General features: G+C 57.7%; 91 protein-coding genes, 1 tRNA gene and 4 pseudogenes. 66 read left to right on the forward strand and 30 right to left on the reverse strand.

The features are described from left to right. A partial coding sequence (locus AC07V8_RS22365; RefSeq protein WP_494680261.1) for a hypothetical protein occupies positions 1 to 205 on the forward strand: 205 nt, incomplete at its 5' end. 43 nt (positions 206 to 248) lie between these two features. On the opposite strand, the gene AC07V8_RS22370 is transcribed toward AC07V8_RS22365, so the two are convergent. After that, entirely contained in the window at positions 249 to 1,364 is a 1,116-nt protein-coding gene (locus AC07V8_RS22370; RefSeq protein ID WP_494680262.1) for an alkene reductase, read from the reverse strand. A gap of 162 nt (positions 1,365 to 1,526) precedes the next feature. Continuing rightward, positions 1,527 to 2,126, reverse strand: coding sequence for a TetR/AcrR family transcriptional regulator (locus tag AC07V8_RS22375; protein WP_494680263.1), 600 nt, complete (start codon positions 2,124 to 2,126; stop codon positions 1,527 to 1,529). A 320-nt stretch (positions 2,127 to 2,446) separates the two neighbouring features. Between AC07V8_RS22375 and AC07V8_RS22380 the strand changes: the two genes are divergently transcribed. Then, on the forward strand, positions 2,447 to 3,691 hold the full coding sequence (locus AC07V8_RS22380; RefSeq protein WP_494680264.1) for an MFS transporter: 1,245 nt from the start codon (positions 2,447 to 2,449) through the stop codon (positions 3,689 to 3,691). A gap of 28 nt (positions 3,692 to 3,719) precedes the next feature. Here the strand turns inward: AC07V8_RS22380 and AC07V8_RS22385 are convergent, their stop codons facing one another. The 4 genes from AC07V8_RS22385 to AC07V8_RS22400 form a co-directional block, all read right to left on the reverse strand. Continuing rightward, positions 3,720 to 4,184, reverse strand: coding sequence for a hypothetical protein (locus tag AC07V8_RS22385; protein WP_494680265.1), 465 nt, complete (start codon positions 4,182 to 4,184; stop codon positions 3,720 to 3,722). A gap of 133 nt (positions 4,185 to 4,317) precedes the next feature. Next, on the reverse strand, positions 4,318 to 5,766 hold the full coding sequence (locus tag AC07V8_RS22390; protein WP_494680266.1) for an efflux transporter outer membrane subunit: 1,449 nt from the start codon (positions 5,764 to 5,766) through the stop codon (positions 4,318 to 4,320). 2 nt (positions 5,767 to 5,768) lie between these two features. Beyond that, the gene (locus AC07V8_RS22395) at positions 5,769 to 9,005 is read right to left on the reverse strand and encodes an efflux RND transporter permease subunit (RefSeq protein WP_494680267.1); all 3,237 of its coding nucleotides are present in this window, start codon (positions 9,003 to 9,005) and stop codon (positions 5,769 to 5,771) included. 81 nt (positions 9,006 to 9,086) lie between these two features. Next, positions 9,087 to 10,298: an efflux RND transporter periplasmic adaptor subunit gene (locus tag AC07V8_RS22400; protein WP_494680268.1), complete on the reverse strand. Its 1,212-nt coding sequence runs from the start codon at positions 10,296 to 10,298 to the stop codon at positions 9,087 to 9,089. A 443-nt stretch (positions 10,299 to 10,741) separates the two neighbouring features. Between AC07V8_RS22400 and AC07V8_RS22405 the strand changes: the two genes are divergently transcribed. The 7 genes and pseudogenes from AC07V8_RS22405 to AC07V8_RS22435 all read left to right on the forward strand — a co-directional run bounded on the left by AC07V8_RS22405 (position 10,742) and on the right by AC07V8_RS22435 (position 16,943). Further along, complete coding sequence (locus tag AC07V8_RS22405) at positions 10,742 to 11,365, forward strand: TetR/AcrR family transcriptional regulator (protein WP_211441737.1); 624 nt, start codon at positions 10,742 to 10,744, stop codon at positions 11,363 to 11,365. A 396-nt stretch (positions 11,366 to 11,761) separates the two neighbouring features. Next, complete coding sequence (locus AC07V8_RS22410; protein ID WP_494680269.1) at positions 11,762 to 12,235, forward strand: transposase; 474 nt, start codon at positions 11,762 to 11,764, stop codon at positions 12,233 to 12,235. Between the two features lie 173 nt (positions 12,236 to 12,408). Continuing rightward, positions 12,409 to 12,484: transfer RNA gene (locus AC07V8_RS22415), tRNA-Lys, on the forward strand. 28 nt (positions 12,485 to 12,512) lie between these two features. Beyond that, the gene (locus AC07V8_RS22420) at positions 12,513 to 13,670 is read left to right on the forward strand and encodes a tyrosine-type recombinase/integrase (RefSeq protein WP_494680270.1); all 1,158 of its coding nucleotides are present in this window, start codon (positions 12,513 to 12,515) and stop codon (positions 13,668 to 13,670) included. A 346-nt stretch (positions 13,671 to 14,016) separates the two neighbouring features. Then, positions 14,017 to 15,468 carry an integrase gene (locus AC07V8_RS22425; protein WP_494680271.1) on the forward strand — a complete coding sequence of 484 codons (1,452 nt, stop codon included), beginning with the start codon at positions 14,017 to 14,019 and terminating at the stop codon, positions 15,466 to 15,468. A gap of 560 nt (positions 15,469 to 16,028) precedes the next feature. Continuing rightward, a pseudogene (locus tag AC07V8_RS22430) lies at positions 16,029 to 16,214 on the forward strand (transcriptional regulator); the annotation flags it as partial. Between the two features lie 96 nt (positions 16,215 to 16,310). Beyond that, positions 16,311 to 16,943, forward strand: coding sequence for a hypothetical protein (locus AC07V8_RS22435; RefSeq protein WP_494680272.1), 633 nt, complete (start codon positions 16,311 to 16,313; stop codon positions 16,941 to 16,943). Positions 16,944 to 17,045: 102 nt separating this feature from the next. On the opposite strand, the gene AC07V8_RS22440 is transcribed toward AC07V8_RS22435, so the two are convergent. From AC07V8_RS22440 to AC07V8_RS22455, 4 genes are all read right to left on the reverse strand, one after another. Beyond that, on the reverse strand, positions 17,046 to 18,110 hold the full coding sequence (locus AC07V8_RS22440; RefSeq protein WP_494680273.1) for a GSU2403 family nucleotidyltransferase fold protein: 1,065 nt from the start codon (positions 18,108 to 18,110) through the stop codon (positions 17,046 to 17,048). Between the two features lie 27 nt (positions 18,111 to 18,137). Beyond that, a complete protein-coding gene (locus AC07V8_RS22445; RefSeq protein ID WP_494680274.1) occupies positions 18,138 to 18,842 on the reverse strand; it encodes a metallophosphoesterase family protein in 705 nt (234 codons plus the stop codon). A gap of 50 nt (positions 18,843 to 18,892) precedes the next feature. Then, positions 18,893 to 19,204: a hypothetical protein gene (locus AC07V8_RS22450; RefSeq protein ID WP_494680275.1), complete on the reverse strand. Its 312-nt coding sequence runs from the start codon at positions 19,202 to 19,204 to the stop codon at positions 18,893 to 18,895. Positions 19,205 to 19,439: 235 nt separating this feature from the next. Then, positions 19,440 to 19,712: a hypothetical protein gene (locus AC07V8_RS22455; RefSeq protein ID WP_494680276.1), complete on the reverse strand. Its 273-nt coding sequence runs from the start codon at positions 19,710 to 19,712 to the stop codon at positions 19,440 to 19,442. Between the two features lie 336 nt (positions 19,713 to 20,048). Between AC07V8_RS22455 and AC07V8_RS22460 the strand changes: the two genes are divergently transcribed. From AC07V8_RS22460 to AC07V8_RS22495, 8 genes are all read left to right on the forward strand, one after another. Continuing rightward, positions 20,049 to 20,558, forward strand: a complete 510-nt coding sequence (locus tag AC07V8_RS22460; protein WP_494680277.1) for a cyclic-phosphate processing receiver domain-containing protein — start codon at positions 20,049 to 20,051, stop codon at positions 20,556 to 20,558. Positions 20,559 to 21,248: 690 nt separating this feature from the next. Then, a complete protein-coding gene (locus tag AC07V8_RS22465) occupies positions 21,249 to 21,614 on the forward strand; it encodes a plasmid mobilization protein (RefSeq protein WP_494680278.1) in 366 nt (121 codons plus the stop codon). Then, positions 21,598 to 23,424 (forward strand): relaxase/mobilization nuclease domain-containing protein, encoded by a 1,827-nt coding sequence (locus tag AC07V8_RS22470; protein WP_494680279.1) that lies wholly within the window; start codon positions 21,598 to 21,600, stop codon positions 23,422 to 23,424. The genes AC07V8_RS22465 and AC07V8_RS22470 overlap by 17 nt, the downstream gene beginning before the upstream one ends. 51 nt (positions 23,425 to 23,475) lie before the next feature. Next, positions 23,476 to 23,814 (forward strand): hypothetical protein, encoded by a 339-nt coding sequence (locus tag AC07V8_RS22475; RefSeq protein ID WP_494680280.1) that lies wholly within the window; start codon positions 23,476 to 23,478, stop codon positions 23,812 to 23,814. A gap of 348 nt (positions 23,815 to 24,162) precedes the next feature. Next, on the forward strand, positions 24,163 to 26,775 hold the full coding sequence (locus AC07V8_RS22480) for an AAA family ATPase (protein ID WP_494680281.1): 2,613 nt from the start codon (positions 24,163 to 24,165) through the stop codon (positions 26,773 to 26,775). A 77-nt stretch (positions 26,776 to 26,852) separates the two neighbouring features. After that, positions 26,853 to 28,031 carry a PIN domain-containing protein gene (locus AC07V8_RS22485; RefSeq protein ID WP_494680282.1) on the forward strand — a complete coding sequence of 393 codons (1,179 nt, stop codon included), beginning with the start codon at positions 26,853 to 26,855 and terminating at the stop codon, positions 28,029 to 28,031. 371 nt (positions 28,032 to 28,402) lie between these two features. Further along, positions 28,403 to 29,698, forward strand: a complete 1,296-nt coding sequence (locus tag AC07V8_RS22490) for a hypothetical protein (RefSeq protein WP_494680283.1) — start codon at positions 28,403 to 28,405, stop codon at positions 29,696 to 29,698. Between the two features lie 19 nt (positions 29,699 to 29,717). Further along, complete coding sequence (locus AC07V8_RS22495) at positions 29,718 to 32,306, forward strand: DEAD/DEAH box helicase (protein WP_494680284.1); 2,589 nt, start codon at positions 29,718 to 29,720, stop codon at positions 32,304 to 32,306. A gap of 134 nt (positions 32,307 to 32,440) precedes the next feature. Here the strand turns inward: AC07V8_RS22495 and pilV are convergent, their stop codons facing one another. From pilV to AC07V8_RS22515, 4 genes are all read right to left on the reverse strand, one after another. Then, on the reverse strand, positions 32,441 to 33,781 hold the full coding sequence (gene pilV, locus AC07V8_RS22500; RefSeq protein ID WP_494680285.1) for a shufflon system plasmid conjugative transfer pilus tip adhesin PilV: 1,341 nt from the start codon (positions 33,779 to 33,781) through the stop codon (positions 32,441 to 32,443). A gap of 72 nt (positions 33,782 to 33,853) precedes the next feature. Next, positions 33,854 to 36,106, reverse strand: a complete 2,253-nt coding sequence (locus tag AC07V8_RS22505; RefSeq protein ID WP_494680286.1) for a DotA/TraY family protein — start codon at positions 36,104 to 36,106, stop codon at positions 33,854 to 33,856. Further along, complete coding sequence (locus AC07V8_RS22510) at positions 36,103 to 36,420, reverse strand: hypothetical protein (protein WP_494680287.1); 318 nt, start codon at positions 36,418 to 36,420, stop codon at positions 36,103 to 36,105. The genes AC07V8_RS22505 and AC07V8_RS22510 overlap by 4 nt, the downstream gene beginning before the upstream one ends. After that, on the reverse strand, positions 36,413 to 37,300 hold the full coding sequence (locus tag AC07V8_RS22515; protein ID WP_494680288.1) for a hypothetical protein: 888 nt from the start codon (positions 37,298 to 37,300) through the stop codon (positions 36,413 to 36,415). Before AC07V8_RS22515 ends, AC07V8_RS22510 begins: the two co-directional genes overlap by 8 nt. A gap of 412 nt (positions 37,301 to 37,712) precedes the next feature. On the opposite strand from AC07V8_RS22515, the gene AC07V8_RS22520 reads away from it, so the two are divergent. The 7 genes and pseudogenes from AC07V8_RS22520 (at position 37,713) to AC07V8_RS22550 (ending at position 41,941) form a co-directional block, all read left to right on the forward strand. After that, a complete protein-coding gene (locus tag AC07V8_RS22520; RefSeq protein WP_494680289.1) occupies positions 37,713 to 38,342 on the forward strand; it encodes a hypothetical protein in 630 nt (209 codons plus the stop codon). Positions 38,343 to 38,882: 540 nt separating this feature from the next. Further along, a pseudogene (locus tag AC07V8_RS22525) lies at positions 38,883 to 39,101 on the forward strand (PAAR domain-containing protein); the annotation flags it as partial. Between the two features lie 48 nt (positions 39,102 to 39,149). Next, positions 39,150 to 39,425, forward strand: coding sequence for a hypothetical protein (locus AC07V8_RS22530; RefSeq protein ID WP_494680349.1), 276 nt, complete (start codon positions 39,150 to 39,152; stop codon positions 39,423 to 39,425). A 35-nt stretch (positions 39,426 to 39,460) separates the two neighbouring features. Next, positions 39,461 to 39,727, forward strand: a pseudogene (locus AC07V8_RS22535) (PAAR domain-containing protein); the annotation flags it as partial. A gap of 278 nt (positions 39,728 to 40,005) precedes the next feature. Then, complete coding sequence (locus AC07V8_RS22540; RefSeq protein ID WP_494680290.1) at positions 40,006 to 40,719, forward strand: M35 family metalloendopeptidase; 714 nt, start codon at positions 40,006 to 40,008, stop codon at positions 40,717 to 40,719. Next, positions 40,719 to 41,171: a hypothetical protein gene (locus AC07V8_RS22545; RefSeq protein WP_494680291.1), complete on the forward strand. Its 453-nt coding sequence runs from the start codon at positions 40,719 to 40,721 to the stop codon at positions 41,169 to 41,171. Before AC07V8_RS22540 ends, AC07V8_RS22545 begins: the two co-directional genes overlap by 1 nt. Before the next feature lie 95 nt (positions 41,172 to 41,266). After that, complete coding sequence (locus AC07V8_RS22550; protein ID WP_494680292.1) at positions 41,267 to 41,941, forward strand: hypothetical protein; 675 nt, start codon at positions 41,267 to 41,269, stop codon at positions 41,939 to 41,941. Positions 41,942 to 42,010: 69 nt separating this feature from the next. Here AC07V8_RS22550 and AC07V8_RS22555 read toward each other — a convergent pair whose 3' ends face one another. Continuing rightward, positions 42,011 to 42,721, reverse strand: coding sequence for an autoinducer binding domain-containing protein (locus AC07V8_RS22555; RefSeq protein WP_494680293.1), 711 nt, complete (start codon positions 42,719 to 42,721; stop codon positions 42,011 to 42,013). Between the two features lie 121 nt (positions 42,722 to 42,842). Continuing rightward, positions 42,843 to 43,204, reverse strand: a pseudogene (locus tag AC07V8_RS22560) (integrase core domain-containing protein); the annotation flags it as partial. A 951-nt stretch (positions 43,205 to 44,155) separates the two neighbouring features. Between AC07V8_RS22560 and fabG the strand changes: the two are divergent. From fabG to AC07V8_RS22685, 25 genes are all read left to right on the forward strand, one after another. Beyond that, positions 44,156 to 44,911 carry a 3-oxoacyl-[acyl-carrier-protein] reductase gene (gene fabG, locus AC07V8_RS22565; RefSeq protein WP_494680294.1) on the forward strand — a complete coding sequence of 252 codons (756 nt, stop codon included), beginning with the start codon at positions 44,156 to 44,158 and terminating at the stop codon, positions 44,909 to 44,911. Positions 44,912 to 44,924: 13 nt separating this feature from the next. After that, positions 44,925 to 45,344 (forward strand): ApeI family dehydratase, encoded by a 420-nt coding sequence (locus AC07V8_RS22570; RefSeq protein ID WP_494680295.1) that lies wholly within the window; start codon positions 44,925 to 44,927, stop codon positions 45,342 to 45,344. After that, complete coding sequence (locus AC07V8_RS22575; protein WP_494680296.1) at positions 45,334 to 45,825, forward strand: 3-hydroxyacyl-ACP dehydratase FabZ family protein; 492 nt, start codon at positions 45,334 to 45,336, stop codon at positions 45,823 to 45,825. The genes AC07V8_RS22570 and AC07V8_RS22575 overlap by 11 nt, the downstream gene beginning before the upstream one ends. After that, on the forward strand, positions 45,818 to 47,062 hold the full coding sequence (locus AC07V8_RS22580) for a beta-ketoacyl synthase N-terminal-like domain-containing protein (RefSeq protein WP_494680297.1): 1,245 nt from the start codon (positions 45,818 to 45,820) through the stop codon (positions 47,060 to 47,062). The genes AC07V8_RS22575 and AC07V8_RS22580 overlap by 8 nt, the downstream gene beginning before the upstream one ends. Continuing rightward, the gene (locus AC07V8_RS22585) at positions 47,055 to 48,008 is read left to right on the forward strand and encodes a beta-ketoacyl synthase N-terminal-like domain-containing protein (protein ID WP_494680298.1); all 954 of its coding nucleotides are present in this window, start codon (positions 47,055 to 47,057) and stop codon (positions 48,006 to 48,008) included. Before AC07V8_RS22580 ends, AC07V8_RS22585 begins: the two co-directional genes overlap by 8 nt. A 29-nt stretch (positions 48,009 to 48,037) precedes the next feature. Then, positions 48,038 to 48,301 (forward strand): acyl carrier protein, encoded by a 264-nt coding sequence (locus AC07V8_RS22590; protein WP_494680299.1) that lies wholly within the window; start codon positions 48,038 to 48,040, stop codon positions 48,299 to 48,301. Next, entirely contained in the window at positions 48,249 to 48,548 is a 300-nt protein-coding gene (locus tag AC07V8_RS22595) for a transposase (RefSeq protein ID WP_494680346.1), read from the forward strand. Before AC07V8_RS22590 ends, AC07V8_RS22595 begins: the two co-directional genes overlap by 53 nt. Positions 48,549 to 48,746: 198 nt before the next feature. Further along, positions 48,747 to 49,952 (forward strand): beta-ketoacyl-[acyl-carrier-protein] synthase family protein, encoded by a 1,206-nt coding sequence (locus AC07V8_RS22600; RefSeq protein WP_494680300.1) that lies wholly within the window; start codon positions 48,747 to 48,749, stop codon positions 49,950 to 49,952. An 87-nt stretch (positions 49,953 to 50,039) separates the two neighbouring features. Next, the gene (locus AC07V8_RS22605; RefSeq protein ID WP_494680301.1) at positions 50,040 to 51,092 is read left to right on the forward strand and encodes a beta-ketoacyl synthase N-terminal-like domain-containing protein; all 1,053 of its coding nucleotides are present in this window, start codon (positions 50,040 to 50,042) and stop codon (positions 51,090 to 51,092) included. Between the two features lie 23 nt (positions 51,093 to 51,115). Continuing rightward, complete coding sequence (locus AC07V8_RS22610; RefSeq protein ID WP_494680302.1) at positions 51,116 to 52,237, forward strand: beta-ketoacyl synthase N-terminal-like domain-containing protein; 1,122 nt, start codon at positions 51,116 to 51,118, stop codon at positions 52,235 to 52,237. After that, a complete protein-coding gene (locus AC07V8_RS22615; RefSeq protein ID WP_494680303.1) occupies positions 52,234 to 53,289 on the forward strand; it encodes a beta-ketoacyl synthase N-terminal-like domain-containing protein in 1,056 nt (351 codons plus the stop codon). The genes AC07V8_RS22610 and AC07V8_RS22615 overlap by 4 nt, the downstream gene beginning before the upstream one ends. Beyond that, the gene (locus tag AC07V8_RS22620) at positions 53,286 to 54,092 is read left to right on the forward strand and encodes an alpha/beta fold hydrolase (protein ID WP_494680304.1); all 807 of its coding nucleotides are present in this window, start codon (positions 53,286 to 53,288) and stop codon (positions 54,090 to 54,092) included. Before AC07V8_RS22615 ends, AC07V8_RS22620 begins: the two co-directional genes overlap by 4 nt. A gap of 110 nt (positions 54,093 to 54,202) precedes the next feature. Next, positions 54,203 to 55,207, forward strand: coding sequence for a thioesterase family protein (locus tag AC07V8_RS22625; protein ID WP_494680305.1), 1,005 nt, complete (start codon positions 54,203 to 54,205; stop codon positions 55,205 to 55,207). Further along, positions 55,204 to 55,896: a 2-hydroxychromene-2-carboxylate isomerase gene (locus AC07V8_RS22630; RefSeq protein WP_494680306.1), complete on the forward strand. Its 693-nt coding sequence runs from the start codon at positions 55,204 to 55,206 to the stop codon at positions 55,894 to 55,896. Before AC07V8_RS22625 ends, AC07V8_RS22630 begins: the two co-directional genes overlap by 4 nt. A 13-nt stretch (positions 55,897 to 55,909) precedes the next feature. After that, positions 55,910 to 56,281, forward strand: a complete 372-nt coding sequence (locus tag AC07V8_RS22635) for a hypothetical protein (RefSeq protein WP_494680307.1) — start codon at positions 55,910 to 55,912, stop codon at positions 56,279 to 56,281. An 18-nt stretch (positions 56,282 to 56,299) separates the two neighbouring features. Continuing rightward, positions 56,300 to 56,794, forward strand: coding sequence for a DsrE family protein (locus tag AC07V8_RS22640; protein WP_494680308.1), 495 nt, complete (start codon positions 56,300 to 56,302; stop codon positions 56,792 to 56,794). Then, positions 56,791 to 57,219, forward strand: coding sequence for a hypothetical protein (locus AC07V8_RS22645; protein WP_494680309.1), 429 nt, complete (start codon positions 56,791 to 56,793; stop codon positions 57,217 to 57,219). Before AC07V8_RS22640 ends, AC07V8_RS22645 begins: the two co-directional genes overlap by 4 nt. 7 nt (positions 57,220 to 57,226) lie before the next feature. Continuing rightward, a complete protein-coding gene (locus AC07V8_RS22650; protein WP_494680310.1) occupies positions 57,227 to 58,090 on the forward strand; it encodes an ApeI family dehydratase in 864 nt (287 codons plus the stop codon). Between the two features lie 46 nt (positions 58,091 to 58,136). After that, entirely contained in the window at positions 58,137 to 59,183 is a 1,047-nt protein-coding gene (locus AC07V8_RS22655) for a 3-oxoacyl-[acyl-carrier-protein] synthase III C-terminal domain-containing protein (RefSeq protein WP_494680311.1), read from the forward strand. 132 nt (positions 59,184 to 59,315) lie between these two features. Then, positions 59,316 to 60,128, forward strand: a complete 813-nt coding sequence (locus AC07V8_RS22660; RefSeq protein ID WP_494680312.1) for an SDR family NAD(P)-dependent oxidoreductase — start codon at positions 59,316 to 59,318, stop codon at positions 60,126 to 60,128. Positions 60,129 to 60,178: 50 nt separating this feature from the next. Beyond that, positions 60,179 to 60,613, forward strand: a complete 435-nt coding sequence (locus AC07V8_RS22665) for a hypothetical protein (protein ID WP_494680313.1) — start codon at positions 60,179 to 60,181, stop codon at positions 60,611 to 60,613. A gap of 55 nt (positions 60,614 to 60,668) precedes the next feature. Next, entirely contained in the window at positions 60,669 to 61,622 is a 954-nt protein-coding gene (fabD, locus tag AC07V8_RS22670) for an ACP S-malonyltransferase (RefSeq protein ID WP_494680314.1), read from the forward strand. Positions 61,623 to 61,799: 177 nt separating this feature from the next. After that, positions 61,800 to 64,166: an efflux RND transporter permease subunit gene (locus AC07V8_RS22675; RefSeq protein ID WP_494680315.1), complete on the forward strand. Its 2,367-nt coding sequence runs from the start codon at positions 61,800 to 61,802 to the stop codon at positions 64,164 to 64,166. Then, positions 64,163 to 64,966 carry an outer membrane lipoprotein-sorting protein gene (locus AC07V8_RS22680; protein ID WP_494680316.1) on the forward strand — a complete coding sequence of 268 codons (804 nt, stop codon included), beginning with the start codon at positions 64,163 to 64,165 and terminating at the stop codon, positions 64,964 to 64,966. The genes AC07V8_RS22675 and AC07V8_RS22680 overlap by 4 nt, the downstream gene beginning before the upstream one ends. Then, a complete protein-coding gene (locus tag AC07V8_RS22685; protein ID WP_494680317.1) occupies positions 64,963 to 66,246 on the forward strand; it encodes a DUF1302 domain-containing protein in 1,284 nt (427 codons plus the stop codon). Before AC07V8_RS22680 ends, AC07V8_RS22685 begins: the two co-directional genes overlap by 4 nt. A 127-nt stretch (positions 66,247 to 66,373) precedes the next feature. Here AC07V8_RS22685 and AC07V8_RS22690 read toward each other — a convergent pair whose 3' ends face one another. Next, positions 66,374 to 66,925: a GNAT family N-acetyltransferase gene (locus AC07V8_RS22690; RefSeq protein WP_494680318.1), complete on the reverse strand. Its 552-nt coding sequence runs from the start codon at positions 66,923 to 66,925 to the stop codon at positions 66,374 to 66,376. Positions 66,926 to 66,938: 13 nt separating this feature from the next. Next, the gene (locus AC07V8_RS22695; protein WP_494680319.1) at positions 66,939 to 67,505 is read right to left on the reverse strand and encodes a helix-turn-helix domain-containing protein; all 567 of its coding nucleotides are present in this window, start codon (positions 67,503 to 67,505) and stop codon (positions 66,939 to 66,941) included. Positions 67,506 to 67,701: 196 nt separating this feature from the next. Here AC07V8_RS22695 and AC07V8_RS22700 point away from each other — a divergent pair, with 196 nt between their 5' ends. The 4 genes from AC07V8_RS22700 (at position 67,702) to AC07V8_RS22715 (ending at position 70,590) form a co-directional block, all read left to right on the forward strand. Beyond that, complete coding sequence (locus tag AC07V8_RS22700; RefSeq protein WP_494680320.1) at positions 67,702 to 68,943, forward strand: RNA polymerase sigma factor; 1,242 nt, start codon at positions 67,702 to 67,704, stop codon at positions 68,941 to 68,943. Positions 68,944 to 69,213: 270 nt separating this feature from the next. Next, complete coding sequence (locus tag AC07V8_RS22705) at positions 69,214 to 69,576, forward strand: YciI family protein (protein WP_494680321.1); 363 nt, start codon at positions 69,214 to 69,216, stop codon at positions 69,574 to 69,576. Positions 69,577 to 69,606: 30 nt separating this feature from the next. Continuing rightward, positions 69,607 to 70,044, forward strand: a complete 438-nt coding sequence (locus AC07V8_RS22710) for a VOC family protein (RefSeq protein ID WP_494680322.1) — start codon at positions 69,607 to 69,609, stop codon at positions 70,042 to 70,044. A 72-nt stretch (positions 70,045 to 70,116) separates the two neighbouring features. Continuing rightward, positions 70,117 to 70,590, forward strand: coding sequence for a VOC family protein (locus tag AC07V8_RS22715; RefSeq protein WP_494680323.1), 474 nt, complete (start codon positions 70,117 to 70,119; stop codon positions 70,588 to 70,590). Between the two features lie 26 nt (positions 70,591 to 70,616). Here AC07V8_RS22715 and AC07V8_RS22720 read toward each other — a convergent pair whose 3' ends face one another. Then, positions 70,617 to 72,218: a C13 family peptidase gene (locus AC07V8_RS22720; protein ID WP_494680324.1), complete on the reverse strand. Its 1,602-nt coding sequence runs from the start codon at positions 72,216 to 72,218 to the stop codon at positions 70,617 to 70,619. Between the two features lie 320 nt (positions 72,219 to 72,538). Between AC07V8_RS22720 and AC07V8_RS22725 the strand changes: the two genes are divergently transcribed. Next, entirely contained in the window at positions 72,539 to 73,231 is a 693-nt protein-coding gene (locus tag AC07V8_RS22725; RefSeq protein WP_494680325.1) for a Crp/Fnr family transcriptional regulator, read from the forward strand. 115 nt (positions 73,232 to 73,346) lie between these two features. On the opposite strand, the gene AC07V8_RS22730 is transcribed toward AC07V8_RS22725, so the two are convergent. Further along, positions 73,347 to 73,565: a YMGG-like glycine zipper-containing protein gene (locus AC07V8_RS22730; RefSeq protein WP_494680326.1), complete on the reverse strand. Its 219-nt coding sequence runs from the start codon at positions 73,563 to 73,565 to the stop codon at positions 73,347 to 73,349. Between the two features lie 252 nt (positions 73,566 to 73,817). On the opposite strand from AC07V8_RS22730, the gene AC07V8_RS22735 reads away from it, so the two are divergent. After that, positions 73,818 to 74,840, forward strand: coding sequence for a class I fructose-bisphosphate aldolase (locus AC07V8_RS22735; RefSeq protein WP_494680327.1), 1,023 nt, complete (start codon positions 73,818 to 73,820; stop codon positions 74,838 to 74,840). 72 nt (positions 74,841 to 74,912) lie between these two features. Here the strand turns inward: AC07V8_RS22735 and AC07V8_RS22740 are convergent, their stop codons facing one another. The 5 genes from AC07V8_RS22740 to AC07V8_RS22760 all read right to left on the reverse strand — a co-directional run bounded on the left by AC07V8_RS22740 (position 74,913) and on the right by AC07V8_RS22760 (position 81,091). Beyond that, positions 74,913 to 76,133 carry a 6-phosphofructokinase gene (locus tag AC07V8_RS22740; RefSeq protein ID WP_494680328.1) on the reverse strand — a complete coding sequence of 407 codons (1,221 nt, stop codon included), beginning with the start codon at positions 76,131 to 76,133 and terminating at the stop codon, positions 74,913 to 74,915. A 102-nt stretch (positions 76,134 to 76,235) separates the two neighbouring features. Then, positions 76,236 to 77,258, reverse strand: a complete 1,023-nt coding sequence (locus AC07V8_RS22745) for a substrate-binding domain-containing protein (RefSeq protein WP_494680329.1) — start codon at positions 77,256 to 77,258, stop codon at positions 76,236 to 76,238. Positions 77,259 to 77,763: 505 nt separating this feature from the next. Continuing rightward, positions 77,764 to 79,545 (reverse strand): type IV pilus assembly ATPase TfpB, encoded by a 1,782-nt coding sequence (gene tfpB, locus AC07V8_RS22750; protein ID WP_494680330.1) that lies wholly within the window; start codon positions 79,543 to 79,545, stop codon positions 77,764 to 77,766. 73 nt (positions 79,546 to 79,618) lie between these two features. Continuing rightward, positions 79,619 to 80,455, reverse strand: coding sequence for a spermine/spermidine synthase domain-containing protein (locus AC07V8_RS22755; RefSeq protein ID WP_494680331.1), 837 nt, complete (start codon positions 80,453 to 80,455; stop codon positions 79,619 to 79,621). A gap of 147 nt (positions 80,456 to 80,602) precedes the next feature. After that, positions 80,603 to 81,091 carry a DNA-deoxyinosine glycosylase gene (locus AC07V8_RS22760; protein WP_494680332.1) on the reverse strand — a complete coding sequence of 163 codons (489 nt, stop codon included), beginning with the start codon at positions 81,089 to 81,091 and terminating at the stop codon, positions 80,603 to 80,605. A 200-nt stretch (positions 81,092 to 81,291) separates the two neighbouring features. Between AC07V8_RS22760 and AC07V8_RS22765 the strand changes: the two genes are divergently transcribed. Together AC07V8_RS22765 and AC07V8_RS22770 are read left to right on the forward strand one after the other, a co-directional pair. Next, positions 81,292 to 82,041 carry an SDR family oxidoreductase gene (locus tag AC07V8_RS22765; protein WP_494680333.1) on the forward strand — a complete coding sequence of 250 codons (750 nt, stop codon included), beginning with the start codon at positions 81,292 to 81,294 and terminating at the stop codon, positions 82,039 to 82,041. A gap of 237 nt (positions 82,042 to 82,278) precedes the next feature. Further along, on the forward strand, positions 82,279 to 82,734 hold the full coding sequence (locus AC07V8_RS22770) for an outer membrane lipoprotein (protein WP_494680334.1): 456 nt from the start codon (positions 82,279 to 82,281) through the stop codon (positions 82,732 to 82,734). Positions 82,735 to 82,831: 97 nt separating this feature from the next. On the opposite strand, the gene AC07V8_RS22775 is transcribed toward AC07V8_RS22770, so the two are convergent. Then, positions 82,832 to 83,413 (reverse strand): helix-turn-helix domain-containing protein, encoded by a 582-nt coding sequence (locus AC07V8_RS22775; RefSeq protein WP_494680335.1) that lies wholly within the window; start codon positions 83,411 to 83,413, stop codon positions 82,832 to 82,834. Between the two features lie 144 nt (positions 83,414 to 83,557). On the opposite strand from AC07V8_RS22775, the gene kbl reads away from it, so the two are divergent. Next, complete coding sequence (kbl, locus tag AC07V8_RS22780; RefSeq protein ID WP_494680336.1) at positions 83,558 to 84,787, forward strand: glycine C-acetyltransferase; 1,230 nt, start codon at positions 83,558 to 83,560, stop codon at positions 84,785 to 84,787. Between the two features lie 23 nt (positions 84,788 to 84,810). Continuing rightward, on the forward strand, positions 84,811 to 85,776 hold the full coding sequence (locus AC07V8_RS22785; protein ID WP_494680337.1) for an NAD-dependent epimerase/dehydratase family protein: 966 nt from the start codon (positions 84,811 to 84,813) through the stop codon (positions 85,774 to 85,776). Between the two features lie 209 nt (positions 85,777 to 85,985). Here the strand turns inward: AC07V8_RS22785 and AC07V8_RS22790 are convergent, their stop codons facing one another. Next, positions 85,986 to 87,011, reverse strand: coding sequence for a hypothetical protein (locus AC07V8_RS22790; RefSeq protein WP_494680338.1), 1,026 nt, complete (start codon positions 87,009 to 87,011; stop codon positions 85,986 to 85,988). Next, positions 87,008 to 87,607, reverse strand: coding sequence for a sigma-70 family RNA polymerase sigma factor (locus AC07V8_RS22795; RefSeq protein ID WP_494680339.1), 600 nt, complete (start codon positions 87,605 to 87,607; stop codon positions 87,008 to 87,010). The genes AC07V8_RS22790 and AC07V8_RS22795 overlap by 4 nt, the downstream gene beginning before the upstream one ends. 277 nt (positions 87,608 to 87,884) lie before the next feature. On the opposite strand from AC07V8_RS22795, the gene AC07V8_RS22800 reads away from it, so the two are divergent. Then, positions 87,885 to 90,779, forward strand: a complete 2,895-nt coding sequence (locus AC07V8_RS22800) for a DUF2135 domain-containing protein (RefSeq protein ID WP_494680340.1) — start codon at positions 87,885 to 87,887, stop codon at positions 90,777 to 90,779. A 105-nt stretch (positions 90,780 to 90,884) separates the two neighbouring features. Here AC07V8_RS22800 and htpG read toward each other — a convergent pair whose 3' ends face one another. Beyond that, positions 90,885 to 92,798, reverse strand: coding sequence for a molecular chaperone HtpG (htpG, locus tag AC07V8_RS22805; protein ID WP_494680341.1), 1,914 nt, complete (start codon positions 92,796 to 92,798; stop codon positions 90,885 to 90,887). 204 nt (positions 92,799 to 93,002) lie between these two features. Continuing rightward, entirely contained in the window at positions 93,003 to 94,490 is a 1,488-nt protein-coding gene (locus tag AC07V8_RS22810; RefSeq protein WP_494680342.1) for an aminotransferase-like domain-containing protein, read from the reverse strand. A gap of 137 nt (positions 94,491 to 94,627) precedes the next feature. On the opposite strand from AC07V8_RS22810, the gene AC07V8_RS22815 reads away from it, so the two are divergent. The 6 genes from AC07V8_RS22815 (at position 94,628) to AC07V8_RS22840 (ending at position 99,557) form a co-directional block, all read left to right on the forward strand. Beyond that, on the forward strand, positions 94,628 to 94,948 hold the full coding sequence (locus tag AC07V8_RS22815; protein ID WP_494680343.1) for a DUF2917 domain-containing protein: 321 nt from the start codon (positions 94,628 to 94,630) through the stop codon (positions 94,946 to 94,948). Continuing rightward, positions 94,948 to 95,541, forward strand: a complete 594-nt coding sequence (locus AC07V8_RS22820) for a LysE family translocator (RefSeq protein ID WP_494680347.1) — start codon at positions 94,948 to 94,950, stop codon at positions 95,539 to 95,541. Before AC07V8_RS22815 ends, AC07V8_RS22820 begins: the two co-directional genes overlap by 1 nt. A 57-nt stretch (positions 95,542 to 95,598) precedes the next feature. Beyond that, on the forward strand, positions 95,599 to 96,477 hold the full coding sequence (locus AC07V8_RS22825) for a DMT family transporter (RefSeq protein WP_494680344.1): 879 nt from the start codon (positions 95,599 to 95,601) through the stop codon (positions 96,475 to 96,477). 184 nt (positions 96,478 to 96,661) lie between these two features. After that, a complete protein-coding gene (locus AC07V8_RS22830; protein WP_038488171.1) occupies positions 96,662 to 97,120 on the forward strand; it encodes a RidA family protein in 459 nt (152 codons plus the stop codon). A gap of 164 nt (positions 97,121 to 97,284) precedes the next feature. Continuing rightward, positions 97,285 to 98,478, forward strand: a complete 1,194-nt coding sequence (locus AC07V8_RS22835) for an aminotransferase-like domain-containing protein (protein WP_494680345.1) — start codon at positions 97,285 to 97,287, stop codon at positions 98,476 to 98,478. Between the two features lie 50 nt (positions 98,479 to 98,528). Then, positions 98,529 to 99,557, forward strand: coding sequence for a threonine aldolase family protein (locus AC07V8_RS22840; RefSeq protein WP_494680348.1), 1,029 nt, complete (start codon positions 98,529 to 98,531; stop codon positions 99,555 to 99,557). The last annotated feature ends 140 nt before the right edge of the window (positions 99,558 to 99,697 follow it).

Consider the following 99,697-nt stretch of genomic DNA (forward strand, 5'->3'; position numbering starts at 1 on the left):
AACATGCCCCTCACAATTCCCGGCTGACACGCGCCGGATTTGGCAACGTCTCAATGCGGGGTACGTCAAAAGCAACCCCAACATCAAAAGCAACGGCAACGGCAGCGGCAACTTCAAAAGCAACGGCAAGTTCAAAAGCCACTGCCCCACATTTCCCCAGCAAGCTTCACAAATCTCCAGGCGAAAAAAATCCCGCTCGCCGTAAAGTGGTGGTGCGCAAGCGGGATTGGAGAAGACTTTGCTTTGGCTTATGCTTCGGTCAGTGCCGGGTAGTCGGTGTAGCCGTGCTCACCTACGCCGCCGTAGAGCGGGGCGTCGCTGAAGGGGACGTTGAGGGGCAGGTTGTGTTGCAGGCGCTGCACCAGGTCGGGGTTGGTGATGAAGGCGCGGCCGAAGGCGACCAGGTCGCCGTGGCCGCTGGCGATGGCTTCGCGGGCCATCATGCGGTCGTAGCCGTTGTTGACCAGCCAGGCGCCGTCGAAACGCTGGTGCAGCGCTTCGTAGTCGAACGGGGCGTTGTCGCGCGGGCCGCCGGTGTGGCCTTCCACTACGTGCAGGTAGGCCAGGCCGAATTTGTTCAACTGTTCCACTACGTAGTTGAACAGCGGCTGCGGCTGGCTTTCGCTGGAGTCGTTGACGGGCGATACCGGCGACAGCCGAACGCCTACACGGCCGCCGCCGATTTCGGCAGTGGTCGCGGCGACCACTTCCAGCAGCAGGCGGGCGCGGTTTTCGATGCTGCCGCCGTAGTTGTCGGTGCGGTGGTTGGAGCCGTCGCGCAGGAAGCTGTCGAGCAAATAGCCGTGGGCGCCGTGGATTTCAATGCCGTCGAAGCCGGCTTCCAGGGCGCGTCTTGCGGTCTGGCGGAAGTCGTCCACCACGCCCGGGATTTCGGCCAGGGTCAGTTCGCGCGGCACAGAGGTGTCGACGAAGCCTTCGCCGACCACGAAGGTCTTGGCGTCGGCGCGGATGGCCGATGGCGCTACCGGCGCCTTGCCGTCCGGCTGGAACGACACGTGCGACATGCGCCCGGTGTGCCAGATCTGCACCACGATGCGGCCGCCTTTTTCATGCACGGCGTCGGTGATTTTCTTCCAGGCGGCGACTTGTTCCGGCGTATGCAGGCCGGGCGTGTTGGCATAGCCTTGCGCTTGCGCCGACACCTGGGTCGCTTCGGTCACGATCAGGCCGGCCGAGGCGCGCTGGGCGTAGTACTTCAGGTTCAGTTCGTTCGGCACATTGCCTTCGCCGGCGCGGTTGCGGGTCAGCGGCGCCATGACAATCCGGTTGGCCAGCTCGATGTCGCCGATGCGTGCGGGTTGGAACAGGCTGTCTTCGGTGCGGGCTTCTTTGTTGTGACTCATGTTGATTCCTTTTTCAGTAAAACGCGCTCTGGCGCTAGATGGTTTGGGTTACTGCAAGCAAAACAATTCAATATTCGTTAAATGACCGGTCGTCTCGGATTTGTTTTAAAAAATCTCATTCAAATTCCCCCGTCTGCCGCATGACGCTGCAAGCAAGGGTAACTATTGCGGCAAGAAAAAATGATCGAACATCAGGTTGACGCAGGCCCGCACCGGCGCCGTCGAGCGCTCGATCTTCATGCGCAGCAATGCGCCTTCCCAGGCATTCCAGAAAAAATCGGCCAGCTGTTCGGCGCTGAGGTCGGTGCGCACCGTGCCATCGGCCTGGGCTTTGCGCAGATAGCTGACGAAGCGCTTGCGCCAGCCGCTGACGACTTCTTGCAGGGTGACCCGGCACACTTCGCTGGACTCTGACATTTCCGCGGCAAAATTGCCTAGCAGGCAGCCGGCTTTCACTTCGCACTGCTCGTGGTAGCTGATGAGGCGTTCGTAGGTATAGCGCAAGGCGGCCAGCGGCTGCTCCGGGCCCTCGGCAAAATATGTCGACCAGGTCGCGGCGAAGCCGTCGGCGTAGTGCGAAATGACTTCGCCGCCGAAGTCTTCCTTGCTCTTGAAGTAGTTGTAGAACGAACCCTTGGGCACGCCGGCGGCATCGACGATTTCCTTGATGCCGGTGCCGTTGTAGCCTTGCTCGACAAACAGCTTGAGCCCGGTTTCCAGCAGCGTCGCGCGGGTGTCGTTGGGGGTGTGAACTTTATCCATGCCGCTATTATATGACCAGTCGTCTCAAAATGCTTGACGACTTTGATTGATTAAATCAATGGCAACAATAGCCTTGTTGCCCCATGCTGAAAAATCGCGCTTTGGGCAGGAGCCGGACAGGCGTCTCCCAGGTGTCTCATTCAAGACAAAAACCGCTTATTTATTTGTGGAAATACGTAAAATCTGCAGGCAAACGGGTATCATTTGCATAAGCTTTTTATCCAAAGCTTTGCGCGCCGCACTCGCATATTTCGCTCACTTACCCAGTTTGCCGCCTTCAAAGAGTTGCCATCATTTTTAATGCCTTCCGTCTATTTTTCATGCGCAAGCTGTCGGCCGATCCGATGCTGCGCCACCACGATTTCCGTCGTTTCTGGCTGACCACCACCATCGCCAGCTTCGGCGAACAGATCAGCAGCCTGGCCATTCCGCTGACGGCGGTGCTGCTGCTGCATGCGACGCCGGCCCAGATGGGGACGCTGATTGCGTTGCAAACCTTGCCGTTCGCTTTGTTTTCGCTGCCGGCCGGGGTCTGGCTGGACCGCCGCAGCAAGTATCCGGTGCTGCTGTGGTCGGAATTCCTGTTCGGCTGCGTGCTGGTGATGATCCCTATCAGTTACTGGCTGGGCCTGCTTTCCATGCATGTGCTCTATACAGTGGGTTTCCTGATGGGCGTGGGCTTCGTGGTCGGCGGCAGCGCGGCCCAGGTATTCCTGGCGCAACTGGTTGGCCGCGAACACCTGCTCGATGCGCAAAGCAAGTTCGCCGCCACCGATTCCATGGCGCGCCTGATCGGTCCGGGCATCGCCGGCATGCTGGTGCAGGTGTTGACGGCGCCGGTGGCGGTGCTGGTCAATGCCCTCAGCTTCCTGTCGTCATGGTGGAACCTGCGTTACCTGCGCAAGCGCGATCCTTATCCGGCGCCGTCCAACCGCCATCCGTTCCGCGAAATGGTGGACGGCATCAAGATGGTCAGGAATCACGAAGTGCTGTGGGCGCTGGCCTGGGGCACCGCGCTGTGGCAGATACTGTTCAACGGCTATCTGGCGCTGCAGATCCTGTTCGCCACGCGGCAGCTGGGCATGTCGCCTGGCGTGCTGGGCGCTGCGCAAACGCTGGGCGGCTTCGGCGTGCTGGTCAGCTCGATGCTGCTCAAGCCGTTGTCGCGGCGCTTCGGCAGCGGCCGCACGATCCTGATCGGCCTCGGCGGCACCGCGGCCGCCTGGCTGCTGCTGGCGGCGATTCCGTCCACCATCTTCGGCTCGTCCCTGCTGAGCGCGCTGGCTTACGGGGTAGTGGTGTTTGTATTCGATTGCAGCGCCATGCTGTATTTCATGCCCTACCTGGCCTTGCGCCTGAAACTGACGCCGGACGCGTTCCATGGCCGCATGGTGTCGACCATGCGCTTCATGACGGTGGCGGCGGCGCCGCTGGGCGCCTTGTCGGCCGGCTGGATTGCCGAACACCTGGGCGTACGCAGCGGCCTGATCGCCATCGCGGCGGGCGGCAGCCTGCTGACTTTCGGGCTGATAAAAGCGTCGCCTTTGCGCGATATCCGGGATTGATTTGCTGCCGTTGCAGTGTTAACAGGCCCTAGCTGCGCTTGAGCTGAGCGGGAATGCCGAGACCGTCCCGCTCATCTTCCCAGGCTAGGGAAACCATCTTCCAGCCGTCTTCCATGCGGATCAGCTGCAGGGTCTTGACGCCGTAGGCGTGAAACGCCTTGCCGTCCAGTACGCCGCTCTTTTCATAGACGCTGTAACGTTGCGCAATGCCGCCGAAGATATCCGTGCGCGCCGATACTTCCTGTTCCTGGAAGTCCACCAGCCGGCCGCCGGTCAGCAGCTTCAGGCGCGGCGCTATGAATTGCTGGAGCGTGTAGATCTCGCGCTCGCCGCCGTTGCATTTGATGATCAGGCCCTGGGGAATGAACATGCCATGGATGGCGTCGACATCAGGCCGGGCGCCGTTCTTGTTGGTGAATACGGAAAAGAAGGCGCGCACCAGCGCGTCGATTTCAGATTGGTCAATGCTGGCGGATGGCGCAAGAGTGGTCATGATGGGAGAGGAAGGTGGGCGAAGTGAAAAGATTAAGCTGCCCGCAATCGTTGTGCAAGCCCTATCTTGACGAAAAAAATGGCGATGCTGGCAGCACTGCCAGGCATCGCCATATTCATGCCGACAAGTTTGCTTACCTGGCCGCCAGTGCGGCAGGTGTTGCGGCGGAAGCAGCGGCTGGAGCGCCCCAGCCGCCGCCCAGCGCCCGTATCAGGCCCACCGACGCCACCGCCCGCTGGCCGACGCTCTGGCTCTTGGCGCGTTGCGCGGAGAGGCTGGAGCGCTGGGCGTCGATCACTTCGAAATAGCTGGTCGAGCCGTTGCGGTAGCGCGAATCGGCCAGGCGCGCGGCCAGCTGCGCCGATTTCACGGCGTCTTCCTGGAAGCGGATCTGGTTATCCAGCGTGCGCATCGCGCTCAGGTTGTCTTCCACATCCTGGAAGCCGACCAGCACCTGCTGCCGGTAGTTGGCCACCACCGATTCATAGTTGGCGTCGGCCTTGGCCAGGTTGGCCTTGTTGCGGCCGCCATCCAGCAAAGGCAGGTTCAGCACGCTGCCGACCAACGGCCCCAGCATCCAGCTGCGGCTGGACCACTGGAACAGGTTGTGCAGCGCGTCCGAGGCAAAGCCGCCGGAAGCGGTCAGCACCAGGCTCGGGAAAAAGCCGGCCTTGGCGACGCCGATGCGGGCGCTGGCGGCGGCCAGCTGGCGCTGCGCCTGGGCGATGTCCGGGCGCCGTTCCAGCAGGTCGGATGGCAGGCCGGGCGGCACGCTGACCGTCACCGGCTGCAACGGCGCGGTAGCCAAAGTGAACTGCGCCGGCGCCTTGCCCAGCAGGATCGCCAGCGCATGGTCGCGCTGGGCGCGGTTGCGGCTGACGCCTTCCTGTTCAGCCTGGGTCACCGACAGTTCGGTCTGGGCTTGCGCCACATCCAGTTCGCTGGTGTCGCCGGCATCGTAGCGATGCTGCACCAGGCGCAGGTTTTCCTGGCGCAGCTTGATGGTCTGCTGCAGCACGTCGAGTTCCGAATCGAGCGAGCGGATCGCGAAATACTGCTGGGCGACGTCGGCCTGCAGCGCCAGCAGCACCGAGCGGTACGCTGCTTCCTGTCCTTCGGCATCGAGGCGGGCGGCGCGGCTGCTGTCTGACAGGCGGCCGAACAGGTCGACCTCATAGGACGCGCCTAGCTGCGCCTGCCATTGGGTGGAGGTGGCGCTGGCCGTACCCTGGCGGGTAGGGCCGAAGGCGGCGCCCAGCTGGAAGGCGCGGTCGGCATCGGCCAGGCCGGCGGTGGCGCGCGCTTCCTTGACGCGCGCCAGGGCCATGACCAGGGTCGGGCTGGATTGGGTGGCGTCGGTGATCAGCTTGCTGAGTTCGGCATCGCCGAACACCGACCACCAGGCGCCGCGGTCGGCGGCGTCGGCAGGCTGCGCCACTTTCCAGCTGCCGTCCAGCGCTGCGGCTTCGCGATACTGGGCTGGCATGTCGACCGCGACCTGTTCCGGCGGTTTGGTGGTGGAGCAGCCGGCCAGCACCAGCGCGGCCATCATTGCAGTCAGTTTCAAGTTAACGCTTTTCATGTTCAGATTCCTTCAATTTGCGCGCTGCTGGCAATCACGGGTACAGCGCTGCCGTGCGCGCCAGGGACCGGGCCGGTATAGGCTTCGGCTTCGTGTTTGCCGGTGCTAGTCCAGCGCGATGCCAGGGTGCGCAACAGTACATAAAAGATCGGCGTCAGGAACAGGCCGAAAGCCGTCACCCCGATCATTCCCGAGAACACCGCCACGCCCATTGCATGGCGCATTTCGGCGCCCGCACCGGAAGACAGGATGAGTGGCACGACGCCGGCGATAAAGGCGATCGAGGTCATCAGGATAGGCCGCAGACGCAGGCGGGCAGCTTCGATTGCGGCAGCGTAGATGGAACGGCCTTGCAGCTCCAGCTCATGGGCGAACTCGACAATCAGGATGGCGTTCTTGCACGCCAGCCCCACCAGCACGATCAGACTGATCTGGGTGAAGATGTTGTTGTCGCCCCGCGTCAGCCAGACGCCGGCAATCGCCGACAGGATCCCCATCGGCACGATCAGCAATACCGCCAGTGGCAACGTCAAACTTTCATACTGCGCAGCGAGCACGAAGAACACCAGCAGGATAGACAGCGGCAGGATGATGAACAGCGTATTGCCGGCGATCTTGTCCTGATAGGTGATTTCAGTCCATTCGTAGCTGATGCCGCGCGGCAGGGTCTCGGCCGCGATGCGTTCCACCACTGCCTGGGCCTGGCCGGTGCTATAGCCGGGCGCCGGGCCGCCGTTGACGTCGGCCGAGGGGAAGGCGTTGTAGCGCACTGCCTGGTCGGGGCCGTAACTTTGCGTCATCTTCAGCAGCGAGGACAGCGGCACCATTTCGCCCTTGTCGTTGCGCGCTTTCAGCAAGCCGATATCTTCAGCGTGGGCGCGGAACGGCGCATCCGCCTGGACCCGGACCTGGAAGGTGCGGCCGAACTTGTTGAAGTCGTTCACGTACAGGGAGCCCAGGTAGATCTGCAAGGTGTCGAACACCGAAGGGATGGACACGCCCAGCTGCTGGGCGCGGACGCGGTCGACGTCGGCGTACAGCTGCGGCACGTTGATCTGGAAGCTGGAGAACATGCCGGCCAGTTCCGGCGCCTGGTGCGCTTTCGCCATGAAAGCTTGCAGGGCGTCGTTCAAGGCCTGGTTGCCCAGCGCGCCGCGGTCTTCAATCTGCAGCTTGAAGCCGCCGATGGTGCCCAGCCCCTGTACCGGCGGTGGCGGGAACACGGCAATGAAGGCGCCCTGGATGGCCGCGAATTTCTGGTTCAGCTGCTGCGCAATCGCCTCGCCGCTTTGATCGGCGCTGCGGCGTTCGTCGAACGGCTTCAGCGTGGTGAACACGATGCCGGAGTTCGGGCTGTTGACGAAGCCGTTGATCGACAGGCCAGGGAAGGCCACGGCCGATTCCACGCCAGGCTGTTTCAACGCGATTTCGGACATCTTGCGCATCACGTCTTCGGTGCGGTCCAGCGAGGCAGCGTCCGGCAGCTGGGCGAAGCCGACCAGGTACTGCTTGTCCTGCGCCGGGATGAAGCCGTTCGGCACGGTGTGGAACAGCAGCATGGTCAGGCCGATCAGCACGGCATACACGCCGAGGGCGGCAGTCTTGCGTTTGAGGATGCCGGTGACGCCTTCGCCGTACGAGGTCGAGCCGCGATGGAAGACCTTGTTGAACACCGAGAAGAAACCGCCGAAGACACGGTCGATGGCACGCTGGAAGCCGTCCTTCTTGGCGCCGTGGCCTTTCAGCAGCAACGCGGCCAGGGCCGGCGACAGGGTCAGCGAGTTGAAGGCCGAGATCACGGTCGAGATGGCGATGGTCAAGGCGAACTGCTTGAAGAACTCGCCGGTCAGGCCGCTGACGAAAGCCAAAGGCACAAACACCGCGCACAGGGTCAGGGCGATCGCCACGATCGGTCCCGACACTTCGCGCATCGCCTTGTAGGTGGCTTCCTTGGCGGACAAGCCGTTTTCGATATTGCGCTCGACGTTTTCCACCACCACGATGGCGTCATCGACCACGATCCCGATCGCCAGCACCAGCCCGAACAGGCTCAATGCATTAATCGAAAAGCCCAGGCCCATCATCACCGCAAACGTGCCGATGACCGAGACCGGCACCGCCAGCAGCGGGATGATCGAGGCGCGCCAGGTTTGCAGGAAGATGATGACCACGATCACCACCAGCAGGATCGCTTCCAGCAGGGTGTGCACCACGGCTTCGATCGAGGAACGGACGAACTGGGTCGGATCGTAGACGATCTTGTAGTCGACGCCTTCCGGCATGTCTTTCTTCAGCTCGGCCATGGTGGCGCGCACGTTGTCGGAGATTTCCAGGGCGTTGGAGCCGGGCGCCTGGAAGATCGGAATCGCTACCGCCTGCTTGTTGTCCAGCAGCGAGCGCAGGGCGTATTCGCTGGCGCCGAGTTCGATGCGCGCCACGTCTTTCAGATAGGTCACCACGCCGTCGGGCGAAGTGCGAATCACGATGTTGCCGAACTCTTCTTCGTTGGCCAGGCGGCCGCGGGCGTTCACCGAGATCTGGTAATTGACGCCGGGAACCGCAGGCGAAGCGCCGATCACGCCGGCGGCGACGTTGACGTTCTGTTCGCGGATGGCGTTCACCACATCGGTGGCGGCCAGGCCGCGTTCAGCCACCTTGCGCGGATCGAGCCAGACCCGCATCGAATAGTCGCCGGAGCCGAACAGCTGCACCGAGCCGATGCCGGGCAGGCGCGCCAGCCGGTCCTTGACGTTCAGCACCGCGTAGTTGCGCAGGTAAGCCATGTCATAGCGGTCGTTAGGCGACAGTAAATGCACCACCATGGTCAGGTTGGGCGAACTCTTGACCGTGGTCACGCCCAGCCGCTGCACCACATCCGGCAAGCGCGGCAAGGCCTGGTTGACGCGGTTCTGCACCAGCTGCTGCGCCAGGTCGGGCGATGTGCCGAGCTTGAAGGTGATGGTCAGCGTCATCAGGCCGTCGGAAGTGGCCTGCGAAGACATGTAGAGCATGCCTTCGACGCCGTTGATCTGCTCTTCGATCGGCGTGGCGACGGTTTCCGCGATGGTTTGCGGATTGGCGCCAGGATACTGCGCCTTGACGATGACGGAGGGCGGAATCACTTCCGGGTACTCGGAGATCGGCAGGCTGAGCATGGAAATCAGGCCGCCGATCAGGATGATCGCAGATAGCACGCCCGCAAAAATCGGGCGGTCGATAAAGAATTTAGAAATATTCATGGTGTTGGGCTCTGCTGTGTGTTGGCGTCGATGCGGTGTGCGATTGTGCTGATATCGCCTTGGTAATCGTCGGCGCCCTTGTTATTTAGCTGCAGCCACGGCCAGTGCATTCTTCGCTGGCGCGAGCAACTCACCGTCCATGGCTACCGTCACCGGTGTGACTGTGTCGTTCGGCCGGATCCGCTGCAGGCCGTTGACGACGATCCGTTCATCCTTCTTGAGGCCGGAGCGCACGATCCGCAGGCCGTCGACGATCGGGCCCAGCTTGATCGTGCGATAGGAGACCTTGTTGTCGGCGCCCAGCACCATGACGTATTTCTTGTCCTGGTCGGTGCCGACCGCCTTGTCGTCGATCAGCACGGCGGTCTCTGCCGCCGCGCCGCCGGTGCGCACGCGGGCGTACATGCCGGGCGTCAGGGTGCCGTTGGGGTTATCGAACACCGCGCGCACCCGCATCGTGCCGGAGGCGGTATCGAGACGGTTGTCGAAAGCCTTGATCTGGCCCTGGTGCGGATAGCCGTCTTCACTGGCCAGGCCGATGGACACCGGCAGGTTCTTGACGCCGGAATTGCCGACTGCGCCGTTGGCGGCGTAGCGGATATAGGTCTGCTCATCGACCTCAAAGTTGACGTATACCGGCGAGACCGACACCACGGTGGTCAGGGCAGGGGAGCTGACGCCGGCCCCGACCAGGTTGCCGACCGTGATCTCGGCGCGCGAGACGCGGCCGCTGACCGGCGCCGTGATCGCCGTGTATTGCAGGTTCAGGCGCGCGCTCAGCACTGCCGCTTCGGCCGCTTTCAGGCTGGCGTCGGCTTCCAGCAGGGCATTGTTGCGCTGGTCCAGTTCACGCTGGGCGACCGCGTGTTCTTCGATCAGGCGGCTGGTGCGCGCCAGTTCGGTCTTGGCCAACGACAAGCCGGCCTGCGCGCCGGCCTGGGTCGCCACCGCACGCGCCAGTTCGGCTTGATATGGGCGCGGGTCGATGGTGAACAGCGGGTCGCCTTTCTTGACCAGCTGGCCTTCCTGGAAATGCACGGCGTCGATGGTGCCGGAGATGCGCGGCCGTATTTCCACGCGCTCGATGGCTTCCACCCGTCCGGAAAAATCATCCCATTCGGTGACTGATTTTTCCAGCACCGAGGCTACCGAAACCGATGCCGCCGCCTGCGGCGGTGCGGCCGGCTTGGCGGCGCGGCTGGTGAGGGTGACAGTGCCCGCAGCGGCGAGGATGACGATGCCGACGGCGATGGCAATGGCTTTGCGAGAGAGTAATGGTGTCGAAGTGTGCATTTGGGGCCCCTGGTAACGATAAGCGAGACGAAAAGAAATAAACGGCAAAAAAGAAAACTGGTAAAGAAAGCAGGGTGAACCGCGATCTGGAATCGACAGCTGCTTGGCTGTTACTGCATTCCGGCCGGATTCGGGAAGAGGTGGTTGGGGAAATCAGAGCAATTGCTGCAAATCACGATTAGCAATATAGAGGTGGCGAGGCATCGGCCGATAGCCGCTTACTGCACACTTCTTGTCTGATCCTCCAAATCCACCCTGCAATCTCTGTCCAAAGGGCAAAAAGCGGCCGGGCAATACGCCAAACTTGATTCTGTGAGACACTAAAATTTCCATGTGGCCACATTTAAGGCCGGATGATCATTATTCAATAGTGATCACTACGAATTAGAGTGTGACTCTAGCGGGCTTGTTTTCCGCTGTCAAGTGGTTTAATATCGATCACTATGGAAATGACACAAGACAAGCCGCGCAAGAAGCCAGGCCGCCCTTTATCCTTCGATAGGGAGCAAGCGCTGGAAAGCGCGATGCTGGTTTTCTGGCGCTACGGCTACGAGGCGACCTCGCTCAACGATCTCACCAGCGCCATGGGAATCACCCCGCCCAGCCTGTACACGGCTTTCGGCGACAAGGAACGCCTGTTCCTGGAAGCGGTGGAATATTATCTGCAGAAGAAACCCTGCTTTTTCGCCTCGATCGCGGCCGAAGCGCTGACCGCCAAGGAAAGCATCCGCAGTTACCTGGAAGTGATCGCCGTCTCGCAAAGCGACCCCAATCAGCCGCCCGGCTGCATGGTGGTCACCTCGGCCACCAATTGCACCGCGGCGTCGTCCCATGTGCAGGAAGTGCTGGCGGAATACCGCATGCAGATGGAGAGCGGCATCAAGGTGCGCCTGGATCGCGGCATCAGCGAAGGCGATCTGGCGGCCGATACCGATACCGCTGCGCTGGCCAGCTTTTTCGTGACCGTCATTCACGGCATGTCGACCCAGGCGCGCGACAACGCCAGCCGCGAGAAGCTGCTGGCAATCGGCGCGCAGGCGATGCGCGCCTGGCCGGATCCGGCTTGAGCGCTGTTCGCCCTAGATCCTGACTGCAGGCTCAGTACTTTCCCTTCCATCCGGTCATGGCTGATGCCTGGCCGTGCATCGCTGCGCTGCGCGTAGCGTTTCCAGCCGTCCTGGCGGCTCCCGCCAGCGGCCTTTCCCCGTGCCTCGCTGATAGTTGAATCCCCGGTCTCGCGGCCGGTGCCGGCACAGCATATGCTGACATGACGCTCGCATTTTCAGACCGGTCCTACATTAATTGATATGACGGGTGGCTAGAATGATAAGCCTGGGTCTCAGTCGTATCGCTATGCAGTTTGTTTCCCCTGGCGGCAGAACTTGTCGCTGTCGACGGCAAATTGAAGCGGTCACGAGCAGAGGCGTTTGGCGCAAGCAAGAATTTTTCTAGAGGCTGTCGTGATGAATCAGATACAAAGACATGAAATCAAACTTCGAGATGGTCAATGGCAAAAGCTGGAGCCGCTGCTGACCGGCAAGTCGAGCGACCCCGGAGCCCGCGCAAAAAACAACCGGCTGTTCATCGAAGCGGTGCTCTGGATCGTGCTGAACAAAAGTCTGTGGCGTCATCTGCCGCAGCAGTTCGGCAATTCCAGTACGGTGTACATGCGCTTCCGGCGCTGGACCGAATGCGATTTCTGGCGCCAGCTGACGCGCAGCGAGCTGGAAGACGAGGAGCTGGTGCAGATGCTGGAGCAGATTGCCGAATACGGCGATATGTATACGCAGCGCATCGAACAGCGTTTGGCAAGAAAAGCCAAGAAGACCATTTATAAATCCGCCATCAATGCCGCCAAGGCGATCAAGCCGGCCCAGCGCGCGCAGCTTGCATCGGAGGAGTCGACCTTGCATTGGGTCGGGCTGGTGACGCCGTAGAAATCGCTCAAGATCGGCGCGGGCGCTGGTTTTCGGGGTGATGGGGCCTTGGATTTGGCGGCCCGGAACGGGCTCCCGCAAGGCCGGAAACAACATCATTTTTCGGCCTCGATAGAAATTTACACGAAGAACTAGTAAAAATAATAAACAGCAGCTATAATTCGTCCCCTGTTGGGGCGTTAGCTCAGCTGGTAGAGCAGCGGACTCTTAATCCGTAGGTCGTGTGTTCGAATCACACACGCCCCACCAACAGTATTCGGGTAAGGAAATCAAGCACTTGCGAGTCATCGCGGTGCTTTTTTTTCGTCTGTACGGTAAGGCAATTTGGGCAAAAACTGCCCTTTGCCGGAAAACTGCCGGAACAGGAAAATCCAGACCAAGCGTTTCATCAACAATTGGAGAATCTGGAATGGCCTATATCAAACAACGTGGCGCTTATTGGAGAGCGGAAGTCCGCCGCAAAGGACGTAAGCCCGTATATCGCACGTTCGATACCCAAAAATTGGCCCAGCAATGGGCGCGACAGATCGAGTCGGAAATGGATTCTGGTCTATACATCGATAGAACCGAGGCGGAGCGAACTACCTTAAAAGAGGCCTTAGAGCGCTATCGCCGTGAAATTGTCCCAATGAAGGGGCATCCATATCAGGAAAGCCGTCGTATTGAGCGTTGGCTTCAAAATGATCTCGCGTATCGTACGCTGGCCAATCTCCGTGGGGCTGACTTCGCTTGCTATCGTGATGCAAGACGTGGTGATGGTCGCGCTGAAAATACGATCAGGCTTGAACTGCAGCTGATAAATCATCTATATGAAATTGCTCGCAAAGAATGGGGAATGGAAGGGCTCGCCAATCCACTGAAAAATATACGTAAACCGGGTGGTAGTCGCGCACGCGATCGACGCTTGCAAGCTGGGGAGTGCGAGTTGATCTGCGCAAGCCTACAGGCCAGCAGCAATCCTTATGCGGCACCTGCCTTCGAACTTGCTATTGAAACGAGCCTGCGACAAGGTGCACTTTTTTCGCTTCGTTGGGAGTGGATCGATTTTTCTGCTCGTATGATTCGTGTCCCGGTAGATGCTCGGGGGGCGGAAAACAAAAGCGTGCCTCCAGTCCTACCAATTTCGACCAGGGCGGCAGCAACATTATTGAACATTCATCCTAAAGATGAACAGGGGCAGTTGGTATTGCGCCCAACGGGACTAATTTTAAATACCACGACAAACGCAGTTATCTGTGTGTGGAAACGCACAATGGCAAAGCTCGCTATCGCGGACCTTCGATGGCACGATCTGCGGCATGAGGCAACGTCTCGTCTGTTTGAAAAGGGATTTCACCCAATGGAAGTTGCTAGTATTACTGGTCATAAGAGCATGCAGATGCTCAAAAGATACACGCACTTAAAACCGGAAAGTTTGCTGGCTAGATTGGGATAGCCAAGAATTTTCCTTGTGTGCAGCGAAGTGGATCAGCTGCTTACGTAATGCGTACTTTGGCGCTGCTGCGCAAGTTGACGCTCAAAGAAAAAGGCCCTGCTATGCAGGGCCTTCAAAAACTGGGGGCTTGAGCCATTTGGATTGAGCAGTTCAACTGCCGCTTCCGCCCGGGTCGCGCCCCGCATAGACGGTTAGTCAACACTTTATTGACTGATAAGGCATAATACGCCGCATGCTCACATTTGTCAATCCGCTTGAGAAAGTTGCTGTAGTACGACTCCTAGAGTTTCTCTCGGAGCGGAGGCCTTGGTATCGATCCCTGTGGGGCATTGGCGTCGTGTTGGCCATGGAAGAGCTGTACGAGGCCTGTGCGGCCATGAGACAAGGGCATTTGAGCGAAGCCGCGATCAAGCGGATGGCCTCCTCGCTCCAGAAGCGGGTCGGCGTGCATCCTGCTTTGACTGAAGCCGAAAAACAGTTTCTTCGTCAGCAGGTGCAGCAGGTGCCGCGCGCCGACGGGGCGGCACACTTCGGGATTCGTGAGCTCTCCGTTCGCATCTCCACCGACTACCTGACGCGATGGGGAGGGGCAGTCGCCGCCGGCAGGTTCACTGTCGAACACTTCGCACGCAGCGTCGCTGCTCACCTGCTCGATGCGGGCTTCGCCGGACAATACCTGCACGACTTCATCAAGGCTCGGCTGAATACGCCTGAGCCGATCTCCCTGTCGCAGCTCTGCGATGCGCTGCAGGCAGAGATGTTCGCGAGCCCTCGCCGGGAGTTCGATGTGTTGCTAGCGTTCAACACCATCCCGGCGCTGCCCAACGGCGTACCCCCCTCGTGGCTGCAGGGTGCGGCGATCACTGCGTGGCTAAAAGAACACAGTTTCGACACAGCCGGAGTACGCTCCCCCGTGGCTATGGTACTCAAGGTGCAAGCCAGAGATGCCATTGGTGCGGCACAGGCGGCACGAAACGAGTCTGATCGTTACGCCGCTCGCGCCTTGATCGCCACCGGCGAGCCGCTCAACCGTACTCCAATGCTTTGGGTAAAAGGCAGTGCCACGCCTGCGCCCATGAAAGAGGACTCCCGAGGCGTAGACGTGAAGGAACTGTTTCGCGAGGACCGCGTTTTTTCTACTGATGCGAGCCAGAGCGTGGACGCTGCGCTGGAGCTGCTGGCCCACTTGGAAGGTAGTTCTCCGCCTGCGGCGGTTGCGGGCGGCTGGGGTGCTATCGAGGGGTTGCTCGCCGATCCGAACGACCGGGCTACTGCCGCGGACAATCTCGCTACGTTGGTCACGTGCTCTTTCCCGCGTGCTGAACTCACGGCATTGTCCTATCGCGCTCAGCGTACGCATCCCGAGCAATGCCGGGAGCTTGGTGGGGCGCAGACCAATCGCGAGCGCTCTCGCATACTGGCTAAAATGATCATCGATGGACGCATGCCGGAGATGCCCGGCGTGGCCGACCAAGCGGCGGTCGCTCGGCTTAAGAAACTGCTCACCAACCCTGGTCCTGAGCTGCAGACCGTCCGGGAAGCGATCGGCGAGTCCTTTCACCGGCTTTACCGGCAGCGCAACCTTATTCTTCACGGGGCCCGGCTCGATAGCGTAGCACTCACGGCCAATCTGCGCACTGTAGCCAAGCTTGCCGGCGCTGGGATGGATCGCGTCACGCACGGGCACTATGTCCAGGGCCTGAGACCAATGGAGCTGGTCGCGAAGGCTAACCTGGCTCTCGCGCTGGTTAGCCGCGAGTTGCCGTTGGGGTGCGTGGATCTGCTTGAAGCCAGTTGAGCCGCTGCGCGACGGCCAATGTCCGCTTCAACTTGCGGAGCGACGTGTACATCGAAGGGCCGAAACGCGTCGCTTACTGCCGGTCGCACAATGCTATCAGTCAGTCATTCACTGACCGTAAGGTCAACGCCATCAGGGTAGGTCAGCACCGGCCATAAAACGCTGCAGATGCTAAAACGCTACTACCATCCCCGAGCCAAAGACCAAGCAAAGAAACTGGGTTAATCAACGATCTGCTCGCGGCCGCATCGTCGCTGGCCGGGTCGGCCGGCCAAAACGCTCCTACATGCGCCCATGACACGTGTGGGTGCCCTTCGGGCATCCGGGCCTTCGCCCGGACTCAAATCGCCCACACCGGCAGTCCACCGCCCGGGAGGCTGGCAAGGTCAGAATTGCCGTTCTTACGCGTGCGACTTGATTTTGGATTGCTAGGTGTTGCGTACAATCCTCATTTTAGGATTGTCTATACGCTAGGGAGGAATGCAAATGGAATTGTTAATTCAAAAGTGGAACATCAAGCAGGCCAAGGCACTTTGGATGGAATGGAAACGGAGGCAAGTATGAACAAATTGAAAGGTGTCGTCTCGCACCACGAACGAGAAATCGCCGAACTGAGCGCCGATCGCGAATTGGCGGTCGAGTATTTGAAGGCAGCAATGGAGTCGCTCGATAATCCCGATGATCGTGCTGCTGGCTTGCTGGCGCTTCGCACTGTGGCTGAGGCCTATGGCGGACTTGCGGTAGTTGATGTACCCCCTGACCTCCATTAGATCGTGTGAACTACCGCCAGACTCGAATATGGCAAGCCTAGTCCCTTCCCTCCATAACAAGGAATTCGAAATATGAACTACGATTTTTGGCTAAGGTCCGCAGCACTCTTGCTTACCGCGATAACTTCACTAATACCCGTTTTGTATGGACTAAGTCACATACGGCGTAGCCAGCTTCGGGAAGACTTTAAGTTCGCGTTGCTGTTTTTTAAGGAAATAGAGACATCGCCAAATATGCACCCATTTCTTAGAGAGAAAGGCCTACAAGCCCTCGCCGGGGATTCGAAGCTGAGCACTGCTGAGGTCGAATATGTTCTAAATAAGCTCAGGAATCCGGTCCGCTCACTCAATGATTATGTGTTTGGCCGTGGCTATTTGGAGCACTTCACCACCGCAAGCGAAGCCCAGATCTCTTTCAGAAAGAAATACCTAAAGAAAAGAAATCGACTGATAAGAAAAGGATTCTACCTGCTGGCATATATTGGCTGTTTTGCGCTTGCGTTTTCACCGATATTGTTACCAGCAACAGCGTGGCATACGTCCCTACAAGCCATTTCAACACTTGCATTTACAGCGGCCGTCTTCGCACCATTGTCGTTTTTGTCTTTGCGAGAAGGCGTCAGAATCGCAAGAGCGGAAGCGCTAGTAAAGGCGCAGCAAGAAAAAATGGGACAGGCATCAATCTTCAAGCTTAATCGAGCGTAGAGCTTTTCGCGGCCATCCAAGTCATCCAGCCCATGTGGGCTGCGATCGCGTCATGCAAAGCGTGGTGCCGAGGGCGAACAGGTGCGGCAGCGTGATAAACGTTTACCTTGGCCGAAACGAATGATCTTCGTCCGGATCGTTCGGCTCTGGTGATTGTGAACCATCCAATTCGGCAATGATGTCCCGCACTGATGCTGGAAAAATCATTCTTGATTCATCCGCGAACGATAGGTGCGGTAGTTTCTCCCTGATCATCTCTGATAGAGCCATCGCTTGCATGCCGTCGCGATTTTTTTTCAGTGGGCCCCGGTCTGGCTGACGGCTCATCCACAGTTTATAGATGGCAAACGCGCGTGGATCTGGCATCACCATCAGAGCAGGATAGCCATCGTTACCGATAACGGTTGCCTCAAACTTCTGGCTGGCCAATAACCATTTCAGGCTGGGAATTTCAGCTGCAGTGAGCTCGTCTTGCGCACCAATTTTTGAGGATTCATTCTTCCAGGCTGGGGTCTGTGCAGGCTTGATCAAGTCCACGATGAAGCCATACTTGTTGATATAGGAGTTCTTTTTGATAGGCTCAAAACTCCTGTCGACTTTGCGCAAGAGGTCCATGAATCCATACTCACGGACATCGCTGCCGGCCAACTTTAACGATGATCTGGCGTCCCATAGGAAGTCGCAATCCGTTGTCCCCATTAATGAGCCATCAATGAAACACCCGGCCGCCGCCTCATAGCCATACAGGGCGTTGGTGCCGATCACCATCATGTTTTTCCCGATCATCCCCTGCTCGTCGAGCTTTCGTAACAGCTTGGCGACGACATTCGGTACTCGGTTTATGCCCACGGCCTTAGCAACACCGCTCATTTCCTTGATTCTTGCGGAAAGAACGTTCAGGCGCTCAATAGTGCGCGTCTTCCCTTCCTGGAACTCCTGAAGCACAGCCTCTGTAGTCGGATTTCTCGGTCCCAGGCCTTTCATGCCGCCGGTTCGGTTGAGCGCTTTGATCAAATAATCCGATCCATTCACGTTCTTCCATCGCATCCCACCCACATAATTTGCCTGGTACTGCGCGGACACCACGCGCCAAGCATCAAATATTTGCCGGATATCAATGGAATTTTTGGCTTGCAATGGGGAAAGCTCTTCGAAGTGACTGCCCATATTTGGTTTTCCTCTCATTTTATCTAATTATGTATTTTGAGAGGAAATTGTGTGTTCATAGATTACGCGGCCGTCTTCGTCGGTGATACCGCAGAAGCCAACGCCGACGGCATCAAATCCCAAGCGCTCGCGGTGGCTGCTGTAATCCAGGCGGTCATGGTGGTGGCCGTGGAAGGCCGCACGCACGCCCAAGCTGCGCGCCAGTTCGTCGATCTGCGCGAAGCCGTGGGGGTGACAACTCGGGGCTTCGTGCGTCACAAGGATATCCGCTTGCTGACCCACCAGTCGAAAATAGTCGCTGGGGAAAATCGTGCTGCGGTGCTTCCGCGGCAATCCACCACGCCACAGATTGCCTTTGCCGCATCGAGCAGCAAAATCATCGGGCGTCTCGAATGCGAATTGCCCGGGTGGTGCCCATACTTGCCCGCGAAAGATGCCGCCAAGACCTGCGACTCGCACGCCGGCAATGTCTACAACGCGGCCGTGTAAGTTGCGATCAGCCAGAGTCGAGCCGAAAAGGTGATCGTAATCTGAGTTCGTATCGGTATCATGGTTACCGGGTATCCACCACACGTCGGTCAGGTCGAGGATCTGCGCCAGGACGTGTTCAAGCGGCTGCTGGAGCTGCAGGTCGCCCAAGAACACCACGGCGGCCGGCTTGTGCTCCATGACCGCGTTGATGACATGTTGAAAGCGTCCATGCACGTCGCCGCAGAACCAAATTCGCCCCATAAACGTTCACCTTTCTTATATCCAGTTCCTGCAAATATTCACCTTACCTTTCAAATGGCTGAAAACTCAGGTGCCCCCCGTAGAATCTCACCTAAATCGCCCTCGGCCGCAGCAGCCATATTCGAGACGAACAAGTCGAATGCAGCTACATTAGCAGGGAAAATAGACAGCCGTCGTCTCTGATGATCAATGGTCTTCCGTAATTTTTCTGGGGCTCTCAGGGCGTGCACGGTCCTGTTGAGGGCGGGCCGCAACATAACTGTCAGCGCCTTTGTAAAGGCAGGATGACTGTCCTCCAGATCGGGGTCCACTTCATGGAGTAAATCCGAAATCAATCGGGATGATACGATAGCGTTAGCCATGTGTTACCTCCTTATCAGGTGACTTTTGGTTAGGCTAGTCAACGGTGGCTGCCGTTGACTAGCTGCTTTTAACTGCTTTTAACGCAACCTCGTTTGGTTCAATGAAGTTGTTTGATTCTCGGTGAGCTTTTACAGGGGGCGGCGTTTGTCAAACTACCTGTCGCGCCATCTCAAGCCGGTTATGCCAAGATCGCTTGCAATCGCGCAAACATCCGATAAATCTACTGAGAGGGACTTACCGAATAGGTGTCGCTGCTAATGGCAACGGCATCATCTCTGCCATCGCTCGTTTGCAAGCCACCTGCGCCACCTGCGCCTCTTGCTGAACCTTCATTGCACATTCCGCATCGTTCGTCGGGCATGGATTGGGATTTTTCCTAGCTTCCTCTCCGGCCGATCGACATTTCTGCGCGTCTGGACTCTGCGTTTGTGGCGCGACTCCATCGGCCAAAGCGGCCGCGCTGGCCAGCGCGAGCGCCAGGAGCAAAGTTACGGTTTTCATCGTCATGCTGTTCCCCCATCCGTTAATGTCGTCATGCCGAATTTCTCTGCAAAGTGAAGTCTGGGTGTTTACCCGCGAGTAGCATCAACATATGCCATTCGCCAAGTGATAAGGCTCGACCACTCGGACCTGATTCCTCCTTTTTTTGCCATCCTCGAAGTTGATAACCGAAGAACTGAGCTGCACCCGCTTGAGTTAAATTCGCGGCTACACGCATCGCTTTCACTTGCGCTGGGGTTGGCAGTTCACTAATCACGCGATCGCAGGCATGTAATAGGAGGCACAAGCTCCGGCAAGGACTTTGCCTCACCGTTGTTTGAATGATTAATCATTGTGCTTCCTTTGCCATCTAAAACCGGAGGCTCGGTTATCGGAAATCGATATGCTTACAATACGCCCATTTGGGCGCAATACAAGAATTATTTTAGCTTTTTTGATTTTGCGCCGTTAATAGTGAAGCCAATCGGCAACCATATACTATCAACCGTGACGGGCCGCAATAGGCAGAAGCTGACTTTCTCTATAGCTAGCAAGTTCAGAAATGAGGAAATAATGCGTATATTTTTAGATGATGAACGTGCGACACCGGAAGGATGGATTCGGGCGTATTGGCCTGATGAGGTTATTGCTTTGCTAAATGCAGGCGGGGTGACTGAACTCAGTCTTGACCATGATCTTGGAGATGACACACGCGGTACCGGTTACGACGTCATAGTCTGGATAGAAGAAGCAGTGGCAACTCGAGATTTCCATCCCCCAAAAATTTCGGTCCATTCTGCGAATGCATCGGCACGCGAAAAAATGCTTGCCGGAGCTCGATCAATTGAAACACTCGCGAAACGTTTCTTGTAAATGTCCACAGTCAAACCTGACGGTCGCTCAGCGATGATTCACCGGCTGCGTGCTGCCCGTGACAACAAGCATCGATCGGTCCTTCACGAACCGTAAGGTCAACGCCCTCAGGAAAGGTCAGAACCAGCACAGTAGGTAAGCCAGACCCGGCGCAGCGATCAATTCGCCCCAGCGCCTGCATCCAGAATGCGATCACCAATAATAATTTTACATTCCCCAAAAAATGGAAAATCCGCACGACCAAAGTCGAGCAGTTTGGTTTTCAACTAAAAACAACACATCATAAAAAAATTCCAAAATTTCTTCCACGTGATCTAAATTATTTTTCGCCGGCATCCGCAAAAAACAGGGTCAACGTGACTCAGGTCCTGAAGAATTTGTGTCAATGTGACCCGGATATGCAAAAATTTTACGCACGCCAGAGTCACGGTGACGCTGATAACGCAAATGTGCCATCGACAGGGTCAATGTGACCTCGCTTTTATCTATTTCGACATCAACTAGGGTCACTGTGGCTCATCTTGTTTTGTGGTGGCATCTAACCTTATATTGATTGCTCAATCTGGTTGGTAGCAAGGTATAACTCCGTATTACGCCTGCTACGCACGCTCCATACGGAGTTGACCTTGCCCTGCGGGGCTGGCCGGGACGCTGCGCTCCCCCGGCCTTTATTTTGGGATCTTTCACTATATGGCGATGACGGATAATAACGACGATGGGCTGCGGAAGGTAGTTGCGATCCGGCTCGCTAAAGCCGAGCGTACGCTAATTGAGCGCAAAGCGGCGGAGGCCGGATTGCTGCTAGCCACATACATACGTGAGGCTGCGTTGCGTGCGGTCGTCGTGTCTGCGAAATCAGATATCCCAGAAATCAACAGAAACGCTTGGGCCTTGTTATCCCGTCTCTCCGCAAATCTGAATCAGTATCAGGCCGCGATAAATGCGCGCCAGGCGACGAGCTATCCACCCCAAATACTAAGAGAGGTGCGCGACCAGGTGCAGGCGTTACGGCGCGATTTGATTGGCAAGAGAGGCAGCGATGAAAGCCAAGATTAATCGCGGCAACGGTTTTCGTGGTGTGCTGGAATATGCCTTTGGCCCAGGCAAGTACAACAAGCTTGATCGCGCGGAAATCGTTGGCGGGAACCTAGACGGAATGAACCCGCGTGAGCTGGCGGCGGAATTTGCTGTGTCTCGCCGGCAGCGGCCGGAAGTAAAAAATCCGGTGTGGCATTGCTCGCTGTCTCTCCCCAAGGGCGAGCGACTGAACAGCATCAAATGGCACCAAGTCTGCGAGCGTTATTTACAGCTCATGGAGATAGATACGGACAATCACATGTGGGTCGCAGTTCGTCACGACGATACCGACTATGACCATGTGCATATTGTGCTGAGCCGAATAGGTCTAGATGCGAAGTTGTGGCATGGGCGGAACGACGTGAAAGCCGCGATTCAATCGACGCAAGAGCTGGAACGAGAGTTCGGGCTGCGAATCACTCCTGGATTTGACGACGAAGCCGCAGCGGCAAAGCGGGAGCATCGAGGTGAGCGCGAGAAAAGGAACCGCACTGGGCAGACCTCGCTTAAAGAGCGGATGCAAACAATCCTGAATAAAGCGATACAAACCGTCGGGTTCGACGCGTTTGTGGAAGCCTGCCAGGCAGCCGGCCTCGAGTTGCTACCCAATGTGGCCAGTACCGGGAAAATGAATGGCTTCTCGTTCCGGCTCGATGGCGAGATAATGAAGGCTTCAGATCTGGGGAGCAAATACAAGTGGGCGAAGCTGGCTAAGACAACAGGCTTTGATCCATCCCAGCATATGCCCATGATCCATGCGCTAGTCGTTGCGATGAAGAAGCGAAAAGAAAGCGAGCCTGAGGCGACCTTGTGCGCAACGATGACGGCCGAACCAAAATCAGAAAAAAGCAGAAGTCGAACTATTGATTTGCTGTTTATTCGTCTTGAAGGCGGCACCTACGCCTGGAAAAAAGGTCTCTCGCCGGCGTTTTTCGATCTTGGCCATAGGATACGGTTTGACCGAGCGCCCGATGTGGCGGTGAAGGCCGCTTTACAGCTCGCACGAGAGAAAGGATGGACGGAGGTGGTGGCTACGGGCTCAATCGATTTCCGTCGGAGGGCTTGGCTGCAAGGGCAGATTTTGAACGTCAAGGTCACAGGATACGAACCGACAACGGATGATTTTCTTTTACTCGTTGAACGACGGTGTGATTTGGCTATTCGGATTGCGCAGAAGGAGAAAGATCCATTGATTCGGCAAATTCTCATTGTCAAGGCACGGGCTGAGGAAGAGTTTGCGGCACATCGTGCAAAATACGGGGAAATCCCATCTACGGAAATCGCCGACGATACAATTCAGGTGGATCAGAGGAATTTTGTTGAAAACCACGCCGACGAAGAATATCACCAGATCAAGAAAAGAGCCTCAGCGAGCTGGACCACATTGAAGAAATCTCAAGCTACAGGATTCCTATCAAAACTGCTGAATAGCTCGATGATATTGGCCAAAACAGAGAATGAGCTAGACTGGGCAACTTACCTCGCTCATTGCCGACGAATCATCGCCACCGCTAGCGCCGACCGCACGCGATTGGGGTTAGTGGTAGGAGAATTGTCACATTTTCTGCGAGAGTGTCGCGCAAAGCGAATGCCGACTGAGCTTCAGGATGCAATTGAAGGTAAGGTAAGCGCAAAACCACATATAGAAGCGGTGGCTAAGGTAGTGCGTCAAGACAGACATGATACGCAGTCGACCCAGATAAATTATGTTGATCGAAGTCCCCCGGAATCCCATGGCCACGGTCACTCACCAACATCGGAATCTGACCGGTCTAGCCATCGATTGTGATAATGTATTTATGTTAGTAAATATTGTATGTAGTTCACTTGGAGATCGGGCATGGCCAATACTGATTCCGGAGGATTTTGGATTGCTCGCGGTCGTGCAGATCGAGCGGATGCTGCTGCGGCAATTGGTAAATGGGAGGCCCAATCCAATCGCTTGAAGGCAGAACTCGATCAGGCGACAAAAAAAGTGATCTTCACTGATGCACAAGTAGACGGTGAGGCTGCGTTGCGCCGGAAATTGGAAAACGAGTTGCGGAAAACTAATCCAAACCATGAACTGCTACGCAAAGACATACAACGTCAAGTCAAAGCTGATGCCATGGCAATTAAATTGGAACAGCAGGGATATCGGTACGACACGAAGACCTTAGTTGTTTCTAAGATCCGATAAATTGTATTTGACCGGATCCATTCGTCGATATAGTGACCATTCGAAACAGGTGTCGGTGGTCTATGAAAATAATTGCGCTGCCGCCGCCACTTATCCGCATTAATCGACGCCATCCAATCGCCTCCCCCGCTAGATTAAAACCTCGCATGCCGGCTTGAGAATTTGTGTATATTGCGAATAGGCAAGATACTATCCTAGCAAGTGTCGGCCACCTTCGGTAATAAGCAGCCGATTACAGTGCCATAACCAAACTTGGGCGCGGCTAGACAATGTTGAAGTCGGCATTCTGGCCGTCCTGCGCATCGGCAAATAAGCCGCTTAGCTTTGCGTACTAACGGGAGACGGCAGATGACAATACTGCAAGAAATCCATGGCTGGTCCAAAGACCTCTCGGCCTGGCAGCAAGATGCCATCGTCAGACTCTATACAGATCGGAATTTCAATGCGGCCGATTTGGAGGACCTCTACGCTTTGGCGAAAGAGGAGGCTGGAATTCCAGACCCTGAGAGGCGCGTGCCCAAGAAGCTTCAGGATGCTCAAGTCGCTCCGCCGGCCGACTCGGCTCGTCTCGTTCAACTGGCAGGCATTAAGGATCTGAACAATGTCAACGCATTGGTGAACGGTGGGTATCTGCCCATTGCACTGGCGGGTCTGACCGTCATTTACGGCGAGAACGGTGCCGGGAAGTCTGGCTATTCGCGAGTGTTCAAACACGCTTGCCGCGCGAGGGATCGGCGTGAGCCCATTCTCCCGGACGCTAACCTCGACCCCAAGACGGTTGGCGTTGCCCAAGCTGTGTTCGAGGTCGTAATTGACGGCACTGCAACGGACTTGCCTTGGCGCTATGGAGGTCAACCGCCCGAACCGTTGTCGGACATCTCCATCTTCGACACGCATTGTGCCCGCGCCTACATTGATAATCATGGCGACTTCGCATACGCCCCGTATGGATTGGACATCCTCGAAGGACTGGTCGGCGCGTGCAATAAGCTCAAGGTTCGTGCCACGCAAGAAAAAGCGGCCAACACCCCGAGCGATGCGGCTTATGCGGCGCTCGCCAAGGAGCAGACCGTTGTCGCCAAGGCACTCCTTGGAATCCCAGCCAAGACAAAGCCTGAGGACATCGAGGCTTTGTCCACGCTTTCCGAGGTTGAGCAAGAACGGTTTGCCCTTCTGACCAAAACTTTGTCCGAAGCCGACCCGAAGCAAAAGGCCCAGACTTTGCGCCAGAAGGCCACTCGTTTCACGGCGTTGAAGGATCGGATCACGGGAGCGGTCGGGTTGGTCACCGACGAGAAAATTGGTACGCTCCAGATGCTGATTGGGAAGTCAAAGGCGGCCAAAGTAGCAGCTGAATTAGCCGCAACCGAGTTCAAGCAGACCCCAGGACAATTGGCTGGTACCGGAGGAGACGAGTGGAAAGATCTCTTTGCGGCCGCCCGAGCGTTCGCCGAGGTAAGCCATCCAGAGCATAAGTTTCCGGGGCTTCCCGAGGACGCGACGTGTCCACTTTGCCAAAACACCCTCGGACAGGAAGGGGTGGCACGCCTTGTCCGATTCGACGCCTTCATCAAGGAAGCTGCCGAAAAGGCGGCAACGGATGCGCGCGAGATAGCTGCGACGGCTTACAGAGCGCTTCAGCAAGCCGCTTTGGACATGATGTTCCGTGATGCGCTGGTTGAAGAGATTACTGAGATCGAGCCAGCTCTCGCCACAGCGTGTACCTCAATACAAGAGGGGCTTGTCGCTCGCCAAAAGGCTGCGTTAGAGGCTGCGGCAGGAAAACTTCCATGGGAAGAAGTTCCTAAGCTACCGGATGAACCACAGCCTGCTTTGGCTGCCATCGTTAACGGCTTGCTGGATCAAGCCAAGACACTTGAGGCCACCGCCGACGAGAAGATTCGGGCTGCCATGGTTGCCGAGAAGCTGGAGCTTGAGGCGCGTCGCAGGCTTAGCGAGATTAAGACTGCCGTCCTTGAGGCGATGGTCAAGCATGAGACCTGCCGCAAGCTGCAAGCTTGCATTGATGGAATGGACACACGAGCCATTTCGAGGAAATCGACCGATCTGTCACGGACGACGGCCAGCCAAGAACTGGCGGATGCCCTTAACGAAGAGTTCAAACGGCTCAAAGTTCATCAGCTCCGAGTCGTGATGAAGCCCGAATCCCCAGGTGGCAAGACGCAATTCAAGCTCACTCTGCAACTACCTGGCGGCGGGACGCCTGCGGCCATTCTCAGCGAGGGGGAGCAACGAGCCATTGCCATTGCATCCTTTCTCGCGGAGATCAAGCTTGGCAAGAAGCGCGGAGGCCTCGTGTTCGACGATCCAGTCTCATCGCTTGACCACCGGCGCCGTTGGGAGCTCGCGGAGCGCTTAGCGATCGAATCCTTGACAAGACAGGTGATCGTCTTTACCCACGACATCTACTTCCTCTGCATCTTGGAGCAGAAAGCGGATGAGGTAGGCGCGACGCTGACAAAGAACTACATCCGGAGGACTGCGCAAGGTTTCGGCGTCCATTCCGAAAACCTTCCCTTCGATGTGTTGGGTACAAAGGATCGCTTAGCACGGCTGAGGCAAATGCTGGTCATCGTTCGCAAGACCGAGCAGGAAGGCAACGACGACGATCACCGCCGCTTGACCGCAGCTTGCTATGGTCGGCTGCGCCTTGCGTGGGAGCGTTGCATCGAAGAGGTTTTGTTCAACGGAGCAGTTCAACGGTTCGGTGAAGGCGTGTCAACGCAACGACTCAAGTCAGTGGTCGTGACAGACGACGACTATCGAGAAATCGAAGCAGGCATGACCAAGAGCTCGAAGTTCGAGCATGATGCAGCGGCGGCAGTCGGGAGACTGCCGGTCCCTGACCCCGATGAGCTCGGCGAAGACATCGAGCGACTGGCTAGTTGGCGGGATGTCGTCAACAAGCGCCAGGGCGAAGTCGCCAAGGCAAGGGCATGAAGATGAAATCTGCCGTAAGAAGAGGGAACTAGTTGTGTAGCTGGCGGTATCCTGTCTTATCTCTTACATGGAACGTTATGGATAAAGCGATTCGTGAACAGATCGAAGCGAACGAGATCGGTGCGATCGCGCTCGATACTGAGGTGTTCGACGCGAAGCAACTTGCACTGGAAGCAGGCTTGCTCCGGCGTGTGGCGCAATTTTCCGATAGCGAAATTACCGTGTTACTGCCAGATGTGATCGCTGGCGAAGTCGAGGCCCATCTGCTTCAGGCCGCAAGCGATGCACAGAGCAAGCTCAAACGCGCGATGCGTCTCGTAGAGAATGCGCAGCTGCTGTCACTAGTCGACGATGTAACGCCGGCGACGCAACTGCTCGTGAATATCACCCATCCGGAGGCCGCAGCCGAGATCGCCAGACAACGCTTGGCGAGATGGATTGATCGCACGGGCGCCGTGGTCCTCCATGCGGGGGATCATGTAATGCTAGATCAAGTGATGATACGGTACTTTGACGCGCAGGCGCCTTTTGCAGCTACCGGGCCAAAGAAGCACGAATTTCCAGATGCGGTCGCGCTGCTAACCCTCGAGCACTGGGCCGAACAGCAACGGCGCAAGGTGCTGGTAGTATCAAACGATCCAGACTGGGTTCGTTACTGCGCAACGAGCCCGCGCCTCGTCTTGGTTCGCGACCTCGCGGATGCCCTTAGCGGGTTCCAAGATCAGACAGCCAGCTATGCCGCGCGCCGACTCGCCGAACTGCTGGACGAAGGCGATCCGATTGGTCTTCAAGCCGCGTTGTTGCGAGAACTGTCTGGTCAGGATAGCAAGATTGAATTCGATATCGACGCGGAATCGCAATTCGAATTTGAGGTTGAGGGCGGAGAGGCGTCCTTCACTGACGTCGAGCTGCTTGAGCCAGAATTCGCCAACAAGAGCTTTGAGGCCGTCGAGCATGGCGACGGCAAGGTATTTGTGCAGGTCGAGGCCACCGCGTTCGCGCAAGTGAGCAGCTACTTTAAATTTCGCAAGTGGGATGGCATGGACCGGGAGTACATGCCGATGGGAGGTAGTCAGATTGTCACCGACGAACGTATCAACATCGAAGCAATCGTTACGCTCGGCGGGCAAATTCCCGATCGCATTACGATTGAGGCGATCGAAATCCTTCCACAAACACACCACATCCAGTTAGGTGACATTGAGCCGGATTGGATGAGCAATCCGGACAACTACGGCGACGATAACACTGAGTAAACTTGGGACGGCGCGAGCCGCGGCAGTTCGGCACATGGGGACGTCTGCTTCTTCCCAGGAGGAACAGGAAGTATTCATCCAACGCTCACTATCAGGTCAAGTCCGACTTACTACAACTCATTTCTTGATCAATAACAACTGATTGATATCTCCATCCAGCTAATTAATTATATTTTTCGCAAAATTTCTCACGGAAAATATATTGCCAGAATGTATTTACATTAGCATAATTGGGTGGCTGTAATTTTTATAGAAAGCCATTGAGTCTTTACGTGTCGATACATTTCCATTGACTACGTAGAGATCAAGTTTTTCGGGACACAGGTGTGTAGAACAAATAATTCGAACATGCGTACTTAGGAGAAACAAACTTGAATCGCGAAAGAGAATCTGAAATTCGAGACATCATGGCACGCATCTGTACTTCTGATTCCCCGGCAGAAGCATTTGCAAGGTTCAACTTGGCGGCTTCATCATTACCAAATTGCAAGTTTGTCCTTGCCGCAGAAAATGGAGGTTTACCTGGCTTTGCGGTCAATCGCACCTTCTCCGCAGGTGCTGCCGTCCGATCGCTGTTTCACACCGAAAACATTCTTGTTATCGACAAGGAAACTGTGAAGGAAATGGAAAGTGGAGATATAAAATATCCAATCGATTACTCAATATCTCTTGACACTCAAGCCCTGAGCTATCTTGAACCACACTTAGCGGGACGAATATCTTCGCGTATCCCAAAGGACTTCCAAGAGGTTTTTGATTTCATCGCTCGGGACGATGTGTTCGTGGATCCAATTCCATATCTTTATGAAAATCTTCACAACTTAGATGATGGCACTGCCGCCGATTCGATTTTCGAGAAACTCAAGGCATACGAAATATTGCGGACACTCGATACACAACGACTGAAAACTCACGGCGAAGCACACTCAGTATTATCTGCCCAGGAGCTGTCAAAGCGAGCGCATGAGCATATATCGCGCATGTACATAGATCGGGCCAACGTGGCATTCATGGCGGCCCTGAACTTTCGGCACCAATTCATGTACAGCCAATTGTTAAAAATGGCGTCAATTCAACTAAAGACCCCGCAGGCATCTATCAAGAAAAAGATTGAGGAATTCGTTGCATTTTGTGACGAAGAGCTTGCCACAATAAGCGGGCGAGAGACCGCTGTTGCTCGTGCCTACTTCGAGCGAGGACATGAAGGATTAACTTTTTTCGGGAAAATCCAAAAAAGGGATCCGAATCAGAAAAAAGCGTCCAACTTATTCCATGATCTAGATGGCATGGCGTGGGATTTATGGCACGTACGCCAACTAGAACAGTCTATGACACTGAAACCATCTCGACATGCGCGATACTTCTTTCCGGCGCTACTAACATTCGACAAGAGGCTTATTGAGGTCATTGATCTTTACCCGTTGAAGGCGTGTGCCTACATTGAGGGAGGTCACGAACCTATGCCTTTTTACGACGGAGATTGGTTTCGATTGATTGCTGGTGACAGTAAAGCTCAGGCTGAGTTTGCTGCTCGTTTCTATTCACCGGAGGCCGTTGCTTCTAGAGCAGCTCGCCGAAATCAGGCGAACTCTAGACTTGCTATTGTTGTTGATACATTGGAAGAAGAGCTTAGCGAAATCGCTTTAATCGAGAAATCTAAAGTATAAGATATCAAGGGGAAACGCCATGGCCTTCAAAACTGCCGCCGCAGACGAATCTGTTCCGGAGTCACCGGACAAGCTGTTCCGTGACCTGACACGTCGGAAATTTCCTGATGTGTTGCCCCACCAAGCCGAGATGATGCAGGACTATGCTGCCCAGGGCGTGGATTTGTCCGACGTGGCCTTGCAGTTGCCGACTGGAAGCGGGAAGACGTTGGTTGGCCTGCTTATAGCCGAGTGGCGCCGCCGCAAGTTCAACGAGCGGGTGGTGTACTTGTGCCCCACAAAGCAACTGGTCCACCAAGTGGTAAATCAGGCTGAAGAGAAATATGGTATGTCTGTCGCCACCTTCGTCGGCAAGCAGCGCGACTACCCACCTGCGACAAAGGCCGACTATCAACAGGCAGAGAAAATTGCGATCACTACATATTCGAGCCTTTTCAACACGAACTCGTACTTCAGCAATGCGGACGTTATCGTGCTTGACGATGCTCATGCGGCTGAAAACTACGTAGCATCATATTGGTCGCTGCGCATCGAACGAGCCGAAAAATCCCATGCGGTTGTTCATCAGGCACTATGCAATCTACTGGCCCCCTATCTAAGCGTCACCAACTTAACTAGATTGCGCGGATCTTGGGAGGATTCCGTTGACCGAACCTGGGTCGACATGTTGCCAACGCCGACGCTGGTCGCCATCAAGGAGGAACTGATTGAGATCCTCGACGTCCATAGCCCGGATACCGATCTCCAATATCCCTGGTCATTGTTGCGTAGCCACGTCAATGCCTGCCACGTCTATCTATCCTCGCAAGACATTCTCATCCGCCCTTTGCTACCGCCGACGTTCTCGCATGCGCCATTCAATGCAGCAAAGCAGCGTATCTATATGTCGGCCACACTAGGAGCCGGTGGCGACCTGGAGCGCCTAACGGGTCGTAGCAATATTCACCGCCTGTCCGCCCCACGAGGCTGGGATACCCAAGGGGTTGGCCGCCGCTTCTTCATTTTTCCCGAGATGTCATTGTCAGGTGCCGACGTCACAGATTTACGCCTTGAACTTATGAAGCGTGCCGGGCGCAGCGTTGTACTGGTCCCTAACAACCCACTGGCCGACGTAATAACTAAGCAGGTCACCGATGGAATCAGATTCCCGATCTTCCGCGCCGAAGATATTGAGAATTCGAAAAACAAGTTCATATCCAGTCCCCACGCAGTCGCGATAGTTGCTAATCGTTACGACGGAGTAGATTTCTCCGGCAACGAGTGTCGATTACTTTTCATAGAGGGCCTACCCAAGGCGATGAATTCGCAGGAGCGCTTTTTGATGTCGCGTATGGGAGCGAACACTCTATATAACGAGAGAATTCAGACCCGAGTGGTACAGGCGATTGGCCGTTGTACCCGATCACTAGAAGATTACTCAGCAGTCGTCGTTACAGGTGATGACCTTCCTGACTACCTATCCGACATTCGTCGCAGGAAATTCTTCCATCCCGAGCTTCAGGCGGAAATCGACTTTGGTGTGAGACAGTCGAAAGATAACGCGGCGGCGGATATATTGGAGAATTTCAGCATCTTTCTGGAAAATGGAAAGGCTTGGGAAAATGCCAATCGCACCATCGTTGAAGCGCGCCGCAAGATGCAGCAAGAATCGCTGCCCGCAATAACGAACCTACAAGATGCAGTTGGCTGGGAAGTCGACTATCAGACGACGCTATGGCGTAGCGACTACACTCGGGCTGTTGGATTCGCCGAGCGAGTTCTCGGGGCGTTGACTGCACCCGATGTCCGTGGATACCGTGCGCTTTGGCATTATCTAGCCGGCTCGGCTGCCTATCTCGGCGCAAATGCAGGGATCTCAATGCTTGAATCGAAGGCCCGACACCACTTCGCAGAGGCATACAAATGCGCTCCCGACATCAGCTGGCTCACCGATTTCGCGCGACGAGAAACTCCCGAGTTGTTAGATTTAGACACCGCCCAAGCGGCCCTTCAGCAACAAGTCGAACGACTTGCTGCTGAACTTTCACGACTGGGATCGAGCCATGACCGGCAGTTTGCCAAGATCGAAAAGGACATTCTTACTGGGTTGCGTGACCCAACAACTTTTGAGAACGCACAAGTCGCGTTAGGCAATCTTGTTGGTTTTATCGCCGGCAAGATCGAGTCCGAAGGTTCCCCGGACCCTTGGTGGATCTCGGGCACTGGGTGCATTGTCTTCGAAGATTATGTGAACACAAAGAGCGACGGTGCGCTCGACGTCACCAAGGCGAGACAGGCAATGTCGCATCCAAATTGGATAAGAACACATGTCGAACAATCAACCGGATGCACTTTCTTCCCGACGCTGGTTTCCCCAGCGACCGGCATCCGGTCGGCTGCCGTGCCGCATGCGCAAGGACTTCGCTACTGGAAACTCGACGACTTTCTGGTATGGGCACAGAAGGCACTCGAAACTGTGCGTGAGCTGAGAACAACGTTTCTTGAACAAGGCGACCTCGTCTGGCAAGCTGACGCGGCGATCAAGCTGACGGATTGCGGACTAGATTTTGCCTCGGTGGTGAAGTACTTGGACAGCAAACTTGCGGTGGATTGTCTCATTCACGTTTAGACTGGCGTATTTCAACCTGGCGGATCTTCGTTTTCAATTGATTGAACGTCTCTTTTGATTCGTTTTCCGCCAGCGCAGTAGTCATTGTTGCCATTCTCGTTGTGTTTTTCTGTGTTTTTCTGTGTTTTAGAAAGTCACACATCGTCAAAACAAGCAACTACTGCCGTACCAGCTCCGTTATACGCATTCATCTGAACCTGCCACCACCAATATCCCTCCGCATTTGGGCCCGCAGTCGGTACTAATATAATAGTCGTACCGGTCACCTGAGGGTCTCCAATTCCATTTAAAACACAGAATTTATGCCAACCCACATCGCGAGGAGCATTTCCGGTTATAGCGCCAACAAATGTTGTTGCTATAGAGCCGGGACGTCGCCAAGCATATGATGAACCATTTGTTTGACACGACAACATGCGGCCAGTACCTGCTTCAGTCGCAATTGCATTAGGCCACCAGCAGAACGAGTTGGCGGCATATGCGTTGGTAGGTACAAACATTTGGCCGGTGACTGTCCCAGATGAGTTGACATTTCCAACTTGTGGAATATCGGCAGCTGATCCGTCATAGTGTTGGATGTAGAAGCCACCGTTTTGCCTGACCGCGGAATTAGCGCCGTCCCCGTAAAATGCCGACCCGCCGACCTGCAGATTATTCCCGGCGGGTACAGACACTTTCGCCGCTGTCACTGTCCCCGTTACTGAAGAATTTCCACCAATGGTCTCATTGCCGGCAACCGACGCGCTACCGCCGACGGTAGCATTGCCGGTAGTGACCAAAGTGGCGGTATTCACCTGGCCTCCATTATTGATGTTGTTTCCGGCCATATCGATGGCGGTATTCATGCGATTGAATTCCGGGTGCCCTGCGACCGCGCTTCGATAAAGATAATCGCTCACCAATGCCCCGTCGTCAAAGAACAATGCCGTGGCGAGATGGCCAGCACCGGGTGATGTGCCATAGGCTGCCAGAGGCATCTGCCAGCCACCGAAACTGCCAACTGCTACTGCGACATTCGTCGTTGAAATAAAGCCGCCACGCGACCCTGAGAGCTGCGCAATCCGACGAATGCTCATTTCTGGCACTGTTTCTCCGCCTGTCGTCATTACCAGTGTTTCCAACTTACCTGCGACGGGCTGAAGCGCCAGGATCTGATAGTTCTGCGCAAATGCGTTTAGGTCAGTGACCGAAGACGTCAAGTAGCCCGTGTTCTTTAACATCGGTATGGTGATGACCGCCGGCGTCGTGTTTGTTGCTATCGCCAGGATGGCCGCGTAATTGTCCTTCGTGTATTTTGCGGCAGCATCGGCAACCGTTTTCATGTGGTCCGCGGCGGCTTGATTCACTTGGTTATCGGCGTAATCCGACATATATCGTGCGCCGAGACTCAGTGCAGCGACGCTCACGATTAATACAACAATCATCTCAAGGGCCGTGAAGCCCTTTTGCCCTGAAAAACCCTTAGATCGCCTCATGCCTTATCGCTCCTAAATTTATTCCATGCTCCACTCGGAATGAGTCTCAATTTACCTAAAACAGTCACAGGATTAATCACGACCAGCAAGTAACTCGTCGTTGCTGAAACTTCCACTTCCTTCTTCAAGTCGTTCGCTCCCTGGCTGTCTCATATGCCCTTTTCCCCCGAGTCCTCCAGTAGCACCGTGTTTAACGTCGCGTACTCCGCCGACCAAGACGTCATGTCCTTGGTTGCCGGCTTGCTCTGCCGACGAAATGCCGCCAGCATGCGCTCCAAGCCATCGGAGTATGTTGTCGGGAATCCAGTGAATTAGCGAAAAGACGATATGTACGACCGTGGTCATGACAACTACGTAAATTGCTACATAGGCGATGAACGAAACAACACCAGTTAAGGAATCAGCCTGCACCCCAGCCACGACCGTCATGAAAGCGACGTTGATCATCCCAACCACTGGCTGCGTCAATAACATGCCGCCGATCAGCCCGAATAACATTAACGAAGGACGCATGACGAGCGACAGGATCATCATGTAGCCATGTCCGGCTTTGCCTACAGCATCGTCACCATCTGGGTGGACGTGTGCAACGGCCATCAAAGGACCGGCGATGACCGACTCCAAAACAAGAACAAGCCAGTTAACCACCGAAGTCATCCAAGTGATGAACGGAATCATTGGGACGTAAGTCGAGAGTGTCACCCCGAAAAACAATATGGCGATCACGAGCACACTGATGACGCTGGATAGGAACTGCAGTACAGCACCCCAATCCATGATGCCGGCCCCAGCTACTTTCCCCGCTAGAGAACTTGCTACGCCCGTGGCACTGGCAAACGTAACAAGCAAAGCTTCACCGGTGCCGACAATCGTATCGCCGAAGGATTTCATCTGGCTCATGTGATTCAAGTTCGATCCAGCGATTTCTTGCGTCATCTGGTTGATCGCTCCCATGAAGGGTGCCGATATCATTTTCCGGACATATTCCCAAGCACCTTCCCCCTGCTGTGGTGCGCGCACATCGGTTTGGTTGTAGTAGACCTGCCTGATTCCTGCGACGCGGTTTTTGGCGTACTCATCCGCCGTCGCCATCGCATCCTGGTACGTTTGCAGGACTTCCTGGGTCTCCTTATCGGTGATGTCAATCGGGTCGGAAGTCGGTAGACCATTCAATGTTGATTGCATCACATCGTTCATTTTTACGATGTGGTTGTACCAGGTCCCGGCGAAGATCCAGCCGCCATCCTTTGCGGCCTGTAAAAAGTCACTGCGAGCGCGATCATTGGTCTGCGAAACGGCATTTTTAGCGGCCGTGCGGAGTGCGTTTTCGTAATTGTTTGCTGCGGTGTCGATCGCGCCTGGCGTTGGTTTCTGCCCGGCCACAATCTGATCCGCGACCGGCTGCATCGCTTGGATCATCTGCTGTACGGCCTGCGCGTGGGCGGCGATGATAGGTGCTTTGATGATCTTGGTATTGCTATTGCCCTCAGATGCTTCCCAGCTCTGCTTCCAGGAAATGCCACCACACACCGCGGGGTTGATATAGCTGTTGTCGTTCGCCTTCCACTGGTAGTTGCTGACCGTGTATTTGGCATTCGACAGATTCTTGACGGTGGTGTAGGCCGCTACTACAGGGAGGGAATCGAAAACATCGTAGTTGAGCAATTCGCCGGTATTCATCATGACTTGACTTGATGGCACCGGCTGGATCCGCGTCGATCGACCGGAATCCTGGAATTGCTTGTTCATGGCCGCGGCACACACCTCGAACTTGAGGATGTTGGCCGCCAGCGGCCGCGAATCGGGAATCATTGGGCGTGAAATCATGTTGTCCCGATTGATCTGCTCGATGGCGGCCTTCCAGATGGCGTCCGCGACGCCAACGCCCTGTAGACCAAGCCAGAGGATCGCTATCTGAATGAGTGAATAACCTGAGCCCAGCGGGAGCAAGAGAGCGGTGCCGCCGACGGTGCGCAGGGGGATCCAGATGGATGACATATTCTTGCCCAGTATTTCACCATCGTGGGCAGAGTTCACTGTTCCCTTTATTGTGGTGTAGCCGACAAAGAGCATCCCCAGAAACAGCACCGCGCTGTTGAAGATTTTCATCATCGCACCGAGAACATCGTCGGTTTGGGTGCTCTGGACGTTCCCGCCCGTTGCGATCAACCCCACGATGCTGCCGAACACCTCACGCAGGAAGTCAACGGATGTATCGCCTGCAGGTGGCGTGAACTGGTTCAGCGCTGTGCCAGTCGATGAGTCCGCATAGGCGGCTCCGACCGCAAGCACCAGCAGCAGAGACGCCAAGAAGAAGCGCTTCATTCTGCGTCCTTAGGTGAGGTAGTCGCGATCAGCCACGCATCAGTCACGAACAGAAAAGCATATGGCAGAGTCAGCAATTTCCATACGGCGACGTGGCTGTCAACATAACCCCAAGCGCCCACGCACGCCGTGATAAACATCGCAGGAAAAATCCACCATCCTCCCAACTTCATAAAGAGCCGATGCTGCCCAAAAGGGAGCGCCAGGTTGCTAATCAATAGCAAGCCTGCGCCAAGACGATAGGTGATTACATTGAATAATTGGCTATTCAAAATTGCTATAATAACAATTTCAATTTTCCGCGCGTTACTCATAAATGCTCCCGTTCACAGGACTAAATTTCGACCTTCGGCGATGCTCTAGATCTTCAAGCGACATCCTTAGATGTGCCTTCGCAATTTCACGGCTAGGTGGCTTGACCAGGTCAGGTGCTGACGGTCGCATCACCTGTTGTTCTCTCCGAATCTTTATAGCTCGCCCAAAATCCAGGATGAAGGTGCCTGCTTGAGATTGCTGAACCATATGGGTGACCCATCCACGAACGTTTCTAATGCCTGGATGCTTACCTTGGGAAGCGGCGTCTAAAACACCCGCGAGCTCATCTAAAATATTCTGGGTTGCCCCCGGTTCCAGTGGCGTGCCACGCAATAAGCCCGCCAATAGATCACGGTGTCGCTCAGTCGAACGTTCGAAAATAAGAGAAAAATCTGTAGGTCCACAACCACCACCGCGCTGCGCGCGCGTAGTTGTTGTTGTCTCTTTTTGTGTTAACCCTTCTTGTGTATACGTGCTGTCTGAGCGAGCAGCGGCTGAACCGGTGTTGGCTGAACCAATGTGGGCTGAGCCGGCATCGGCTGAGCCACGTGCGGTGTATTCATCGGGAAGTCCCAAAATGCAGAAAATCCAATCACTTGCGAATTTTCCACCCTCACCGTGCATGCGGTTGAGCCACATATAATTTGCGGACTTAAGCTCATTCGAAACTCTTGCCCACCATTCTCTACCTCGTGGCTTTCCGGGTCTCTCCGAAAATTTTGACTGGATATCTGTGGGCCGAATTTGATAACCATGCCATCGAGTAGCGAGAAAAAGCCCTACAGCCACCGCAGCTTCACTAAGGCGTGGGTCTTCAGCAAATAAATTAGGAATCTGTGCGTACCCTGTTTCTGGACGAACCACCTTGATCACACTCATATTTCACCTACCTTCAATGGTCTGAAGGTAGACGGGGACGGCCAATACGTTTGCCTGTGTCTACCGTGTTGGGTTGCGGTACTAGCTCTGAGCGGGCGGCTTGCACAGCGTCCAGCCAAGCGCGGATATCTCGGGCATACCAGCACGCCCGGCGTTTTTTTGGGAATGCGGTGGCAGGGAGCTCACCGCGGTAGCTCATCTGGCTGAGCGCTCCCGGCGTTGTCGCAAGAAGCTCTGCAAACTCTGCTCGCGTAACGATGGCTTGGTCGGCCATGCGGGCGAACGTGACGCGAAAATCGTTTTGTGCTTTCGTCATATGATCACCTGTGATCTGGAGTTATCTCAGGCATCAATGTATGATCGTGGGAATCAATTGTCGCGGGGCAGATTATGCAAACGAGAGAGATCATCAATGTCGAATGACGGCCCGAACCGCGGCCGTGGCATGCGGCCACATATAAAGAGATTTGCGTTCGGTCTGTTGACAACGCTGCAAAAGACTACTGGGCTGTCTTATCGCGCGCTGGATAGAGCACTGGACTACCCTGCAGCAACTGACTCAAGAACCGAGGCATATATTAGCAGCAACCCTAATACTGATAGGGCATTGCAGACTGCCGCTCTTCAGAATTTGGAACACCGGGCGGCAAAAATGCTTGGTCGCCCAGAGTTCAAAATAGTTGTTCGAAATTTAGGCACCGGCCCCTTGGTTGGTGGCAACGGGAGTTTGTTGCCAGGTGGCGTTCCTGCAGAATACAAGTTGCCTCGAACTTCTCGTGAGGCAAAGCGCGATACGCTCCTGATTACCTATGAGCGATTTGCAGATGGTGCAATGCGTGGTTATGGCGAAAATTACCCTCCTCCCATGGAGGATGTAGCAATCTACCTGCGCGAGATCGAGGATGAAGCTGGGCTGCCTGACAGTAGCTCTGCGGAGGCGTTGCGCAGGCGAGATTGGGCTGCTAATAGACGCGAATGGGTCGCACAGTTCATGGACCCATCTGCCGGAATTCTGCCGGAATCGCCAAGTAAAACTGTGTGATTTCGAGAGATGGCTAGTGATGCAAATCCGTTGTTAAATCAGGTGATTGGTAGTAATCTACGGGCGCTTGGTTTGATTTTTATTCGGCTCTTAATCCGTAGGTCGTGTGTTCGAATCACACACGCCCCACCAACAGAACATCAGCAAGTGCTAGTTGGCAAAAAGGGCTTCCGAAAGGAAGCCCTTTTTGCTTTGCGCAGTGGGCATCTAGCGCGTGCCCAATAATCATCCCAAGCGGACTCATTGTGTGAACTGACTCGCGCTTTCTGGCTGTAACGTCGCGTTTGCTTTCGGACTGATTTGTATTTGATTCTGGATATGAAGATGTCTCCGGTTCGATGACCTTTTTAGTATTCTAGTGGTTCACCTTCTAAGTATTGCGGGCGCTATTCCTAGCCTCCATACCCAAGAAAATTCTCACTAAATCTTATCGTGATAATTGTTAAAAATTGTCATGATAAATAATCAATATTTTCTCTTGCCATTGCTTAATTATCAAGCTTATAGTTGCCACATTTAACGGGTGAATGAGGGAGCTTTATGCGGCGCTACAACATCGTTCACGGTGACAAGACTACGGCAGGCGGAATAGTCCTCGCTTCCCAGAACTCCTCTACCAATATGGGCAGAGCCATCGTTATGATTGGCGACCAGGTAATCTGCCCGAAGTGTCACACAACGGGCGTCGTTGTTGCATACGGCCCTCGCTTGCATTGCTACTTCATGGGCAGAGAGGCTGCCCTAGACAGGGATTTGTGTGTGTGCGCCTGCAATCCAAAGCCCAGGCTCATCAATTCGCTGAATTGCATGGGCCAAACCATGACTGTTGAAGAGGTTGTCCAGCAAGGGTATGGCTCATGGGTCGGTTACAAAGAAGGCCCGAGTACGCCTACCACCGGCACATTATTCGATGACAAATTCGTGCTCAAAGACGGGGCCGGTAAGCCAATTCCCAACGCCATATACGCAGTCGAGCGTCATTCTGGTGTATTCGAATACGGCGAAACGAACGGGAGCGGGCATACATTTTTACTCGCAGCTACGGTAGTGGCCGAAAACGTTAAATTCTATCTGGTGGGATGACTGGGCTAGAAAACGAGAAATGAAAAGGGTGGGCAATGTGGATTCGTGGTGTAGGGATAATACGGCTAGGTGACTCGAATACAAGTGGCGGAAAGGTTGTTTCCGGTTCATCAACTGGTTCCGCATTTGGGAGAGCGTTTGCCCGATTAAATGATTTGGTGGACTGCCCAGGGAAGTATCCAGATGGTCGTCCCCATGGCGTGAATAAGATCATCGAGGGTTCGCCCCACTTTCTTTATCACGACATTCCTGTTGCTCTTGATGGTCATCGAAGTGAATGCGGCTGTGCCTTGATTACCAGTTTTGGACCGGCTCCTATAATTCAAGAGGAAGCTTGGAGTCCTCCAATCAGCCGACTTCCCTCCAGCATGGAACTACTTACAAATTCTATCGACGAATTTTTCGATGATAAATTTGCCCTGAAAAATTCAGATGGTCAGCCTATTCCCAATACCGTTTATGCGATTGAACGCAGTTCGGGGGCAATCGAATACGGCACAACGAATGGGAACGGGCATACACACTTACTGTCATCTGTTGCCACTTCCGAAAATATTAACGCTTACCTTGTGGGATGAATATGCCAGATCCAAAGCCAATACATGTAGGGCCAGATGGCACTAAGTACCGCTACGTCGGTTCGGCGACCACGACCCCAACAACGGATACCTCGATAAAAGTAATTACCGTTTATCCTGAAACGATGTGTCCAAATATGACGAACGAAGAGTTCGCCAAGACAGTTATGCATTTGCGAGATGTCGCGATGGAACGCGCCATGATACGAATCGCTGAACTCGGTCGATGGGGAGTGAATGATAGGAAGGCATGCATTCAATGGTTCGGTTCAGACGGCGAAGAAGTACGATCGGCATTGCTGAAAGGACTTCCACAAATAAGTCGCGTGTTGTCCAAGCTCACTCCGTCCAATTTTATACGCTTGTCGGAAACATCATCGAAGCATCTTAGCTGCGATACTAGCAAAACTGATAGGAATACAACAGCAGCGGTTTGCAAGCCTGACACAGAAACACATACGATTGCAATCGGTCTAAATTTTTGCGAAATGCCTGACGATAAAAAGAATTTTGATACAGGCGAACCTTTCCTAGGTGATTCCAAACTGATTACTCTTGTACATGAAATTTCACACTTCAATGACACCATGAATTCAGACGACACTTGGTACTCCACAAGGAAGGCCGTAGACGAAGCGATAGAAGGTAATAAACTTTGCATCTCCACCGCTGACAACATCGCTGGTTATGTTGTTTTTGCTCGGAAGGGGAAATAATGAAACGGCTCGTTAGCTTTGTCGCTACCCTAATGCTGACATCTTTAGTTTCTGCAACCTCGTTTAGCGGGCTAGAACACGATATACAGTTTGATGATAATTCCAGTCAAATTCGGAGCGAAGAAATACGATCTCTGATTGATTGGAAAATAAATTCTGTGGAAATGGGTGGTATTGATTACGAAGTTTTTTTGTACAAAGATGACCAACTTGGGGTAGGTTCGAATCTTGTTCAAAAGCGTAGTGACGCTATCGTGTCATTCATGAACAGGGCAGGAATTCAAATTACGAAAGTAGTGATTGTAGACCAACAATCTAAACGAAGAGAATCTGGTTTGTCGAAAAAACAAACAAATACTGCAACAATAATATTTCAGCCCCCATGCACGAAGAGTCATGATTGCGCTCTTCAGCCGATTACAGGCGGGAAGCCAGCAGAGCAGAGCAAATAGCATTGACTAACGGAGTGTGCGATTAGAGCGATGACTACTTTATTTTAAATTGCTCTTTTGATATTCATTTTTTACTTAGTTTTTCTTTTTCTGACATGAACAAGAATCACGGAACCAACTATATTTCTGACTATGGCCTGTCGCTTGTTGTGAGAACCTTCCGGCGAGGTGATGATTCGACCTGGACTGAGCCTACATGGGTAGGTTCGGAGGAAGGTTCCGGCCCGCTTCTGTTTGTCTCGCCTATAGACGCTGAAATTTTCAGACTTCGACGTAACAGCACTAGCGCCGAAAGCGACGATCCTGAAGAGACGAATAATTGGAGGCGTATTTCACTGAGCAAATTTGACCTCTATCAACATGCCATTGATTGCAAAGGAAAACTTGAATGTATGTTGGCGTTCGGTTTTTCTGCAACGTTGGAAGGTAATCTGTTAGGTCCCAGGGGCGTGCCACGAACGCTTCATGTTCCAATACCGTTCACTGTGTCGACGAATGCTCCACGTCCTACCTTCAGTTTCACCGGATGGGTCTTTGATTTTATGCGCGACCAGTGGAAAATTATTGGGGCTTCAAACTACGCCGACCAGCTTGAAGGCCTCAATTCACTGGACAACGACACCATCCATGCACTTGCCAAGGAAGCCATTAACCGGGTTTCTTTCACTAAATACGAACCGGATGTTACAGACTGGGGTGTATTTCTTCCTGATACAAAACAATGGAAAATGGGGCCGCCGGAGGAGCGCCAGAAAGAATCGTTTCATTAGCCCTATGAGGTGCGCTGTCAATAGCGAACACCTCCGTCTCAAGCAGCAGTCCAGTCCCCATCGCACAACCTACAAGAGTCCCATTACCACAGCCATCACTACCGCCGCAGTCCTGTTGGTCACATTGAGTTTCGTAATTGCATTTTTGATATGGAAGTTGACGGTGTGTTCGGATATGGACAAGATCAAGCCGATTTCTGCCGAAGTCTTGCCGTCTCCGATCCATTTCAGGGCCTCTGCTTCACGCGGAGTGATCGGGCTGTTGGGGCCGTTGGTCAATGTCGGCATGATATGCCGCGACATGTTCAAGTGGGCCGCTTGCGCCAGCCAATTCATTTGCGAACTCTTGTGCTGTAGTTCGGCCTCGGTGAGCAATTCTGCAGAGCGGGCCAAGGTCAGTATTCCAAAGATCCCGTTCCTTTCGATGCAGGATTTCGCCCAGCCGACCCGAAGGCCGAATGATTGCGCTTCATTCCACAACTCTGGCGAATTGGCGAACATCTCATTCGACCAAACCATGGCTTGGGTCGAACTCTGTCCATGTCTGACCGTAGGGTCTTGAAGAACGTAGTCCCGTTCCCTATACATGTTCTGCCAAGTCTCTGGGTAATTGTTGAGCAAGGTGGCCTGTCGATTAAACAGTGGATAGCTCACCCTCAAACCATATGCGCAGTATTCGAAACCAAGTGCACGTGCGCCTTCCGCCAATTCAGCGAAGCACTCGTTCGCGTCATGACCGCCATTGATTAAGTTTAGAATATCTTCTTGCCAATTTTTCATTGATTGAACCAGCCTGTGCTCATAACTAAAGGGGACCCATCTATCAAGACAATTTTTCGGCGAGTTTGAGTTGTGTCCGTTTCCAATGCTGCAGCTGGTCGGCGCTGCCCCGTGATGCTACTTTCGCGCTGCTATACCTATCAACGATCAGCGCCCGCCACCAATCCGCTGAGATAGCCGTTGGCCGGCGTCTGGTAAATAAGGGATGGGTGCGGTCGCATTGCGTGTAGAACCCGAAGTATTGCGCCAATTCCGCCATCGGCTCATCCATGTTGGCGTAGCCCTTCAAGTGCACATCCTCGTGCTTCGCGTTGCGTCACAAGCGCTCGACGAAGAAGTTGTCCAAGGCCAGACCGCGCCCGTCCATGCAAATGATCACGCCTTCGCGCTTGGGCAAGTCCGTAAAGGCGGTGCTCGTGAACTGCGAACCTTGTCGCTGTTGAATACCTCGGGCTTGTCATGCTCGCGCAGAGCGTCTTCAATGTCAATACCGAAACGAAGATTACCAAATGGCGCGTTAAAAGTGTACCAATTCGGATTAATAAGTGGAGTCGTTGAGGCACTGGATTCTTCTTTTTTCAATCCACATTTCAATACCAGGCAGACTTCAGTGGTTTCTTCAGTGCGCATTCTGAGATGGGCTTTCTACGGTTGGCATCAACCAGAGCATCCACGCCGCCTGTCTCCATTGCCGCTTGATAGCGCTAACACGCGTCGCGGGGAAATTCCGTCACCTTACAGACACGAGACATGTTTCCAAGTTCGGCAGCAAGATTGCGCCGGCCGACCTTGCGCTTGATGGCATTCTGAGGAAGCCGGCGCATGGGATTACTGCTTGGCGCTCATGCGCTGGTTTGATCCCGGATGTACTTCTGACACAGCCTTGTCCTGCCTTTGTTTACGTCATATCTCCGATACGTGGATAGCAAGAGACCGATTCGTAAGCACCTCCTTCCTGTGCACTAATTTTCTTTCCTATCCACTCCAATCGCTTCACGCCTGAAATCTTGCGATGCATTGTGCGCCCTCCAAAATTTGGTAGCTATCGCTGTCGACGCTAATCGTCGAAGATCGCCCTGTTCCCGATTTAAGGAAGTCGCTGTCAGGGATATTCATTGGGCGGCCATGCGCAGAAATACGCCCAAGTGCAACTCGCTGAACTTGGGTGAGTTGAATTCAAATGAATCCTGCTTGTGTCGTGATGGATGGATGGCTTTCTCAATGTCTGGTGCATTGTTTAGCGCAGCCGCCTTCCATTGAAGATGCCAAAAACAGATGCTCGCGACAGCATCGAAAGACGTTGCGACTGTGCCGATCCGTTCACTCAGCGTAGGTTGAGCGGCTTTGCCAGATAAGGATTGAGTTGTCCCCTTCAGTGACAAGGTCGCTGGGCAAGGCATCTATTTGAGATGCTGTGACATATGGAGAATGTTAATGACAGACGGTGATATCAAATCTAATCCTGTTGCTCTGGTGAGCGGCGGATCGCGTGGCATAGGAAAGGCAATTTGCATCGCGCTGGCGCAAGCCGGCTACAACATTGCATATTGCTACCGCACTGCCGGAGACGCGGCGCTGGAGACGCAACGTCAATGCGAGCAATTCGGCGTGCAGGTATCGGCCACGCAATGTGACGTGTCCGATGGAAGTGCTTGCAACGATTGGCTTAAGTTGGCGACCGCGCGCTTTGGCAAGATCGACGTGCTGGTCAACAGCGCCGGCATTAATCGAGATGTCGGATTGGTGAGCATGTCTCCGAACGACTGGTCGGAAGTCATCAATATCAATTTGAACGGTGTGTTCAATTTGAGCAGGGCGGCGATATTCCATTTCATCAAGAATCGCGCCGGCACGATCGTCAATATTTCATCGGTATCGGGCGTGTACGGCAATGCCACGCAGACCAATTACTCCGCGGCCAAAGCCGGGATCATCGGTTTTTCAAAAGCACTGGCGAAGGAAGTTGCCGGCTACGGCATCCGGGTCAATGTGGTTGCTCCCGGTTTCATCGAAACCGACATGACTGCGGCGCTGTCCGACAAAACCGCTGCCGCCATGCTGCTCCGTATTCCATTGAAGCGGTTCGGGCGATCCGAGGAAGTTGCATCCATGGTCCGGTTCCTGGTGTCAGAGCACGCTGCCTATGTCACCGGCCAGGTATTCCAGGTGGATGGCGGGATCACCATCTGATCGGAACCGACGCATGACGACGACAAAATCATTCCATCAAGCCCGCGCGATTCGCACATTCGAACAATGGCATTGCCATGCCGACGGCGATTGGGAGTTTGAATGGAAATTCAAGCTGGATGATGTGGCCTTTCAAGGTCATTTCCCGCAACAGTCGCTGCTGCCAGGCGTATTCCTGCTGGAGATGTCGCAACGCGCCGCTGAATTTGCGCTGCTTCGGAATGGCTTCGCACGACCCAGGTTGCTGCGCGTTGAACGTTTTCGGTTTTTTCAGCCGATCGTGCCGGGCGACACCTGCGTACTGAAACTAGATTGGGAATCGTCTTTGCTAAATCATTCCATCCAGGTCGGATTGCTCTTCGAAAAACATGGAGAGCGCGTGGCGCAGGGCCGAGTCACCATGGTGTGCGGAGGAGCTGTCGATGAACTTTGATGCGGCGCATATTCTGCATGTCATGCCACAGCGTTATCCGATGCTGCTGATAGATCGCTTTGAGGCGTTGCCGGATCCCGAGCGCGGACTGGCGTTCAAGAATATTACGCTGAACGAACCCTGCTATCAACACGTCCAGGGCACTCCTGTCGCCGACGAGATGCTGGCCTATCCCTTGGCGTTGCTGCTCGAGTCGTTCGGCCAGGGAGTGGGTTTGCTGCTGTCGCAGCAAGGGTTCCTGGCGCAGACGCAGGAACAGTGGGCGGTGGTATTCGGTGAATTCACCGGTATTGAGGTCAAGGGCGGGGCTTATCCTGGCGATCGTTTGCGCCACGAAATCAAGCTGGACCTGGTTAGCTCGACTATGGCCGTGGCCAGCGGCGAGACCAGAGTTGGCGAGCGCAGTATCGCTTCCTATCGCAGCATCAAGGTGTTTCGCGTAACCCATGCGACGCTGGTCGGGGAGCTCAGCGATGCGTGAGGCTTCCCAGTTGCATGATCTGGTCTCGGCGGAGCCGCTGGCGATGGTGGTCGGGCTGGGAGCTGTGTCGCCCATTGGAGGCTGCGTTGCCGAATTCTGGGATGCGCTGTTCCAGCAGCCCGCGGATCCCTCTGTCGAGGCCATTGCCGGTTTTCCTGAACCAGACCAAACGCCGCACCATGCCTACGCCATGCCGGCCCATCACATCGGATGCGAAGTACGAGGCTGCCAAGCCAGTCGTTTCGAGAGCATTGTGGCCGGTGCGGTCGAAGAGGCCTTGGCCGACGCCGGATGGGACGCTGTCGCAGGCGAGCACTTGACGCTTGGCTTTGTCCTCGGCACCGCTGCCGGCGATACGGAAATTGCGGAGAGCCTGCGCTGCGGAGGCGGTGTGCCGCGCTTCGCAGAGCATAACAGCTATCGCTTGCTGGATCGCGTGGGCGAATTGACCGGCCGTGATTTTTCAGGACCGATTTTTTCGATGAGCAATGCTTGTTCCGCCGGCTTGTATGCCCTGACGCAGGCAGCCGAACTGATTGCTAGCGGATCTGTCGACGCCATGTGCGTGGTCGGCGCCGATGTGCTTTCCCGCGTGACCCAGGCCAGCTTCCATCGCATGACGGCGTTGGACCCCGAGCGCTGCCGGCCGTTTGATGCTGAGCGGCAGGGCACGGTGTTTGGCGAAGGCGCGGTCGCCATGCTGTTAGTGTCGTGTGCTGTCGCCAAGCGTCTGGAGCGCAGCGCATATTGCCAGGTGCGCGCATACGGCGTCAGCTGCGATGCCTTTCATCCGACCTCTCCGCAACCGCAGGGACGCGACATCCGCTCGGCGATCAAGCGCGCGCTCAAGAACGGCCGCGTCAGCAGCGAACAGATTCGGTTGATGCTTCCGCACGGGACGGGAACTCCCATGAACGACCGTATAGAAAGCGACATGATCGAGCAGTTGTTTGATTGTTCTGGCGATGATTTTCACGTGCTGCCGATCAAGGCGCACATTGGACACTGCGCTGGCGCGTCGGGCAATTTTGCGGCGCTCGTCGCGGCCAAGGCAATCTCATTGCGCACGGCTCCGCCGACCCTGCACATACGGGTGCCCGATCCGGACTTGCCGCTGCCGTTTCCAAAGACCGCAATCAGCCTGGCGGAAGCGCCGGCGGTGCGGGTTCTGGTCAACGCCTATGCTTTTGGCGGAAGCAATATTTCGATATTGCTGGAGGCGCCCAGCCATGGCTGATGTCTACTTCGGATCCATGGCGGTGCTGGCTCCCGGCGTCTCGCATAACTGGCGTGCAGGGCAGGCCATGCTCAGCTGCGACCAGCCGGCCGCACCGTGGAGCGCGGCGTGGTTCGATGTCAAGCAGCAGCTGCCCGGCGTCAAGCATCGCTATTTGAATGACACCTCGCGCTATAGCCTCGCTGCAGCCATGTCTTGTCTGCGGTCCAGTCCGGAACTCGAGTGGCATGGGGCCGCGGAAGAGCGCCGTGGCGTGATCGTCGGAACTGCCGTGGCTGATTACGCGGTGCGCGAGCACCATGACCGCAGTGTGCTGAGCGGGGAGACCGATGCGCTCAATGCGATATCGTCGCCCAACGTCTCCGCCAATATTGCATCCGCCCACGTTTCGATTGCATGCCATGCGCGGGGCTTCGCCACCACGCTCACTTCGCCCTTCCTGGCGGGCTTTGAAAGCTTGGCGGTCGGCTTTATGGCCGTGCGCTCCGGTCGCGCCGACGCCGTGCTGGCCATCGCGGCGGAGGAAGTCCTGCCTGCTGCCGATGATCAACGGATTACCCCGGGCGCGATCGTCTGCGGCCTGCAGCGCCAATCGTCGGCGGCATGCCGCCGTCTTGTCGACGTCAGCTGGGGGCGTCATCAGCCATCCTCGGCCCGCCTGGCGAAGGATGCGGAGCGCTTCCTTGCTGCGATCGCGGCTGACGGGACACAGTCGCCGGATTGGGTTGTGATACGAGACAGATCAACGCCAGCTGCGAACACTGCTCGCACCTGGCTGCAGCATGCGCGACGCGCCGGAGTAGCCGTCACGCCGCGCGAGCTGCTGATTGAAGAAGCAGGAACCGTTGGACCGTTGCTTGCGGCGATCAGCATGATCACCGACGGCAAGCAAGTAGTTTTGTCAGTGATTTACCAGAGCCGTTATGTCGTACTTTTCATAGCCTAATTAACCACCATTAAAGAAGGAATATGCACATGAATACTATGGTTACCAAACAAGAGCGTCTCACTATCATCAAGAACATCGTCTCCGAAATCCTGGAGATCGAACCAAGCGAGATGACTGAAACCAGTCTGTTCAAGGAAGAGCACGACGCCGATTCGTTGCGGGCGATCGAAATCCTCGCCACCCTTGAAAAGGCGTTCGGCGTCGAAATCTCTCAGGAGGCCCTGGCACGCATGGTGAATCTGGCCGGCGTCTACGACGTGGTACGGGAAGTGGCTCACTGGCAGGACTAGGACCAGGAAACCGCTACGCGATGACCAATGGGAGAAATTGTCTCCGCCATTACCGGGCAAGCCGAGCGACCTTGGGGCGGCTGCACTGGATATCAGCCTGCTTTTGGAGGCTGTGTCACGGATCGTGCGTACTGCCTCGCCGTGGCGGGACTTGCCGGCTGAAATGGGTAATTGGCGCACGACATACACCCGGTTCAAGCGCTGGGGCGAGACCGGTGTATGGCTGCGAGTCGTCGAAGTCCAGTGATGACCGGCGTCTGTATAAGGACCGCAATCTGGTCGAACGTTTTTTTATCGGATCAAGCAATCCCGACGCATCGCAACACGTGATGAAAAACCGGCACGCAACTGCTTGCCGTTTCTCGATACCGTCTGCACCGGCATCGGGATTGCTTGAATGTAGGCAGGCCTTAGTTCGACCATTATTTTTTTAGGAGAATAGAGCATGCGACGAGTCGTCGTGACCGGCATCGGTGCCGTCAGTAGTGTGGGTATGGGTGTCAAAGCGTTTGCTCAAGCGCTCAAGGATGGCGTTTCCGGTGTTTCCGAAATCAGGTCCTTCGACACAACGGGTTTCGCCTCCAACAAAGGGTGTGAAGTTCAGGGATTCGAGCCCGAACAGTGGATGCAGCGGGTTGAACCGGCCACTCTCGGGCGTAGTGCGCAGTTTGCCGTGGCGGCTGCCAAGATGGCGGTCGCGGACGCCGGTATCGATCCGCGAGAGTTATCAAGCAGCCGTTGCGGCGTATCGATCGGCACCACCGACGGCGAGTCGCAAGTCATAGACAAATTGACCGAACAGGCTGTCCGTTCCGGTTATGCGTCGATTGATTATGAGCTCACTCGCCAGGTGCCGTCGCATCGTCTTTCCTTTGCCATTGCGCGCGAGCTGGATCTGCGCGGCGGCGCGGTGACGATTCCTACCGCATGCTCGGCCGGCAATTATGCGATCGGATATGCCTATGACAGCATTGTTCTCGGCGATACCAATTTCATGCTGTGCGGCGGCGCCGACTCGATTTGCCGGAAGACCTTCGCCGGCTTCTATCGGCTGGGAACGATCGCGCCTGAAGTCTGCCAACCCTTCGATGCCCACCGCAAAGGCATACTGACCGGCGAAGGAGCGGGCGTCCTGCTGCTGGAGTCTCTGGACAGTGCATTGGCGCGCGGCGCCAGGATCTACGCTGAAGTTCTTGGCTACGGCCTGACCTGCGATGCAGACCATATGGTCGCACCGAACCGCGCCAGCATCGCTCGATGCATCCGCCTGGCTCACCAGAACGCCGGCGTTCAGGCACAGGACATCGACTATATTTGCGCTCACGGAACCGGTACTGTGGCTAACGACATTACCGAAGCCGGCGCCATCCATGAAGTATTCGGCGACGGCAAGCCGCCGGTCTCGTCGATCAAGTCGATGATCGGCCATACCATGGGCGCCGCCAGCGCGCTGGCCAGCATTGCCTGCGCGGTGGCAATCAAGGATGGCTTCATTCCTCCGACCATCAATCATCGCGAAACCGACCCGAACTGCAATCTGGATTGCGTTCCCAACCACTCGCGCAAGGCCAGCTTGCGCGTTGTGCAGAACAACGGTTTCGCATTCGGCGGCAACAACGCCATCACTATCTATGCACACTACGACCGTTAAGAGGAGGACATCATGGCATCGTTAGGAATCGCCGTAACCGGTTGGGAGGCAATATCGCCGTTGGGCATCGGCGCAGGGGCTTTGTCCATGCCGCAGCTATCCGCCGCCGTTGCTGCGCCACCCATGCATGTGGACCGAGAACATTTTCCGGGAGATATCCACTATCGCACCGCGGATTTTGATGTGGCCGGCATATTGGGCGCCAAGGGCATCCGCACGATGGATCGGACCACCGCCCTGGCCGTGTCCACATCCAAGCTGTTGCATGACAAAATCGCCTATCAGCAATTCATTCCGTCGGAGCGAGTCGGCTTCGTCGTCGGCACCAGCACCGGCAGCATCCGCAGCACTAGCGACTTCACGCGTGATTCGCTGGTGCAGGAAAGGCCTTTCCTGGTCAATCCTGCGCTGTTCCCCAATACCGTGATGAACTGCGCGGCTGGGCAATGCGGCATCTGGTTCAAGGCACGGTCGGTCAATGCCACCATTTCCGGCGGACGTCTGTCGGGATTGCTGGCTTTCAAATATGCGCTGCAGATGCTGCGCCGCCGCTATGCCGATCTGTTGTTCACCGGCAGCGTGGAGGAACTGTGTCCGCAAACCGCATGGGCATATCGTCAACTGATACAGCATGAGCGCAGGCGCCCGGTTCCGCTGGGAGAGGGATGCGGCATGTTCGCGCTTTCACGCTCTGCCGACGTGGTGGTCGGAGCCGGACCAGCGGTTGCGGAGATTCTGGCTCTGCAATACGGACGTTATTTCCAGGATTTGCGGACGGATCCTGCTTCCGCGCCGAACGGTGTACGGCAATGCCTGTCCGAAGCGCTCGACCAGGCCGGCATCGGGCCGGAGCAAATCGAACGCGTCATCCTGTGCGGCGCGGCGGACATCGGCAATGACGAGCTGGAGCGTCAGGCGGTGACGCGCATGTTCGGCAGCGATATGCCGGTCCATGGAAGCGAACTGCTCGAACAATTCGGCGATACCTACAGCGCCACTTTCGCCCTCAATCTCGGCTGGCTGCTTGGCCGCCTTGGCCAATCGAAGGAGCAAGGTCCACGCTACGGTCTCTTGCTGACGACCAGCAAAGATGGTCACGTAGGCTGCCTCGTCGTGCGCGTCTCCGGGGAGGCATCATGAAACTTGCCATCACTGGTTCCGCAATGATCACGTGCGTCGGCAACGACAAGGCGGCAAGCTTCGTCGCGCTTTGCCGCGGCGAGTCGGGGCGCAAGGCATTGCAGTCCTTCCCGGCCGACAAGTTCAACGTAAAGCACGCTTACGAAATCGCCGACCGGCCGGCTGGCCGCGACCGCACGCTGCGCGCCAGCGAGTTGCTGGCCAAGGCGGTGGCTGCCGCTGCTGCGGAGGCAAAACTGTCATCCGGCGACACGCGCTGCGTGGTCGTCGTCGGCACCGGACTGCGCGAGCTGCGTTCGCTTGAACTGTTCTGGACCGAGGGACAGCAGGTAGCGCTGGACCAGATGCACTTCGAGCGCACTTTGAATGAAATCCTCGGTTATGCGCTACCGGTTATCACCATCTGCAACGCCTGCTCGGCATCGAATTTTGCGCTGGCCTTGGCGGAGGACTTCATCCAGGAGGGTAGCTACGATCGCGTGATAGTCGCCGGTTGCGACACCATCACCGAGAGCATGTTCGGTCTCCTGGACCGGGTCAACCCCTTGCACCCCGATACGGTGCAACCGTTTGAACGTGACCGCAAAGGGGTCCTGATGGGGGACGGCGCCGCTGCCGTGGTGCTTGAAGCGCCAGATCGGGCGCGCGACCGGAAGGCCGAACCGCTAGCCTTGCTGGCGGCCGTTGGCACCAGCTGCGACGCCAACCATGAGACCGCGCCCAACGCCGATGGCATCGTGCGTGCGATCGAGGACGCCTACCGGCGCGCGGCTGTTCAAGCGTCGGATCTCGACCTGCTCATGGTGCATGGCACGGGCACGGCGTTGAATGACAAGACCGAGGCCCTCGCCCTGCATCAGGCCATGGGCACGGCGGCGTGCACGATTCCCGTGTCGGCGATCAAGTCCATGACCGGCCACACGTCGGGTGCGTCTGGCCTGATCGGCGTCGTCGCGGCGATTGAAGCCTTGCGCCAGGGACGCTTGCCGCCCACCGCAGGTTTTTTCCATCCCATGGAGGAAGCAGCTCACATGAATATCGTCAACGTCCGCGCGCTTGAAATTCCGTCCGCACGTCTGGCCCAGATCAATGCCTTTGGATTCGGCGGCGTCAATGCCGTAGCAATCGTGGAGAAACTGAATTGAGTAATGCAACTCGTACCCCTGTGGCAATTACGGGCTATGGTTGGGAATTGCCATCGCTGGGCAATCCCCGCAACCTGGCGGATGTGTTGAACCAGCCTGTCGCAAGTGCAATTCCGTTCGCGCCTGAGGACAAGCTAGGCAAGAAAGGCCTGCGCTACAAGGAGCGCGCAACGCTGCTGGCGTTGTGTGCTGCCAAGAGTGCGCTGCAGCACGCGGGCTGGCTCGATGACACAACGGAAAAACTGGAAGCCCCGGACTTCGGTGTCGTCGTCGCCTCCAACACCGGCAACTTCGACACGGTTTGCGGAGCGGCCGACACCATCCGGCGCGAACATGTTGACGCTACCAGCTCGATGGACCTGCCCAATGCGTCGAGCAACGTCATAGCGTCGACGATTGCCATTCGCTTCGGTCTCCAGGCCATTAACCTGATGGTGTGCTCGGGCTCGTCAGCTGCGCTGGATGCCTTGGTTCTGGCGGCCAATGCGATCCGCAACAAACGCGCAAAGCGCATGCTGGTGGTTGCGGTGGAGAGCGATGGCGTCGCCTTGCGCAGCCTGCTTGCGCAACAGCGCCTCACCGTCTTGGAGGGGGAGGCGCCGATACTGGAAGGTGCTTGCGCCGTCGTGCTGGAAGCCGCCGAGGAGACGCTGGCCAGCCACGCCAACGTCTACGGCTTGCTGACCGACTACGCCTACGTGCACGCTGACGCGGCCGATGCGCATCCGCTGTACAACTTGCTGGATCGGCATCAACGCAAGATCAAATACCTGTCCGGCGCGTCTTTCGCCAAGCCGCTGTACGAGCGGGGATTCGGTGTCGTGGACGACGCCGTGATCGACCTGGGAGATCACGTGCTGCGCAGTTACGGATCGGCCGCGTTGCTGCAGCTGCTGCACTATTGCGAGCAACAGACCGGCGTCACGGCTGCCGCGAAGGAAGCCGGCGGGCATGGCGCTGTCATCATGGCCGGTGGCGTCTGGGCTGACCGCCGCGCCGGCGCCGTCGTGGTCCTGGCGCCGCCGGCGGCTGGCGAGGGGGCGGCGCTGTGACGAGCCAATCCGTAAGCCTGGACGGCTATACGCTGTCGGCCCATTGGAGCGGCGCCGCCGACGACGATGCGCCGCTTGTTGTCCTGCTGCACGGATTGCTGGAGCCCGCAATGGTGTGGGCTCCGGTCATCGCCAAATTGCCATCTTACTGCCGCTACGTGGTGCTGGACATGCCGTGGAATGGCCAGCAAGGCGGTCACTGGGGCATGCGGCGGCGGCCAGAGTCATGGATGGACGCTGCAATGAAGGCCTTCGATTTGCAACCCGATGCCTTTGTCGCGCATTCATTTGGCGCGAGCACGCTGTTGAGTTATCTGGCGAGCGATGCCGCAGCCGGTATGCGGCACGGCGCGACGATACTTGTTTCGCCGTTTTACAAGAGGCGCCACGCCGAATTCGATTGGCCTCTGTTCAGGCGTTACGTCGCCCACTTTCCTTTATTCGTGGAGGAAAGCGTCAGCCAACGGTCTGGCGGCCGAATCATCGAGCCTGATCTGATGTCGCGCATGGTTGAAACCGGCTGCGACACCTTCGGGGTCTACAACTGGATGGAATTCTGGCAGCTGTTTTCGCGCATGCCGTCGCTGGATTTGCAGCGGCTGACCCAACCCGTATTGCTGGTGAGCGGGGCCGACGACTTCTCGGCGCCGCCGGCGGATCTGCGTGCCTTGGCTGCGGCGTTGCCGCAGTGTAGTACCGAAATATTGCCGCAGACCGGCCATTTTCTGCTCGACAGCCGCCATGCAACGCTTGCCAGTTATATCGGCCGTTTCCTTGGCGCCCATTTTCATGCACTTCCATGAGCGCCTCCCTTGGCGCTCATGTTTAAGCGAGAAATGAGGGGAAGGCGCGCGCCAACCTCCTGCTTTCGTGATCCATCAACTTTAAAGCAATCAATCTGAAAGGTAATGCCATGAATAAACCGCAATCCCCAGAACCGATTCTGATGAATCGCACTACCGCCGTGCTGAAGCCTCGTTTCGAGGGCTCGAATATCTGCACCTGGATCGGCTTCAAGCATGTGATGTATGTCGTCGAGGAAGCTGTACTGGAACACTTCCGGGTGCAGGGCCTGGCGCCGCGGCCGTTGTATGAAGAAGCGGGACTGTGCCTTGAGATCGTCAATTCCAACGTCCGCGTCCTGCATGCGCTGCACATGGATGACAGCGTGCACGTCAATGTCATTCCCGTTACCAAGTCTACCGATACCGAGATGGTCATGCGTATCGAAGTCATGGTGCGCCGCGACGACAAGGAACTGAAGGCCGTGACGGGTACGGTGAATGTCTTGTTTCGTCTCGACGACAGCGTGGTGACGGCGCACGCCGGCTCTGCTGAACGGGACCCGCGCATCGACCGCTACACGCACACTCGGATCCTGCGCGGAGACCGCAAGTCGATCGGCGGCCTGAATCTGGCGCGATCCCCCGGCGTGGTCGCCCCCGATGTGCTTGCCGCGCTAGGCGCCGACAAGACAAATTCCTTCGTGTGGAAGTGGCATGTGCCGTACTTTTACTGCCATTTCAACGATCGCATGCAGCATTCCGGCTATCTGCGCCTGATGGAAGAAGTGCTTGATCTGTTTGTCGCCGATCGCGGCATTTCGATCCGCACCTTGCTTGAGAACAAGCGCTGGATACCTGTGGTTCCTGCGGCCAATCTGCAAATCCTCGATGAGGCGATGATGGAGGACACCATCTACACCGTGTTTACCGTCGAAGACATCTTCAAGGGCACTACCTACAAGTCGCGCATGGATTGCTATGTGGAACGGCATGGCGGACTGGTGCATACCGCGACCGGCCACATCACTCACGGCTATGCAGTGGTAGACAGCAGGCGCGACTGGTCATTGGTGCAGTTCGACGCGGAAGTCATGGCGGCGTTGAGCGGAAAGCCGAAAGCCGGCAACGCATGAAAACCCCAGTGCCGACGTTCTACTTCTCGTTGCGGAGTCCTTATTCATGGCTGGCCTGGCACGACTTGAAGACTTTGTACCCGAAGTTGCTGCAACGGCTACGCCTGGTGCCGTTCTGGGAGCCGGACTCGGCTTACCGGGACGCGCTGGGAGAAAAAGGCGAAGTCTTTCTGTACAGCGCGATGTCCCGTGAAAAGCATCTGTACATCTTGTCCGATGTCAGGCGCCTGAGCCAACGACGCGGTTTGCCGGTGCGCTGGCCGGTTGACCGCGATCCGCAGTGGGAGGTGCCTCATCTTGCCTACCTGGCAGCGGACAGAGCGGGAAAGGGCAGGGACTTCATTGATGTCATCACCCGCTTGCGGTGGCAGGAAGGGGCCGATATCTGCGACCCCGAAACTGTCGCTGCGGCGGCTGTGGAGCTGGCGCTCGATCCAGGATTTCTGCGCGATGCCCATCGCGATCCGGGCTTGCGGGAGCAAGGCCTCATGCCGCTGCGTGCCTGCATTGCCGATGGCGTTTTCGGGGTTCCCATGTTCAATGTCGGCCGCGACAAATTTTGGGGCATTGACAGATTGCCGGATTTCATCGCGGCGGTGGCCAGCGCGACAGTGCCGGCGGCGCCGGAGGAAAAGCCGCTGGGACGTCCGGTGCAAGCTTTGTTTGACCACGCCGGCGGTTGTGGCTGAAAAGGAGAGATCAATGACTGAGATGGCTGAAGATGGCGCCCCGGCCGGCGCGGCGCGCCTGCTTATGGTGGAAACCCGTTCGCCCTGGGAGTCAGGCGATGTTGCCGACTTCCTGGGCCTGGTCGACAGCCTTTTGCGTAGCGGCGCCGAAGTGCATTTGCACTTGATCCAGAACGGCGTGTTATGGCTGCAGCGCGACGCCGCCGCCCTGAGCCGGCGCAAGCAGGAATTCGGCGAGCGGTTGCGTTTGAGCTGCGACGATTTGTCGCTGGATTTGCGTGGGATTCCGCACGCCGAGATGGCGCAGCACGTAGAAGTTCAAGGTATCGACGAACTGATGTGCAGGATGCTCAACGCGTCGGTCAAGACGATTTGGCATTCTTGAAACAGGAGATTGGATGCGATGACTGAAATACATGAACACCTTGCTCTGCCTCCCGCATCAAGGCAGGCTTTATCGATGGATCGGGATACGCCGCAGCCGGAGGGAGACAAGCCCAGCCTGTTTTTCGGCATGATGGGTACGCCGTTCCAAACGGAGACGACGACTTCGCTGTTCCGCATGGTTGAATCGGCGCTGGCGAAAGGACATCGCGTAACGGTATGGAATTGCGGTTATGCGACCGGACTGTCGCAGAGCTCGCTGGTCCGTCCGCGCGATTCCTTTGCTGCCCCGGAAGACCAGACCCACAACCCGACTACGGCCGAGTTGATCCAGGGGCTGATGCGCCGCTATGGCGGGGGAGGGCAGAAGCTGGACTGGCTTGTGTGCCGCTATTGCATGGAAGAGCGCGGAGCGACGCAGCAGATACCTGAAGCCAAGGTGAAGATTCCCTTCACCTTCCAGCATTACCTGAGCGAGGCGGATGTGTCGCTGGTGCTGGGAGTCAAATCATGAGCGCGACCTCCGCCACCGTTGCCCCCCGCACCCGGCGGCGTTCAAAGAGTTCGCTGGCCATCGTGGAGCGTGCCTTCCGCGGCAGCCTGGAGGAACAGTATGGCCATATCGTCTGGTTGAGCCGGGTCATGCGTCGGATGGGAGCAAATACCGGATTGCTGCTGAAAGGCGATGCCGTGATGTTCGGCCGGTCCCGGCAAGAGCGGGTCGCGCTATCCGTAGGCGATCTGCGAATCGACGACATCTCCCATTACGAGACCACCTTGCAGCATCTGCTGCAAGACGGCGTTCCGGTCTACGCCTGGCAGGCAGACTGCGAACGGCTCCAGCTGCCGCCGGAGAACCTGATGAAACAAATACGACTGGTGCAGGATGACGACATGCCCGGATTGATCCAACAATATGACTGTGTCTGGTACTGGTGAACCAACTATGAACGATATTATGAGAACAGCCGCGCTGCCCGTCGACAATACTGCGGCAGACGCCGAAATGCGAGCCCATTTGTTCGTCAGTGGTAGCGATATCTTCGCCCTCGGCCACTATCCGAGCAACCCGATCTATCCCGGGGTCTTGATCGCAGAGCAGTTTCTCCGTCTGGCCGAGGCCGTTGCCGGGAAAGTGTTCGGCGGCCTCGCGACAGTTGCCGCGATCAAGCGCATTCAATACCTTGACGCAGTTGTTCCCGGCGATGTGCTCGAATTGGTGGCATCGGTGAAAAAACGCAGCCAGGACGGGCTTGAAATCGCGCTGCAGGCCCGGGTTGGCGAGACCATAAAGACCAGGGCCACCCTGTTGTGCAAGCCGGGGATGCGCCACGCCAGCGAAATGACGGCGCCTGCGCTGCCTGCCGCGCCAAGCGAGCGGAGCATCAGTCACCGCGCATTGTCAGAGATCCTGCCGCACCGCTATCCATTCTTGCTGGTCGACGTCATAGAGGACTTTCAAGCCGGGGACTGGCTACGTGCGCGCAAAGTGATCAATCGCGCCTCGCCTCTGTTTCTTGATGGCTTTCCATCCAGCTATCCGCATGGACTGGTGCTCGAATCGATAGGGCAGGCAGGTATTGCATTGTATTTCTTGTCGCGCGAAGGCGGCCAGGCCGCGGACATTGTGCTGGGGTCGATTTGCGATGCCGAGCTGATCAGCGACATCCCTTTCGATGCGGTGCTTACGATCGAGGCGCGCATCGAGCGGCAACTGACAAACGGCGTGGTGCTCAGTGGCGAGGCGAGGATTGGTCAGCAGGTGGTAAGCCGCGTCGGCAACCTGATCGCAATGATTGATCCGCGCTAGGACGGACAGTTTTCGGCGTCATTTTTAATTTTAATAAGGATCCAAAATGCGTATTGATGGAATTTCCTTCTTGCCGGCATCGCGCGAGATGAGTAATCAGGATGTGCTGGACGAAATCCGCAAGCACAGTACGGATAGGTTCGACGGCGACCTTGACCAAGCGTTGAAATACATCAACGGGATGATGGAGGGCACCCAACTGCAGAAGCGATATTGGTTCGCCGAGGACGAACGTCCCCTGGACCTGATGGTCAAGGCGGCGCACCAGGCAATGGCGCAAGCCGGCTGCGAGGCGAAAGACATCGATTTGCTGATATACGCCGGCAACTGCCGCGGCTTCATCGAACCGGGCGACGCCTATTTCGTGGCGCAGGCGCTGGGCATGGACGGCGTCGATTGTTTTGACGTGCTTGATGCCTGCATGGCCTGGACGCGCAGCTGCGATATCGTGCAGAGCCACTTTGCGGCCGGCCGCTACAAAAAAGCATTGATCGTCAATGCCGAGTCCTATTACGTTCCGGGCGGCGTGTCCTATCCCAGCAATTTCCAGCTTACCGGCTTGCGCGATATCGCCCACTGCTTCTCGGCCTATTGCGGCGGCGATGGCGCCTCCGCCACCGTGCTTGCCGCGGATGGCGGCGATGACTGGGAATTTAATTTCTCGTCGGTAAAGAGCGGTGTCGACCTCTGCACGATTCCCTTGGGCGGCTACGAATCCCGCTCCATGCCGAGCACGCGAATCGGCCTCAACGGGATAGGCGCGTTCACCTCGTTCAGTTCCCAGGTATTCAATATCGCCGGCGAGCATATGGTGGCGAGCTTGAGCAAGCTTGCGCCGCAACGCGACCAGATCAAGATCGTTTTCCCTCACTCCGGAGGATCGGTCGGCGAATACCGGAAATGGGCTGAGCAGGCGGGGTTCGGCGATGTCGTCAAATTCATCTATCCGCAATTCGGCAACGTCGGTTCTGCTTCGATTCCTGCCGCGATCGCCTTGCATGTCGAGAGCGGCGACGTCTGCCGTGGAGATCGCATCGGATTCTGGGTGGGCAGTTCCGGCATGTCGTTTGTCGCAGCGACGCTCTGCTATTGACGTGGCCCGCCGGATGACGTCGTTTCGGACCCGTCGCCGGCGGGAAACCGGGCGGCGCTTATCTTGGCGCGGCATTAACGCTTAGTTTTTTATCGGTCCAAGGACGGATGTGCAGTTACAAGGAGATTGCTTATGAAGCGCAATGATTTTGCAGGCCAAGTCGCGCTGGTGACGGGGGCTTCTTCAGGACTGGGGGCGGAATTCGCCAGGCAGCTGCATGGCATGGGCGCCGACCTGATTATTGTTGCCAGGCGTCAGACGCTATTGCATGAGCTGCAAGCTGAATTGGAGCAAAAGCGCGCCAATTCGGTTCGTACGCTGACGATTGACCTGGTGGACGGCGAACAGCTTGCGGAATTGATCCGGATGGTGAAGCAGGAGCGCATCGATATCCTGATCAACAACGCGGGCAAAGGCTGTTTCAATGCGTTTTCCGAATCGCCGGAGCTGGCGCAATCCGAAATGATCGACCTGAACATGCGCGCTCCCACGATGCTGCTGCATGCGGTCTTGCCGCAGATGGCGCAACGGCGGCACGGCTTTGTCGTCAACGTTGCGTCGATTGCCGCGTTTTCTCCTTCCCCCTATCTCGCTGTCTATTCGGCCAGCAAGGCGTATTTGCTGTCGTTGACAATATCGCTGCGACATGAATTGCGCGACAAGGGAATCAGGATGACCGCACTGTGCGCCGGCGCCACGGAAACCGAGTTCACCGCAGCGGCCGGCGTTCCGCGGCAGGCAGTGGAGAAAGTGCCGCATCTTTCTCCTCGATTCGTGGTCGGGCAGTGTCTCGATGCCTTGCAAAACAACCAGGCACGCGTCACGCCAGGAGCCATGAACCGCATAGTGGGATGGTTGCAGCGCGCGCTGCCTGCGACCTGGTCCGCCAGCGTATTCGGCGCATTCCTGGGTAAATTTGCCGGACGAACGGACAAGACAGCCTAGCAGGCGCCGCGCTTGCCATTCAGTTCATCAATAGAAATAGGAAATCGATAATGTTCGCGAACTCTCTCATCATCAGCGCTGGCGCCACCAGCGTGCTGATTGCGTTGCTCCACGTGTATGTCATCGTGAAAGGACCTGTGGCCTATCGCCAGTTCGGCGCCGGCGAGCGTCTTGCCTCAATGGCGGAGCGCGGTTCATGGCTGCCGGCCGTGCTGACCTCCGGCATTACCTTCACATTCCTGATTTTCGCCTACTACTACATTGCCGCCGGCGGATGGGTGCCCGTTCCGCCATTTTTGCAGGCAGGGCTGCTCGCCATTGCCGCGCTGTATAGCGTGCGCGGCGTGATGATCCTGCCATTGCTGGTGGGCGGCAGGAAGTTGACGCGATTTGAATGGGGGTCGTCGCTGCTGTCGCTGCTGATCGGCCTGCTTCATTTCGCCGCAACCTCGCTTTACCTGCAGCATTCGGCGGCACTCGCGTAAGCGTGCATAGACAGCGGTGCCATACCTATCCCGTATCTGAGGAGCATTTCAAATCATGAATAAGAGAGTCGCCTATGTATTCCCAGGGCAAGGTTCGCAAAGTATCCGCATGCTGGATGCATGGTCTGGCGAACCGACAATTCGGCACACGGTTGCGGAAGCGTCGGACGCGCTGGGATTGGATTTATGGAAACTGATCGAGAGCGGGTCGGCGGAGACGCTCAATAGTACCGACAATACCCAGCCGGCGCTGGTCGCGGTGTCCGTTGCCTTGTTCCGGACCTGGCAAAAACGCGTGCCGTTATCGCCTGTCGCGGCGGCCGGACACAGCGTAGGAGAATATTCCGCGCTGGTCGCCAGCGGTGCATTGACGCTGGCCGATGCGATCCGTGTTGTGCGCTTTCGCGGCCAGGCCATGGCCAAGGCAGTGCCGCCGGGCAGCGGCGGGATGGCGGCTGTCCTTGGCCTGAGCGACGCGGCGGTGGAGCAGCTGTGCATCGATTGCGCCGGCGATGACCTCCTGCAGCCGGCCAACTATAACGCACCGGGGCAGGTGGTGGTGGCGGGCCATCTGGCCGCGATCGAGAGGATCAAGAGCAAGGCAAAGGAAGCCGGCGCCAAGATGGTATTTGTCTTGCCTGTCAGCGGACCGTTTCATTCCGCGTTGATGCAAACCGCCGCCGATAGTCTCAGTGCGCGCCTGCAAGCCCTGTCGGTGGAGCAGCCGGCATTCGATGTGCTTCAGAACAGCGACATGCGCGTCGCGCATCAGTGGTTCATCAAGGAAGCGTTGGTAGCGCAACTCACACGGCCAGTCAGATGGGTCGAGACCATCCGTCGCTTCGAGCAGGTCGGCATTACGCACCTCATCGAAATCGGGCCGGGCGAGGTGTTGACCAACCTTACTAAAAGAATTGCGCCGGCAATGCAGTGCATGCCGATCAATTCGCCAGCCATGCTGGAGTCCGCCGTCGCAGCAGTGGAGAAAAGTCAGCCAATCGCGGCATGACAAGGCTGACCACAGTGCAGATTGGACGGAGTTGGATAAAGGACGATATGAAACGAATCGAAAGTTGTTGCCAATGGCAACAAGAACCAGGCGCAAGCGCAGATGGGAGCACTTGTCGAAAGCGCATCTCGCATGCGTTATGCACGGCCGGAACCGATCAAAACACGAGAGAAATTGATGCGTAAATTTACAGAAATGATTATTCGGTTTCGCTGGCTGTCCATCATAGCGACGCTGTTGCTGACTGTCGTCCTGGCTTACTTTGCCTCCGGACTTCGCGTTGTCATTGATCCGACGGCGCTGAATCCGCAAAGCCATCCGTTCACTCAGTCCACCAAGTTGATCGACAAGGTGTTTGGATCGGAGTATCTGGTCTTGATCGGCGTCACCGCCACGGAGGGAGACATTTTTCAACCGGCGGTGCTGCAGCGCGTAAAGCAAATTACCGATGAGCTGGAGGCCACGCCAGGCGTGGTGAAAAGCACGCTCGTCAGCCTTGCCGCGCCGCAGGCAAAAAATATCCATGGCACATCGGAAGGGTTCGAGGCCCGTCCGCTGCTGGGCAAGACTGACCTCAGCGAGCAGGAGCAGAAAGATCTGAGGGCGGCATTGAAGGCCAACCCGGTTTACATGAACACCATTGTTTCGCCGGACTTCAAGACCGCCGCGATACTGGTGGAATTGAAGGAGAGATCAGACGGATTCGCCAAGATGGTCGCGCCGGTCAAGGCGATTGTCGATGCGCAGGCTGGCCCGGAAGTGAAGTTGACCATGGGTGGAAATTCGGTTTACCTGGATAAGTCGGAGGAATTCGCCGGCCGCATGGGCTACCTCTTTCCCATCGCTGTGTTGGTGATCGGTTTGCTGCATTTTGAAGCGTTTCGCAGCAAACAGGGACTGATATTGCCGTTGGTTACCGCAATTCTGGGGGTGATCTGGGGGCTGGGAATCATGGGAGCCCTTGGCCAGCAGCTCGATATCTTCAATTCGCCCACGCCTATCCTGATTCTTGCCATTGCAGCAGGGCATGCGGTTCAATTATTGAAGCGATATTACGAAGAGTACGAGCGATTGCGCCAGACCACCTCGCTGGCGCCGCAGGAGGCCAACAAGGAAGCCGTCATACGTTCCATGGTCGGCGTGGGGCCGGTGATGCTGATCGCAGGCGGCATAGCAGCAATCAGTTTTTTCTCGCTCCAGATATTTGATTTGTCGTCCGTGCGCGCCTTCGGTTTGTTTACAGGGATTGGGATCGTGAGCGCGGTAATGCTCGAGATGACTTTCATCCCTGCAGTGAGGTCGTTGTTGCGTGCGCCAAATGACAAGGAACGCGCCATTGAAGCCAAACTCAGGATCTGGGACCGGATCCCGCGCTGGATCGGCAGGCAGGTGCTCAGCAAGAAGCGCCGGAAAATCATCGGCCTTTGCTGCGTGCTTCTCGTCGCGACGAGTGCCTTCGGCATATCGCACATCGTCGTCAACAATGCCAGCCGGATTTACTTCGCCGACGATTTGAAAATCCGCCAGGATGACGATTTCTTGAATCGCCAGATCGGCGGCACCAACAGCCTGTATCTGATGATTGACGCGGGCACGGCGGATGGCATCAAGGATCCAGCCATCCTGCGCGGGATGGACAGGCTGCAAGAATTTGTGGCGAGCCAGCCGAATGTCGGCAAGATCGTTTCGATCGTGGACTACATAAAACGGATGAACCAAGCCATGCATGCCGATGCTGCCGATGAATATCGCATCCCGGCTTCGCGTGAACTGGTGTCGCAGTACCTGTTGCTGTATTCCATGTCAGGGCAGCCGGACGATTTCAATGCCTATGTGGATTACAACTATTCATCGGCAAAGATGACGGTCCTCCTCAAGACTGGCAATACGGATTATCTCAAGCAGCTTATCGGATCGATTCAGGCAAAGGCGCTGGATGAGTTTGGCGACCGCGCGAAGCTGATGGTGGGCGGCGATGTGGCCTTGAATATTGCATTGACCGACACCATGGTGAATGGCAAGACAAAGAACATCATACAGATTGCCATTGTGATCTTCCTGGTGTCTGCGCTCGTTTTCCGTTCATTGACAGTGGGGCTGATTGTGCTTGCGCCGCTATTCGTCACCATCTTGGTGATCTTCGGCACGATGGGCCTGTTTGGCATCCCGATGAATATTCCGAACTCGCTGTTCGCCGCGATGGCGGTGGGTATCGGCGCCGATTATGCGATATATCTGCTTTATCGATTCCGCGAACAAATCAAGTCGGGTGAAGATGTCGATGGAGCGATCCAGCACACGCTGGCGTCGGCCGGCAAGGCAATACTTTTTGTGGCCACTGCGGTTGCCGGGGGCTATAGCGTTCTCTCGTTGTCCATCGGTTACCTGCCGCATCTCTGGCTGGCGATTTTCATCGTGCTCGGCATGTTTGTCAGCGCGTTCGCTTCGCTGTTCCTGGTGCCGACGCTCATCATCAGTCTGCGCCCGAAATTCATCTACACCCAAACCTTGCCTGCCGATCTTGAAGAAAGGGCCGCAACATGATATCGACTACTATTATCGGCCGCCTGGCCGGCGTCCTGACGTTGAGCATTGCGCTGCAGATGTCGGCAATGGCAGCGGAAGACACGGCGTTGGGCATCATGCAGAAGAGCGCTGCCGCGATCAAGCTGAAGGACTCGGTGTTCAAGGCAACGTTCACATTGGTTAACCGGGACGGCAGCACCAGGATCCGTCAAACCTCCGCCTATACGCGTCTGCAGGGCGATGGCACGGACAATATGCGGCTGGTGCGTTTCCTTGCTCCAGCCGATATCAAGGGCACGGCGACGCTGCTGATCGAGCATACCGCCAGCGACGACGACATGTGGATCTACCTGCCTGCGCTGGGCAAGGTCAGGCGCTTGTCAGCCTCCAACAAGAAAGACAGTTTCGTGGGAACCGATTTCAGCTATGGCGACGTGATCGGCTACAAGCCCGAGGAGTGGTCCCATCGGCAATTGCGCGAGGAAAGCGAAGGCAGCCAGCCGTGCTACGTGATCGAATCGTTGCCAGGCACCGATGCGGTGAAACAAAACTCCGGCCAAAGCAAGCGCGTCACATGGGTGCGCAAGGACAATTTCGTCGCCATCAAGTCCGAGGCCTGGGACACTTCCGGGCAACTGGCCAGGCGCATTACGCTCAGCGACGTCCGCCCGGTCGGCAGCAACGGACGCTGGCAGGCCATGGTGTCCGAAGCGCAAAACCTGTTGACTGAACACAAGACCACGATCAAGTACGAGGAATTTCAGGTTGATCAGAATGTCCCGGAGAAAATGTTCAACCCGCGCGAACTGGATAGATGAGTCGAATCGATAGCCGGCTGAGAAGGCTGTTTCTGCAGGTTGCCGGCTTGCTGACGATGGCGTTGATACGGGTGCCGGTGCTTGCAGGCGATGTGGCGCCGCCGCTGGCGTTGGACGGTACGCTGTCGCTGCGTAGCGACGTCTGGCAGCACTCGCGCGATCTGGATCTGCGCGGGCCGATTGCAACAAGTTCGGCCTGGGCCCGCTTCAAGGTCGATCTGGACACCGCGGGGGATGTGGTTGGAAGCGGCTGGTTGCGTGGAGAGGTTGGCAGTGGAAAGCCCGGCGATACAAGCGGCTTGGTCCGGGAACTCTACTGGAGACGCAATCTGGGCCCGGCGGAGCTGCGCCTGGGACGGCAAATGGTGGTTTGGGGTCGCGCCGATGCGATCAATCCGACGGATAACCTGTCGCCCAGGGACTATACGCTGCTGGTGCCGGAAGATGCCGACCAGCGCTACGGCAACACAGGCGCCCAAGTGAGCGTCGACAGTCGCCTTGGGACTTTCTATGGTTTGTGGTTTCCGGCGATGGCTTCGCACAACCTGCCTCTGCCGATTAATCCGGCGCTGCACTATGACCGCGCGCCATTGCGATATCATCCGCAGCTGGCGTTGAAATGGGAGGGCCGTGGCGACAACGTTGATGGTTCCATATCGTATTTCCACGGTACGGACCTCACGCCGGATCTCTATTTCGGCGGCATGCTAGGCGACCAGTTCAAGGTCCAGGTCAAGAATCAATGCCTGGACGTGCTTGGCGCCGACATCAGCATGAGCCGCAACCAGACCATATGGCGCGCCGAGGCAGCTTACACGTTTACCGACAGCAGCGGCGAACGGGATTTCATGCACAAGAAGTCGCAGTTCAAGCTGGTCGCCGGCGGCGAATGGCGGCTTAGCGAGGCAACCAGCCTGGGATTGCAGGCTGTGGTGCGGCGCGTATCCCGCTTCTCCAGTCCCGATGCGATCGACGACCCGGCGATGCGAGCAATCGCCTGGGCCCAGGCCGACCTCAGCGACCAGGCTTCACGCTGGCAGCGCGGTCTGATTTGGCGGCTGGCCGGAAATTGGTGGAACGATACACTGCAAATGGAGTTGTCCGGCCTGCAGGTATGGCCGGGCAAAAGCGGCGCGTTGCGTACAAAGATAGCTTACGCAATCAGCGATCGTTGGCACGTACGGGCAGGCAGCGACTATTACTTTGGCGCCGATCACAGCTTCTGGGGGCAATTGAAAGGCAATCGCAACATATATATTCAGTTGCGCTATACATTGTGATGGCGATGCTGCACACATCTTCGGTAAGTTGGCGAACCGAAGGCATGGCAACACTCGATCAAATTTCCGCAACAGATTGCATCATCGCCGTCAGCGATGACGGTGCGCATGACGCCAAGGCGGCTGCCTAGGCTGATCTTTGCCGGCCGCCGGCCCCGATGTTCTTATAGAAGATGGTCGTTGCGCACAGGCCGCCTTGCGGCAGCAGGGCATAGTCCGGAATCACGCCGGACACTTGCCAGCCTAGGCGCTTGTACAGCCGTTCCGCGCTGTCGCTGGCGGTATCCAGCACCAGCACGCTCTTGCCGGTGCCGGCGGCGGCTTGTTCCGCGGCCACCATCAGTTTCTCTCCCAGCCCTTGCTTGCGCGCCTTGCGATGCACCAGCAGCTTGGCGACATCGGCCCGGTGCGGCTGGTTTTCCGGCTGGCTTAGCACGACCTGTACGGTGCCGAGGATGGCGCCATGCTGATCTTGCGCCGTCAGTAATATGCGTTCGCCGGCAGCGACGCCGGCGGCAAGGCTGCGCCAGAAATGTTCTGCGCGCGCTTGCGACAGGGGCTGCATGAAGCTGACGGATGCGCCGCCGTCGACGCAATCGACCAGCAGTTCGCCCAGGCCGCCAAGCAATGCCGGATCGTCGAGCGCGGATACGCGATGGATTTGTATATGGGTTTGCATGCTTGCGTCCTTGTCATTGTATGGGGGCGGTGCTGGTGACCACCGCGTAGCGCGCCGCCTTGCGGTGGGGGTTATGAAAAGCAGTAGGGCAGTCCAGCTGAAACGCCAGGCAGTCGCCAGGTTCCAGTGCGTATCGGCTGACGCCGACGGTGATGTCGATGTCGCCTTCCAGCACCCAGATTTGCTGATGCACGCGGGCGTCGCGGGCGGCGGTTTCATAAGTCACCTGGGCGCCGGCAGGAAACTCGACTTCGACTATCCGTATCGGCGTTTGCGGATTGGGCGGCGAGATATTGCGGCGCAGGTATCCCGATTGCGGATCGCGCCACTCCGGCTGCTCGGCCCGGCGCATCAGCGGGGCGACGGCGGCCGGGGTTTCTTCGAACAGCGCCAGCAGCAGCACGCCTAGCCCGGCCGCCAGCTTTTCCAGGACCACGGCGGTAGCGTTGCTCTGGCCGCGTTCAATCAGCGAAATCATGGAACGGCTGACGTCGCACCGGGCCGCCAGCGCGTCCAGCGACAAGCCGCGTTGCTGGCGCAGGAAACGTACGCGGGCGGCGATGCGGGCATTGATGTCCATCTGGGCGAGTCCTTCGATATCTATAATATTGGAATAATTATCTAGGATATTGGATTTTCAAGTCAAGCCGCTTGCCGCGCTCAATTGCCATGACGAAGCTGGACAATGTTCGATGTATGATTCAAGCGCAACAGGAACACTGCTTTACAGGCAGGACGGTTGCCGCGGCCAGGGACAGCTTTGCAGCAAAAACTCATTGACAGATACGATGCAGACAAGCGCTTCGATTGAAGATATTTACCGTAGCGAATCGCGCCGGGTATTCGCTACGCTGGTGCGCCTGCTGGGCGACTTCGACCTGGCTGAAGAAGCCCTGCAAGAGGCCTTCAAGGCAGCGATCGAGCAGTGGCCGCGCGACGGCATTCCGGCACAGCCGGTAGCCTGGCTGGTTTCCGCCGGCCGCTTCAAGGCGATCGACACCATACGGCGGCGGGCAAGGTTTACCGCCTATGAAGATGTCGCCGAGATCGTCGATGAGATGGCTGACGAGGCGCCGGACCAGCGCGAGCATCTCGAAGATGACCGCCTGCGCCTGATTTTTACCTGCTGCCACCCCTCGCTGGCGCCAGATGCCCAGATCGCCCTGACCTTGCGCGAAGTCTGCGGGCTCAGCACCGAAGAGATCGCCCACGCTTTCCTCACTCCGGCGCCGACGCTGGCGCAGCGTATCGTGCGCGCCAAGGCGAAGATACGCGACGCCCGCATTCCTTACCAGGTTCCCGAGCGCGATGAATTGGCGGTGCGGCTGCATAGCGTGCTGCGCGTGATCTACCTGGTGTTCAACGAAGGGTATTCGGCCTCGTCGGGAGCGTCGCTTACCCGGCACGATCTGTCGCAGGAAGCGATCCGCCTGGCGCGCTTGCTGCTGGAGTTGCTGCCGGAACCCGATGTGGCGGGCCTGCTGGCACTGATGCTGCTGCATGAGTCGCGCCGCGGTGCGCGCAGCACTGCGGATGGCGACCTGGTGCCGCTGGATGAGCAGGATCGACGTTTATGGAATGCGCAGTATATTGTCGAAGGATCGGCTCTGGTGGGGCGCGCCTTTTCGTCGGGACGCATAGGCGCCTACACGCTGCAGGCGGCAATCTCCGCGGTGCATGCCAGGGCCGCCAGCACCGACGCCACCGACTGGCAGCAGATCGTCGGCCTGTACGACGCCTTGCTGCGGCTGGAGCCGACCCCGGTGATCGAGCTCAATCGCGCGGTAGCCGTGGCCATGCATCAGGGACCGCAAGCCGGGTTGGCCCTGGTGGAAGCGCTGATTGCCAGCGGCCAGTTGCAAAACTATCATCTGGCCTACGCGGCGCAAGCCGATTTCCATCGGCGCCTCGGGCATGTAGCGGAAGCGCGCGCCGCGTATGGCAAGGCGCTGGCGTTGACGCAGCAGGAGCCGGAACAGCGCTTCCTGAACCGGCGCCTGGCAGCTTTGCCGCAATAACAAACTCGGGAAGCAGTTTTGTTTGCAAGGTGTCAACCCAGGCTACGTTCGCCAGCATAAATTTTTTTTGGCCAGCTGTCGATTACGCCGTTTGCCGTTCGATTAGTTAGGGCCTGTTAGCATTTGATTTGGGAACCCTCCGGGAACGGCTGCAGGCGTCACATGCCGTTGTTGCAGGGGGCGGCCATCCGTCTCCTTGCCGTAGCACCGCTAGCCCTAGTGTAAGTAGGTCAGGCAGTCATTACTCAATATCCACTTTCGGAGACCACCATGAATTATCTATGCCTCGTCTATCTCGCGGATGACCAGCTGCACGCTTGTCCTGATAACGTGTGTTTTGCTTTTGGCCAGGAATTGCGTGAAAGCGGCCACTATGTCGCCGCCCAGGCGCTCAAGCCGGTCGAAAGCGCCACCACCGTGCGCATACGCAACGGCCAGATGTCGCTGACCGATGGCCCGTTTGCCGAAACCAAGGAGCAGCTGGCGGGCTTCTATCTGATCGACGCCAAGGATTTGAACGAAGCGATCCACTGGGCATCGAAAATTCCGCCGGCGCGTTTTGGCAGCATCGAAGTGCGGCCGGTGAGGGAGCTTGAGCTCACCGACCTGCCATCCATGTCCGCCACTGTCTGAAGATACATCGCTTACCTGAAAGGTCATATCATGCACAAGCAAATCTATGTCAACCTGCCGGTCAAAGACCTGCCCAGGTCCATGGCTTTCTTCAAGGGCCTTGGCTATGCCTTCAATGCAAAATTCACCAATGAGCAGGCGGCCTGCATGGAGCTGGGCGAGAATCTGTACGTCATGCTGCTGGTGGAGAAATTTTTCGAGGGCTTTGCAAAAAAGCCGGTCAGCGATGCCACCAGGCAGACTGAAGTGCTGCTCTGCGTTTCTTGCGACAGCCGCCATCATGTGGACAAGCTGGTGGCGCTTGCCATGGCGGCAGGCGCAAAGCAGATGGAAGAGCCGAAGGACTATGGCTTCATGTATTGCAACAGTTTCCACGATCTCGACGGCCACGCGTGGGAAATGATGTACATGGAGCCGGAAGCGGCCGGGGCGTCTGCAAGCGGCGAGCGGCAAGACACAACGGTGTAATCATTTTCATTTTCCCAGGAAGGCTTCGAGGGAATGCTTCAATCTTCCCGGGGCTTAGAGGAGCAAGCCAAAATGCAAAAAATCTCTCCGTTCTTATGGTTCGATGGCCGCGCCGAAGAGGCCATGAATTTTTATACCTCGGTTTTCAAGGACGCCAAGATTGGCGACGTCCAGCGCTATGGCGATGCGGGACCGGGGCCGAAGGGCTCGGTCATGTCGGCCACGTTCCAGCTGCATGGACAGGATTTCATCGCGCTTAACGGCGGCCCGCAATTCAGCTTCACGCCGGCCATCTCCTTCTTCGTGAATTGCGAAAACCAGGAGGAAGTGGATGCGCTGTGGAACAAGTTCCTGGACGGCGGCGAGCCGCAGGGCTGCGGCTGGATCAGGGATAAATTCGGGCTGTCCTGGCAGATCATCCCGACCGCCTTGGGCAGGATGCTGCAGGACAAGGATAGGCAAAAATCCCAGCGCGTCATGCAGGCCATGTTGAAAATGACCAAGATCGACGTCGCGCTGCTGATCCAGGCTTACGAGCAGCAGTAGGGCGCAACCGTTCACGGGCCGGCTGGCTATTTGGCGTGCTCTGCCTGGCCTGCGGGCATGGCCGCCTGCGCCCGCCATTTTTTCAGATACGCGTCAATCGTCGCCGTGTGATACATCTGCGGTTCGGAATGCAGTATTTCGCCATCCTCGTCTTTGAGCTTGGTATCTTCTGTTTCCCAGGTGGTGACCAGCGCCTTCGCCTTGTCGAAAGCTTCGCTGAACGAAGCGCTGGCCGGCAAGGCCTTCTGGAAAAACGCTCTGCCGAAATAGGTGAAGTCATTGTCGTCGGCGCAGCCGAAGGAGGTGCGGTCGCGGCGCGCGGCGGCAATCACCATGGTGTGCGCATTCTTTAGCGGATCGATGAAGCCGCCGGCATAGCAGGCGGATACAACGACTACCTTCCAGCGTATCCCCGTCTCCTCCAGCAGTTTCGCCAATTCCTTGGCCTCCAGGGAGCGCAGGGTCATGCCGTTTTGCGCCAGCGACAACTCATGGCTTTGCGATCCGTGGCTGCTCAGGTAGAGAAAGAGGATGTCGTTTTCCTTATCCATTTTCCCGGCGATCGCATTGAGGCTCTCGCGGATGCTGGTCACCGTCGCCATCGGCTGTTCGGCCACGGTGTTGCGGCTGTTAACCAGCACCATCGATCGCCCCTGAGTGCCGAAATCGCGATCGAACTGTTTGCGGACAAATTCGGTTTCGCGGCGAAAGACCTCTTGCGAGCCGTCGCCGGCAACTGCCAGCAGATAGAGATTGATTTTGCCCGGTGCATGCGGCGCAAGCGCCGCCAGGGTTTTGTCGAGCAATGCGCGCTGGCCGTACAGTGCGGTTTCGATATTGATTTTCGTTTGTCGTTCTGCGGCCTTGTCCACCAGCTTGCCGTAACGCCAGACGCCGATGTCCTTGCTGCGGCCGTCTTTCTGCGGCGACGCGTAGCTCAGGATGCCGCCGCCGTTAAACAGGTCGTACGCAAGGCTACCCTTGTATTCGTCGCCGTCGGCGTTGCGGTAAATCCCCATGCCGTCGAATTTTCCATCCTTGAAATCGCCCTGGTAGCGGCTGCCGTCCTTGCCGACGAAGCGCCCTGGCCGATTCAGTTCGCCGGCCTCAAATACGCCTTCATAGGTATTGCCGGCGGCATCGGTAAAGCGGCCGGGGCCATCGGGCAGCCATTTCTTGAAGGCGCCGACATGGCGCGAGCCGTTCTGTGCCTGGTAAATGCCGTGCCCGGTGAAATCGTTGTTGCTGAATTCACCTTCGTAATATTCGCCGGCCCGGACCTGGTATCGTCCTTGGCCCTGAAAGCGGCCGCTGGCGAAATCGCCCTTGTATTGACGTCCGTTCTTGTACTTTATTTCGCCTTTTCCGGAAAATAATCCTTGTTCAAAATTACCCTCGTAGGCATCGCCGTTGGCCCAGACTACTTTCCCTTTTCCCTGCAGTTTGCCATTGACCAGCGGCCCGTAATATTGGCCGCCATCCGGCGTCACCGCGTCCGCGGCCGGGGCTGAGGCGCCGGCAGCGCCGAGCGCCAGTCCGCTAAAGACTGCAAATATGGCTGCATGGCGCATGAAGGCGAGCGTGCGGCCGCAAGCGCCTGGGACGAGTCCGGGTTTGGTCCTGTGCATGTACTTTCCTGTTTCCTGGGTTTTGTAATTGGAATGAGTTGCAATTTGGAAATTTAACACGAGATGTTGCTATTTCATATAGGGAAATTTGATGTGCTCGGCGAATTGGCATGCGCTTGCCTGACTGATATCGACGGTCTGCGGCAGGCTCGCCGAACTCCCGGGCATCGCGCCGGATTATGGCTATGTGCGCTGGCAGACAGTCTGCCTGCAGAGCTTCATGCACACTGACAGTGTTACCCGACATTGCATTCGCCAATAACGCAATTTCTATCTGCCGTCTTGTTTCAGATAGAGCAGCTATATACCGGAGAACTATTTTGGGCGCCGTCGAGAACCATCTTGTCGAGCTGCTTCCGCGCAGGGAGCGCTCGCGTTTGCTTGCGGTCTGCGAGACCATCCGGCTGGAGCCCGGCGAAGTGCTGTGCGAACCCGGCAAGGCAATCACCCATGCCTATTTTCCGCTGGAGGCTTCGATCTCATTGCTGGCCCTGATCGACGGCAGCCAAGGGGTGGAAATCGCCATGGTGGGGCGCGAAGGGATGCTGGGCGTGCAATTGGTCCTCGGAGTGACGGCCGCGTCGGTGCATGCACTGGTTCAAAGCCCCGGCGCTGCGCTGCGCGTCACCGCCGCCGCATTGCGCAACGAACTGGCGCACAGCCCGGCCTTACTGCGCGGCATGAATCACTATCTTTATGTTCGCATGGCGCAGATGGGAACGTCGGCCGCCTGCCTGCGTTTTCATTTGATCGGACCGCGGCTGGCGCGCTGGCTGCTGATGAGCCAGGACCGGATTCACGCCGACAGTTTCCATGTCACGCACGAGTTCCTGGCCGCCATGCTCGGCGTGCGGCGCGAAGGCATCACGACTGCGGCGAGCGCCTTGCAACGGAGCGGGCTGATCGCCTACCGGCGCGGAAATCTGACTGTGCTTGACCGGCAGGGGCTGGAAGCGGCGGCCTGCGGCTGTTACGCGGCGGAACGCGAGGCCTATGCCGCCTTATTGTGCTGATGGCCGAGGGGCGAAGGGCCGGCCGTTCGCAGATGCGTCAAACGCGCTGACGCGCCCGCCTGCTGCTGGCGGGAGCGTCGAATTCCTTCTATTTCCAGGCTGTGCCGGAAGCGGCTTAGCGCTTGCCAGCCTGGTTGCCGATCACGCCGCCAACCGCCGCGCCGCCCACCGTGCCCAAGGCGCTGCCGTTGGTTAACACGGCGCCGCCGACCGCGCCTATGCCGGCGCCGATGGCTGTGTCCGTGCCGCGCCGGGACATGCCGTCGCAAGCGCTCAAGCCAAGCGCCATCATCAAGGTAATCGCACTGACTGCCAGTTTTTGAGTCGTTTTCATTGGAACACCTCTTTATGAAAAATTCCTGTTACAGGGGGAATGCCTGCACCCTGGCTTCCAAAGTAGTCTCAATAGCCGGCCGCGTCAGTGCGGTAGCGCACCTAAGACTGCTTTGCGTCGATTGCCTTGTCTCCCCGATAACGCCGCTTTCTGCGCGGTAAATTTCCGGGCGGTTGCCACCGCCTTTCATTCGTGGCAGCATAAACAGCGTAACTTCACGCCGTTCGCAGTCATCACCGGGAGTATCAGGCTATGAATATCGACGAACTGAAATCGGTTGCACGCGCCATCGTGGCGGATCAAAAGGGCATTCTTGCGGCGGACGAAAGCGGACCGACGATCAAGAAACGCTTCGATGCGATCAAGCTGGAATGCAGCGAAGAAAATCGCCGCCGCTATCGCGAAATCCTGTTCACTACCGTCGGAGCAGAGCGCTATCTGGGTGGCGTCATCCTCTACGATGAAACCTTGCGCCAGAGTAGTAGGGAAGGAATTCCCTTCGCCGAGCTGCTGAGCGGCCGCGGCATTATCCCCGGCATCAAGGTCGACGGCGGCGCCAAGCCGCTGGCGCTGCACGCCGGAGAAAAAATCACCGAAGGGCTGGACGGCTTGCGTGAACGCCTGCAGGAATACGGGCAGCTGGGCGCGAAGTTTGCCAAATGGCGCGGGGTGATAGAGATCGACGCCGCCGCGCTGCCGAGCAGCTATGCGATCCGCGCCAATGCGCACGCCCTGGCGCGTTATGCCGCCCTGTGCCAGGAAGCCGGCATCGTCCCCATCGTCGAACCCGAAGTACTGATGGATGGCGCGCACAGCCTGGAACGCTGCGAAGCGGTCAGCGCGCAAGTGCTGGAAGCGGTGTTCGAAGAGCTGGCGGCACATGGCGTCGCGCTGGAAGGCATGCTGCTCAAGCCGAACATGATCATCGCCGGCATGAAATCGCCACAGCAGGCCGATATCGGGCAGGTGGCCGCGGCCACCATGCGGTGCCTGGCGCGTCATGTGCCGCCGGCCGTGCCGGGCATCGTCTTCCTGTCAGGCGGCCAGGGCGCGGAGGATGCCACCGTGCATCTGAGCGCCATGAACCAGCTCGGTCCGTTTCCCTGGCGGGTGAGTTTTTCCTATGGGCGGGCGCTGCAGGCGCCGGTGCTGGACAGCTGGAAAGGAGTAGAGCAGAACGTGGCGGAAGCGCAAAAGATTTTCTTGCGGCGCTGCCAGCTGAACAGCCTGGCGTGCGCAGGCAATTACGACAGCAGCATGGAGAGCGGCGCTTAGCGGCTGTCGTCCGCTGTCATGAAAATGCCGGGCAAATTGGCTTGCCCGGCAGGGCTTCCTGCGGCAGCGGATTCAGCCTGCTTTATTGCGTATCTTGGCGACGGCTTCTGCGCGCAGGCGGAAGCCATCCGGCATGCCGGATCCCAGCAAGGGTCGCAGATACTGGTGGAAGGCGTCGCTGACGTCGGTGCCGCTGGCGGCGATCAGCTCATCTTCCATGACGCGGGTTTTGCCTGCGACCACATCCAGCGCCAGCAATTCGTAATCGACCGAATAGGCGCCGCTGCGCTTGATGGCGACCGTGCCGTTGCTTGCCTTTTGCACGGCAAACTGCAGCGCCTTCTCGCCCACCTCGCGCGCTTCGCGCTGGTCGACATCCGAGACGCAGCCGGCAAATGAACGCTGCAGATAGCCGAAGGTATCGCCGCGCACGCGCTTGATGTTCAGCTTAGCCTTGATCTCTTCGCACAGCAGATCCGCCAGCGCGCCGTTGCCGGACAGCTGCACATTGCCGTGCGCATCGCGCTCGACGGTCTCGGTCAGCAGGCTGGCGATCGGCGTGCCGGATTCATCGTGTATGCCTTCCGAAACCGCGATCACGCAGCGGCCCAGGCGTTGATATACCTCCTTCACATCGGCCAGGAATTTTTCCAGCACGAAGCTGCGCTCCGGCAGATAGATCAAATGGGGGCCGTCGTCGGAAAATTTCCGGGCCAGCGCCGAAGCCGCCGTCAGGAAGCCGGCATGGCGCCCCATCACCACGCCGACATAGACGCCGGGCAGGGCGGCATTGTCCAGGTTGGCGCCGGCAAACGCCTGCGCGACGAAGCGCGCGGCTGACGGAAATCCCGGCGTGTGATCATTGCCCACCAGGTCGTTGTCGATGGTCTTGGGGATGTGGATGCAGCGCAGCGGAAAGGCCAGCTTTTCTGCTTCCAGGCTGAGGATGCGCAGCGTATCGGAAGAGTCGTTGCCGCCGATATAAAAGAAGTGGTTGATCTGGTGCGCCTGCAATACCTGGATGATTTCCTGGCAATACTTGAGGTCGGGCTTGTCGCGTGTCGATCCCAGCGCGGAGGAGGGGGTGCGCGCCACCAGTTCCAGGTTGTGGCTGGTTTCCTGCGCCAGGTCGAGGAAGTCTTCATTGACGATGCCGCGCACGCCGTTGCGGGCGCCGTAGACCAGCTCGACATCGCGCATGCTGCGTGCCGCCAGCACCACGCCCACCAGCGACTGGTTGATTACCGCGGTGGGGCCGCCGCCTTGTGCAATAAGGATTCGTCTCGCTTGCATTTGCCTGCTCCTTGATCCATCGTTGTAAGGGCTGTCACCTGATTCTACCCCGATAGCCTGGCGGCGCCAGTCCGATGCGCATTCCAGCCGCGGCGCGCGGACTTATCTTCCCCAGATTTTTTTATACTCGGTGCGGTAGCCGTTGTTCGGCTCAAAAGTATTCTTGTCGCCGCCGTGAAAAGCGATGTTCTGCTCCGTCACCAGGTAGGCCGGCGTGGTGTAGGCGCTGGCCTTTTCACCTGAAAACGCGCGATTCAGTTCGTCGATGATCTGCCATCCCTGCTGGCCGAAGGGCTCCGGCACGGTGGCGATCTGCAGGCTCTTGCTGCGGATCCGCTGGTAGGCCGATTCAGAACCTTCGCCGGCCGACAGCGTCTGGATCTTGCTGTTGGCGAGCAGGCTCATCGAGGCCGGCGTCGTCAGCAGATCGAGGTAGCTGTCGTTGACGCCGATGATGTGCGTCCATCTCTTGCCGAAGCGCTGCTGCAATGCCGCCAGCAAGGCCGGCATCTTGTCGGGCGAGGTGGCGATAGGCAAGGCTTCGACGCTGAGCAGGCTGCAGGTGCGGCATTGCTTGATCACCGCCACCACTTCATTCGATTTGGCCTGCGAATACAGGCTGGCCGGATCGGTGAACACCACCACGCCGGCCTTGCCGTTGGAATCGACCACGCCCAGCAGGCTGGCGATCAGCGCTTCTTCCTTCGGATCGGCGGTGACGTTGGAAAACAGACCGTCGCTAGGGCCGACCCGGGTCGAGGCATGCCAGCCGACCACCGGGACATTCTGTGCATTGGCGGCGTTCATCTCCTTCGGCTGTTCGTTGGCGTCGATGCCGGCCAGCACGATGCCGTTGGGCTTGAGCGCCAGCGCGCGGCTGAAGGCTTCAGCGTGCTTGCTGTCGACGCCCCAGCAATCGATCACGAAGACTTCCCAGCCGGCTACCGCGGCGGCTTCCTGCACTCCCTTGGAAACGCGCAGGACGCTATTGTTCTTGAGATTGGAAGCGATGACGACGATGAGTTTTTTTTGCGCTGCGATCTTGGGGCCGCTGGTGGGGCCGTCCCAGTTGTTCTTGAAAGCCATCGCCTTGGCGATTTTGGCGTTGGCCCGATTCAAGAACAAAGTCGGATCTTCCTGTGCAAATGCTGAACTGATAAGGCCGAAGACAAGTGCCACCGTTACAAAATTTAAATTTGTAAATTTCATTATTTTTTTATCCGGATTTTGACTGCGTATGGTCGGAGCGGATTTCCCGCTTATCTTTTATTGCAAACGAATGCAAATTATTATTTGACAACTACTCCCTGCACTGCAACTTCCACCATCTCCCTTAGCCAGTACCGGCGCGCTTTCCTTTCATTCTGTCTCCTGCTGAAAGGGCCCCGGACTTGGCTCGCCTTAGCTTACGCAAAGGTTAAATAATTGTCTATTGGAAATCAAGCCCAGGCCTGATGTAAAGCACTTTTTGCGCCAGGCCGAGAAAGCTTTTTCTCCATCGCACTGCACCATGCGAGGGCTTTTCTCGTGCAAAAGTGCAGGCGAACAAAAGGGCTACCGGCCGTGGCGGCGGGTAGCCCTTTTTAGGGTCGCTGCGAATTGCTGCTGCAATGCGCGGAAAGCCGTCGCTTCAGGTCAGCGCGGAAGTGACTTTCAAGACTTCTTCGACGGTGGTGACGCCTTCCAGGACTTTCAGTGCACCAGCAAGTCGCAAAGGTTTCATGCCGTCGGCGATGCTTTGCTTTTTCAGTGCGTGGATGTCGGTTTCGGCCTGGATCATTTTTGAGAAAGGCTGGGTGATGGTCAGCAGTTCGTACAGGCCGGTGCGTCCGCGGTAGCCGGTCTGGCGGCATTCGGGGCAGCCGACCGGATGATAGACGGCTGCCGGCTTGGGCAGGTTCCAGTTCTCCACCAGCGTCGCCCAGACTTCGTCGGCGATCTGGCCGTCGGCGCTCTTGCAATGCGTGCAAAGCGTGCGCACCAGGCGCTGCGCCATGATGCCGATCAGCGTGGTTTCCAGCAGATAGTAAGGCACGCCCAGTTCGAGCAGGCGCATGACGGCGGACGGCGCATCGTTGGTGTGCAGGGTGGAGAGCACCAGATGGCCGGTGAGGGCAGCCTGGATCGCCATTTCGGCGGTTTCCAGGTCGCGGATTTCACCCACCATGATGATGTCCGGGTCCTGCCGCATCAAGGCCCGCACGCCGTCGGCAAAGGTCAGGTCGATGCCATGGTTCACTTGCATCTGGTTGAACGATGCTTCCACCATTTCGATCGGATCTTCGACCGAGCAGACATTCACTTCGGAAGTGGCGAGCGCTTTCAGCGTGGTGTACAGCGTGGTGGTCTTGCCGGAGCCGGTCGGGCCGGTCACCAGGATGATGCCGTGCGGGCGCTTGGTCAGCGCATCCCAGCGCAGCGCGTCGTCGGTGGGAAAGCCGAGTTCGGGCAAGGTCTTGACCACCACGTCAGGATCGAAAATCCGCATCACCAGTTTCTCGCCGAAGGCGGTCGGCAAGGTCGACAGGCGCAGCTCGATTTCCTGGCCGCCGGCGGTGCGGGTCTTGATGCGGCCATCCTGCGGCCGGCGTTTTTCGATCACGTCCATCCGTCCCAGCAGCTTGATGCGCGCGGTCATGGCGATCATGACCACCGCCGGCACCTGGTACACCTGGTGCAGCACGCCATCGATGCGGAAGCGGATCGCGCTGAAATCGCGCTTCGGTTCCATATGGATATCCGAGGCGCGCTGTTCAAACGCGTATTGCCACAGCCAGTCGACGATGTTGACGATGTGCTGGTCGTTGGCGTCGACCTGCTTGTTGATCTTGCCGAGCTCGACCAGCTGCTCGAAATTATTCCTCAGGGCCAGGTCCTGGCCGCCCGATTTATGCGCGCTCTTGATCGATTTCGCCAGCGTGAAGAACTGTGTGATGTATTGCGTGATGTCGAGCGGATTGGCAATCACCAGGCGGATGTTGCGGCGCGTGATCTTGGAGATTTCCGCCTGCCATTCGGTGCGGAACGGCTCGGCGGTGGCGATCACCAGGTCGGTCGCGCTCAGCTCGACCGGCAAGATGTTGAAGCGGGTGGCGTAGCTGGCCGACATGACGTCGGCGACCTTGGCGAAGTCGATCTTGAGCGGGTCGATCCGATAGAACGGCATGTGGACCTGGCGCGCCAGCCATTCGGTCAGCCATTCCAGCGTCAGGACCCGGTGCGGCGGCAAGGCCGACTGCCGCTTGCATTGGGCCACGGCGCTCAGCGGATGGATTGCGATCGCGGCGTTGCGGAATATCCCCTGGGCCTGGGTATAAAAGGCCTTTACCTCGGTTTTATCGACCGTGCCGTCATTCAGCAGCCAGGTAAAGATCTGTTGCAGGTCGAGTGTTTTGGGCGCTGCACTGTTCATTGCATTGTTCATCGCGATGGGCGGTTGGATTGGTAAGGCCGGCGCTGGCCGGCACGGTGTTCAGCGTAGCGGGTCATTGCGGCGAATGCCAGGCCTTGAGACCGTTGACCCAGGATTTGGCGGGCAGCTTGGTCGCTGCGGTAATTTCCGCCGCGCGTTCGTACCAGGCGCTGAAATCGGCTGGCGGGGCCTGTTTGAATGCAATGGCAATGACGTTGCCCTCGTGGACTTCCGGCAGGCACCAGACGTCGTCGAAGGCAAACATCATGGCTTTCAGGTTCTTGGCATAGCTCGGATGGTCGCCGAACAGGTTGACGGTCATGATGCCGTCGTCTTTCAGGCAAGCAGCGCAGGCGCTGTAGAACTCGGGCGTGTCCAGCACCGGCCCGCGTGCGGTGGCGTCGTACAGATCGACCTGCAGGGCATCGATGCTGTCGTGGTTCAAGGGATCGAGGACGAAATCCATGGCGTCCATTTCGACCACCGACAGCCGTTCATCGTCGGGCGGCAGCTTGAACATGGAGGAGCAGATTGCCAGCACTGAAGGGTTCAGCTCGATGGCTGTAACGCGGGCTTGCGGAAACTGGCGATAGCTGAACTTGGTCAGCGCCGCGGTGCCCAGGCCCAGCTGGACGATATGCTGCGGCTGCGGATTGAACAGCATCCACGCCATCATTTGCTGGGCGTACTCGAGCTCCGGCCAGTCCGGCTTGCGCAGCCGCATGGCGCCTTGCACCCATTCGGTGCCGAAGTGCAGATAGCGGACCCCGTCCTGTTCCGACAGGGTGACGGGGGCGAATTTCGGTTTGCGGGCAGGTTTGGGAGTGTCTTTTTTTGCAACGGCGGCGCGCTTGCGCGGGCCTGCCATGCGGTTGGCGTCGGCTTCTATGGATTTGCGTTTGATCAGCATCAGGTGGATTTATCAGGCAGAAAACAGGTAAACAAGGATATCCAGCAATGATACCGCGCCACAGCCGTAAATTTGGCCTAAATATAGCTTCACAGCGATTGCCGCAATGCGGCTACCGGACGAAGTGCGGGTATTTGCAATCGGCGATCAGCGCTCTTGCAGCACGATCCAGGCTGCCAGTTTTTCCGCGTAGGGCCGGGTGTAGGCCGGGCTGCTGGAAGGCAGCAGGAGGATGCGATAACGGCCGGCCTGTTCTCCCAATGCTTTCAGTCCCAGTTTGGCGGCAGTGCCGCCGTTGAAAGCGATGGTGTGCAAATGCGGCAGCCTGGCGATCAGGCCGGTCAGGTCGTTATGCGCGTGGTCGCGGATATTGCTGTCCAGGCTGCCGTCGCGGCGCGCTTCGGCGACCACGTCCCACAAGCCGATGCCGTGCGCCAGCAGCACCGGCAGCCGTTCGGCATAGGGCAGCGCCGGCAAATCGATGCCGACGACTTCCGCCAGCAGTTTCCAGAAACGGTTTTGCGGATGGGCGTAATACTGGCTGTGCGCCAGCGACTGGACGCCGGGAAGGCTGCCGAGGATCAGCGTGCGGACTTGCTGATCGACGACCGGTGGGAAGCTGCGCTTGCGGTTCATTTTTTCTTGCAAAATGCGCTCTGATATTTTCGTGATATTGATCTGGAATGTGCAACTCTGGCATGACTCGCTGGTCAAATGCCGTTAATCACAGCCTGATTATAATGTGCCGGGATCGGCGGCAATTGGCGGCAATCGGCGAGACCGGGAGGGCGAGTGCGCTGCCCTTGCCTTGAAGCGTAAAAAATGAGGAAGCAAGCATGTCGAAACCAGTCATGATCGTTACCGGCGGCGGCCGCGGCATCGGCGCCGCCACCGCCTTATTGGCCGCTGCGCGCGGCTATGCTGTTTGCGTCAACTATGTCCACAGCCGCAGCGCTGCCGAGTCGGTGGCGGCGGCTATCCGCAGCAGCGGCGGCGAAGCGCTGGCGGTGGCCGGCGATGTCGCCGTCGAAGCCGATGTCATGGCCCTGTTCCAGACCGTCGACGGTCAGCTGGGCAAAGTGACGGCGCTGGTCAACAACGCCGGCATCCTGGAGCGCCAGATGCGCGTGGAAGAAATGGACGTGGCGCGTTTGCAGCGGGTGCTGAGCACCAATGTCATCGGCAGTTTCCTGTGCGCGCGCGAAGCGGTGCGGCGCATGTCGACCCGCTTCGGCGGACAGGGCGGCGCCATCGTCAATCTGTCGTCGATGGCGGCCAAGCTGGGCGGTCCGGGCGAATATGTCGATTACGCCGCCTCCAAGGGAGCGATCGACGCCATGACCATTGGCCTGGCGAAGGAAGTGGCCGACCAGGGCATCCGCGTCAACGCCGTCCGTCCGGGCGTCATTTACACTGAGATACATGCCAGCGGCGGCGAGCCGGGCCGGGTCGAGCGGGTCAAAGACAGCGTGCCGATGCGGCGCGGCGGCAGCGCGGAGGAGGTGGCGCGCGCAGTGCTGTGGCTGCTGTCGGAGGAAGCGTCGTATTGCACCGGGACTTTTATCGACGTCTCCGGCGGACGCTGAGACCTGATCAATGGTCAAACAGGCAAGCAAGCTGGTCTTTTTGGCAAAAAAACGGCGGTGTTGAAAACATTGCTAGAATGCGCGTTACTGGCGAATAAGTTTGACAAGTATCGCGCATGTAAAAAATTTCCGTGTTGCACTATAATTGATTTGGCAACCCCTCTGCTGGTGCGCTGACCGAGTTATCCGGGTGCGGCAATTTTAATGTATGAGCAATTTACGATGGAGTTATCAAGAATGAAGAATCTGATTATTGTCGCCGCCTTGGTGGCATTGGGCGGTTGCGCCGTGACCCCGAACTCTGCCAGCGTGTATAGCAGCGGCCAGGCGCAGGGCGAACAATCGGTGCGCATGGCGGTAGTGGATTCGGTGCGTCCGGTGACCATCGACAAAAGTCGCGGCGGCAACGGCGCCGGCACCCTGGCTGGCGGCGCGCTCGGCGCGGTTGCGGCCGGCTCGACCATCGGCAAGGGCAATGGCTCGCTGGCGGCCGGCGTTGTCGGCGCCGTGCTGGGCGGCATCGTCGGCAACCAGGTGGAAAACAATCTGAACCAGCGTCCAGGCCTGGAAATTACCGTACGCCTGAGCAACGGCGAATTGCGCGCGATTACCCAGGATGCGGACGAGCGCTTCAACGTCGGCGACCGGGTTCGCCTGCTGTCTTCCGGCGGCGTCACCCGCGTCACGCATTAATTGCCGAAGCGGCCGGCAGCCTGGCTGCCGGCTGCAAAAGCCAAGGGGTGGAACAGCGATCGCTGTTCCACCCCTTTTTTATGGAACTGACGCGCAGTTATGGTCCGTTGTGGATCACTACCAGCAAGGCGGTGGCGGTGCTTTTGCCGACATTCTTGATGTAATGAGGGCGGTCGGCGGCATATCTTGCGGTTTCGCCAACCTTGATTTTGCTCAGGTTGCTGCCGCTCTGGACTTCCAATGTGCCGGACAGGACTGTCAGGTGTTCGCGCGAAGCCGGCTCATGCGCTTCCGAATCGAGGCAGCCGCCCGGCTGCAGCGACAGTTCATACCATTCGAACTGGCCGGCCAGCTCGATCGGGCCGAGGATGCGCAACTCGCAATGACCGTCCCGTGAACGTAGCGAAGGCGTGGCGTGGCTGGCCACGGTTTCAATCGAGGCCGGGACTGCCTGATTGCCATCCACCAGCAAAGAGATAGGCACGCCCAGCGCATTGGCCAGCCGCCACACCACGGCTACCGTCGGATTGGCCTGGTTGCGCTCGATTTGCGACAGCATCGACTTCGATACGCCGGCGCGCTTGGACAGGGCCTCCAGCGACAGGCCGTCGGCCTGGCGCAGCCTGACCAGTGTGTCGCCGACTTTTGGCGGCGCGTCTTCCAGCATCTTATCTGCCATGCTTATTTACCATGTTATTCCCGCTTTTTTTTTTCGCTGAATTGCTGTGCATCCGGTTGACAGTCTGGTTATTGTGCATTATCGTGGAATTTGTGTTCGATATATCGAATTAAAACAATATATTATATAAGATCGAGGCTCGCAATGACCGTGACGCAAGAGAATACCCAACACCATGGCGCTCCGCAGTTCTATAGCCACCTGCGCGACGAACTGAGCGCAATCGAAGCTGCCGGCCTGCTGAAGTCGGAGCGCCTGATCCTTGGCCCGCAGGGCGGCAGGATCAGCACCGAAAGCGGCGAACTGATCAATTTGTGCGCCAACAACTACCTGGGATTGTCTTCCCATCCGGCCTTGATCAAGGCCGCGCATGATGCCCTCGATTCGCACGGTTTCGGCCTGAGCTCGGTGCGCTTCATCTGCGGCACGCAGGATATCCACCGCCAGCTGGAGCAGCGCCTGTCAGCCTTCCTCGGCACCGAGGACTGCATCCTGTATGCGGCTGCCTTCGATGCCAACGGCGGTTTGTTCGAACCTTTGCTGGGCGAGCAGGACGCGATCATCAGCGACGCCCTCAACCATGCCTCGATCATCGACGGCGTGCGCTTGTGCAAGGCGAAACGCTATCGCTATGCGCATAACGACATGGAAGACCTGGAGCGCTGCCTGAAGCAGGCCAAGGCCGACAACGCCCGTTTTTCCATGGTGTTTACCGATGGCGTGTTTTCGATGGACGGCACGGTGGCGCAGCTGGATGTCATCCGTCAGTTGTGCGACAAGTACGGCGCGCTGCTGGGCGTCGACGATTGCCACGCTACCGGCTTCATGGGCGCAAAAGGACGCGGCACGCATGAAGCGCGCGGCATCTTCGGCAAGGTCGACGTCATCACCGGCACGCTGGGCAAAGCCCTGGGCGGCGCCAGCGGCGGCTTTACGGCTGGGCGGCGCGAGGTGATCGACCTGTTGCGGCAACGCTCGCGGCCTTACCTGTTCTCCAATACCTTGATGCCGGCGATTGTCGGCGCCTCGATCGCCGCGCTCGATCTGCTGGAAGCATCGACCGAACTGCGCGACCGCCTGGAGCGCAACACTGTCTACTTCCGCAAGGCGATCACTGACGCCGGCTTTGAAATCAAGCCGGGCACCCATCCGATCGTGCCGCTGATGGTGTACGACGCCGTGGTCGCGCAAAAATTGTCGCGCCGCCTGTATGAGCTGGGCGTATATGCGGTCGGCTTCTTCTATCCCGTGGTGCCGCAAGGCCAGGCGCGGATCCGGGTACAGATGTCCGCCGTCCATGATGAAGCAACCTTGCAGCGCGCAGTGGTCATTTTCCGGCAAGCCGGCGAAGAGCTCGGCCTGGTGAAGAACTAAAGAAGAACGGTAAAGAGACTAAGATGAAAAAAATATTGGTAATCGGCGCAAACGGACAGATCGGCACCGAACTGGCGACGGCGCTCGTCAAACTGCACGGTGCCAGGCAGGTGGTCACAAGCGATATCCAGCCAGCCGGCAAGCATCCGGAGCTGGCGTATGAAACACTGGACGTCACCGATGCAAAGCGCCTGGCCGAGGTGGTCAACCGGCACGACATCGGTGAAATCTACCACCTGGCGGCAGCGCTCTCGGCAAAAGGCGAAGAGCACCCCGAGTGGGCCTGGAACCTCAACATGACGGGCTTGCTGAACGTGCTGGAAGTGGCGCGCCAGGCCAAGCTGTCCAAGGTGTTCTGGCCTAGCTCGATTGCCGCATTCGGCCCTTCGACCCCGCGCGACAATGCGCCGCAAATCGGTCCTATGGATCCGAAGACTGTCTACGGCATCTCGAAGCTGGCAGGCGAACACTGGTGCACCTGGTACGCGGAGAAATACGGCATGGATATCCGCAGCCTGCGTTACCCGGGTTTGATCAGCTACTCGGCGGAACCCGGCGGCGGCACGACCGATTACGCCATCCAGGCATTGTTCGCGGCAGCTGACGGCTGCGCTTTCACCAGTTTCCTGGGTGAAGAAAGCACATTGCCGATGATGTACATGCCTGACGCCGTGCGCGCCACCATCGAGTTGATGAGTGCGCCGAAAGAAAATCTCAAGACAGCCGGTTCATACAACCTGGCCGCATGGAGTTTTTCTCCGCGCGAGCTGGTGGCCATCATCCAGCAGCGCTGCCCATCTTTCCAGGCAGCTTACAAGCCGGATTTCCGCCAGGCGATCGCCGATGCCTGGCCGCGCTCGATCGACGATTCCAGTGCGCGTCAAGACTGGGCGTGGCGTCCTGCGTATAGCCTGAGCGAGATGGTTGACGACATGTTGAAGCATCTCGTCGGGCGCAAATCGGTGAGCCAGGAAAAGCAGGTTGCCTGAGTTTGCGGCCGCTTTCGTTTCCATTGTGTAGATAAGCATTTTCAGGAGGCGCTGGAGTACAGCTGCTTCCGCCGGACATGGGCGACAAGTAAAACGGCGCAAGTCAGCGAAAAGGCTGGAGACAAATTGTCTTCCAGCCTTTTTTATCAGAACCCAATTAATTTTCCCGCAAACTCGGCGGACGGGATCGGTATAGCCTGCCCCTTTTTCTATTTTTTCAGCAGCCTGATCTGCGCGCTCAATTTTTCCGGTACCGGATAGTCCGGATAGGCGCGCTTGAATTTCTCCCACTCTTCCAATGCATCCTGGCGCAGGCCGGCCTTCAGCATCTCATCGATCGCTGACAGCCATGCTTCTGCTCTTGGCGTCGATTCCGCTTTTCCCGGCGGTGCGACGACGGGCGCCAATTCCGATTGCGCTGGTAACGCCCTTGCGGCGGCGCCGGAAGCAAGCGCCGGAGCAGGAGCGGGCGAGTACGTCGGTGCGGGAGCGGCAACTGCCGGTGCCGGGGGAGGCGAATAGTTTGACTCGGGAGCCGGAACTATCGGCGCAGGAGCCGCGGCGACCGGGGCGGGCGGCATGATGATTGCCCGCACTCTCGACGCGGCGTTTTCCGGGCTTGCCGGCTGCGATGGCGAACCTGCATAGTTTTGTCTTGCTGGAGCGGGAGGCGGCGCAGGTGTAGACGCCGGAGCAGATGCAGCTTGCATATCCTGCATATTCATCGGCGCCGGCGATTTCGCTTCAGGCGTGTTTTTTTTCACAGGCGGCGCCTTGTGAGCGGCGGCTTTTGGCTGCGGCAATTCCTGCTTTGCCTGCGGTTCCATTTCAACTGCTGCTGGTGGCGGCGCCGCAATTGGCGCCCCAGGCTGCGCTGCCGGCTCAGCCTGGGGCGCGGCATCGTACGTTTGCACTGCCGGTTCTGTCTGCCAGCGCAGCGTCACAAGAACCGCCAGCACCATGCTGGCAGCCATGGCCAGCTGGGTCGACCAGCGCATCAAGAAACGTGGTTTGCCGGGCTTTGCGATTTTGCCTGATAAGGCATCGTTGGCGGCCTGCTGCACAGGCGCCTCGGCTTTGGCCAAGGCCTCGGCCTGCGCCAGGATGGCGGCGTCCAGCGCAGCCGAAGGCGATGGCTGCGGCAGTCCCTGCAACTGGCGCGCCAGTTCGCCTTCGCCTTGCAGGAAGGCCTCAAATTCAGCGTCGTCCAGGTGATTGCTGTCTTCGGAAGTCATGCCGCCTCCTCGCTGGAATCCAGGTCTTGTGTCAGGTGCTGCCGCAATTTGCGCATGGCATAGCGCAGCCGGCTCTTGATGGTTTCTTCCGGCACAGCGACGATCAGGGCGATCTCTGCAAGACTCATTCCGTTAAATTGCTGCAAAATCAAAGCCTCTTTCTGTTCCCCGGGCAGCAACCGTATCGCCGCGTGCAGCCTGGCGATGCGCTGGCGGTTTTCCAGCGCGGCTTCGGGCGACAGCGTTTCCTGCGCTGTTTCGGCCAGGTAGTCGAACGCCGCCTGCTCCTCATCTCCCTGGCCCGTCTCGCTGGCCAGCAAAGTCTGCTGCTGGCGCAGCAGATCAATCAGGCGATTGCGCGCAATCTGGAACAGATAGGTCCGGAACAGCGATTCCGGCTGATAGCGGGCGCGTGCATGATGCAGGCCTGCCCAGCTGTCTTGCGCGATCTCATCGACCCAGTCGCGGCGCGGCGAGCGCCAGGCGATGAACCTGTATAAGCCTTGGCTATGGCGCCGGTACAGCTCCCTGAACGCGCCAAGATCGCCGTCACGGTAATTGAGCATCAGCGATTCGTCGGAGGGTTCAGCGGGCATGGCGGATTGGCGGCTGCTTCTTTGCCCGGCAGGGCGGTAGCGGCGATTGTGACGCCTGCCGTGCAAGAAAGCAATAAGCCGATGAATGCTTGCCTGTCAGCCGTTCCATGCTGGATCAGAAATCTTTTTTGCAAATTTAACCCCGTATCCGAAGCCGCTCCGTTTCATATCACAAGCCAGCGTATCGGCATAAACGGAGAATAATATGTTACGAGGCTTGTTTGGCGCACTTTGCGCGCTGCTCCTGTTGCTTCCCGCAGCAGAGGCAAGGACGGTGATGCCGCCGAGATTGATTGTCGCCAACGGCGCCGAAGAACCGATCGTGCTGCAAAGCCTGCGCGTCAGCGGCGAGATCAGCGGCGGCATGGCGCAGACTACGGTGCAGATGGTGTTCTTCAATCCCAACCGGCGCTTGCTTGAGGGACAGTTGCAATTTCCTTTGCTGGACGGCCAGCAGATCATCGCATTCTCGCTGGATATAGAAGGGCGGCAGCGGCCCGCCGTGCCGGTCGAAAAAGCCAAGGGACGCCAGATATTCGAAGCAATCGAGCGGCGCCGCGTCGATCCCGGCCTGCTGGAAGCCACCCAGGGCAACAATTTCAAGCTGAGGATCTACCCGATTCCGGCCAACGGCACGCGCACCGTGGAAATCAAATATGTGGAGCCGCTGGCGCGCCAGGGCAGGAACTGGCTGTACCGTTTGCCGCTGGCTTACGGCGACCGCATGCGCGACTTCGATCTGGCGCTGAACGTGCACGGCGCCGCAGCCATGCCGCAGCTCAGCGGCACGCTGGGCGCCGTCGGCATGGTGCGGACTGGCGAACAGTACCAGATGCATGTAAATAAAAGCGGATTCGCCGCAGCCGGCATGCTCAGTCTGCTGATACCTGCCAATGAGAAGCCGCAGACTTACACCCAGGTGCGCGATGACGGCACATGGTTTGTCACTGAAATTCCGGTGACTGAGACACGTACCGCGCGTAACTTGCCTAAGGTGATCGGTTTGCTGTGGGATAGTTCTGGTTCCGGAGCCGGACGCGACCATGACGCTGAGTTTGCCGTTCTCGATCGCTATTTCAAGGCGGCCGGCAATGCAGAAGTACGTTTGACCCGCTTGCGCGACAGACCTGAACCGGGACAGTCATTCCACGTCGCTAACGGCAACTGGAGCGCCTTGCGCCAGGCCTTGCAAAACACCGCCTATGACGGCGCCAGCGCGCTGGGCGACTGGCAGCCGGAGGCCGGCGTCGGCGAATACCTGCTGGTGAGCGACGGCCTGAGCAATTACGGCAATGCGGCTTTCCCCAGGCTGGCGCCGGCTCAGCGCCTGTACGCCTTGAACTCGGCGCTGGCGGCGGATGCCGGCCTGCTCTCCGCCTGGGCAGAAAACACCGGCGGCCGCTTGATACAGGTTTCAGCGCAATCGGTGGCGGCAGCGACGCAAGCCTTGCTGACCGAAGCGACCCATGTAGAAGCATTGACCGCGGCGGGCGCCAGCGATCTGCAGATCGAATCGCATGACGCCAAAAACGGCATTCTCCGCATTGCCGGGCGCTTGCGCGGCCCGGACGCCCAGCTCACGCTCACCACGCGGCAAAACGGCCGGCTGGCAACAACGACGATTCCGGTTTCGGCAGCGGCGCCCGGGCATCCGCTGGCGGCCTATCTGTGGGCCGGCTATCGCTTGCATGAACTGGAAGCGAACCGCGACCTGCACCGCGCCGAGATCCGCCGCATCGGACAGCAGTTCGGCCTGGCGACCCGCGAGACCTCGCTGATCGTGCTTGAGCGCCTGGACGATTACGTACGCTATGACGTCGCCCCGCCGCAAGAATATCAGGCGGCATTCAACCAATTGAAGAAACTGCGTGACGGCGATCTCAGGCAGACGCGTAGCCGGCATATGGAAAATGTATTGCAGCAGTTTCAGGGCAAGATTGCCTGGTGGGAGAAGGATTTCTCTAAAGGCGACGTGCCGAAGCCTAAAAAAGCCACGCCTGACGCCATTAGCAGCGCCGGCCGGGTGCGTGCGATCATTCAGCCGCCGGTCATGTCTGCCCAGGAATTGGCGGCGCCTGCTCCTGTTTCGGTAGCGGCAGCTCCGGCAGCGCCGGTAATAGCGCCTCCCGCCGCAGCGGAACCACCGCCGACGCCCTCTCCAGCCTCGGCCCCGGTTGCCAGCCGCCAGCGCTTCTCCGAGGGAAGTGCAAATTACTCGGCAAAATCCGCGGCAACAAACGATGCCGCGCCCGCAACGCCGGAAATCAGCGTAGCGCTGCAGAAATGGAGCGCCAATGCGCCCTATATCGACCGTCTCAAGGCCGCAACGGCGGACACCGCCTATGCCATCTATCTTGACGAAAAACCGGGCTACGCAAACAGCAGCGCCTTCTTCCTCGATGCCGCCGATATCCTGCTGGAGAAAGGGCAGCGCGACCTGGCCCTGCGTGTCTTGTCCAACCTGGCCGAGATGGACTTGGAAAACCGCGCCGTATTGCGCATACTGGGCTACCGCCTGCTGCAGGCCGGCGCCCCGGCGCTGGCCATCCCTGTCTTTGAAAAGGTAAAACAGCTGGCCGAGGAAGAGCCGCAGTCGTTCCGCGATCTCGGCCTGGCTTATGCCGCCAGCAAGCAGTACCAGCAAGCCATCGATCAGTTGTACGAAGTAGTGCTGCGGCCATGGGATGCACGCTTTCCAGAAATCGAAACGATCGTCCTGGCGGAACTGAACCAGATCGTGGCGACCGCCGGCGTTCCGCTCGACACCAGCCGGATCGATCCGCGCTTTTTGAAAAACATGCCGCTCGATTTGCGCGTTGTGATGACCTGGGATGCGGATAATTCCGATATGGATCTGTGGGTGACCGATCCGAATGGCGAGAAATGCTTCTACGGCTATTCGCTGACACACCAGGGAGGGCGCATGTCGCGCGATTTCACGCAGGGATACGGTCCGGAGGAATTTTCGCTGCGCAAGGCCAAGCCGGGCAAGTACAAGATCGAAGCCAATTACTACGGCAACAGCCAGCAGCTGATTGCCGGCGACACCACCTTGCAGGTCAAGCTGACGACCGCTTTCGGCACTTCCCAGCAGAAGGAGCAGATGGTGACGCTGCGCCTGAAGGACAGGCAGGATACGGTCTTCGTCGGCGAATTCGACGTGACGCCGTAGGACAGGCCGCCGGACGCAAAGAAAAGGGCTGCAAGACAATCTGTCTTGCAGCCCTTTTTATCGATTGCCCGGCGGCGCGGGCGGCAAACCGGCCTGGTCCAGGTATTACTTGCCGGTCATGCCCAAGAGCATTTCATTCAAGCGCTTGACGAAACCGGCCGGGTCCGCCAGGGCGCCGCCTTCAGCCAGCAAGGCCTGGTCGAACAGGATGTGCGACCAGTCGCCGAACTTGGCTTCTTCGTATTTCAGGCGCTGCACCAGCGGATGGTCCGGGTTGATCTCCAGGATAGGCTTGGAGTCAGGCGCTTCCTGGCCGGCAGCCTTGAGCATGCGCAGCAGATTGCCCGACAGTTCATTTTCATCGGCCACCAGGCAAGCCGGCGAATCGGTTAGGCGGAAGGTGACGCGTACGTCCTTGGCTTTGTCGGCCAGGGCGGTTTTCATCTTTTCGACCAGGTCCTTGAACTGGGTTTCGGTTTCTTCGTGCTGCTTCTTCTCGGCTTCGTCTTCCAGGGTGCCGAGATCGAGGCCGCCCTTGGCGACCGATGCCAGTTCCTTGCCTTCGAAATCCTGCAGGAAGGACAGCATCCATTCGTCGACACGGTCGGTCAGCAACAGGACTTCCACGCCTTTCTTGCGGAAAATTTCCAGGTGCGGACTGTTCTTGGCGGCGGCAAAGGTTTCACCGGTGGCGTAATAGATCTTGTCCTGGCCTTCTTTCATGCGGCCGATGTAGTCGGCGAAGGACACGGTCTGCGCATCGCCGTCGTTGCTGGTGGAGGCAAAGCGCAGCAGCTTGGCGATGCGGTCCTTGTTGGTGGCGTCTTCGCCTATGCCTTCTTTCAAGACCTGGCCGAATTCCTTCCAGAAGCTGGCGTACTTGTCTTTTTGCGTTTGCTCGTCGCTGTTGGCCAGTTCTTCCAGCAAGCCCAGCACGCGCTTGGTCGAGCCTTCGCGGATCACGCGCACATCGCGCGATTCCTGGAGGATTTCACGCGACACGTTCAATGGCAGATCGCTGGAATCGATCACGCCCTTGACGAAACGGAGGTACACCGGCATCAGCTGCTCGGCGTCGTCCATGATGAAGACGCGCTTGACGTACAGCTTGATGCCGCCGCGCTTGTTGCGGTCCCACAGGTCGAACGGGGCGCGGCTTGGCACATACAGCAGCTGGGTGTATTCGCTGCGGCCTTCGACCCTGTTGTGGGTGTAGGTCAGCGGCGCTTCGAAATCGTGAGAGACGTGCTTGTAGAACTCGACGTACTGTTCTTCCGTGATATCGGACTTGCTGCGGGCCCACAGTGCGCTGGCCTGGTTGACGGTCTCGAACTCGTCCTTGACGACGGTTTCTTTCTTTTCTTCGTCCCATTCTTCTTTCTGCATCACGATCGGCAGCGAGATATGGTCGGAGTATTTGCGGATGATGGATTTCAGCTTCCAGGCCGACAGGTATTCGTCTTCGCCTTCGCGCAGATGCAGGGTGATGTCGGTGCCGCGCGAAGCCTTGTCGATGGCTTCGATGCTGAAATCGCCGGCGCCGGCGGATTCCCAGCGCACGCCTTCGGTGGCGCTGGCGCCTGCGCGGCGGGTGTCGACCGTGATCTTGTCGGCGATGATGAAGGCCGAGTAGAAGCCGACGCCGAACTGGCCGATCAGCGCCGCATCCTTTTGCTGGTCGCCGGACAGCTTCGAGAAGAATTCCTTGGTGCCGGACTTGGCGATGGTGCCCAGGTGCGAGATGGCTTCATCGCGGCTCATGCCGATGCCGTTGTCCGAGATCGTGATGGTGCGCGCAGCCTTGTCGAAGGCGACCTTGATCTTCAGCTCAGGATCGTTCTCGAACAGGGCGCCGTTGTTGATCGCTTCAAAGCGCAGCTTGTCGGCGGCATCGGATGCATTGGACACCAGCTCGCGCAGGAAAATTTCCTTGTTGGAGTACAGCGAGTGGATCATCAATTGCAGCAGCTGCTTTACTTCTGCCTGAAAACCAAGGGTTTGCTTTTCGGATACGGCCATTGTTTCCTCTATGTGTAAATTAAATAAGCGTAGAAAAAGTGATGTAAAAACGATAAGAACGGCAAAGCGGCCAGCATGGCGCTGCTTTGGTCCTGGGTTTAGTCCTGTGTATTGGTCAAAAAATGGGGAGCAATCCGGATTTTACAAGAGCGGATTGCGTGGGGGTTACTTGACTTGCTTATTTGTCACACTTATTTGTCACGCTCATTTGCCACATTCCTGTTCCAGGAAGCGCCAGATGGCCGGGTCCGACATCGCCGCCACGTTGATCCGCATGCGCGAGGAGGGCAGCTGGCTGGGCGAGAACAGGGCGCCGGGCGCCAGCAGGAAGCCTTCGGCCAAGGCCTTTTCCGCCATCACATTGGTGTCGTGGCCGGTATCGGCCCAGACAAAGATGCCGGCCGGGGTGCTGATGTCGACCGTCATGCCTATTCTTTCCATCTGCCGTATGGTGCGGTCGCGCACGCTGTCGAGCTTGCTGCGCAGGCGGTCGAGATGCTTGCGGTAGTGGCCTTCGGACAGGATTTTATAGACCACCCGTTCGCCCACTTCGGCGCTGGTCAGGTTGGTCAGCATCTTGCGGTCGGCAAAATGCTGGGCCAGTTCGGCCGAGGTGGCGATGAAGCCGGAGCGCAGGTTGGGCGACAGCGTCTTCGAAAATCCGCCCATGTAGATCACGCGGTTGAGCTGGTCGAGCGAGGCAATGCGGGTCGCCGGCTGGATCGCCGAGCCCGGATGCATGTCGCAATAGATGTCGTCCTCGACAATCATGAAGTCGTGTTCTTCGGCCAGCTTGAGGATCTGGAACGCCTTGGCTGCCGACAGCGAGGTCGAGGTCGGATTGTGCAGCACCGACACCAGCACATACAGCTTGGGCTTGTGCAGCGCCACCAGTTCCGCCAGCTTGGCCATGTCGGGGCCGTCGGCGAGGCGCGGCACGCCGACCACCTTGGCGCCCAGCGCCGCAAAGGAGGCGAACATCAGGAACCAGGAAGGGTCGTCGACCAGGATGACGTCGCCGGGCTGGGTAAAGTGGCGCGCCACCAGGTCCAGCGCCTGGGTGACGCCGGTGGTGGTGACGAACTGTTCCGGCGTGGCAGCGATTTCCAGTTCGGCCATTTTCAGCTGCAGTTGCTGGCGCAGCGGCAGGAAGCCTTGCGGAATCCCGTAGGAAAGCAATTGCGCCGGATTCTGCCGGCTGATGCTGCGCAGGGCGTTGGCGATCAGGTCGGCATCCAGCCATTCGCTGGGAAACATGCCGGAGCCGGGCATTTTCTTGTTCGGCGCCTGCTGATGCATATTGCGCACCAGCCAGACCACGTCGATCAGTTGCGGCTGCTGATGGTTTCCTGTGCCGCTGGCGGCATTGCCGCCGCGCTCGGCCAGCAGCGGCGAGCGTTCGCGCACGTAAAAGCCGGAACCGCGGCGCGATTCCAGGCAGCCCTTGGCCACCAGCCGGTCGTAGGCTTCCACCACCGTGAAGCGCGACACGCTGTGGCTGTCGGCGAACTGGCGGATCGACGGCATGCGGGCGCCGCTGCGCAACAGACGGTCGCTGATGCGGCTTTCGATGCTGCGCACGATCTGTTCGACCAATGAAGTATCGCTGTCGCGCGACAGCAGTTGCGGGGCAGATGGTAGCTGGGGCAGCTGGCTGTTGCTCAGCTTGCGGGGCGGGACTGTGTTGGTCACTGTGATGGTTACTGTATTGGTAATTCAGCCGGGACAATGTCAGAAACTACTTGTTTAACTGTACTGGTACTGTATTGGTTTATTGGCTTAGCATAGACCTAAATCCTTAATGCTGCAAATCCGGAAGAGAGTGCGCCATGCAAACGCTATTCAAACAACAGTCTCATACCTTGTCGGGCGGCAGCGTGCTGTCCGGCGTGACCGAACAGCACGTGATCCTGAAGGTGGTCAGCGGCCGCGTCTGGGTGACTTTCGAAGGGCAGCCGGAAGACCACTGGCTGCACGCCGGCCGCTCGCTGATCTTGCTGCCGGGACGGGTAGTGGTGGTTGAAGCCGATCCCGGCAGCAGCCGCATCAGCCTGAGCGGCTTGCCGCAACGCGGTACGCCGGGCATCCTGCGGGCGCTGCTGGCGCGTTTGCGCGGCCCTGGCTTCCATCCAGCCACCAGCGTGTCGTGATGCTGGCTTCCTTGCTGCCGCTCGCCGTGTTCGCCTTCGTGTCGTCGATCACGCCGGGGCCCAACAACATCATGCTGACCTCGTCCGGCATCATGTTCGGCTTCAACCGCACGATTCCGCACATGCTGGGCGTCACCTTCGGTTTTGGCGTGATGCTGGTGCTGTGCGCAGCCGGCATCGGCAGCCTGGTGCTGGCCTTGCCGTCCATCCATGTGATTCTCAAAACCCTGGGCTCGGCCTATCTGCTGTACCTGGCCTGGAAGCTGCGCAAGATGTCCTTCACGTCCGAGCTGGAGAGCGGTCATAAGCCGATGACTTTCTTTGGCGCGGCGATCTTTCAGGCCGCCAATCCCAAGGCCTGGATCATGGCCATCACCAGCGCCTCGGCGTTCCTGCCGCCGCTGCAGCCGATCTGGCTGTCGATTGGCCTGTACTGCCTGATTTTCTCGGTGATCAACCTGCCATGCGTCAGCGTCTGGGCCGCTGCCGGTTCGGGGCTGCGGCGGTATCTGGCGCAGCCGCTGTGGCAGCGCGTGTTTTGCGCGGTAATGGTGCTGTTGACCGTCTATTCAGCGGTCTCGATCTGGCTGTGAGGGCGGGACTGCTCCGATTCAATTCAATCAATCAATCAATAATGGAAGACTGGCGACATGACAGATGAATCGAAGGGCATGTGGCTGGGGCTGGCTGGGGTGGCGATATTCAGCCTGACCTTGCCGTTCACGCGGATGGCGGTGGCGGAGCTCAATCCGGTGCTGGTCGCCTTCGGCCGCGCGGTGGTGGCGGCCTTATGTTCGATACCGCTGCTGTGGAAGCTGAAGGCCGCCCGACCGCGCGGCGCGCAATGGAAAGCGCTGGCGCTGACGGCGCTGGGCGTGGTGGTCGGCTTTCCCTTGTTCTCTTCGGTGGCGATGCGCTACGTGCCGGCTTCGCACGGCGCCATCGTGCTCGGCATCTTGCCTCTGGCGACCGCCATGTTCGGCGCGCTGCGCTTTGGCGAGCGGCCATCGGCCGGTTTCTGGATCGCAGCCTTGGCGGGTAGCGGCCTTGTTATTGTATTTGCACTCAGTCAAGGTGGCGGCGGCCTGCAGTTGGCCGACCTGGCGCTGCTGGCGGCTGTAGTGGCTGCCGCCATGGGTTATGCCGAAGGCGGGCGCCTGTCGCAAACCATGGGCGGCCAGCAGGTGATCGCCTGGGCCTTGCTGTTGTCGTTGCCTGTCTTGCTGCCGATCACCGTCTGGCTGGGCTGGCGCTACGGCGTCAACGCCTCGCCCAAGGCCTGGCTCGGCTTTGCCTACGTCTCGCTGTTCTCCATGTTTATCGGCTTCTTCTTCTGGTACAAGGGGCTGGCCCTGGGGGGCATCGCTCGTGTTGGGCAGGTGCAACTGTTGCAGCCGTTCATGACCCTGCTGGGAGCGGCGCTGCTGCTGGGCGAGGCGCTGGTAGCCAGCAACATGCTGTTTGCCCTGGCGGTGCTGGTGGTCGTCGGCTTTGGCCGCAAAACGGCGGTACGGCGTCAGCCGGCCTGATATTCCGCAAAAACAGGATGGCAAAATATAACGCGCACTGGTCGCCAACTCGGCGCTGGGGTGAGATAATTGTTGGCTTCCCGGGCTTGGAAGAATGGCCATGGCCCGGCGTTATCCCATTTACCCTGTCATTGCTGCTGGCGTCACAAGCGTTGGCAAATGATTATATTTTTCGGAGTATCTGATGTCTGTATATGAAAAGTTGCAAGCCCTGAATATCACTTTGCCTGCGGTCGCTGCGCCTGCGGCTGCCTATGTGATGTATGCCCAAAGCGGCAACACGGTCTACCTGTCCGGCCATCTGTCCAAGAAGGACGGCAAGATCTGGGTCGGGCAACTCGGCAAGGACATCACGACCGAAGAAGCCAAGCAAGCCGCACGCGGCATTGCGGTTGACCTGATCGCTACCTTGCAAGCTGCTTGCGGCGGCGATCTGTTGCGCGTCAAGCGGGTCGTCAAGCTGATGAGCCTGGTGAACTCGACGCCTGACTTTACGGAGCAGCATCTGGTCACCAACGGTGCCTCCGAACTGATCGGCGAAGTGTTTGGCGAGCAGGGCAAGCATGCCCGTTCCGCATTCGGTGTGGCACAGCTGCCGTTGGGCGCCTGCGTAGAAATCGAAATGATTGCTGAAATCGAATAAACCTCGCAGTTCTGGTAGCGCTAACCGCACTTAGCGCTACCGGCCCAGGAGACGGCAGATCATAAAAACCTTGGGCTGCTGCGAATCGGATCCGGCTATGACAGTTCACAAGTCGCGGCGATCGACAGCAGCCTTTTAAAATAAGATCACTTGAAGAGAATTGTATGAAAATCGAAAACCCAACCCCGCTGCAATGGCGTTTCTCGGAACGTGCACAGAAGCTGCAAAGCTCTGCCATCCGCGAAATTCTCAAGATCACCATGCGTCCGGAAATCATTTCCTTCGCCGGTGGCCTGCCGTCGCCGGCGACTTTCCCGGTCGAGCGCCTGAAGATCGCTTTCGACAAGGTATTGTCGAATCAGGGCAAGGTCGCGCTGCAATACGGGCCGACTGACGGCTATGGTCCGTTGCGCGAGTGGGTGGCCAATTCACTGTCGACCGACGGTGCCAAGATCATGGCGAACCAGGTCATGATGACCTCCGGCTCGCAGCAAGGCCTGGACCTGTTGGGCAAGGTCTTGATCGACGAAGGCAGCAAAGTACTGGTTGAAACCCCAAGCTACCTGGGCGCCTTGCAGGCGTTTTCGCTGTACGGTCCGGAATTCGTTTCGCTGCCTAGCGATGACGGCGGCTTGATCCCGGAAAGCGTAGCGACCCTCGGCCAGGATGCGCGCATGCTGTACGCCTTGCCGAATTTCCAGAATCCTACCGGCCGCACCTTGTCGGTCGAGCGCCGCCAGGCCTTGGTGAATATCTGCGCCCAGCTTGGCCTGCCGCTGATCGAGGACGATCCTTACGGCGCCCTCAGCTATCGCGCCGAGCCGCTGCCGAAAATGCTCAGCATGAATCCGGGCGGGGTGATCTACATGGGTTCCTTCTCCAAGATCCTGACGCCAGGCATACGCCTCGGTTACGTCGTCGCTCCGCGCGCGCTGATCGAGAAGATGGAGCAGGCCAAGCAAGCGACCGATCTGCACACGTCGCAGCTGACGCAGATGGTAGTGTACGAAACCATCAAGGACGGTTTCCTCGACCAGCATATCCCGACCATCCGCAAGCTGTATTCGGACCAGTGCGACGCCATGCTGGATGCGTTGCAAACCTATTTCCCGAGCGGCGTCAGCTGGACCCGGCCGGAAGGCGGCATGTTCATCTGGGTGACCCTGCCTAAGCATATCGACAGCACCAAGCTGCTGGCGGAGGCAGTTGAGCAGCACGTGGCCTTCGTGCCTGGCGGCCCGTTCTATGGCAATACGCCGGAACAGCATACCCTGCGCCTGAGCTTCGTCACCGTGCCGCCAGCCAAGATTCGCGACGGCATCGAAAAACTGGGCAAGCTGATTGCTGCGAAACTCTAGGAACCCGATTGCCTATGGAACCCCTCGTGCCGTCGCCCTTGCCGCCGTCTTTGCAGCATTTTGCCTCCGATAACCAGGCCGGCATCTGCCCCGAAGCGCTTGAATATCTGCTCAAGAGCAATGGCAGCGGCCACGAGCCTTCCTATGGCGACGACACCTGGACCCAGCGCGTATGCGACCGCATGCGCGATCTGTTCCAGACCGATTGCGACGTCTTCTTCGTCTTCAACGGCACCGCCGCCAACTCGCTGGCGCTGGCGTCCTTGTGCCAGTCGTATCACTCCGTGATCTGCCATGAGCTGGCGCATATCGAAACCGATGAATGCGGCGGCCCCGAGTTCTTTTCCAACGGTTCGAAGCTGCTGACAGCCAAGGGCGAAAACGGCAAGCTGACGCCGGATGCAATCGAGGCGCTGGTGACCAAGCGCGCCGATATCCACTATCCGCGGCCGAAAGTGGTCAGCATCACGCAATCGACCGAGGTCGGCACCGTCTACACGGTGGAAGAAGTGCGCGCCATCGCCGCGATCGCCAAGCGCCGCCAGTTGCGGCTGCATATGGACGGCGCGCGTTTCGCCAACGCCGTAGCGGCGCTGGATGTGCATCCCTCTGAAATCACCTGGCGCGCCGGCGTCGACGTGCTGTGCTTCGGCGGCACCAAGAACGGCTTGCCGGTGGGCGAGGTGGTGGTGTTCTTTGACAAGAAGCTGGCCGAGGATTTCGCCTATCGCGTCAAGCAGGCCGGCCAGCTGGCCTCCAAGATGCGGTTCATATCCGCACCGTGGCTGGGCTTGCTCGACAACGATGTCTGGCTGCGCAATGCGCGCCATGCCAACGCCATGGCCGCGCTGCTGCACCAGCGGTTGCTGGATATCGCCGGAATAAAAGTGCTGTTTGCACCGCAGGCGAATGCCGTCTTTGCTGAGCTGCCGGATCACGCCGCCAAGGCCATGCGCGCGCGCGGCTGGAAGTTCTACCAGTTCATCGGCGCCGGCGGCTGCCGCTTGATGTGCGCCTGGGATACGCAGCAAGAGACGGTAGAGCGGTTTGCCGCTGAGCTGCGCAGCTTGTGCGTCTGAGTATCTAATCCAAATCTCGATATCACGCAAAAATAAAATGGGGTCAGAGTCGAATTAAATAATTCGACTCTCGTATATTGAGCCTACCGCATCGCCATCAGATAATCAGGATGTAGAAGCGGTCGGGCGGAGTGATGCCG

Source organism: Collimonas sp. GW821-FHT02H07 (assembly GCF_059421505.1).

Excerpts from the sequence above, each read along its gene's own strand:
- AC07V8_RS22370 (WP_494680262.1), bottom strand. The coding sequence starts at position 1,364 with ATGAGTCACAACAAAGAAGCCCGCACCGAAGACAGCCTGTTCCAACCC.
- AC07V8_RS22375 (WP_494680263.1), bottom strand. The coding sequence starts at position 2,126 with ATGGATAAAGTTCACACCCCCAACGACACCCGCGCGACGCTGCTGGAA.
- AC07V8_RS22380 (WP_494680264.1), top strand. The coding sequence starts at position 2,447 with ATGCGCAAGCTGTCGGCCGATCCGATGCTGCGCCACCACGATTTCCGT.
- AC07V8_RS22385 (WP_494680265.1), bottom strand. The coding sequence starts at position 4,184 with ATGACCACTCTTGCGCCATCCGCCAGCATTGACCAATCTGAAATCGAC.
- AC07V8_RS22390 (WP_494680266.1), bottom strand. The coding sequence starts at position 5,766 with ATGAAAAGCGTTAACTTGAAACTGACTGCAATGATGGCCGCGCTGGTG.
- AC07V8_RS22395 (WP_494680267.1), bottom strand. The coding sequence starts at position 9,005 with ATGAATATTTCTAAATTCTTTATCGACCGCCCGATTTTTGCGGGCGTG.
- AC07V8_RS22400 (WP_494680268.1), bottom strand. The coding sequence starts at position 10,298 with ATGCACACTTCGACACCATTACTCTCTCGCAAAGCCATTGCCATCGCC.
- AC07V8_RS22405 (WP_211441737.1), top strand. The coding sequence starts at position 10,742 with ATGGAAATGACACAAGACAAGCCGCGCAAGAAGCCAGGCCGCCCTTTA.
- AC07V8_RS22410 (WP_494680269.1), top strand. The coding sequence starts at position 11,762 with ATGAATCAGATACAAAGACATGAAATCAAACTTCGAGATGGTCAATGG.
- AC07V8_RS22425 (WP_494680271.1), top strand. The coding sequence starts at position 14,017 with ATGGAAGAGCTGTACGAGGCCTGTGCGGCCATGAGACAAGGGCATTTG.
- AC07V8_RS22435 (WP_494680272.1), top strand. The coding sequence starts at position 16,311 with ATGAACTACGATTTTTGGCTAAGGTCCGCAGCACTCTTGCTTACCGCG.
- AC07V8_RS22440 (WP_494680273.1), bottom strand. The coding sequence starts at position 18,110 with ATGGGCAGTCACTTCGAAGAGCTTTCCCCATTGCAAGCCAAAAATTCC.
- AC07V8_RS22445 (WP_494680274.1), bottom strand. The coding sequence starts at position 18,842 with ATGGGGCGAATTTGGTTCTGCGGCGACGTGCATGGACGCTTTCAACAT.
- AC07V8_RS22450 (WP_494680275.1), bottom strand. The coding sequence starts at position 19,204 with ATGGCTAACGCTATCGTATCATCCCGATTGATTTCGGATTTACTCCAT.
- AC07V8_RS22455 (WP_494680276.1), bottom strand. The coding sequence starts at position 19,712 with ATGACGATGAAAACCGTAACTTTGCTCCTGGCGCTCGCGCTGGCCAGC.
- AC07V8_RS22465 (WP_494680278.1), top strand. The coding sequence starts at position 21,249 with ATGGCGATGACGGATAATAACGACGATGGGCTGCGGAAGGTAGTTGCG.
- AC07V8_RS22470 (WP_494680279.1), top strand. The coding sequence starts at position 21,598 with ATGAAAGCCAAGATTAATCGCGGCAACGGTTTTCGTGGTGTGCTGGAA.
- AC07V8_RS22475 (WP_494680280.1), top strand. The coding sequence starts at position 23,476 with ATGGCCAATACTGATTCCGGAGGATTTTGGATTGCTCGCGGTCGTGCA.
- AC07V8_RS22480 (WP_494680281.1), top strand. The coding sequence starts at position 24,163 with ATGACAATACTGCAAGAAATCCATGGCTGGTCCAAAGACCTCTCGGCC.
- AC07V8_RS22485 (WP_494680282.1), top strand. The coding sequence starts at position 26,853 with ATGGATAAAGCGATTCGTGAACAGATCGAAGCGAACGAGATCGGTGCG.
- AC07V8_RS22495 (WP_494680284.1), top strand. The coding sequence starts at position 29,718 with ATGGCCTTCAAAACTGCCGCCGCAGACGAATCTGTTCCGGAGTCACCG.
- pilV (WP_494680285.1), bottom strand. The coding sequence starts at position 33,781 with ATGAGGCGATCTAAGGGTTTTTCAGGGCAAAAGGGCTTCACGGCCCTT.
- AC07V8_RS22505 (WP_494680286.1), bottom strand. The coding sequence starts at position 36,106 with ATGAAGCGCTTCTTCTTGGCGTCTCTGCTGCTGGTGCTTGCGGTCGGA.
- AC07V8_RS22510 (WP_494680287.1), bottom strand. The coding sequence starts at position 36,420 with ATGAGTAACGCGCGGAAAATTGAAATTGTTATTATAGCAATTTTGAAT.
- AC07V8_RS22515 (WP_494680288.1), bottom strand. The coding sequence starts at position 37,300 with ATGAGTGTGATCAAGGTGGTTCGTCCAGAAACAGGGTACGCACAGATT.
- AC07V8_RS22520 (WP_494680289.1), top strand. The coding sequence starts at position 37,713 with ATGTCGAATGACGGCCCGAACCGCGGCCGTGGCATGCGGCCACATATA.
- AC07V8_RS22530 (WP_494680349.1), top strand. The coding sequence starts at position 39,150 with ATGGGCCAAACCATGACTGTTGAAGAGGTTGTCCAGCAAGGGTATGGC.
- AC07V8_RS22540 (WP_494680290.1), top strand. The coding sequence starts at position 40,006 with ATGCCAGATCCAAAGCCAATACATGTAGGGCCAGATGGCACTAAGTAC.
- AC07V8_RS22545 (WP_494680291.1), top strand. The coding sequence starts at position 40,719 with ATGAAACGGCTCGTTAGCTTTGTCGCTACCCTAATGCTGACATCTTTA.
- AC07V8_RS22550 (WP_494680292.1), top strand. The coding sequence starts at position 41,267 with ATGAACAAGAATCACGGAACCAACTATATTTCTGACTATGGCCTGTCG.
- AC07V8_RS22555 (WP_494680293.1), bottom strand. The coding sequence starts at position 42,721 with ATGAAAAATTGGCAAGAAGATATTCTAAACTTAATCAATGGCGGTCAT.
- fabG (WP_494680294.1), top strand. The coding sequence starts at position 44,156 with ATGACAGACGGTGATATCAAATCTAATCCTGTTGCTCTGGTGAGCGGC.
- AC07V8_RS22570 (WP_494680295.1), top strand. The coding sequence starts at position 44,925 with ATGACGACGACAAAATCATTCCATCAAGCCCGCGCGATTCGCACATTC.
- AC07V8_RS22575 (WP_494680296.1), top strand. The coding sequence starts at position 45,334 with ATGAACTTTGATGCGGCGCATATTCTGCATGTCATGCCACAGCGTTAT.
- AC07V8_RS22580 (WP_494680297.1), top strand. The coding sequence starts at position 45,818 with ATGCGTGAGGCTTCCCAGTTGCATGATCTGGTCTCGGCGGAGCCGCTG.
- AC07V8_RS22585 (WP_494680298.1), top strand. The coding sequence starts at position 47,055 with ATGGCTGATGTCTACTTCGGATCCATGGCGGTGCTGGCTCCCGGCGTC.
- AC07V8_RS22590 (WP_494680299.1), top strand. The coding sequence starts at position 48,038 with ATGAATACTATGGTTACCAAACAAGAGCGTCTCACTATCATCAAGAAC.
- AC07V8_RS22600 (WP_494680300.1), top strand. The coding sequence starts at position 48,747 with ATGCGACGAGTCGTCGTGACCGGCATCGGTGCCGTCAGTAGTGTGGGT.
- AC07V8_RS22605 (WP_494680301.1), top strand. The coding sequence starts at position 50,040 with ATGCCGCAGCTATCCGCCGCCGTTGCTGCGCCACCCATGCATGTGGAC.
- AC07V8_RS22610 (WP_494680302.1), top strand. The coding sequence starts at position 51,116 with ATGATCACGTGCGTCGGCAACGACAAGGCGGCAAGCTTCGTCGCGCTT.
- AC07V8_RS22625 (WP_494680305.1), top strand. The coding sequence starts at position 54,203 with ATGAATAAACCGCAATCCCCAGAACCGATTCTGATGAATCGCACTACC.
- AC07V8_RS22630 (WP_494680306.1), top strand. The coding sequence starts at position 55,204 with ATGAAAACCCCAGTGCCGACGTTCTACTTCTCGTTGCGGAGTCCTTAT.
- AC07V8_RS22635 (WP_494680307.1), top strand. The coding sequence starts at position 55,910 with ATGACTGAGATGGCTGAAGATGGCGCCCCGGCCGGCGCGGCGCGCCTG.
- AC07V8_RS22640 (WP_494680308.1), top strand. The coding sequence starts at position 56,300 with ATGACTGAAATACATGAACACCTTGCTCTGCCTCCCGCATCAAGGCAG.
- AC07V8_RS22645 (WP_494680309.1), top strand. The coding sequence starts at position 56,791 with ATGAGCGCGACCTCCGCCACCGTTGCCCCCCGCACCCGGCGGCGTTCA.
- AC07V8_RS22650 (WP_494680310.1), top strand. The coding sequence starts at position 57,227 with ATGAACGATATTATGAGAACAGCCGCGCTGCCCGTCGACAATACTGCG.
- AC07V8_RS22655 (WP_494680311.1), top strand. The coding sequence starts at position 58,137 with ATGCGTATTGATGGAATTTCCTTCTTGCCGGCATCGCGCGAGATGAGT.
- AC07V8_RS22660 (WP_494680312.1), top strand. The coding sequence starts at position 59,316 with ATGAAGCGCAATGATTTTGCAGGCCAAGTCGCGCTGGTGACGGGGGCT.
- AC07V8_RS22665 (WP_494680313.1), top strand. The coding sequence starts at position 60,179 with ATGTTCGCGAACTCTCTCATCATCAGCGCTGGCGCCACCAGCGTGCTG.
- fabD (WP_494680314.1), top strand. The coding sequence starts at position 60,669 with ATGAATAAGAGAGTCGCCTATGTATTCCCAGGGCAAGGTTCGCAAAGT.
- AC07V8_RS22675 (WP_494680315.1), top strand. The coding sequence starts at position 61,800 with ATGCGTAAATTTACAGAAATGATTATTCGGTTTCGCTGGCTGTCCATC.
- AC07V8_RS22680 (WP_494680316.1), top strand. The coding sequence starts at position 64,163 with ATGATATCGACTACTATTATCGGCCGCCTGGCCGGCGTCCTGACGTTG.
- AC07V8_RS22685 (WP_494680317.1), top strand. The coding sequence starts at position 64,963 with ATGAGTCGAATCGATAGCCGGCTGAGAAGGCTGTTTCTGCAGGTTGCC.
- AC07V8_RS22690 (WP_494680318.1), bottom strand. The coding sequence starts at position 66,925 with ATGCAAACCCATATACAAATCCATCGCGTATCCGCGCTCGACGATCCG.
- AC07V8_RS22695 (WP_494680319.1), bottom strand. The coding sequence starts at position 67,505 with ATGGACATCAATGCCCGCATCGCCGCCCGCGTACGTTTCCTGCGCCAG.
- AC07V8_RS22705 (WP_494680321.1), top strand. The coding sequence starts at position 69,214 with ATGAATTATCTATGCCTCGTCTATCTCGCGGATGACCAGCTGCACGCT.
- AC07V8_RS22710 (WP_494680322.1), top strand. The coding sequence starts at position 69,607 with ATGCACAAGCAAATCTATGTCAACCTGCCGGTCAAAGACCTGCCCAGG.
- AC07V8_RS22715 (WP_494680323.1), top strand. The coding sequence starts at position 70,117 with ATGCAAAAAATCTCTCCGTTCTTATGGTTCGATGGCCGCGCCGAAGAG.
- AC07V8_RS22720 (WP_494680324.1), bottom strand. The coding sequence starts at position 72,218 with ATGCACAGGACCAAACCCGGACTCGTCCCAGGCGCTTGCGGCCGCACG.
- AC07V8_RS22730 (WP_494680326.1), bottom strand. The coding sequence starts at position 73,565 with ATGAAAACGACTCAAAAACTGGCAGTCAGTGCGATTACCTTGATGATG.
- AC07V8_RS22735 (WP_494680327.1), top strand. The coding sequence starts at position 73,818 with ATGAATATCGACGAACTGAAATCGGTTGCACGCGCCATCGTGGCGGAT.
- AC07V8_RS22740 (WP_494680328.1), bottom strand. The coding sequence starts at position 76,133 with ATGCAAGCGAGACGAATCCTTATTGCACAAGGCGGCGGCCCCACCGCG.
- tfpB (WP_494680330.1), bottom strand. The coding sequence starts at position 79,545 with ATGAACAGTGCAGCGCCCAAAACACTCGACCTGCAACAGATCTTTACC.
- AC07V8_RS22755 (WP_494680331.1), bottom strand. The coding sequence starts at position 80,455 with ATGCTGATCAAACGCAAATCCATAGAAGCCGACGCCAACCGCATGGCA.
- AC07V8_RS22760 (WP_494680332.1), bottom strand. The coding sequence starts at position 81,091 with ATGAACCGCAAGCGCAGCTTCCCACCGGTCGTCGATCAGCAAGTCCGC.
- AC07V8_RS22765 (WP_494680333.1), top strand. The coding sequence starts at position 81,292 with ATGTCGAAACCAGTCATGATCGTTACCGGCGGCGGCCGCGGCATCGGC.
- AC07V8_RS22770 (WP_494680334.1), top strand. The coding sequence starts at position 82,279 with ATGAAGAATCTGATTATTGTCGCCGCCTTGGTGGCATTGGGCGGTTGC.
- AC07V8_RS22775 (WP_494680335.1), bottom strand. The coding sequence starts at position 83,413 with ATGGCAGATAAGATGCTGGAAGACGCGCCGCCAAAAGTCGGCGACACA.
- kbl (WP_494680336.1), top strand. The coding sequence starts at position 83,558 with ATGACCGTGACGCAAGAGAATACCCAACACCATGGCGCTCCGCAGTTC.
- AC07V8_RS22785 (WP_494680337.1), top strand. The coding sequence starts at position 84,811 with ATGAAAAAAATATTGGTAATCGGCGCAAACGGACAGATCGGCACCGAA.
- AC07V8_RS22790 (WP_494680338.1), bottom strand. The coding sequence starts at position 87,011 with ATGACTTCCGAAGACAGCAATCACCTGGACGACGCTGAATTTGAGGCC.
- AC07V8_RS22795 (WP_494680339.1), bottom strand. The coding sequence starts at position 87,607 with ATGCCCGCTGAACCCTCCGACGAATCGCTGATGCTCAATTACCGTGAC.
- AC07V8_RS22800 (WP_494680340.1), top strand. The coding sequence starts at position 87,885 with ATGCCGCCGAGATTGATTGTCGCCAACGGCGCCGAAGAACCGATCGTG.
- htpG (WP_494680341.1), bottom strand. The coding sequence starts at position 92,798 with ATGGCCGTATCCGAAAAGCAAACCCTTGGTTTTCAGGCAGAAGTAAAG.
- AC07V8_RS22815 (WP_494680343.1), top strand. The coding sequence starts at position 94,628 with ATGCAAACGCTATTCAAACAACAGTCTCATACCTTGTCGGGCGGCAGC.
- AC07V8_RS22820 (WP_494680347.1), top strand. The coding sequence starts at position 94,948 with ATGCTGGCTTCCTTGCTGCCGCTCGCCGTGTTCGCCTTCGTGTCGTCG.
- AC07V8_RS22825 (WP_494680344.1), top strand. The coding sequence starts at position 95,599 with ATGACAGATGAATCGAAGGGCATGTGGCTGGGGCTGGCTGGGGTGGCG.
- AC07V8_RS22830 (WP_038488171.1), top strand. The coding sequence starts at position 96,662 with ATGTCTGTATATGAAAAGTTGCAAGCCCTGAATATCACTTTGCCTGCG.
- AC07V8_RS22835 (WP_494680345.1), top strand. The coding sequence starts at position 97,285 with ATGAAAATCGAAAACCCAACCCCGCTGCAATGGCGTTTCTCGGAACGT.